This is a genomic window from Hymenobacter daeguensis, from assembly GCF_054780555.1.
The window spans coordinates 740394-855736 of record NZ_BAAGWC010000001.1; the positions used below are offsets into that span (position 1 = coordinate 740394).

Consider the following 115343-nt stretch of genomic DNA (forward strand, 5'->3'; position numbering starts at 1 on the left):
TCACCTGGCCCGGCTGCAGCTCCATAATGCCCTCGCTGCCGTTGAGCGGGCGCATAAAATCGTGCATAAAGCCCAGCATCGAGCCGTTGCCGAGCCGGTAGGCCAGCGGGCCGTTCTGGGGAAATATGTCGCCGTGCACCGGGTACACGGTCCAGGTCACGAGGTCCAGGTCCTGGCGCGACAGGGCGGGGTTCACGTCGCGGTGGGTGGCCATGTGGTTGGTGGTCACCCACTGGTTTTTGGCGTACCGGCGCAGCGTGGTGGCCTGGTCGCGGATGTAGTCGGCCGCCTCAGCGGCAAAAAACCGCTCGAAATCCAGCAGGGCGTGCGGGTTGGGGTCGGCCACCAGCTCGGCCTGGTTGGGAATGCGGACCTGCTCAAAATTCTGGTAGAGCTGCGACCAGAACGTGTTGCCCCAGTCGCGGTTCAGGTTGTCGATGGTGCCGTACTTCTGCTTTAGCCAGGCCTGAAACCGGGCTTTGCTGAAGTCGTCGTAGGAAAACTGGCGGCCGTAGTGGCTCAACTCATTGTCAATCTGCCAGCCCACCACGGCCGGGTTCTGGCCGAAGCGCCGGGCCAGCTGGGCGTTGATGTTGGCCACGTACTGCCGGAACACCGGCGAGCTCCAGTTGCCCTGCTGGCGGGTGCCGTGCTGCTGGCGGCGGCCCTGCGCGTCCACCATCAGAATTTCGGGGTGGTTTTCGGCCAGCCACACGGGCGGGGTGGCGCTGGGCGTGCACAGCACCACTTTCAGGCCGGCTTTGCTGGCCAGCGTCACGGCCCGCTCCAGCCAGTCGAGGGTGTATTTGCCTTCCTCCGGCTCGTAGAGCCCCCAGGCAAACTCGCCCATGTGCACGAACTCCAGGCCCAGCCGGCGCATGTTGGCAAAGTCGCGCGCCCACTGGCTTTCCGGCCACGCCTCGGGGTAGTAATAAACCCCGATGGTCATCATGTCGGCCGCCGGGAAGTAGTCGGGAGCGGCTTTCGGGGCAACAGTCGCTTTCGGAGCCCTGGGTGGTTTCTGGGCCGATACAGCAGGGGAATTCAGCAGGACAAGACCGGCCAGCAGGCCGCCGAGCAGGCGGGTTGGGTGGGGCATAGCAGTGTGTTCTTACAGATTAAAACAACAGACCGTCATGCCGGGCGCAGCCGAGGCATGACGGTCTGGGTATTCGATTAACTCATTCTTCTATTCCGCCGGCACGCCCTTGTAGTGCACCTCCGACTGCTCGCGCAGCCGCCCGGCGCTGAACTCGGGCGTGATGTCGCGCTGCGGGTCGCCCAGCATCTCGTAGCCCACCATGAACTTGCGCACCGTGGCCGAGCGCAGCAGCGGCGGGTAGAAATGCATGTGCAGGTGCCACTCCGGGTGCTCCTCGCCATCGGTCGGGCGCTGGTGCAGGCCGGCCGAGTACGGGAAGCTGATGTTGAACAGGTTGTCGTAACGAATGGTGAGGCGGCGGATGATGTCGGCCAGGGCGTCGCGCTCCTCTATGGTGAGCTGGGTCACGTCCTGCACGGCGCGGCGCGAGATGACGATGGTTTCGAACGGCCACACGGCCCAGAACGGCACCAGCACCACGAAATGGTCGTTTTCGATGACCACCCGCTCCTTCTTCTCCAGCTCAATTTTGAGATAGTCGGTCAGCAGCGTGCGGCCGTGCTGCTGGTAGTAGGCCAGCTGCTCCACGCTTTCCTTGGCGGGCTCGCCGGGCACGGTGCGCTGGGCCCAAATCTGGCCGTGCGGGTGCGGGTTCGAGCAGCCCATCATCGGGCCTTTGTTCTCGAAAATCTGCACGTAGTTGATGTCCGGCCGGGCCCCGAGGGTCTGGAATTCCTCTACCCACAAATCCACCACCTTCCGAATGGCGGGCGTGGTCATCTGGGGCAAGGTCAGGTCGTGGCGCGGCGAGAAGCAGATGACGCGGCACACGCCCGACTCGGCCTCGGCCCGCAGCAGCCCGCCTTCGTTGATGCCGCCGGTGGGCACATCGGCGGTCAGCGCCCCGAAGTCATTATTAAAAACAAAAGTGTCGGTGTACTTCGGGTTTACCTCGCCGCCCACGCGGGTGTTGCCGGGGCAGAGGTAGCAGGTGGGGTCGTAGGCGGGACGGTTGTCCTGCTCGGTTTCTTCCTGCTGGCCCTGCCAGGGGCGCTTGGAGCGGTGCGGCGACACAAGGACCCATTCGCCGGCCAGGGCGTTGAAACGACGGTGCGGGTGTTCGGTGGAATCGAAAGAAGCCATGATATTGAGCGTTTTTTTGTCTTAATAACAACGGTCATGCTGAGCTTGTCGAAGCATCTCTACCGCTTCGTTGCATCAGCATTAATTACTTGCACGATAGAGATGCTTCGACTGCGCTCAGCATGACGTGCTTTAATTCTATTGAGCAGCTATTCAGCGACGACCTCCCCCACCCCGTCCACAATCGTGGTCTGGTAGGTTTCCAGCTTCAGGCTGAATTTCTCCTCGTACGCCTTGCTCACGCTGGCAATGAAGTCGTCCACCTTGTCGGGCGCCACCAGGTTGATGGTGCAGCCGCCGAAGCCGCCGCCCATCATGCGCGAGCCAAACACGCCGGGCGCGGCCTTGGCGGCCTCCACCAGCACGTCGAGCTCGGCGCAGCTCACTTCGTAGTCGTCGCGCAGGCCGGCGTGCGAGCCGTACATCTCCTTGCCGAACCCGGCCAGGTCGCCCGCGTTCAGGCAGTCGCAGGCCCGAATCACGCGGGCATTTTCCTGCACCACGTAGGCGCAGCGGCGGTACACGGTGCCGCCCAGCTCGCTCTTCACGGCTTCGAGCTGCTCCATGGTGGCATCGCGCAGGCTGCCAATGCCCTGGTAGTGCTGCTGGAGCACCGATACGCCGCGCTCGCACTCCTGGCGGCGGGTGTTGTACTCGGAGCTGGCCAGGCTGTGCTTCACGCCCGAGTTGCAGAGCACGATGCGGGCGGCGTTGGTGTCGAAGGGGAAATACTCGTAGGCCAGCGAGCGGCAGTCGAGGCGCACCACCTGGCCGCCGCGCCCGAAGAGGCTGGCAAACTGGTCCATGATGCCGCACTGCACGCCGGCGTAGGTGTGCTCGGCAAACTGGGCGATGCGCGCCAGCTCCATTTTGGGCAGGTTGGTTTTCAGGAAATGGTCGAGGGCGAAGGCCAGGCCGCACTCCACGGCCGCCGACGACGACATGCCCGCGCCCATGGGCACGGTGCCGGCAAACACGCAGTCGAAGCCCGGCACGGCGTGGCCGCGCAGCTGAAACTGGTTGGCCACGCCCAGCAGGTAGTTGGCCCAGTGCGTGGCGCTGGGGCTGATTTCGGCCGCGTTGGCCAGCTCAAAATCCTCGCCCAAATCATAGGCTACCAGCCGGATTTTCTCGGTGCCGTTCAGGCCCACGGCAAAGGTCATGGCCTTGTCGACGGCGGCCGGCAGCACGAAGCCGCCGTTGTAGTCGGTGTGCTCGCCAATGAGGTTGACGCGGCCGGGAGCGCGCACCAGCAGCGGCTCGTAGCCGAAGCGTTGTTGAAAATCGGCCTGAACGGCATGGGTCAGGGAAGTGGGCATAGGAAACAATGGGATGGGAGGGACAGAAAAGCAGCATATACTACGCTGCCAGCTTGCGCAAGGCCGAAATAAACAGCCCGGCCAGCGGATTTGCGGCCGGAAAATTAGCACAAATTTTTCACTTTATGCAAACGTTTGCGTTAATCTTTGCATAACTCCCCGCCCCGGCCCTGCTGCGCGCAGGCGGCCCCGGCAGGGCGCGGCAGAATGCCCTGAGGGCCGGCACAGGGCACAAAAAAGCGGCAATTCCAATTGGAATGGCCGCTTTCGGCAGGAAGCGAAGGCGGGCTGCTAAGCCAGCGCCTGAATCTCGAAGCCGGCTTCCTCTACCGCCTTCACGACCTGGCTGGCAGTGGCCTGAGGGGCCGTAACGGTCAGGATTTTATCCGGAGTGGCGGTATCGACCTGCCAGTTATTGGCCCCCACTTCCTGGTTGAGCGTGGGCGTGACGGCGCGGATGCAGCTGCCGCAGTTGATGGTGGTTTTGAAGCGAAGGGTGGACATGGCGGGGAAAGTATAAGCGGTAAATCAATGGCCGGCGCGGGGGCACCGCAAGAGCCAAACCCCAGCCGGCAGCCATGTAAAATTACGCGCCCAGTGGCCGGCCGTCCCTACAGAATTGCCGCGTAATGCTGCATAATTCTGCTCCCGAAGGGCGAAGCGCGGGCTTTGGCTACGACTTTTTTTCCAGCTCCATCTCGCAGGTGGGGCACTTGCCGGGCTTGTTGCTCTGGCTGCCGGCGCAGCCCATGGGGCACTCGTAGCGGGCTTCGGCGGCGGGCGCAGCGGCCGGCACGGCGGCGGCGGGCTTCTGGCTGTTGCCGCAGCTGCTCAGGCACAGGATGGCGGCCCCGAAGGCCGAAAACAAAAACGGGCGAACTACTGAAAGCATGGCAAAAACAACGTTGGGAAAGCCGGCAGCACCGGCGGAGCGCCTGCCGAACCACAAATTTAGGCGATATGGTTCCGGCCGCGCGGCGGGTAATTAATCGAAGCCTTTGCCGCCGCCGTCATCGGCCGGCTCGTCTTTGCGCCTGGGGCGCGGGCCGGCGCTCTCGTTGCCGAAGCGGTAGGCGAAGCCCAGAAATACCACCCGCGACTCGCGCTTGTTGCGGGCCAGCGACTCGAAGCCCGGGCCGTAGGCGTTGAAGTTGAACTGCAGGGTATTGAAGATATCCGACACCCGCAGCGTGATGCTGCCCTTGTCCTTGAGCACGCTTTGCTTGGCGGCAAAGTCGGCGCTGAGCTGGGTGAGGCGCTGGCCCTGCGCCGACACCACCGGCGAGCGGTAGTTGGCCGAGAGCTGCAAATCGAGCTTTTTGGTGGGCGACACCGTCGTATTCAGCCGGCCCGTGTACACGATGTTGCTGTTGTTGAAATCCACGTTCGTCGGCACCGAGCCGGTGATGATGCGCCGGAAGGCCGAGACGTTGGCGTTCAGCTTCCAGATGCTGGTGACGGGCGCGGCGGCCACCAGCTCTAGGCCGTAGTTGGTTTCCTGGCCCACGTTCAGGCGGGTGGTGTTCGTGACCACGGTGTTGGTGACGGGGTCCAGGAAAAACGGGTTGCGGATGTTGGTAATCGTGTTTTCCTCGAACCGATAAAACGCCGTGGCGCTCACCGAGCCGGCCCCGCTCTTGCCAAAAAACCGCTGCTCGCCCAGCTCCAGCGCGTGCACGAACTCGGGGAACAGCGCAGGGTTGCCGGAGCGCAGGTTCAGCGGGTCGGAGCGGTCGGTGAAGGGGTTCAGCTCGTCGGCGTTGGGGCGCTGCACGCGGCGCGAGTAGCTGAACTGCACGCGGTTTTCGGTGTTCACGTCGTAGGCCAGCACGGCGCTCGGAAACAGGCTGAGGTAGCTGCGCGTGAAGTGCGCGTCGGGCACTTCCATCGACTGGTCGCCGCGGGTGTTGGTCTGCTCCAGGCGCAGGCCCAGCTGGTAGCTCCAGGCCCCGGCCGCGTTGGCGTAGGTGCCGTAGGCGGCCTGAATGTTCTCGTGGTACACGAAGCGGTTCGAGGGGTCGAAGCTCAGCGCGTACTGGCCGGCGCTGCTGAAGCCGTAGTCGTTGTCGTAGCGGCGCGAGATGCTTTTGGCCCCCAGCTCGTAGCGGCCCTTCTCCCCCACCGGCATCACGTAGTCGACCTGCGCTGAAAACAGGTCGGCCTGGTTGTCGAACTGCTGGTGCTGGCGGCCGGTGGTCCAGCCCGCTTCGCTGCGGTAATCGGTGATGGAATTCACCCCGATTTTATACTGCGCCGGCGTATATACCACGTTGGCCGTCAGCTCGCGGCGCTTCTGCGCGGCCCAGGTGCGGCGGTAGTCCAGGCTGAAGTCGGCCTGCGGGGCGGTGCCCGTGTTGGTGTTGTAGCGGTTGGTGTTGCCCAGGGCAATGGGGGTGCTGGTGCTGATGTTGTTCTGGTCGGAAATAATGTCTTCGAGGCTGCGCTGCGAGTTGTAGCGCGGCTGCACGGCCAGCGTCAGGGTTTGCTCCGGGGTGAGGGCGTAGTCCAGGCCCACGCGCACGGCATGCGAGGTGCCGTACGACACGCCGGTGCGGTCCTGGTTCAGCACCACGGTGCCCGCGCCGGTGGTGGTGCGCTGGCGCACCGAGCCGTAGCTGGTGCGCCGGTCCTGCCGGAAGTCGTAGGAGCCGAACACATTGATTTTACCCTGGTGGTAGTTCAGGCTGAGCGAGGCGTTGTACTTGTCGCCGGTGCCGGCCGTGGCGCTGGCCTGGCCGTTCCAGCCGTCCTGCCGCTCCTTTTTCAGCACGATGTTGATGATGCCGGCCGAGCCCTCCGCGTCGTAGCGCGACGAGGGGTTGGTCACCACCTCAATGTTCTGAATGCTGCTGGCCGGCAGCTGGTCCAGGGTCACGCCGGTGGGCTTGCCGTCCACAAACACCTTCACGTTGGTGGAGCCGCGCAGGCTCACGGCCCCGCTCTGGTCCACGGTCACGGAGGGCACGTTCTGGAGCACGTCCACGGCCGTGCCGCCGGTGGCGGTCAGGTCTTTGGTCACGTCGATGACTTTTTTGTCGAGGGTAGCACTCACGATGGCGCGCTCGCCCTTCACCACCACTTCGGCCAGCTTGGTGGCGGCGGTGCGCAGCCGCAGCGGCCCCAGCGCCAGCGCGGGCGCGGCTGGCGTGAGCGTGAGGGCCCGCAGGCCGGTGCGGTAGCCCACCACGCTGGCCTTCAGCACATAATTACCCAAGGGCACTTTCTCAAGGGCAAAAGCGCCGGTTTCCAGGGTTTGGGCGCCGGCCACGAAGCTGGAATCGGTGGCGCGCAGCAGCACCACGCCGGCAAAGGGCAGCGGCTCGCCATTGGCGGCATCGAGCAGCCGGCCGCTCACGCTGCCGGCGCTTTGGGCCAGCGCGGCCAGCGGCCCCAGCAGCAGCAGGGCCAGCAGCAGGCCCGCACGTTTGCGCAAGGCAAGCACCGCTGCGCAGGCATTAAAAAACCGCTCAGTGGCGGCCGGTAGAAACAGCATAACCCGAAGTAGTCGACACTCAATGGCAAGGCGCGTCACGTAGCGGCGGCCTTCAATTCGGCACAAAGCTGCGGCACAAACCTGTGGCAAATCTGGCGCAGCCCCCGCGAGGATTATCCACGGCCTGGCATTGTCGCAAAAAAAGCCCGCCGGGTTGCACCAATGGCACCCGGCGGGCCTTCCCGACACGGCGGCCGGTGGCCTAAGGCCTGGCGAAGCGCTTGTCGTGGGTGAAGGTAGTATCCGTCAGGGTTTGCAGGAAGGCGATGATTTTCGTCTTCTCATCGGCCGTGAGCTCCAGCCGGGGGTGGCCAGCCGTGTTGGTGCCGTTCAGAATCAGCGGGTCGAGGTTGGGGCTGGTCAGCACAACGTGCTCGTTGTAGTGGTCCAGCACCTGGGCCAGGGTGGCGAAGCGGCCGTCGTGCATGTAAGGGGCCGTGAGGGCGATGTTGCGCAGGCTCGGAATGCGGAACTTGCCGTTGTCGGTGGCCAGGCCGGTTTGCAGGCCCCGGCCCAGGTCGGCGAAGGTCAGGTCGAGGCCATTGTTGGCGAAGCCCCGGGTGGTTTGCATGGGGCCGGCGTGGCAGTCGCCGCAGTTGCCGCCCCGAATGCCCAGTACCGGGTCGGGATGCGCCACAAAAAGCTGCAGCCCCTGCTGCTCATCGCTGCTGAGGATGGTGCGGTTGCCCCGCTGAAACTGGTCGAAGCGCGAGTTGCTCGACACCAGGGTGCGCTCGAACTGCGCCAGCGCCTTGAGCACGTTGGCCTCGGTGATGGTGCTGCTGCCGAACGCCTTGTTGAAGAGCTTGGGGTAAGTGCTGGTGGCCTGCAGGCGGGCCACGCCCGCGCCCAGGGTCTGGTGCATCTCCACCGGGCTTTCGATGGGAATGCGGGCCTGGTTTTCGAGGGTGGCGGCGGCCCCGTCCCAGATCAGGTTAAATTCCCAGGCCAGGTTGGCCAGCGACATGGCGCTGCGCGTCCCGAGGCTGCCATTCACGCCCGGCGACAGCGCCAGGCCGTCGGTAAAGGCTTTCTCCTGCTTGTGGCACGAGGCGCAGGAGATGGTGTTGTTCGCCGAAAGCGCCGTTTCATAAAACAGCCGGTGGCCCAGCTCCACGCCCTCCACCGTGAGGGGATTATCGGGCGAGATGGACCGGGGCGGCGGGAAGTTGCTGGGCGTGGTAAACACGTAGGCCGTGGCCGGCCCCACCGGGCCGTCGGGGTCCGTCGGCTGGGCGGTTTCGCCTTCGCTCTTGCAGCTGGCCAGGGCCAGCAGCGCGGCCCCCATCAGTAAAAGTCTTGCTTTCATACCCGCAAAGCTGGGTGAATGGGTTCGATGGTAAATAGACAAGAGTAAATATAACAGCAGAACCGTTATTCGCTGCGCCCGGGGCGCCGCAGCGGCTGCCGGCCGGGTGCCCGCGCCGCACCCAGGCGCGCAAAAAAGCCGGCGCGGCTACGAGATTCGTAGCCGCGCCGGCTTGGGAAGGCAGGCACCCGGAAAGGGCAGTTTTTAGGGCAGGGGCCGCGAAAAGCGCTTGTCGTGGGTGAAGGTGGTATCCGTCAGGGTTTGCAGAAAGGCGATGATTTTCGTCTTCTCATCGGCCGTGAGCTCCAGGGTGAAATGGTTGAGGGTGTTGCTGGTGTTGAGCAGCAGCGGGTCGATGTTGGGGCTGGTCAGGATGACGTGCTCGTTGTAGTGGTCCAGCACCTGGGCCAGGGTGGCGAAGCGGCCGTCGTGCATGTAAGGGGCCGTGAGGGCAATGTTACGCAGGCTCGGCACCCGGAACTTGCCGTTGTCGGTAGGCAGGCCGGTCTGCAGGCCCAGGCCCAGGTCGCTGAAGGTCGCGTCGAGGCCGTTGTTGCTGAAGGTGTGGTTCGTGAACAGCTCGCCGCTGTGGCAGTCGCCGCAGTTGCCGCCGCGCAGCGTCAGGGCGGGGTTGATGTTCGGCGAAGGGTGGGTGTTGAACAGCTGCAGGCCGGCAATCTCGGTGCTGGTCATGGCCGTGCGGTTGCCGGCCCGGAACTGGTCGTAGCGCGAGTTGCTCGACACCAGGGTGCGCTCGAACTGCGCCAGGGCCCGCAGCACGTTGGCCTCGGTGATGGTGCTGCTGCCAAACGCGCTGCGGAACAGCGACGGATACGCCGGCGTGGCTTGCAGGCGGGCCACGCCCGCGCTCAGGCTCTGGTGCATCTCCACCGGGTTTTCGATGGGGATGCGGGCCTGGGTTTCGAGGCTGCTGGCGGCCCCGTCCCAGGTGAGCTTGGGCTCCCAGGCCAGGTTGGCCAGCGACATGGCGCTGCGCGGCGAGAGCGTGCCGCCCACGCCCTGGGCGCGGGCCAGGCCGTCGGTAAAGGCCTTGTCCTGCTGGTGGCAGGTCCCGCACGACACGGTATTGTCCACCGACAGGGCAGTTTCATAAAACAGCCGACGGCCCAGCGCCACGCCTTCCACGGTGAGGGGATTGGTGGCCGGGGCGGGCTCGGGAGCCGGAAAAGTAGTCGGAAACGTGAGGGCGTAGGTAGTGGGCGGCACCACCGGGCCGTCGGGGTCGGCGGGGGCTATGGGGTCGGAGTCGTGCTGGCAGGCCGCCAGGGTGAGCAGCGCGGCCAGCAGCACGGTGGGCCGGCAATGAAGTAAGCGAAAGCGCATAAACGGCAAGCAGGGTGATAAGGGGAAAAGCACAAACAGGCGGCGCAAGTTCACGGCCACGGCCGAAAATTACGCACCGCGCCGGGGCCGCAAGCGCGCAAGAATCAGGCCGAACCGGGCCTACACGTCCAGCTCGAAGCTCACGATGGTGCCCTGGCCCAGGCGCGAATTCACCGAGAGCTGCCCGCCCAGCAGGGCCACGCGGTTGCGCACCCCCACCAGCCCGATGCCGGCAAGGGGCTGCTCGACGAGGCTGACAGGCTCGAAGCCGTGGCCGTTGTCTTCCACGCTCACGAAGAGGCGGCCGTTTTCCAGAGCTACGTGTACCTCGACTTCGGTGGCCTCGGCGTGCTTCATCACGTTGTTGAGCAGCTCCTGCACGGTGCGGTACACCATTATTTCCACCGATGGCTCCAGGCGCTCGGCGTTGAGGCCGGCCAGGTGCAGGCGCACGGGCAGCGCGGCCGGGGCCAGGCGCTCGACCAGGGTTTCGAGGGCGGTGCGCAGGCCAAAGTCTTCCAGCACCCCGGGCGTGAGCTCGAAGGAGATGGTGCGGGTGGTGCGAATGGCTTCGGCCAGAAGCCTGAGCGGGCCCTGGGGCTGGGCGGGCTGGTCGCTGCGCTCCAGGCTGAGCTTGGTGGCGTAGAGGAGCTGGCCCAGGCCGTTGTGCAGGGCTTCGGCAATGCGCTTGCGCTCCGACTCCTGGGTGGCCAGCACGGCGGCCAGCACTTCCTGCTGCCGGCGCAGGCGCTGCTGGGTGGCTTCTTCGGCCAGGCGGTTGCGCTCCGTCACGTCGCGCACAATGGTGAGCACGCCGCTGGCCTGGGCAGCGCCCGCGTGGTAGAGCGGCACAATGTGGGCATCGTAGTGGCCGGGGCGCTTCTGAAACGGCCGGCCGAAGAAGTCCATGCGCTCGCCGGCCAGGGCGCGGTGCATCAGCTGCTGGGCTTCGGAGGTGAGGTAGGGCAGCACCTCCAGCAGCGGCTGGCCCAGCACAGCGGCGGCTTCGTGGCCGAAAAGGCGGGTGGTGGCCGCGTTCCAGGCGGTGATGCGCCAGGCGCGGTCGATGGCAATGATGCCGTCCACGGTATTGTCGAGCAGGCTTTCGGTGAACTCCTTGCCTTGCAGCAGCTCCTGCCGGGCGGCGCGCTCGGCCGTGATGTCGCGCCACAGAATGTGCACCACCGACGTGGGCCCGCCCAGCTCGATGGGCGTGAGCGAGGCCTCCACCCAGATTTCCTCGCCCGACACCCGGTGCATCAGGGCCTGGCAGCGCCGGGCGCCCAGGCGCTGGGCCTCCGCCACGCACTCCCGAAACAGGTCGATGGTGCGGCGGCCGTCGGGCTGCAGCGCGGGCGCGTGCACCCAGGCCACCTGGCCCACCAGCTGCTCGCGGCGCTGGGCCCCCAGCAGGCGCAGGGCGGCGGCATTGCAGTCCACGTAATGAAAGCCCTGCAGCAGGGTCACGGCATCGCTGCTGTCCGAGAACAGCTTGCGGAAGCGGTTTTCGCTCTCAGCCAGCGCCTCCTGGGCCTCGCGGCGGGCCGAGGTATCGAGCACGGCCAGGCGGCACTGCGGGCCGGCGGGGGTGTTCACGCACACCCCTTCCAAGTGGGCGTAGAATGTCGAGCCATCGTCGCGCTGCATGAGCATTTCGCAGCTTTTGGTGGTATCGGCGCTGAGCACCCGGGCCAGAAACTGCCCGAAATCCAGCCGCTGAACGGGGGCCACAAACAGGGCAAAGCGCCGCCCCATCAGCCGCTGCCGCACGGTGCCCAGCAGCTTGCTGGCGCAGAAGTTGAGCTGCTCTATCTGGCCCAGGGCCGAAAGGGAGAAGTAGCCCACGGGAGCAAAATCGTAGAGGTCGACGTATTCGGCGCGGGCGGCCTCGGCCTCGGCCTGGGCCAGCAGCAGCTCCTCGTACTGCACTTCGAGCTCTATCTGGTGCACCTGCAGCTCCTGCACCAGGCGCTGCACTTCCTCGGGGGTGTGGGGCTCGGTGGCCTGCGTCAGGAGGTGGCGGCGCTTTTCGGCGCGGGCGCGCAGCTCCAGCAGGGCGGCGTGGGCGTCGCTGGCGGGCGGCGGGCCGGCGGGGGCGCCGAAAGCGGATGGCGTGGAAGCGGACATGGCAGAGCGGGAGGGATGGGCGCCTCGGGGGCCCAACGCGGACCGCCCCCGAATATAGCCGGCCAACCGTGGAAAGCCGCCGCCTCCACCCCGGGGGCAGCACCCGGCCACGGCGCGTACAGCCGGGCAGCTTTCAAGGACTTAGCCACTTATTGGCGCCGGGATTTCCCTGAAAATACTTCGCTGGGGCCCGGCACGCCCCGGGAGACGCCAGAAGGCGCCGCGCCAAATTCCGTATTTGCCGGCACTGCGAAATCCGTATTTGTTCGCAGCGGCGGCTGGCCGCCGCGATGGAAATTTGTAAGCCAATCCCTTCCCAGACATCTACAATTTCCTGTCATGGCTTACGACCCGCGCTTTGGCCCCGCCGCCCAGACGCCGCAGCAGCGTGCCTTCGTGCTGCGCCAGCTACAGCAAACTTTTCCGCAGCTGGCCGCCCGCGTGTCGGGCCTCACCCAGCAGCTCTTCGATGGCTACGTGGCCGGCGAGCTCACCTGGACCGATGTGCGCCGGGCCCTCGACTCGGCCCACCCCGGCCCTTCCGGGCCCGGCGCGCGCCGGGGCGCCTAGCCCGGTTCTGCCTGGCTTCAGGCAGATGACCGATTGCGGAGCGGGGCCCTGCCTCCTACCCCGCCGTCACGTCCTCCACGCTCAGCAGCAGGTGGCCGGTGCGGGTGCCGTGGCTGGTGATGGTGCGGCCGTAGAGCAGCAGCTCGCGCGGGCCGGCGGTGGGGAAATGGGCCACGAAGCGCAGGTCGTCGAACGGCTGGCCGGGGTGGGCCAGGGCTTCGTCGAGGCGCTGGCGCAGGGCGGGCTGCCGCCAGGCCCCGCCGTCCAGCTCGCTTAGCGGCACCCCTTTGATGCGGCCGGCATCGAGCCCAAACAGCCGGGCGAAGGCCGCGCTGCCGGCCAGCACCCGCTGCTGGCCATCGAGCACGAGCAGGGGCTCGCGCAGGGTTTCCACAATGCTTTCGGCAAAGCGTGTGCTTTCCTGGAGCTGGGCTTCGAGGGTTTTGAGGTCGGTGATGTCGGTGAAGGTGATGACGGCCCCGCTGATGTAGTTGTCGAGGGTGCGGTAGGGCAGTATCCGCATGGCGTACCACTCGCCCTGCGTGGTCTGGATGTTGGCCGCCACGGTCACCAGCCGGTCGAGCACCTGCTGCACGTCCTGGGCCAGGCTTTCGTGGCGCAGGGTGTGGGCAAAGTGCGTGATGGGGCGGCCCACGTCGCCGGGCAGCAGCGAAACGATGCGGTGCACCGGCGGCGTGAAGCGCTTTATCACCATGTCGTTGTCGAGAAAGATGGTGGCTATTTCCGTGGCATCGAGCAGGTTCTTCATGTCGTTGGCGGCCTGGCTCAGCTCCTCGGTTTTGCTCAGGTACTGCATGTTGAGGGTCATGAGCTCCTCGTTGAGGCTCTGCATTTCCTCCTTGTTGGTCATGGTTTCCTCGTTGGTGCTTTGCAGCTCCTCGTTGGCGCTCTGCAGCTCCTCGTTGGTGCTCTTCAGCTCCTCCACGCTGCTCTCCATCTCCTCAATGGTGGTCTGGAGGCGGTGCTTGGTGTACTGCAGCTCTTTTTCCAGGGCCTGCACGGTGGCGTCGGGGGCTGGCGCGCTGGCCCTGCCCAGGCGCAGCCTGCGCGAGGTGGGCTGCTCCTCAAACACTACCAGCAGCAGGCCGGCCAGCTGCTCGCTCTCTTCCAGCACTTTCACAGTGAGGCGCAGCAGCTGCACGCCGGTGTCGAGGCGCAGCTTCACGTTGTCGGTCACCACGTCGTGCCGGCCCACAATGGCCTTGTGCACGGTTTCGCTCAGCTCGTAGTTCAGCTCCTCGCGGGCCATGTCGAAGATGTTCATGGCGCCCAGGCCGGGGGCCGGCTCCAGGAAGCGGCCGGTGCGGCCGTTCACGTACAGGATTTCGCCCTTGGGGTTAATCACCACGGCCGGCGGGGTGTATTGGCGCAGCAGCACGCGCTGCACCAGGGTGGCAAAGGTGCCTTCTTTGCGGGAGGAATTGGGGGCCATGGGACCAGAAGCGGAAGCGGGCGACGGCTGCGCATGCGGCCGCGTCAGGGAAAAAGGGAAATTGGCGAGCCGGCTCAGCGACGACGGCGTATCGGTGCGGCGCGAGAGCTTCCACTTCACGTCCAGGGGCTGAAACAGGTCCTGAAAGCCGGTGAGGTTTTCGCTCGGCCCCAGAAACAGCAGCCCGCCGGGATTGAGGGCGTAGTGAAACACCGGAATCAGGTTTTTCTGGAGTTCGGCGCTCAGGTAAATCAGCAGGTTGCGGCACACCAGCAGGTCGAGCTTGGTGAAGGGCGCGTCCTTGTTCAGGTCGTGCACGGCAAACACCACCACGTCGCGCACCTCTTTCCGGATGCGGTAGCCCTCCCCGGTTTTGGTGAAGAAGCGCCGCAGGCGCTCGGGCTCCACGTCGGGCACCACGTTGTCGGCATACAGCCCGACCCGGGCAAACTCGATGCCGTCGGGGTTGATGTCGGTGGCAAAAAGCTGGAGCTTGAGGTACTTCGTGCGCTCCACGCCGTCCAGGCATTCGAGCAGGGTCATGGCCAGCGAGTAAGCCTCCTCGCCCGTGGAGCAGCCCGGGGCCCACACCCGCACGGTGCTGTCGGCGGGCTTGAGGCGCATGAGCGGCAGCAGCCGGTGCCGGAGGTGCTCGAAGGCCTCGCGGTCGCGGAAAAACTTGGTCACCCCAATCAGCAGCTCCTTAAACAGGGCCTCCACCTCGGCCGGGTTTTCCTGCAAATACCGCACGTAGTGCGTGAACTCCCGAATCTGGTGCGAGTTCATGCGCCGCTCAATGCGCCGAAACACCGTGTTGCGCTTATAGAACGAGAAGTCGTGCCCGGTCTGGGCCCGGATGAGGTGGAAGATTTTCTGGAGGGCGTGGGCCGGGCGGGCGGCGCTCTCGGCCTCCTCGCGGCGGGGCCGGCTGGCGGGGTGGCGCACGTATTCGCGCAGCCTGGCCGGCAGCTGCTCGGCGGGCAGCACGTAGTCCACAAACTCGGTGGCCAGCGCCGAGCGCGGCATGGCGTCGAACTCGGCCGTTTCGGGGGTTTGCACCATCACCATCCCAAAGTTCTCCATCACCATTTTCAGGCCCAGCGTACCATCGGTGCCCAGCCCCGAGCACACCACGCACACGGCGCGCTCGCGGGCATCCTTGGCCAGGCTCTGAAAAAAGAAATCGATGGGCAGGCGGCGGCCCGGCGCCTGCGTGGGCGCAAACAGCAGCAGCATGCCGTGCAGAATGCTCATGTCGCGGTTTGGCGGCCCCACATACACGTGGTCGGGGCGCACGCGCAGGCCGTCGGTGGCCTCGCGCACCGGCATGGCCGTGAAGTGCTGCAGCACCTGCGCCAGCTCCGAAGGCTGGTCGGGCGCGAGGTGACTGATGACCACGAACGCCATGCCGCTGTCGGGCGGCATGTTCAGAAAAAACTGCTCAAACGCCGCCAGCGCGCCCGCCGAGCCCCCCAGCGCCACCACCGGAAACCTGTCGGCCGGCGGGCCGGTGCGGGCTGCCTCGCGCAGCATGGTAGCGGTGGCGGGCTCGTCGCCATCGCGCGGCATCGCGTCGGGCGGGGTGATGGCAAGGCCCGGCTCGTCGGTAGCGGGCGGCAGGTCGTTCGGGGTCATTGGGTGGGGGATGAAATCGGGCGGATGCTCCAGCTAACGCTTGGAGCGGCAACAAAAAGCCTGCGCACAGGCCCTGGCCCAAAACCAGCCGGATGCCCAAAACAAATTTACCGGAAAACCCGCGCCCGCTTATCCTTTTGCGTCAGCCCGCCGTAGAAAAGTTCTTCCTTTTTCGCATTCCGATGGCTACGCCTTCCCACCTCATTGTTGTAGGCACCTCGGCCGGTGGCATGCCGGCGCTGGTCAAATTTGTGGCCCGCCTCCCCACCACGCTGCGTGCGGCGGTGCTGGTAGTGCAGCACTTCGCGCCCGAATCCAACGGCCAGCACCTTGTGGAGCGGCTGGCCAGCCACACCGCCCTGCCCTGCCGCCTGCCCGCCCATGGCGAAACCCTGGAAACGGGCACCATTTACCTGGCCCCGCCCGACTGCCACCTGCTGGCCAAAGACGGCTCGGTGCCCCACCTGCTGGTAACCAAGGGCCCCCGCGAAAACCACTACCGCCCCTCGGCCGACGCGCTGTTTCGCTCGGCCGCCGTGGCCTATGGCCCGCGCGTGGTGGGCGTGGTGCTCACCGGCATGCTGCACGACGGCACCGCCGGCCTGGAATTCATCAAGCGCTGCGGCGGCCTGGCCGTGGTGCAGGACCCGCGGGAAGCCGAATACCCCAGCATGCCCGAAACCGCCCTGCACAACGTGGACGTGGACTACGTGGTGCCCCTCAGCATGATGGCTTCCCTGCTGGACGAGATAACGCAGGCCACCCTCCTCGAAAGACCCAAAGCCATACCCGAGGACCTCAAGCAGGAGGCCGCCATTGCGGAGCGGGTTGTGGGAAGCACCGACGAAGTAGCCAGGCTGGGCCACCTGGTGCCCTTCACCTGCCCCGACTGCGGCGGCAACCTTTGGGAAGTGAACGAAGGCCGGGTGCTGCGCTTCCGCTGCCACACCGGCCACGCCTTCACCGCCGACTCGCTGCTGCACAGCTCGCAGCAAAGCCTGGAAGAAACCCTCTGGGTGGCCCTGCGCATGATGGAAGAGCGCAAGAACCTGCTCAGCAGCATGGCCATGCACGGCGAGGGCGCTTATTCTGTGCAGCAGGAAGAGCGGCTGGAGGAAATTAAAAAGCACATCAACCGCCTGCGCGAGTTCCTGCTCAATGGCAGCACCGGCGCCGGCGCCACGCCCGAAGACTAAGCCTCAGGCCACTTCGCGCCAGCCCGTTTGCCGGGCGGCGTCGAGCAGCGTGGGCACGATGCACGGAGCGGGGCCCAGCTCCTGCTCCAGCAGCTCTTTGCGCATGTGCTCCTGCACGTGCACCAGCACCAGCTGGGCGTGCTTTTCCTGTAGCTGGTAGTGGGTGTGCCACAGCAGCTGAATGGCTTCGCTGGACAACGTTTTCAGCATGCCGCAATCGACCCACACGGCCGGCTTGCCGCTCTGCTGCGCGCAGCCCAGCCAATACGCCAGGCCGGTTTCGGGGCGGCTTTCGCGGCCGGGTGCCAGAATGAGCAGGTAGCTTTCCGGTAGCAATTCGTGGTACACTACGGTCATACTTATTTGCTTTGGGTAGCGGCGCAACTACAGGCGTGGCGGCAGCACAAGCCGGCCAGGAAGCACCTATAAATCACGACCCTACAAAATTCGGATGTCGCCTCAACCTATAACAGGTGATAAGTACGGGTTCTTTCAGTGAAAAATACTTAAAAAATTAATAATATAAATCCAATTAAATAAAAATCATGCGACATTCCAGCTTCGCGGACTATTGCAGCGGGTTTTCGGGGGCAATTATTTTTTGATGAGCACTGACCGTCAGCCATCGGCAAGCTATTTTCCAAATATATACTATAACATATATAAAATCAATTATCAGCTTCCGCCAGCTCACCCGGCGGAGGCGCCTTCCGGGACGCATTCAGTGCCCGCGTCCGCTTGTGCCGGGCGGTGGCGCTAAGCTGGCCTCCGCCGCCCCGGGCCGGGGCGTGGTGGAGGCCAGCAAAACGCGGGGCGTAGCTCTCCACCAAGATAGCCGGCCCCGGCGGCGGCCGGAATGGCGTTGGCTGTTCGGCTCGCTGCTCCTGCAAAAGACCGGCCCGGCCGGCAGCCAGACAATCCGGGCTGGCCCCGATTTTCAGCTCCGGGCCAGCCCGGATGCCGGGCCTGAAAAATAATGCTACTTTGCGGCCACGCTTTTCAGTTTTCATTTATGAGCCCTTCTGTACGCAACATCATTGCCTGGATTTTGCAGGCGCTGCTGGCGGCCCTGTTTATCTTCTCGGGAGGGCACAAGCTGATGGACCTGCCCGGCACCATGAAAATGTTTGAAAGCATGGGCCTGCCGGGCTGGTTCGCCGGCCTCATTGGCGGGGCCGAAGTGCTGGGCGGCATTGGGCTGCTGGTGCCGCGCACCGTGCGCCCGGCGGCGCTGGGCCTCATCGTCGTCATGATTGGGGCCGTGTATATGCACGCCACCAAAATTCCCGGCGGGCTGGCCAAGGGCGTGCCGGCCATTGTGGCGCTGCTGCTGCTGGTGGTGGTGTACCTGCTGCGCCGCCCGGCGGCGCGGCTGGCCTAAACCCGTAAACCCGGGCGGCCGGGCGGGCCATTTTCTCTGTTGCGGCCTCGGGCCCGGTACCGTGGCGGTGCCGGGCCCGAACCATTAGCGCCCAGGCGGGTTGCTAGCATTCCGGCCTTTGGCCTTGCCCTCTTTTTTGCTTTATGAAAATCCTTTATAGCTACCTGCGCAACTACTGGCCGCTGCTGGTGCTGGCCCTGGTGCTGGCCGCCGTCAACCAAGTCTTCTCGCTGCTCGACCCCTACCTTTTCCGCCGATTGGTGGACCACTTTGTGCCCCGCAACAGCAACATCACCGGCCTGCGGCTGGTACCGTTCTGGCCGTTTTTTCGAGAGGCTATTCCTTATATCGGCATGATGCTGGGCGTGGCCATGGTGTCGCGCATTGCCAAAAACTTTCAGGACTACTACGTCAACGTCATCACCCAGCGGCTGGGGGCCAGGATGTATTCCGACGGCCTGCGCCACTCGCTGGAGCTGCCCTACCAGGTGTTTGAGGACCAGCGCTCGGGCGAGACGCTGGGCAAGCTCCAGAAGGTTCGGATTGACGTGGAGAAGCTGATTCAGGCTTTTGTGAACGTGCTGTTTACGGCGCTGGTGGGCATCATTTTCGTGATGTGGTACGCCATCACGGTGTACTGGCCCATTGCGGTGGGCTATTTCCTCACCATTCCGCTGCTGGGCATTCTGAGCTTTGCGCTCAGTAAGCGCATCAAGGTCATTCAGAAGACCATTGTGGCCGAAACCACGGCCCTGGCCGGCTCCACCACCGAAAGCCTGCGCAACATCGAGCTGATAAAAAGCCTGGGCCTGGCCCAGCAGGAAACCGAGCGCCTGAACGGCATCACCGGCAAGATTCTGAAGCTGGAGCTGCGCAAGGTGCGCTACCTGCGCTCGCTGAGCTTTGTGCAAGGCACGTTTGTGAATTTACTGCGCAACGTCATCATCCTGCTGCTGCTCTATCTGCGGGTGCAGAACCACATCAGCCTGGGCGAGTTCTTCTCGTTCTTCATCTACTCGTTCTCCATCTTCGGGCCGCTGCAGGAGCTGGGCGCCATCATTGGCATCTACCGCGAAACCGAAATTTCGCTGGGCAACTTCCAGTCGATTCTCGACACGCCGAAGGACGTGAAGCCGGCCCAGCCCAAGTCGGTGGCGCACATCGAAAACCTGGCCTTCGACCACGTTACCTTCAAGCACCTCACGGCCAACAACAACGCCCTGACCAACATCAACTTCACCACCCGGCTGGGCGAAACCATTGCCTTCGTGGGGCCCTCGGGCTCGGGCAAAACCACGCTGGTGAAGCTGCTGGTGGGCCTCTACCCGCCCCTTTCGGGCGAGATTCGCTACAACGGCATCCCCGGCTCGGAAATCGACCTCGACGAGTTGCGCGAGCAAATCGGCTTCGTGACGCAGGACACCCAGCTGTTCGCCGGCACCATCCGCGAAAACCTGCAGTTTGTGGCCCCCCACGCCACAGACGAGGAGTGCCTCACCGCCCTGCGCCAGGCGGCGGCCGATACGCTGCTGGCCCGCGCCCCGCTGGGCCTCGACACGGTGATTGGCGAGGGCGGCGTGAAGGTTTCGGGCGGCGAAAAGCAGCGCCTGAGCATTGCCCGCGCCCTGCTGCGCAAGCCCACGCTCATGGTGTTCGACGAAGCCACCTCGGCGCTGGATTCGCTCACCGAAGAGGAAATCGGCAAGACGGTGCGGCAGCTGTCGGGCTCGCGCCAGCACATGACCATCCTCATTGCCCACCGCCTCAGCACCATTCTGCACGCCGACCGCATCTTCGTGCTCGAGCGCGGCCACATTGCCGAGCAGGGCGGCCACGCCGAGCTGCTGGCCCAGAAAGGCCTGTACTATGCCATGTGGCGCCAGCAGATTGGCGAGCGCAAAGAGGAAGGCACCACGGCCGTGCTGGCGTAGCCCGGCAGCCGGCTAGCGCTTCTCCAGCTGCGCCCGGCGCACGGTGGTGCCATCGGTCCACTCGGCGTGGTAGAGGCCGGCGGGCAGGTAGCTCACGTCCACGTCAGCGGTTCCGGCTGCGAGGCTGAACCGGGCTACTTCGCGCCCCACGGCATCGTAGAGCCGCAGGCGGCCGGCGCCAGCCAGGCCCTGCACCTGCAGGCGGGTTTCGGCGGGGTTGGGGAACAGCGCCAGGCCGGTACGCGGGCCCGCAACGGCCACCACGGGCGAATAGGCCACGGCACCGTTCTGGTCCACCTGGCGCAGGCGGTAGTAGCGGGTGCCGGCCAGTGGGCGCGGGTCGGTGGCAGCATAGCTGAGGGCATGGGTGCTGCTGCCCGCGGCAGGCTGCCGCAGCAGCTCCGGCCAGCCGGCCGCATCGGCCTCCTGGGCTTCAACGGCGAAATAGGCGCTGTTTTTTTCCGAAGCGGTAGCCCAGGTCAGCACCGTGCCCCGCCCGGCTTCGTAGCGGCCCGCAAACGAGAGCAGCTCGACGGGTAGCGCACCGGCACAGCCGGCCGGCACGGCAGCAGCCACCGGCACGGCACTGCCGCAGGGGTTGCTGAGGCTATAGGTGAATACATCCTGCGCCCCGGCCGCATCGGAGGCGGTGCGGAGGGTGCGCTTGGCCTGGCCGTTGGCAATGGAATAGTGCATCACGGCCGTGACGTCGATGATGTGCGTGAGCTGGGTGCCGTGGCCCTGCTCGTGCACGGCCACGCTCTCGAAATCGTACTGCGTGCCAGTGGGCGCGGCCGGCCCAAACTGCCAGGTGGTGCCGGCGCTGGGCGTGGGCGTGAACGTGTAGTCGGTTTCGTCGAGCTCAAATTGCGCCGCTCCGTTGATAATGCAGCCCGAATAATACGAGTTGGTGACTCCCAGCACGCCCGCGCTCAGCGTACCGAAGCGCACGGCGTTGGTGCCATCGTTGGCGGTGGCTTCGGGCGCGGCGGTGGCCGTGTTCACCACCCGGCGCAGCCGCGTGGCACAGGCCCAGGTGGCCAGGGCGCGCTCAAACGCGGCCGATGCGCCGGACACGGCCGTGAAGCTGGGGCTGTATTGCAGGGTATAGCCGCCCGCCCCATCGGTGTTGACGAGCCGGGGCCGGCTGATAACGGCGCCGTCGAACACATTGCTCAGGGCATACACCACGGTGAGGGCGCTGGCGCTGGCGCTGGTGCCGGTTTCGCTGGCCGCGTTCACCACCCGGAAATTGCCGGTGCCGGCCACGCCGCCGGTCGCGCTGATGAACGAGGGCACCCGCACCTGAATCTGGGTGTCGCTCCAGGCCAGGTAGTCGGAGGGGTTGGCGCTCACGAAGCTGCTGCCCCCGTTGTTGGCATTGGGGAAATCGACGTGGCCCCCACCCTGCGTCGCGCCAAAGTTGGAGCCGTTGATGGTGAGCACATCGCCCTTGCCTGCCGCAAGCTGACTGGGCGAAAAGCTGCTGATAACCGGCGTGGCCTGTGGCCGGGCCGCCGCCACCGGGGCCAGCAGCGCGGCATTGGCCTGCACCGTGCGCCACGGCTGCCCGGCCGCCGCGGCCACCGCCGGATAGAGCTGGCCGGCAATGGAGGCGTAGCGCCCAAACGGCTCGGCGGCCGAGCGGTCCGTCAGGTCATACTGCACGAAGCCCTGCGGGCCGGCCACCAGGCGGTAGGCGCCGGGCAGCGCAGGGTCGGGCTCCAGCAAAAAGATGCCCTGCTGGCCAGGTTCAGGTAGCACGCCCGGGCTCACCACCTCGCGGCGCAGGCCCAGCGTGCCACCGGCCGCCGCCAGCCGCAGCCGGCCGGGCACGCCCCCCCGGAACACTTTGTACACGGTCAGCTCGCTGAGGGTGTAGAGGTGGCCGCCGGCGGCCAGCACCTCCTGCGCGCCCACGCCGGCCTCCACAATGAGCGGGGCCGCCGCCACCCGCGCAGTCAGCGGCACGGGCACCAGCAGGCAGCCTTCCTGCGCCCGCAGCAGCTGCGGCACCGCCAGCAGCACCCCCGCCATTGCCCACCGAACCCTTGCCTTCCAACCGGCCGCGTACGAGTCTCCCATATTTATTTGCCGAAATAATATTTCCGGCAAAAATAGCGTGCAGAACGCTGAGGGTACACCCGCTCACCAGCCCGGGCACCTATTCAATCACCTGCTTTTTGGGGTCGAAATCCGGCTTGGGCGGCTGGGGGTCCATGTCTTCCAGCGCGGCCACCACTATTTCGCTGATTGCCAGGTCGCGGGCCCACTTCTCATTGGCCGGAATCACAAACCACGGCGCATCGCCCGAGGAGCAGTGGCGCAGCGCCGCCTCGTAGGCCGCCTGGTAGTCGTCCCAATACGCTCGTTCCTTGAGGTCGTTGGGGTCAAATTTCCAGTTCTTGGCCGGGTCGTCGAGGCGGGCCTGCAGGCGCTTGGCCTGCTCCTCCTTCGAGATGTGCAGGAAGAATTTGAGGATGCGCGTGCCGCTGTTGAGCAGCAGCTGCTCGAAGTTGTTGATGTCCTCGTAGTGCTGCTGGCAGGTCTTTTCATCAATCAGCCCGTGCACGCGGGTAATGAGCACGTCTTCGTAGTGCGAGCGGTTGAACACTGTGATGTGGCCGTGCTTAGGAGCCTGAGCATGAATGCGCCAGAGAAAATCATGGTCCAGCTCCTCCTTCGACGGCGCTTTGAACGACGCCACCTGCACCCCGGCCGGGTTCACCCCCGTGAGCAGGTTCTCGATGGCCCCATCCTTGCCGCCCGTGTCCATGGCCTGCAGCACAATGAGCAGGCTGCGCCGGTGCTCGGCGTAGAGGCGCTCTTGCAATTCGCTCAGGCGCTGGCGCAGGGCCAGCAGGCGCGGCGCGGCCTCGTCCCGGTCGTCGGGGTGGTGGGCAAAGGGCTTGGTATCATCGGGGTCCACGTCGGCCAGGCGAAACGACTTGCCTTTCACATACACGGCGGGGGTTTTGGGCAGCTTGAATTTCATGTGGGTAAACGCGAAAAAAGGAAACGACTGAGCGCAAGTGTACGGGAAGCCCGCGGCAATGGCTCAGGCCCCGCCCACCAGCCGCGCAATGCCAAAGGCCGCCGCTGCCGCCAGCGCCCCCACCACCGCCATCTTGATGGCTCCGGCCACCGGCGGCTGCCCCGTCAGCCGGCTCTTGAAATACCCAAACACCAGCAGGCAGACCAGCGTGATGGCCGCCGACCACGCCAGCCCGTTTGCCGGCGTATCGGTCACGAAATAGGCACTGAGCGGAATAAGGCCCCCCACGGCATAAGCCAGGCTGATGGTAGCGGCACTTTTGGGCGCCTGCTTCGGGTCGGGCTCTTCCAGGCCCAGCTCGTACTTCATCATAAATTTCACCCACTGCTCGGGGTCGGCGGTGAGTTCGGCCACGGCCAAGCGGCGGGTTTCGGCCGAGAGGCCCATGTCGGCCAGCAGCTCGTCCACCTCGGCGCGCTCTACCTCGGGCACCTCGCGCACTTCGCGCCGCTCGCGGGCCTGCTCCGACTCGTAGTGCTCCACCTCGGTGCGGCCGGCCAGGTAGCCGCCCAGGCCCATGGCAATGCTGCCGGCCACGATTTCGGCCAGTCCCGCCGTTATCACCAGGCCAGACGACGTGACGGCCCCGCTCAGGCCCGCCGCCAGGGCAAATGGCACGGTCAGGCCATCGGAAAGGCCGATTACAATGTCCTGTAGCATGGCCGAGCTGGTCATGTGGTGCTCGGGGTGCAGGTCGCGGGGCAGCTCGGTCGGATTGGTGGGCTCGGTCATCGTTTTTTTTCAGGAGGGGCTTAACCCCGTGGGGGCCTTTACGTACGCAATAACCAGATTTTTCGCTGCCGAACCGCTTCGGCTGTTTCTCCTCACCTCACTCGTTTTCATCGTTATGGCATCTTCCGCCAAAGCCGCCGCGCCCAAAAGCGCAGCCCCCAAAAAAGCCGCTGCTCCTGCCGCCAAGCAAGCCGCCGCACCGGCCGCTAAAAAAGCCAGCGCCGCCAACACCGGCAAAGGCGCTGGCACCAACGCCGCCGTCGATATCCAGCCCATTCTCGACCAGCAAAACCATGCCCCCGCGCCCACCCAGCGCTACGGCACCGTGAGCCAGCGCCTGCCCATCGGCCTCGATGAAGCCACCCGCCAGAGCAGCGTCACCATGCTCAACCAGCTCCTGGCCGACACCATTACGCTGCGCGACATGTACAAAAAACACCACTGGCAGGTAGTGGGCCCCACATTCTACCAGCTGCACCTGCTCTACGACAAGCACTACGAGGAGCAGGCCGGCCTGGTCGACCTGATTGCTGAGCGCATCCAGATTCTGGGCGGCGTGGCCGTGGCCATGGCCCACGACGTGGCCGAGCTTACCAGCCTGCCCCGCATCCCGCGCGACCGCGAGGAGGCTCCCATTCAGGTATCGCGCCTGCTGAGCGCCCACCAGAGCATTCTCAAAAACTGCCACGACTACGCCAAAAAAGCCGATGATGCCGGCGACGACGGCACCAACGACCTCGTAGTGAGCAACCTTATGCGTACCAACGAACTGCAGGTGTGGTTCGTATCGGAGCACGTTGTGGAATCGCCGCTGACCAAGGCCGAGTAGCTCACTCAGCACCCATTAAAAAAGGCTGCCGCATGTGTTGCGGCAGCCTTTTTTGCTTTTTTCGGCTGTCAGCCCGGCACTACCTATTCGACGTGGGCAGCCAGCTTTTCATTGTGGTTGTCCTCTGCCTCCTCCACCGAGTGTGTTTTGCCCAGGTCGTTGTCTTTCTTGGCCAGTTCAGCCAGCAGGCAGTAGAAATCGTGCAGCGTTTTGATTTCTGCTTCCGAAAAATCCTGGGCGTTGATGAGGCGGTTGCTGGCCCCCTGGGTGGCGGCAATCAGCTCGTTCAGCTTCAGGTGCAGCACCAGCGAATCTTTGTTCTGAGCCCGCTGAATAAGAAAAACCATCAAGAACGTGATGATGGTGGTGCCGGTATTGATGACCAACTGCCAGGTTTCGGAATACTTGAACAGTGGCCCCGTCACGCCCCAGACAACCACAATCCCCGACGCCACCAAAAAAGCCGCCGTCGAGCCCGAAAACTTGGTGATGCCTTCGGCCATGCGCCCGAAAAAGGAAGCGGAATCAGTTTTTTTGAGGGAATCCATAGCAAAACAACGAATAAAATGTGGGGAGAAATCGATTTTCTCTTACGAAAGCGCAAGGTAAACGATTGAATGATGGACCGTTGATGAAAAAGCGCCCACAAAGGTTGGATTAGCCAATTTCGCCTTCTATCTTTGCACCCGCTTCGCCGCCTCAGCGACGCCGGCCTCGGCCGAACACCCGGTTTAAGTTGCCTTTTGCGCACGTGGTGAAACTGGTAGACACGCCATCTTGAGGGGGTGGTGCCTTCGGGTGTGGGAGTTCGAATCTCCCCGCGCGCACGCAAAACGAAAGCCCGCTGCAAGCCATTGCAGCGGGCTTTTTCGTGTATTACGACGTAGCGCAGCCTTTGTAGTTCGCGCGTGCGTGTCGCCAGCAGCAGCCCCTGCTGCTATTCCCGCTCAAATGGGTTGCCGGGCTTCACCAGCACCACCCGCTCGCGCTCCACTACCACCTGCCCCGGCCGGGCCCCGCGGGGCTTGCGCACAAACTTTTTGGGCGTCACCGTCACCGGGCACAGCGTATCGTGCTGGCGCCTAGAGTACCAGCCGGCCAGCATGGCGGCGTGCTCCACCACGGGCTCGGGCACGGTCTGGCCGGCGCGGTGCCGAATGACGACGTGCGAGCCGGCCACGTCCTTGGCGTGCAGCCAGAGGTCGTCCTTATGGGCGTATTTCTGCGTCAGCAGGTCGTTGTTTTCGGCGCTTCGTCCCACCAGAATGGTGAAGCCCCGGTCCTCGAACACTTTGAAGGGCAGCTCGCCGGGCACTTTGGTGGCGGCGTTGGCCGTGGGGTCCAGGCCGTGCAGCTTGCGCCAGGCGCGCAGGCCGCGCAGCTCGGCCAGGGCGGCCTGCGTGTCCATTTCTTCCAGCCGCTCCAGCGCCGTCATGGCTTCGGCTTCGCGGCGGGCAATGCGCTCGCTGAGCTCCCGCTCTTCAATTTGCTGATTTTTGCCCTTGCGGTAAAGGTTTTCGGCCGTGCGCTGCGGCTTTTCGTTGGCTTTGAGCTTAATCCGCTTTGGCTCATTGGTGTAGAAATCCAGCACTTCAATCTCCGTGGCACCGGCCGGTATTTCGTGCAGATGCGCCATAATCAGGTCGGCCGTGTGCCGGTAGCCGGCTTCGTGGGCCAGCGCGTGCAGGCGCTTGCGGGCGTGAGTGGCGGCGGTGCCGGCTTCGTCGGCGCGGCGCTCCAGCAGCTGGCGCAGCTGCCGGGTTTCCATTTCCAGGGCACGGCGGCCCAGGGCCATGGGCACGAACCGCCGCAGCGCACCAATGGGGTCGCCGCCGGGCAGTGTTTCCAGGATTTCGCCCAGCGGCAGCAAACTCAGGCGTGTGCGCCCGTCGAGCTGGATGATGTAGTAATGCGCCGGCTTTTCCAGCTGGGCCAGCACCTGGTTCACCAGTCGGGTTCTGGCTTCGGGCGGAGCGAGGTCGTAGCCTTGCGTGCGCAGGTAGCGCAGCGGCAGGTCGGCCAGCGGCGGCGGCAGCTTGCCTGCCACTGGAAGAGTGGATGCAGCCTGGGGACGCAGTTCTCCATCGGCTAATAGCTTTTGCTGGAAAAGCTGGGCCGACGCCTCGGGCGCGGTGCGGAAAATGGCATTGGGGCGCGGGCCATAGAGCTTGAAGACCAGCCGCGCCCCGCTGCGAAAGTTCACCTGCAGCACCCGGTCCTGCGGCCACGCCGCCACGGACTCGACCTGCTCGCCCAGCATCTCCGGAAATAAATCGACCGAGTTGGAACGGGCCCGCTGGAAGGTTTCGGGCAGCGCCAGCGCGGGAAAACTGGCTCCCAGCTGCGCCTTCAGCCAGAATTCCCTGCCGCCATCGGTGAGGCCGATAACCAACTCATCCTTTTCCTGCGTGAAGCACATGGCCATGCGGTAGCCCCGCAGCCGCTCGGTGAGCGCGGGGGCCAGCTGGCGCAGGAAATAGTAGTTGGTGTGCATTGGAAGGTGCTTGCCTAGATAGTATAAGGTGCCTTTTGAAGCTGAAGTAACTTCAGGAAAAAACGACGGGATTTTGCCATTTCGGCTCTGTACACACCGCTAAAAAAAATCAAGCACAACAAGCCAAAAACCGGCACTATGATTACTGTACTAAGTCTCCCTGTCGATTTAAAATTCAGCACCACCAGCAACAGGAAAATCAGAAAAAACAGCAGCATGAATATTCCAACTACCTGATTGACTCGCCCTGGCCGGTATTCCAGCTTCACCAGGCAGCCTCGCTGACCATGTGCCTTTACAGGTAGCACCCAACCCGTAACTTCTAAGACGGGATTTCCCTTCTCACCTCCTGCCGCCAAGGACAACTCAAATCCATCTTCGGCGGCTTTTCCATAGTAAAGTCCATCGGGTTTTTGCGAAAATACTTCCCAGCGGCGAGGACGTGAAGTCGATGAAATGTGATGTTGGATGGCGGCTTGAATCTCGTGTGGCTTTAGTGGCGAATACTGTTCTTCCTTCATGCCATTTGGCTGCTTTACCTACCGGACACGTATCGTCCATTCAGCTACACCTCCACCGTCAGCCCGTCATACGCCAGCCGAATCCAGGGCGGCAGCTCGGCTTCTACTTCGGCGTGGCGGCCCAGCTGGTGGCTGATGTGGGTGAGGTAGGCGCGCTTTGGCGCGGCCTCTTCCAGCACTTCGATGGCCTGGGCCAGCGTGAAGTGCGAGATGTGCTCTTCGCGCCGCAGGGCATTGAGCACAATCACGTCGGCATCGCGCAGTTGGGCGCGGGTTTCGGGGCCGAGGTGGTTGGCATCGGTCAGGTAGCAGAAGCCGCCGATGCGAAAGCCCAGCACGGGCAGCTTGTGGTGCAGCGCCCGCAGCGGCAGCACGGGCACGCCCAGCACCTCAAACGGGGCATCGTCGCGCTCGATGGGGTGCAGCACCACGCGGGGCACGCCGGGGTACTTGTGCTCCGCAAAAATGTAGGCGAATTCTTTTTTGAGCTGGTCGAGCACGCGGGGCTCGGCAAAAACCGGCATGTCCGTCTGCTGCCGGAAATTGTAGGCCCGGATATCATCGAGGCCCGCCGTGTGGTCCTTGTGCTCGTGGGTGAAGAGCAACGCGTCGAGGTGCGCGACGTTGGCACGCAGCATCTGCTGCCGGAAATCGGGGCCGGAGTCCACCACAAAGCTGCGGCCATCCACGGCAAGGTGCACCGACACGCGCAGGCGCTTGTCGCGGTGGTCGAGGGAACGGCACACCACGCAGGTGCAGCCAATCATCGGCACGCCGGAGGAAGTGCCGGTGCCAAGAAAAGTTACGGTCACTGCGGTTGAATCATGAATGATGAGTTTTGAATTATGAGTTGTTTAACGAGCAAAGCGGAAGCGCCATTCCCAACTCAAGGTTCATCATTCAAAACTCACAATTAATTAGCCCACGTACTGCTTCACTACGCGCACCAGGGCATCAAAATCGAGCGGCTTGGGCAGGTAGTCGGTCACGCCGGCTTCGCGGAACTGGTCCATCGAGTAGTTGTTGGCGTTGCCGGTGATGGCGATGATGGGCAGCTTGCTGATTTTGGGGTCGGCGTGGGCGCGAATTTCGCGGGTGCACTGCATGCCGTCCTTCACCGGAATGTTGATGTCCATCAGCACGCAATCGACGGGGTTGCTTTCCAGCTGCTTCAGCACTTCGCCGCCGTTTTTGGCCAGCACAATCTTGTACTTCTGCAGTTCCAGAATCTTGCGCGTGAGGTTAAGAATTACCGAGCTGTCTTCGGCAATCAGAATGGTTTTAGAGGCGGTGTCGGCGGACATGTGGGATGGGGTTGAGGTTGGGTTCATAGGGTAGAGCGGCAGAATAATGGCATCAATCAGGCAGCAGAAGCGTTGGTTGCTCGCTCAACGGCACTGGGGTATTCGGCCACGAACTGTGCAAAGTAATGTTCTAAAAGTTGAAATCCAGCAGCACCCTCTTCGGTTCGTCCTTCTTTAAACTGGCGCTCGAGGTAGCGGGCCTGGGCCGCGAGGGCCACGCCGCCCAGCGTAGCCGCCGTGCCCTTGAGCTGGTGCAGCATGGGCAGCAGCTCGCGAAAGCTGCCCGCCGCGGCCACGGGCGCAGCATCGCGCAGCAGGTCGCCGGCCTCCTGCTCAAACTCCTGGTAGAGGTCTGAGGTGAACTCGGGGCCGCCCAGCTCAACCAGCTGGCGCATAATACTTTCTTCGATGGTTGGCTCGTTGGCTACCGAGGCATCGGGCTCGGGCAGCACCGGCCCTGCTACGGCAGCGGCCACCGCTGTGGCCGTTTCCGCCGGGCTCTCGTCGCTGAAGCCATCGTAAGGCGCAGCGGGGCGCGCCGTGCGGGGGCGCAGCCAGCGGTGCAGCACCTCGTAGAGGTGGCGGCTTTTCACCGGCTTGCCCACGTAGTCGTCGAGGCCCTCGCGCATGAAGCGGCCGGCGTCTTCCTGCATGGAATAGGCCGTCATGGCCACCACGGGCGGGCAGTAGGGCCCCAGCCGGCGGCGGATTTCGGCCGTGGCCGCCACGCCGTCCATCTCCGGCATCTGAATGTCCATGAAGATGATGTTGTAGGCCGCCGCCGGGGCCGTTGCCATGGCAATGGCTTCGGGGCCGCCGCCGGCCACGTCCACCTCGCAGCCCAGGCGGGTGAGCAGGCGCTGGCCCACCTTCTGGTTGATGGCGTTGTCATCGACCAGCAGCACACGCGGTGCGGCATCAAACGGCTGAAACACCGGCTCGCGCACCTGCGTCACGGTGGGCAGGTCTTCTACGCTGGCCACGCGGGCGCTGATGGTGAACCAGAACACCGAGCCTTCGCCCTCGTCCGAAAGCACCCCGATTTCGCCGCCCAGCAGCTCGGCCAGCTGCCGGCTGATGCTCAGGCCCAGGCCCGTGCCGCCGTAGGCTTTGCTGGGCGTGGTGTCGAGCTGGGTGAAGTTGGTGAAGAGCAGGTTGGCGTTGTCGCTCGAAATGCCGATGCCGGAGTCCTGCACGGCGAAGCGCAGGGTGTGCAGCTCGCCGTCGGTGCTCACGCTGCTCACCACAATGCCCACCGTGCCCTCGTTGGTGAACTTGATGGCGTTGGCCACCAGGTTGGACAGGATTTGCAGCAGGCGCACCTCGTCCGTCACTACGTAGCGCGGGGTGTGGGGCGTGATGTGGTAGGTGAAGCGGATGTGCTTCTGCTCGGCCCGGTAGATGAACAGGGCGCGGATGCGCTCCATCACGGCCTGCAACTCGATGGGCTGCTCGCGAATCTGGAGCTTGCCGGCCTGGATTTTCGACAAATCCAGAATGTCGTTCAGAATGGTGAGCAGGGCATCGGAGCTCTTGCGCAAGGTGTCCACGTAATCGAGCTGCTCGTCGGTTTCCACCGTCTGGTCGAGCAGGTCAATCATGCCGATGATGCCGTTCATGGGCGTGCGCAGCTCGTGGCTCATATTGGCCAGGAACTGCGTTTTGGCTTCCAGCGCGGCTTCGGCCTCGTCTTTGGCCTTGCGCAGGTCGTCCTGCATCTGCTGAATTTCGGTCACGTCGCGGGCAATGCCCTCCGTGCCGATTTCGCCCGCATTCACCACCCGCGCATTCACCAGCACGCTCACCGGGTAGCCCTCCTTGTGCCACATCTGGGTTTCGAAGTTGCGCAGGCCGCCGCTGCGCTCCACCTCGGCATTGATGCGGAACCGGTCCTCAGACTCCACGTAGTAGTCGCGCACCGGTTTGCCGATAACCTCCTCGGGCTCATAGCCCAGCACGTCGCGCACCGACGGGCTGACGATGGTGAGAATCCCGTTGGCATCGGTGCGGTAGTAAATGTCCTGAAACGACTCGAAGATGGAGCGGAATTTCTCCTCCTGGGCTTCGAGGGCCAGCTGGGCCCGCTTCTGCTCGGTGATGTCGTGGGCAATGGCCGAGATTTCCTCAAACGAGCCATCGCCCAGGTAAATCGGATTCAGGTAAATATCCGTCCACACGTCCTGGCCGCGCGCATCGCGCAGGCGCATCTCGAAGCGCTGGGCCTGGCCCTTGGCCGCCGCGTTGTAGTGCTGAATGAATACGTCGCGCTCGGCCCGGGGCATCCGGTCCAAATCAGCCTTCCACAGGTTGATGCCGCGCACCGGATAGGTGCCGTTGCGCCGCAGGAACAGGGCCGCGTAGTTGCGGTTGAAGTTCATGAGGTGGGCCTTGGTGTCCACCGTCCACATCACGTGCGAGCCGCTCTCGAAGATGGCGTTGAGGCGGGCCGTTTGCTTGCCAATCTGCTCCTCGTTGCGCTTGCGCTCAATGGCCAGGGCCACCTGGTTCGAAATGAAGTGCAGCACGTCGAGGTCGCCGGGCGTGTAGGCATCGGCGCGGGTGTAGTCCTGCACGGCCAGCACCCCAATGATGCGGTCGCCGATGCTGAGCGGCGAGGCCAGCATCACCTCCGGCACCTGCCCGTAGGCGATGACGGTGCCGCTGCGCACCAGCTGCTGAAAATCGGTGTGGGTGAGGTAGCGGGGCTGGCCGCCGGCAATGATGTACTCCGACACGCCCGACGAGAACGGCCGCGCGCCCTGCGGCCGCGTCTGCGGGTGCTGGTCCACGTGGTACACGAACTGCAATTGCGTGCGGGCATCGTCGCAGAGCGCAATGAACAGGTTGCTCGTCTCAATAATCTTGCTCAGCTCGCGGTGAATGGCCCCGTAGAGGCTGGGCAGGTCCTTGGCCGAAATAGCCAGGTTGGCAATGCTGTAATAGACTTTTTGCAGGCGCTCGGCCTTGATGCGGTCCGTGATGTCGTGCAGAATGGCGCGGCTGCTCACCGGCTGGCCTTCCTCGCGCACCACGCTCATGCTCCCGATGAGGTGCACGGGCTTGCCCATGCTGGTCAGAAACACGGTTTCGACCTTGTTCACCGGCTCGCCGTCGTACAGGTTGCGGAGCTGATAGAGCAGCTTGGCCTTATAATAAGGATGCACCACGTCGGCGAGGGTGCGGGTGGCCAGCTCGGCATCGGTATAGCCGAGCTTTTCCTTCCAGGCCTTGTTCACAAACAGGAAGCCGTTGTCGGTGCCGAGGTGCTGCACCAGGTCCTGGGCGTTGTCCAGAAAGTCCTGCAGGTGGGTGCTGTCGCCGGCCAGCGTGGGCGGGGCCAGGGTGGCGCTATCGGGCTCCTGCCCCACTTTCCAGGCCCCGGTGATGACCCCGGCCGGGTTGCGGGTGAAGCCCATGCGCCAGCGCAGCAGGCGCGGCTGCCCGGTTTTGGCCAGCAGCATCCGCTCGTAGGGCGGCAGGGGCACTTCGTGGGCAATGCTGTCGAGGTATTCGCGGCGCTGCTGGGCCCGCTCGCCCGGCGGCGTAAACATTTCGTAGTGGCGCTGCCCGATAACCTGGCTGCGGGCGTAGCCCATCAGGGCCAGAAAGGCCTCGTTCACATCAATAATAACCCCCTGAACATCAAGCAGCACGTACACCTGGCCGAGCTGGTCGAGCAGCGCCGTGAGCGGCGGCGGCGCAGGGCGGCTGGCAGGAACGCTTGAAAAGGAAGCCATAGGATGAGGCATACTGCCGGTTGATATTTGCTGCTAAGATAGGGGTTTGGCTGGCCCGGCCTCCCGTAAATTTGGCCAAAATAAATATAACGCGGGTCTGTTCCAATGCGGCCCGCTCCGCTATTGACACCAACCTCCACCCCGAAGCTGCTTTTCACCGTCACCACCGACCTGTGCTTCGACCAGCGGATGCAGCGGATTTGCGGCAGCTTGGCCGCAGCCGGCTACCGGGTGCAGCTGGTGGGCTGGCAGCGGCCGGCTTCGCCTCCGCTCACGCCCCAGCCTTACCAACAGCACCGCCTGCGCGGATGGTTTCAACGCGGCAAGCTGTTTTACCTGGAGTATAACCTGCGGCTGTTTTGCTACCTGCTGGGGCAGCGCGCCGCCGCCTGGTGCGCCGCCGACCTCGACACCGCGCTGCCCGTGTGGCTGCGGGCCCGGCTAGGCGGCCAGCCCTTCGTGTACGATGCCCACGAGCTGTTTACCGAAGTGCCCGAAGTGGTGGCCCGGCCGGCGGTGCAGCGCATCTGGCGCTGGGTGGAGGGCTTTGTGGTGCCCCGCGCGCGGCTGGCCTACACGGTGGGCCCGGCGCTGGCGCGCGTGTTTGAGCAGCGCTACGGCCGGCCCTTTGCCGTGGTGCGCAACGTGAGCCGGCTCGATGAGAACCTGCCGCTGCCGCCGGCCCCACCCGCCGCGCCGCCCGGCGGCTACATCCTCTACCAGGGCGCGCTGAACGTGGGCCGGGGCCTCGAAAACCTGCTCGAAGCCATGCCCCGGGTGGCGGGCCGGCTGGTGATTTGCGGCGAAGGCGACCTTTCGGCGGCGCTGCGGGCGCAGGCGGCCCGGCTGGGTTTGCTGGCCTCGGGCCAGGTAGAGTTTCGGGGCTTTGTGCTGCCCGATGCGCTGCGCGAAGTGACGCGTCATGCGGCCGTGGGCGTGATGCTGCTGGAGAACATCGGCATGAGCTACTATTACTCGCTGGCCAATAAGTTCTTCGACTACGTGCACGCCGGCATCCCGCAGGTACTCATCGACTTTCCCGAATACCGCGCCCTCAACGACCAGTTCGACGTGGCCGAGCTGGTGGCCGACCTCAACCCCGATACGCTGGCCGCCGCCCTCAACCGCCTGCTGCGCGACGAGCCCGCCCGCTACCACTACCTGGCCCAGAACTGCCGCCGCGCCCGCCCCCGGCTCAGCTGGCAGCACGAGGAGCGGGAGCTGCTGCGGCTGTACGCGGGGCTGGGCCTAAAGATTGGTGGGAGTCCGCTGTCATCCTGAGCGCAGCCAAGGACCTTGTCACGATTGGGCATTGATTATTACTGCAAATCGTTCAGCCGTGGCAAGGTCCTTCGCTGCGCTCGGGATGACAGCCGAATGCCCCAAAGCTGCGCCGCCCATTTGCCTTGCCTGGCAGACTTGCCCGGCAATGTGCGCGAACCGAACGCGCCGTGTGGTACTTTGCGTTTAATTGCCTGACAAAATTCCCACGCCGCCACGGCTTATGAAGGTTTTACTAACGCTGGTACTTCTGTTCTGGCAGGTGGCGCTGTATGCGCAGCCGGCCGCAGCGCCGCCGGCCGTGTACACCGATGCCCACGGCCGCTACCAGCTCAGCTACCCGCGTACCTGGCAGATGCGGCAGCGCTCGGCCGATGGCACGGAAGTGACCTTTTCGCCCGCCGATGCCCAGGCCCCGGTGCAGGTCACGCTCACCATTCAGCCCCTGTCCGAAACGCTGACCAACCAGCGCCTGCTCACGGCCACGCGGCCCGATTCGGTGCTGCGCCGCATCCGGCAGCTGCCGCTGGCGCAGGTGCTGAATTTTGAGCGGCAGGATGCCGGCCGCTACGAGGAGCTGCGCTACGACTACCTCTACCGGCCGGTGGCCAACGGCCCGTCGCGGCTGCACGTGGCCGGCCGGCAAATCTGGCGCGGCGGCTACGAGCTGCGCGTCGAATACCGGGCCGAGTCCAGCCTCGATGGGCGCTACCTGGCCGATGCCCGGCAGCAGGTGGCCTCCTTCGGGTTCACCGATGCGCCCTGGCCCAGCCGCCGCTACCTCGACCAGGTGTGCGACAACAAGATGTACGGCATTGCCGCCCTGCGCTTCACCAACGGCCAGTGGGAAGACGACTGCCGCACGATTCACGAATTCTCGGTGGGCGACCCCACCAGCCGGCCCATCCAGCACCGGCGGGTGCTGCCCTTCCAGTCCTACGCGCTGGCCAAGGGCTTCGATAATTGCCTCTATGCCGTGACGAAGGCGCCCACCGATGCCCCGGAGCGCGTGTACCGCTACAACCCGGCCACCCGGCAGGGCCAGTACACCGGCTGGCAGCTGCCGGCGCAAGGCCCGGAAAACGTCTGGATTTCGGGCGCGACCGACGACCACGGCGACCTCTATTTCATGACCTCCGATGCCAACCTGCTGGTAAAAGTCAGCCCGTTCGATGGCAAGGTCACCACCGTGTGGGCCACCGACCCGTTGCGCAAAGCGCCGTATTATCCGTTCATCGGCTTCGCCAGCGCCGGCACCCACGGCAATTTCTGCCTCGACGATGCCGACACCATGTACATGGTGTACAGCACCGACGGCTCCCTGCTGAAAGTCAACATCAAAACCCGCCAGCCGGCGCCCGCCACCATGCCGCTCGGCGGCCTGCCCGTGCGCGGCGGCTACAGCGACCTGCTGATGCAGAACGACGCCGCCGGCCGGCGCCGGATGTACATGGCCGGCCCGCACGCGCTGTACCAGGTCGATTTGGCCAAGCGTCAGGCCAGCCGCGTGCGCGGCGGCACCTACACCGACCTGGCGGGCTGCAACCTCTTTAAGGTTACGCCCAAACCTGAGGCCGTGCCCACGCCGCCCGCCACCGCTACCTGGCAGGGCCGGGTGCTCGATGCCAGCACGGCCCGGCCCCTGCCCGAGGCCCAGCTTCGGCTTGAAGTACCCAACAGCGAAGGCGGCACGGCCGTGCTGCTCAGCACCCAGGGCGCATTCACGTATTCGTCGGTGCCCGGGCGCACGTTTGAGTACCACGTGCAGCACCGCGGCTACTTCCCGGCCGACAGCACCTGGCTGGTGACGCCCGGCCCGCTGGTGCGCGACATTCTGCTGCGGCCCCTGACCGTGGGCGCCACCCTGCAGCTGGCCAACGTGCAGTTTGAGCAAAGCCGCACCACCCTGCTGCCCGGCTCGGCCAACGCCCTCAACCGGCTGGTGGCCCTCATGATTGACAACCCGCGCCTGACCATCGAGCTGCGCGGCCATACCGACAACGTGGGCCCGCCCGAGAAAAACGTGGTGCTCAGCCAGCAGCGCGTGGCCGCCGTGAAAGCCTACCTCACCGAGCGCGGCGTGGCTTCTACGCGGGTGGTGGGCCTGGGCCTGGGCGGGGCCGAGCCCATTGCCAGCAACGAGCAGGAAGCCACGCGCCGCCTCAACCGCCGCGTCGAGTTTCGGATAGTTAGCCTATAGAAAAACCCGGAACGTCATGCTGAGCTTGTCGAAGCATCTCTATTGCTTCGTTGCAACGGTATGGATTTAGTCACGCGGTAGAGATGCTTCGACAAGCTCAGCATGACGTTCTGAACCACTTCCAAATTACTCCCGTCCTTGTCCTCGCTTCCCCCATCCATCCTTGCCCAGCTAGCGCCCACCGCCGCCGACCCGCGCCCGGTGCTGCTCACCATTGCCGGCCCCACGGCCGTGGGCAAAACGGCGCTGTGCGTGCAGCTGGCCCAGCAGCTCGGCACCGAAATCGTATCGGCCGATTCCCGCCAGTTTTTCCGCGAGCTTAGCATCGGCACGGCCAAGCCCACACCCGCCGAAATGCAGGGCGTGCCCCATCATTTCATCGACAGCCACAGCATCGGCGAAGACTACAGCGCCGGCCGCTTCGCCACCGACTGCCTGAATTTGCTCGCCGAGTTATTCCAGAAATTCCCGGTAGTCATCCTCACCGGCGGCTCGGGCCTCTACGTGCAGGCCGTGACCGACGGGCTGGACGAGTTGCCCAGCGTGCCGCCCGAAGTGCGCGCCCGGCTTCACGCCGAGCTGGCCGCGCACGGCCTCCCCCACCTCGTGGCCGAGCTGGCCATCACCGACCCCGTGGCCCACGCCCGCATCGACCAGCAAAATCATCAGCGCGTGGTGCGCGCCCTCGAAATTACCCGCGCCACCGGCCGTCCCTTTTCCAGCTTCCACACCGATGGCCCGCCCCCCGAAAACCCGCTTTTCCGCAACGTGAAAGTGGCCCTCACCCGCGAGCGGGAAGAGCTCTACCAGCGCATCAACCTGCGCGTGGAGCACATGCTCGACGCCGGCCTGCTGGAGGAGGTAACCTCCGTGCTGCCCTACCGCCACCACCACGCCCTGCAAACGGTGGGCTACCAGGAGATTTTCGGCTTTCTGGACGGCGAGTACGACTGGGCCGAAGCCGTGCGCCTGCTCCAGCGCAACACCCGCCGCTACGCCAAGCGCCAGCTGACGTGGCTGCGCCGCGACGCGGCCTATCAATGGGTGAAGGAGCGAATGGGTGAATGGGTGAATGCCGCGGAATAATCTGCCGGTTTATTCACCCGTTCACCCATTCGCTCCTTCCCATTGCATTCTACACGCTCAGAATCTCCACCATCCGCATGAAGCTCTGGTTGATGAGCTTCTTCTTGTTGATGGTGTCCGTAAAGGGCGTGTACACCAGCTTTTTATCAATAATACCGGCCATAACGTTGCGCATGCCGTTCATGAGGCCCTCCACGGCGGCGATGCCGAGCTGCGACGCCAGCAGGCGGTCAGCGGCGGTGGGCGAGCCGCCGCGCTGGATGTGCCCCACAATGGTCACGCGGGTATCGAGCTGCGGAATGGCGGCCTTTACCCGTTCGGCCACCTGGGTGGCGTTGCCGGGCTCGTCGCCCTCGGCCACGATGACGATGAACGAGGTTTTGGAGCGCTGCCAGCCCGACTGCAGCGTGTCAATCACCACGTCGGTGCTCATCTGGGTTTCGGGAATCATCACGATTTCGGCCCCGCCCCCGATGGCGCACGGAATGGCGATGTAGCCCGAGTCGCGGCCCATCACCTCCACAAAAAAGCAGCGGTCGTGCGAGTCGGCCGTGTCCCGGATTTTGTCGATGCACTCCAGCGCCGTGTTCACGGCCGTGTCGTAGCCAATGGTGTAATCGGTGCCATATAAGTCGTTGTCAATCGTGCCCGGCGCACCCACCGTCGGAATGCCGAACTCCTCCTCGAAAATCATGGCCCCGGTGAACGTGCCGTTGCCGCCAATGGCCACCAGGCCCTCAATCCCGTTGTTAACCAGCTGGTCGAAGGCCTGTTGGCGGCCCTCCTTGGTCATGAATTTCAGGCTGCGGGCCGATTTCAGGATGGTGCCGCCCTTCTGCACCGTGTTCGACACCGAGGCCGAATCCAGGCGCACAAACTCGCCCTTAATCATGCCGCTGTAGCCGCGCATAATCCCGTAAACCTCAATACCATGATAGGTAGCGGTGCGCACCACCGCCCGAATGGCGGCATTCATGCCCGGCGCGTCGCCCCCACTGGTAAAAACTGCTATTCTCTTCATCTGAACGTTCTTAAATCAAGTGAGCGCATGCAAACGGCGCCCAAACCCCGCAAAGTTGGCGAAATGAATGCAAACCCACCGCAATCAGGGCCAAATGCTGAGCCTATGACAATTATCCTTTTTTTATGTTTTGCGTAGATAGCGAGTGGTAATTGGGAAGTTTTCCCTGTATATTACCCCAAGAATCGGGCTAACCACCCTAAAATCATTCCTCACCTCCTAATTCCCACGTTTATGTTCGGTTTCTTCGAAAATGAGCAGGCTAAAAAAATTAAGAGCCACTTGCTGAATCTCGCGGCGCTGGCCAAAGCCGACGGCCATATCGACGCCCGAGAGATGAGCTTCATTACGGCCGTGGGTAAGAAGAATGGCATCAGCGCGGCCGAGGTTCAGGCCTTGGTTTCGGGCGCGAAAGGTGCCAGCAACGACCTTCCCACCACCGATTCTGAGCGTTTTGACCAGATTTTTGACCTCGTGGACATGATGCTGGCCGACGGCATTGTGGACGAGACGGAGATGGATTTCTGCATCATGATGGCTGAGAAGCTGGGCTTCCGCAAGGCCATTGTGGGCGTGCTGGTCCGCAAGATTTCGCAGGGCGTGAAAGATGGTCTTTCCAAGGACCGAATCAAGGAAGAAAGCAATTCTTTTTTGAACTATAACGAGTTGCCGCGCCCGAATGTGACGGTGTAAGAGCCTTCATCAAGCACAACCGTAGCCGCCCGCTGGCGCAGTCTTTCCCGGATTGCGCCAGCGGGCGGCTTGCGTCAGGCCATTGCGTTGGCAGTCAGCCCGGTTACGTGGCTGATGGCGCGCAGCAGCGCTCCGCACGCCTCGTCAATCTCGCTCCCGCTGATGGTCAGCGGCGGGGCCAGCCGCAGGGAGTTGTCGCAGAACAGGAACCAGTCGGTGAGGATGCCCTCGTGCGCCAACGCGTAGTCGATGATGGGCTTGAGGACTTCGAACGAGTCGAATTCTACCGCCATCAGCAGGCCGCAGCCGCGCACCGCCCGAATGGCCGGGTGCTGCAGCTGCGCGCGAAACCGGGCGGCTTTGGCCGCTACGCCGGCGGGCAGGCTTTCGTCCTGCATCACCTGCAGCGTGGCCAGGGCCGCCGCGCAGCTCACCGGGTGCCCGCCAAAGGTGGTGCAATGGCCCAGAATCGGGTTGGTTTTGAAGCCCGACATGATTTCGGTGCCTGAGATGAAGGCCCCGATGGGCATGCCGCCGCCCATGCCCTTGGCGCACACCAGAATATCGGGCTCGATGCCGAACTGCTCGAACGCCCACATGGTGCCGGTGCGCCCGTAGCCGCACTGAATTTCGTCGAGGATGAGCAGGGCGCCGACTTCGGTGCAGCGGGCGCGCAGGGCGGGCAGGTATTCGGGCGCGGGCACGCGCACGCCGGCTTCGCCCTGCACGGTTTCGATGATGACGGCGGCCGTGCGCTCGGTGATGAGCTCCAAGTCGGCCGGCTCGTTGTGGCGGATGTGGCGCACGTCGGGCAGCAGCGGGCGGAAGCTGTTTTTGAAGCTCTCGGAACCGGTGATGGACAGCGCACCGTGCGTGGAGCCGTGGTAGGCGTTGAAGCAGGAAATGAGCTCGGTGCGGCCGGTGTGGCGCTTGGCCAGCTTCAGCGCGCCCTCAATGGCTTCGGCCCCGGAATTGGTGAAATACACCGAGTCGAGGTGCACAGGAAGGGTTTGGTGGATGGCCTGGGCCAGCTGCGCGGGCACGGCCTGCACCAACTCGCCGTACACCATCAGGTGCAGGTACTTGTCGAGCTGGGCCTGGATGCCGGCCAGCACGCGCGGGTGGCGGTGCCCCACGTTGCTCACGCCGATGCCCGAAATCAGGTCGAGGTAGCGGCGGCCGTCGGGCGCGTACATGTACACGCCTTCGGCCCGCTCAATCTCGAGCAGCAGCGGGAAATCGGAGGTTTGGGCCTGGTGGCGCAGGAATAGTTGGCGGGGGGTGAGCATCGGGGAAGCAGTCAGGTTTTGGCGCGCGCTCACCTGTCATGCTGAGCGCAGCGAAGGGCCTTATCACGTTGAACACAGTGGTGCGGGCGCGATAAGGTCCTTCGCTGCGCTCAGCATGACAGGTGGTAAAACGGTCTTTGCTAAAACCAGCAAAGGCCCATTTCGATTACGCCACAAAAGTAAAGAGGCCGCTGCGGGGGCAGCGGCCTCGGGGCATAGCTCAGAAAGAATGGGCTCAGTCGGTGCCCGTGGCGGGGGCAGTCCCCCCCACGCCGGCCACGCGCTTGATAACTTCCTTGGTAAAGTCGCGCTCGGCCTGGAACAACTGGGCCACCTGACGCAGGGAAATGACCTTCTGGAATTTGTCGAAGTACTCTTTTTCCAGGTTCAGCTCTCCCTGGCGCATGGCGAAGGCCTGGGTAAAATTGTCGCGAATCTGCTGGTCGGTCATGCCCTCGGTCACGTCGCGGCGCAGCAGGCGGCCGCTGCGGTTGAGTTCGCGGCGCTTGGCCGAAAACTCGTTGTAGAGCGGCCAGAACTTCTGGGCCTGGTCCTGGGTAAGCGACACGCGGTTGGTGATGAAGGCAATTTTGGCGTTTTCGAGCTGGCCGAGGCGCTGGCCCTTGCGGCCCCCGCCCGGCCCAACCTGCGCCTGAGCGGCTGGGGCCAGCGTGAGCAGCAGCGCCGCCAACGCTAGCAAACGAAAAATGGATGAAAAAGCGGACATGATAGCAGAACAGTGATTATAGATACGTAGCGTCGTCGGAAGGCTGCGCGTCGATGGCATCGTTCAGCTCATCTTCCGAAACCCGCAAAAAACCTTTGGCAATGCCGGGGTGAGCCGCCGTGAGCACCGCCAAATCGGTGTTTTCGACGCGGGCACCGCTCGTGAGCAGGTAGCCCACCAGTTCGGTGCGCGGCACGGCATCGAGGGCGGCCACGGGAGCCGTGGCGGGCACCAGCGGCGCGCTGCCGCTCATGTAGAACGAGGCCGCGAACCCTCCCAGCACGGCCACCGAGGCCAGACTGGTGCGCAAAGCCGGCGACAGAAAGCTGAGCCAACCCCGGCTAAATGCGCTTTCGTGGGCGTCGGCCTGGGGCAGCCGGGCCATGACGCGCGTCGGTAGCTTATCGAAATAGTCGGCGGGCGGCTCGCTCAGCAGCGGGCGGGGCCGCCGAGAGTGCGCGTCGAGTTTAAAAGCAGGTTTCATGAGCGTTTGATGATAATAGCTTGTCGACGTTTAATTCAGCCGATAAAAATTTGTATGGGCCCGGTTTACTCTTCGGTATTTCGGGTCACGTATTCTTCCACTTTTTTCACGGCGTGGTGGTAGCTGGCCTTCAGCGCGCCTACGCTGGTACCGGTTACCTCGGCCATCTGCTCGTAGGGCATCTCGTCGTAGTAGCGCAGGTTGAAGACGAGGCGCTGCTTGTCGGGCAGGCGCAGAATGGCTTGCTGCAGCTTCAGCTCAATGGCATCGCCGGCAATGGCGGGGTCGGCCTCAATCTTGGCGGCCAGTTCGGCCCCCACGTCCGTGAGCGGCAGCAGGAACTTGCGCCGCTTGCTGCTCAGGAAATTCAGGCATTCGTTGGTGGCAATGCGGTAAATCCAGGTGAAGAGCTGCGAATCCTGGCGGAAATTCTCCAGGTGCTTCCACACCTTCACAAACACGTCCTGGGTGAGGTCGTCGGCGTCGTCGTGGTCCACCACCATCTTGCGCACGTGCCAATACACCTTGCTCTGGTACTTGCGCACGAGCTGGTTGAACGCCAGGTTGCGACTGGCGGGGTCCTGGAACTTGGTGAGGATTTCGTGGTCTTCCAAACGCGCGATACTGGCAAAAATGACTCCTTTGAGGGCTCAGAGCTGGCAATGTTTAACCGGGGTCGGAAATAATCTACCGATTGCAGCTGCGCCAGGGCGAATGCTCATGTCCATTGCAGGTTAGCCACAGCCGCGCCAGCTCAATTCCAACTGGAATTTGACCAGCCAAATTTCACCGTTTTCTGTGCCAATGATGCCCTACCGAAAAAGCAGCCCGATTATATAGTAAATTGCTCATATCAAACGGCTGTAATGGCGTGTCTTCCTTCACTTAACCTCCTTTCCGTTTCATCATGAGAAATATTGCTGTGTTCCGGCTGCTAATCCTTGCTTTAGGCCTGACGATACGCACTGCGGCGGCGCAACAGCTCGCTAAGCCGAGCGAGGAAGCCGCGCTCCGGCTGGTAGTCGCCAATTATGAAGACGCCTGGAACCGCCACGATGCAAAAGGGCTGGCTGCCCAATACCACACCGATGCTACCTGGGTTAATTGGTTTGGTGCCTACTCGAAGGGGCAGCAGGCTATTCTGGAGCACTACCAAACCGTACACAGCACGTATTTCAAACCCTCGCACTACTACACTCGCTCCATAGAGGACATTGCTTTTGTGAAACCGGATGTTGCCATTATGCACGTACGCACCGGGCTTACCGGTGACGAACGATACCCCGGACAAACCTTTGAGTTCCGGCGCACTCTGGTGCTAACCAAACGCGACGGTGCCTGGCGCATCTTGGCAGGCCAGAATGCCAAGCTGAATGAAGGCATTAAGTAGCATTATGGCCGTTAACCTACAGGTTGATTGGCAACAAAGAAGCCCCCGCAACTTCTCAAGCTGCGGGGGCTTTTGCTACTTCAGCGGGATTATTTCTTCCGCTTCATCACCGCTTCCACGGCTTCCACAATGGCTTTGTCGGTGAGGCCGTATTTCTCCATCAGCTGGTCGGGGGTACCGCTTTCGCCGAAGCTGTCGTGCACGGCCACCATTTCCAGGGGCAGCGGCTCTTCGCGGGCCAGCAGCTGGGCGATGCTGTCGCCGAGGCCGCCGTTCATCTGGTGCTCTTCGGCCGTCACCACGCAGCGGGTTTTGCGCGCCGATTTCAGGATGGCTTCGGCATCAAGCGGTTTGATGGTGTGGATGTTGATGATTTCGGCGTTGATACCTTTCTCAGCCAGGAGCTTGCCGGCCAGCACAGCTTTCCAGACGAGGTGGCCGGTGGCGAAGATGCTCACGTCGGTGCCTTCGTTCATCAGCCAGGCTTTGCCGATTTCAAACTTCTGGTCGGCGGGCGTGAAGTTGGGCACCACGGGGCGGCCGAAGCGCAGGTACACGGGGCCTTCGTGGTCGGCGATGGCGATGGTGGCGGCTTTGGTCTGGTTGTAGTCGCAGGGGTTGATGACGGTCATGCCGGGCAGCATTTTCATCATGCCCAGGTCTTCCAGAATCTGGTGCGTGGCGCCGTCTTCGCCCAGCGTGAGGCCGGCGTGGGAGGCGCAGATTTTCACGTTCTTGCCCGAGTAGGCAATGCTCTGGCGAATCTGGTCGTACACCCGGCCGGTGCTGAAGTTGGCGAAGGTGCCCGTGAAGGGAATTTTGCCGCCAATGGTCATGCCGGCAGCTACGCCCATCATGTTGGCCTCGGCAATGCCCACCTGGAAGAACCGGTCAGGGTACGCCTTTTTGAAGGCATCCATCTTTAGCGAGCCGGTGAGGTCGGCGCAGAGGGCCACCACGTTGGGGTTGGATGCGCCCAGCTCGGCCAGGCCAGCGCCGAAGCCGCTGCGGGTGTCTTTCGATTCGGTGTAGGGAAAGTCTTTCATGGAATGTTAAGGAGGTTAAAGCGGTCAAAACTCCCCTCCTTACCAAGGAGGGGATGTTCGCGCTTCAGCGCGAACGGGGGTGGTTGTGGGCGTTGAACGACAACCGTCAGCGCCCGCTAAAACTACTTTCAATCGAATGCAGTACGCTATCCAGCGCCGACCAAATCAGCTTATTCTCGAACCTGACTACCCGAATGCCAACGGCATTTAAATAGTCCGTACGAGCCGCATCATGCAGATTACCCGATGCCGTGAAATGGTCCGCGCCGTCCAGCTCAACCGCAAGCTTTTCCTGCGGGCAGTAGAAATCGAGAATAAATTCGCCGACGCTGTGCTGGCGCCGGAATTTACGGCCGGCGAGCTGGGCGTTTTTTAAACGGTTCCACAACACTGCTTCGGCTGAAGTTAGATTGTTTCGGAGGGTTTGGCGTTCGTCTTTTTTGTGGGGGAGGTTGTTGAGAGTGGTCATGGCTTTGTTATTTCGATTCAACGACTTTCATACGCCAACAACCACCCCAATTTTCGCTTCGCGAAAATGTCCCCTCCTTGGTAAGGAGGGGAGTTTTTTGTTCTAATTCATTTTCCAAAAATGGCTACCGAAGTTGTTTGGCCGCTGCGGATGCTGAAGTTGCGCACGTCGGTGTACTTGCTGCCGTTACTTGTTTTCGTTCGGAACACCAGGCGGTAGGCACCGGGCTGCATGGGCAGGTTGATTTTGCTGCTGCCGCCTTCCGGCAGGTTGTAAATCCAGGTCTGCGACTCGTCGTCGTTGAGCTGGTAGATGCTGCCGTAGCCCTTCAGGTCGGAAGTGACGTTGAGGGTGCCGGGCGAGTCGTAGGTGAAGGTGTATTCCTGGCCCTGCTTGATGGTGATGCGGCGCACGGTGCGGGGCAGGGTCAGGGCCTCCACTTCGTAGTTGCCGGCCAGCAGCTTCTGGCGGGTGCCGAAGGTACCGGCCGTGACGGTGGCCCCCGCCTGGCTGCGCACCACCGCCCGGATGGTGCCATACGGGTTGGGCGTGAGCGGCGGGTTTTGCAGCCAGAGCGTGCCCTGGGGCGTTTTGTAGGTGAGCACGTTGGCCTTGCCGGGCGTGATGGGGATGTTGGTCTGGCGCACGGGCGGCACCGTGTTTATCACGAGGTCGTAGCTCTGCAGGGCGTCGATGTCGAGCACGTCGGCCTTGCCCTGGGCGTCGCGGTAGTGCACGTAGTTGTACTCGGGCTGCTCGGTCACGTTGTTCACGAAGGTCATGTTCACGTTCGTTTCCACGGGCTTGCCGTTGGCATCGGTGAGGTTCACCGAGACGGTGGTTTTGCTCAGCGTCTTGGCAATGACGTCGTTCATCACCGTGCGGAAAGTCGCTACTTCGGCGGCGTTGTAGTACTGGCCGAGGCATTCGAGCTGCTTGCCAAAATCCCGCTCGGCCCCGATGCCGATGACGAAGGGCTTGAGGAAAACGTGCTTGCGCTGCAGGGCGATGGAGGCCGCGCAGGGGTCGCGGTTGCACGACTCCAGGCCGTCCGTTATCAGCAGCAGCACGTTGCGCGACTGCTTATCGGTGGGGAAGTCGTTGGCCGACTGCAGCAGCGAGTAGGTGATGGGCGTGTTGCCCTGGGCCTTCAGCTCGGTCAGCTTTTTCTTGATGGCGGCGGCATTGCGCGGGGCAAACGGCACTTCCAGCTTCGAGTCTTCGCAGTTTTTCTCGGAGTTGGGGTACTGGTGGCCGTACACGCGCAGGGCCACCTCCAGGTTGGGGTAGGTGTTGAGCGAGTCCACCATCTTGCTGAGCATGCGCTTGGCCACGTTCCAGCGGGGCTGGCCTTCCCAGGGCGCCATCATCGAGCCCGAGGCATCGAGCAGGAACAGGATGCGGGTGACTTTGGGCTTCTCGGGCGCGGCGTTCTGGGCGCGGGCGTTTGGGCTGACGCTTAGCAGCAACAGCAACAACAGCACCGGCCAGACGGCAAACCTCACCCCCCAGCCCCCTCTCCTGCGGAGAGGGGGAGCCAGACGGTTCTGCCTGAACGCGAACATCAGGCTCCCCCCTCTCCTGCGGAGAGGGGGGCCGGGGGGGTGAGGTTGACGGGCGCGCATCATGCCTAGTAGTCGCCGTCGGTGCCGGTTTTCAGCTGGTCGAGGGCATCGGCGAGCTGCTTGTCGTTGGGGGCCACGCCGTGCCACTTGTGGCCGTCCATCATGAAATCGACGCCGAAGCCCATTTTCGTGTCCATGATGAACATGACGGGCTTGGCTTTGCCGGCGGCGGCCACGCAGTTTTCGAGGGTGGGGATGAGCGAATCGAAGTGGTTGCCGTCGCCTTCGATGACGTGCCAGCCGAAGGCTTTAAACTTGGCCGCCACGTCGCCGAGGCCGCCGATTTCGTCGGTCGAGCCGTCAATCTGCTGGCCGTTGCGGTCCACGATGGCAATCAGGTTGTCGATTTTGTGGTGGCTGGCGTAGAGGGCGGCCTCCCAGTTCTGGCCTTCCTCCAGCTCGCCGTCGCCCATCAGCACGAACACGCGCTGCTTGTCGCCGTTCATTTTCTTGGCCTGGGCGGCGCCGCAGGCCACGCTCAGGCCCTGGCCCAGCGAGCCCGAGGCCACGCGCACGCCGGGCAAGCCCTCGTGGGTGGTGGGGTGGCCCTGCAGGCGCGAGTTGAGCTTGCGGAACGTGGCCAGCTCGCTCACCGGGAAGTAGCCCGAGCGCGCCAGGCACGAGTACATGGTGGCCGAGGTGTGGCCGTTGGACAGGAAAAACAGGTCCTGGTCCTTGCCATTCATGTCGAAGGGCTCGGGGTGGTGCTTCATTACCTTGAAGTAGAGGGCGACGAGCAAGTCGGTGATGCCGAGCGAGCCGCCGGGGTGGCCCGAGTTCACGGCGTGCACCATGCGCAGGATGTCGCGGCGCACCTGGGTGGCAATTTCCTTGAGCTCCTCGTTGGATTTCTCGGGTTGTTCAACAGTTTTGGCGGTGGTGGTATCGGCCATAAGGTTCGGGTGAAATGGGTTCAGTAAGTAAAGGTAGCAAACGACGGCATGGGCGGCCGGGCGTTTTTTCGGCCCAGCCTATTGCAAACGGTTACGATAGGCTCGGCCCGAAAAATAAGTCTCTTGTACGGGCCGGCGGCGGCATCGGCCGGGCGGTGGAGGGTGCTCCGGAGCTCCGGAGCACCCTCCACCGCCCGGAAATGCTCGCTCCGGAGCTCCGGAGTGACCTCCACCGGACGGGAACGAGTGTTCCGGAACTCCGGAGCACCCTCCACCGGGCAGAAACATGTATTCCGGAGCTCCGGAATGGCCTCTACGGTATGGAAATACCTGTTCCGGAACTCCGGAGTGGGCTTCGCCGCCCGGAAGTGCCCGTTCCGGAGCTCCGGAGTGCCTAGAGCAGCTGGGCGGCGTGCTCCTTGGTGTCCACTTTCTTGATAACCTTCTCCAGCACGCCGTTTTCGTCAATCAGAAACGTGGTGCGGACGGTGCCCATGTAGGTTTTGCCGTAGTTTTTCTTCTCCTGCCACACGCCGTAGGCCTGCACAATGGTCTTGTCGGCATCGACGAGCAGCGGGAAGGGCAGGTCGTATTTGAGGGCGAATTTCTTGTGGGCCGCCTCGCCGTCGATGCTCACGCCGATGACCTGAATGTTGCTGGCCTTGAGCTCTTCCTGGTGGTCGCGCAGGTTGCAGGCCTGGGCGGTGCAGCCGGGCGTGTCGTCCTTGGGGTAAAAGTAGAGGGCAACTTTCTGGCCCCGGAAATCGTGCAGGCTAATGGTGTTGCCGTCCTGGTCCTGGGCGGTGAAATCGGGGGCGGGCTGGCCGGGTTCGAGGGGCATGGTGGGTTGGGAGGGGTTTGGGAGGTTTAGAAAACGTCGGTCATCCTGAGCGCAGCGAAGGACCTTCTCACGTCCTCGCCACCGCAAGATGTACTGCTAACAGCTCAGCAGCAAGAAGGTCCTTCGCCGTGTTCAGGATGACCGACGGGCGCAAGCGAAAGCATGCGCTACAGGCTCAGCGGAATCACCCGCTCGTTGCCGGCCTGGTCGGTCAGGCGCAGCTCGGCGGGGCCTTTCAGGCGGGCCCCCAGCGTGTCGGAAGCCACCGAAAACAGGGTCGAATTCTTGTGCTCGAAGCGCAGCAGGCGGAACTTCCCTCCTACCAGCAGGCGGTAGGTGGCCAGCCCCGACAGGTCGTCGCCCACGCGGAACAGCACCTGTCCGCCGGGCCGGCCGATGAGGCTGCCTTTGGGCGCCACGGTATCGGTGAGGATGCGGTAGGAGGCAAACTGGCGGATGTTGGCCGTGATGTTGCCCTGCTCGTCCCACTTGCCGCCGAGGTAGGCGCGGCCGCCCTTGAGCGTGGCCGCGTAGATGGCGGTGCGCTGCGGGTCGGCGGGCGGGGCGGCGGGCTTGAGGGTGAGCGTGGCCGTGTGGTAGAGCGGCAGCAGCGGCGAGCCCACCGTCCAGAAGCCGCTGCCGGTGGGCTCGGGCTTGTAGCTGGTGTTCAGGTAGAGGTTGTTGAACAGCGTTTCCTTGCCGAAAACCAGGTTGAGGTGGGCCGTGGCGTAGCTGAATTCCCTGCCCGCCGGAATCATCACCTGCCGGTCGAATTTCTTCGTCATGTCACCGAAGCGGATGGAATCGGGCAGGCCGGCGCGCAGGTCGTAGAGGTACACGTTTTCGCTGTTCTGCGTGTAGCTGGGCCGGATTTCGAGGCGGCGGTTGCCGCGCAGCAGCACCAGATTAGCGGCCACCGAGTCGGCGCTGGGGTCGGCCGCCACGGCCTTGAGCAGGTTGCGGGTCACCTCGAAGCGCAGGGCCGGCTTCTTCACCAGCGCCGAGCGGGTTTTGAAGTATTCCGGCTGCTCGCCGCGCAGCACCAGGTGCAGCTGGGTCTGGTTGTTGTAGGAGTCGGCCAGGGTGATGTCGATGGCGTAGGTTTTGCCGGCTTCCACGGTCAGGCGGCCTTTGCTGGGGCCGGTGCCGCCGTACATGGCCAGGTCGTTGCCCTCGTCCACCCACAGCTTTTGCAGGGTGCGGCCCTGGGTGCTCTGGTACAGAAAATCGACGAAGTTACCCACCTGCCGCGTGCCGGTCGGGAAGGGCACCGCGTCGATGTTGTGCTGGTAAAACGGCTGCCCGTTCACCGTCATCGCCACCCGCTGAATGCCGTTCTTGTTCCAGGCATTATCGAACCTGTCGAAGCCCTGCACCAGCAGCCCCACCGTGCCGAAGGCGCTGATGGTATCGGCCCAGGTGGTGGCCACGCCCGGCCCCGGCAGCACTTTGGGCACAAACACGGCCTTGGCAAACACCTTCTTCACCCGCGCCTCAATGCCCAGCGGCTCCACCGCGAAGGCCTGCAGCGAGGGCGCCACATGGTCCTGAATCTCGGGAAAGCCGCCCCACTGCAGGGGGTTGTACTGCCGGTCCTGGGCGTCGCGCACTTCCCAGTGCAGGTGCGGGCCGGCCGAGCCGCCGGTGTTGCCGCTCAGGGCCACCAGCTCGCCGCGCTTCACCGGAAACCGGCCGGGTTCGAAGAAGGCCTCCAGCTCGTAGCTCTGCTTTTCGTACTGGCGGCGCAGCAGCTCGGCCGCCACGGGGCCCCGAAACTCGTTGAGGTGGCCGTACACGGTGGTCAGCCCGTTCGGATGCGTGATGTAGAGCACGTTGCCGTAGCCGAACGACGACTGCTTGAGGCGCGAGATGTAGCCATCGGCGGCGGCGTACACGGGCTGGTTCACCCCGCCGCCGGTCTTGATGTCGAGGCCGCCGTGGAAGTGGTTGGGCCGCAGCTCGCCCATGCTGCCGGCCAGGAAATTGGGCTTGCCCGGCGCAATCGGAAACATGAAATAGCCGGGCGCCACGCTGGGCCGCCCGCCGCTCAGCAGCTCGCTCAGGCTGTGCTCGTGGTCGCTCGAATCGGCCTCCTGGCCACCTGCCGCACCCGGCCGCCCCGCCAGCAAGGTCAGGGCCAGGCCGAAAATCAACTTCGCTTTATTCTTCAACTTGACAATAATAATGTAGGGTGCGGGGCTTGCCCCCGCCCGTCGTTGAACGGCGCTGAGTGCTTGGCAGTGTGCCTTCTCGTCCAAAGTCCTTCAACGGTGGGCGGGGGCCAGCCCCGCACCCTACGCTTAACGTACATTCAATTCCAGTAGCTTCTCCCCTTCCAGGTAGCCGGTCAGCTGGTCGCCGATTTTCACCGCGCCCACGCCGGCCGGCGTGCCGGTGAAAATCAGGTCGCCCATTTTCAGGGTGATGTACTTCGACACGAAGCTGATGATGTTGGCGAAGGGGTGCAGCATCAGGCTGGAATTGCCGGTCTGGCGGGTTTCGCCGTTCACGTCGAGGTGGAAGCTGATGTTGGCCAGGTCGGCAAAATCAGCCACGGGCCTGAACGTCTGGGAAATCGGGGCCGAGCCGTCGAAGGCTTTGGCCAGTTCCCAGGGCAGGCCTTTCTTCTTCAATTCGCTCTGCAGGTCGCGGGCGGTGAAGTCGATGCCCAGGCCGATGGCGTCGAAGTAGGTGTGGGCAAACTGCTCCTCAATGTGGCGGCCGTTCTTGCTCACGCGCAGCACCAGCTCCAGCTCGTGGTGAATGTCCTGCGAGAATTCGGGGACGAAAAACGGCTGGCCGCGCTGGAGCAGCGCCGTTTCGGGCTTCATAAAAATGACCGGCGCGCTGGGCACTTCGTTCTGTAGCTCGGCAATGTGGTCGGCGTAGTTGCGGCCGATGCAAATGATTTTCATAGGGCGGGGAAGGCTGGGCGGAAGGAAGTCAAAACTACGCCCCACCGGCCGCTTGCGGCAACCGGAAGGCCGTTTTTCGGGCCTTCGCACGGTTGGCGCTAAACATTTACCCGGCCTGCCGCCGTATAGGCGGCAACTGGCAGCCCACGCCGGGCTGCGTGCAGCCGGCGGTTGCTTCCACCTTTTTCTTCCCCGTCCCATGCTCAAACACCTCACCCTCGCCGCCGGGCTGGCCTTTATGGCAGCCTGCTCCACGGTGCCCATCACGGGCCGCAGCCAGCTCAACCTCGTCAGCGACAGCGAAGTCAACTCGCTGGCCGCTACGCAATACCGCGACGTCATTGCCAAAGGCCCGCTCTCGACCAATTCGGAGCAAGTGGCCCAGACGCGCCGCGTGGGCCAGCGCATTCAGGCCGCCGTGGAGCAGTATTTCCGCCAGCAGAATGCCTCCGACCAGCTGGCCGGCTACCAGTGGGAATTCAACGTCATCAAGGACGACGCCCAGCAGAATGCCTGGTGCATGCCCGGCGGCAAAGTGGCCGTGTACACCGGCATCCTGCCCATCACGCAGGACGACAATGGCCTGGCCGTGGTGCTGGGCCACGAAATTGCCCACGCCGTGGCCAAGCACGGCAACGAGCGCATGAGCCAGGCCCTGCTGCAGCAGGCCGGCGGCCAGGCCCTTTCCGCAGCCCTGTCCACCAACAGCGCGGCCACGCAGCAGCTGGCCCTGCAGGCGTTCGGCGTGGGTTCCTCGGTGGGCCTGCTGAAATACGGCCGCAACCAGGAAAGCGAGGCCGACCACCTGGGCCTGATTTTTATGGCCATGGCCGGCTACAATCCTGACGGCGCAGTGGCGTTCTGGCAGCGCATGGATGCCCGCGAAAACCAGGCCTCGCCGCCCGAATTCCTCTCCACCCACCCCTCCAACGGCACGCGCATTGCCGACATCCAGCGCGAGCTGCCCGAAGCCCGCAAGTATTACACCGCCCGCTAAGCAGCGGTTAGATAGTTAAGGACTGGTGGCTAATGCCCTGCAGGCATTCCTCATCATCAATCGTTGATTATTAACCGTTAAGCATTCACTCCTTAGTTATGAAGTTCCTTCCTCGTCTGCTCGGTTTGGGTTTGTTGAGCCTGCTGGTGATGCTGCTGGCCATGTCGTGCGAAAGCACGAAGCCCGGCAAAAGCGAATTCGGCAGCCCGCACCGCATCAAAGGCGAGGTAATTGCCAAGCCCGAAAGCCGGCAGATTGTGCACTTCACCGACAGCAGCACCGAATTTGTGACGCCGCGCAACGAGCTGGCCCGGGCCTTCATCCGCAAGTTCAACGACGGCACGGTCATCGATAAAATCCTGGTGCGGAAGGCCCCGGCCGGCCCCAACGACCCGGTGAATTATTTCCTCATCGGCATGGGCCTGCGCAACGGCATGTTTCGGGCCATGGCGCTGCCCCTCACCGGCAGCGGCGACAACACCTACTACCTGCGCACCAACGCCGAGTGCTACACCCTCACCGGCACCGGCTGCCCGGCCTGCTTTTTCAATTTCGAAAACGGCCGCATCGTGGGCACCAGCTGCGACGACAACTCCAACGGCAGCACCTGCGACCTGAAAGTGGCCAACAACGTTTCCCTCTTCGCCGCCGCCCAATGACCACGCGCAACAAATGGCTGCTCCGGGCCGCCCTCACCGCCCTGGCCCTGCTCATCACCACCGACAAGAAGCGCCCCCCCGCCCCGCAAACGCCCAAAAAGCCCGCCGAATAGCGGGCTTTTTTACTGCCTGGTTTTCAGGAAGTGGATGCTGTAAAATCCCGAATGCGGCTGGCCAGGTCTTCAATATCGACCCGCTCGATGGGGTGGGGCGTGTTGGGCAGCACGGCGTAGCGCCCCCGGGGCAGCTGCGCGGATAAGAGTTGGCTGGCGTTTCCCCTTTCGGGGGTCAGGTCGCCATCGCCCATCAGCACCTGCACGGGCACTTGCAGCGCCGCAAAGTCGGCGGCGGCCAGCGGGGGGGCGGCACCGGCGGCCGTCATCAGGCCGGCCACGGCGCGCACCACGGCAGCCCAGTCGGCCGGCGCGTGGCGCTGGCGCAGCACTTCGGCAAAGGCCGGCACTTTGGCCAGCATCTTCTCCGGGTCGAGGAAACGGGTTTCGGCAGCGGCCGACTCCGGCGACCAGTCCAGCTTGGTGCCCAGCGTGGTGATGGAGGCAAAGCGGGCCGGCTCCCGGCTGGCGGCCAGCAGCGCCGCGTAGCCGCCCATGCTGTAGCCGAATACATGGGCTGGCCCGGTTTCGTGCTTCACCAAAAAGGCGCGCACTTCCTCCGCCATGTGCGGCAGGGTCACCGTTTCGGCGTTGACCTCACGCCCGCCGTGCCCGGCAAAGGCGAACGACTTAATCGTAAAGTCAGCCGCCAACCGCCCGGCCAGCGGCTGCAGGGTTTCGGGGCTGCCCAGTGCCCCGTGCAGCAGCAGCAGCGTCGGCTTTTCCATTAGCCCGTGATTTCGGTGGCCAGCGCGTTCAGGTCCAGGCCGTCGAACGTGCCCGACGACATGAGCAGCAGGTTGGCGTTGGCCCAGGTCTGGCTGCGCAGGAAAGCGGCCAGCTCGGCGCTGTCGGTAATGACTTTGATGTCCAGCCGCTGGAAGGCTTCGGCCACCGTAGCGGCGGCCAGCGGCGGCAGGCGTTTGTGCTCCAGCACGTGCGGGTTGAAGTACACCACCGCCACGTCGGGCGCATCGAAGCAGTGGGCGTACTGCGGCAGGAAGGCCGGGTTGAGGCTGCTGAAGGTGTGCAGCTCCAGGCAAGCCACGAGGCGGCGCTGCGGAAACTGCTTTTTCAGGGCCGTGGCCGTGGCCTTGAGCTTGCTGGGCGCATGGGCAAAGTCCTTATACACCACCGAGGTAGCGCCCTGCCGCACCAGCTCCAGCCGCCGCGCCGCGCCGGGGAAGGTGGCCACGGCCTTAAAGAAGTCCTTGCCCTTGATGCCCAGCTGCTTGCACACCTCCCTGGCGGCCGAGATGTTGCGCAGGTTGTGCTCGCCGAACACCTGCACGGGCACTTCCTCGTCCTTCTTGTTCAGCAAAAACGTGCGCCCGTCCCGGATGACGTGCTCGTGCGGCCCGTAGCCGATGTAGGTCACGTCGGGGTTGGTGGGCACGGCAATGAGCTGGGTTTGCTCGTCGTCGCGGTCGTAGATGAGCACGCCGGCCTTGGGCGTCATGTCGGCGAAGATGCGGAACTGCTCGCGGTAGATTTCCTCGGTCGGAAACACGTTGATGTGGTCCCAGCTGATGCCCGAAATCACGCCGATGTGGTGCTGGTAGAGGTGAAACTTCGGCCGCCGGTCCACCGGCGACGACAGGTATTCGTCGCCCTCGATGATGATGATGGGCGCGTCATCCGTCAGCTGCACCATCAGGTCGAAGCCCGCCAGCTGCGCGCCCACCGCGTAGTCGAACTGGCGGCCGTGGTAGCGCAGCACGTGCAGAATGCAGGCCGTGATGCTGGTTTTGCCGTGCGAGCCGCCAATGACGATGCGCTGCTTGTCGCGGCTGGCCTCGTAGATGTACTCGGGGAAGGAGTAGAGTTGAAGGCCCAGCTTCTGGGCGCGCAGCAGCTCGGGGTTGTCGGGGCGGGCGTGCATGCCCACGATGACGGCCGAGAGGTCGGGGGTGATGCGGGCGGCGTCCCAGCCTTCCTCATCGGGCAGCAGGCCGGCGGCGGCCAGGCGGCTCTTGGCGGGCTCAAAAATTTCGTCGTCGGAGCCGGTCACGCGGGCGCCGCGGCGGTGCAGGGCCAGCGCCAGGTTGTGCATGATGCTGCCGCCCACGGCGATGAGGTGAATGGCTTCGGGCTGAGCGGGACTGGTGGCGGATTCCAAATCGGAGAGCTGTTAGTTTTCGTTGTTGGTTGTCAGTCAGGGATTCCGGTGGCGCAATGCGCAGCCGCTGCCTACGCAGGAGCCCGAACGGGCAACCCGCAACGAGTAGCTGACAACTAAAATATAAGGGCGCGAAAGTACAAAGGCCCGGCCGCCGCCGCCATTCTATAGCCAAAAGAATCGGTTTTTCCGCCCAATCTTTTCCTGCCTGCCGGGGTTAACTTTGTGTATATCGTGGCCGGCCCGGCGTTTATTTCCCCGGCCGGCTTCGCTGTCTCCGCTATTTCGTTATCTTTCGTTACCCTCCTTCCCGCCATGCCCGACCAAATGGACGACCGCCTGAAACAATCCGCTGCCCGAGCCAAAGCGGCCTGGAGCAACCGGGGTGGCATGGTGGTGCCCGCCAATGCCAGCGCGGCCGGCAAGCTGCCGCCCCAGGCCCCCGAGCTCGAAATGGCCGTGCTCGGCGCCCTGATGCTGGAAAAAGATGCCCTTACCTCGGTGATTGACCTGCTCAAGCCCGAGAGCTTTTATAAAGACGCCCACCAGCGCATTTACCGCGCCGTCATTCGGCTGTTCGATAAGTCGGAGCCCATCGACCAGCTCACCGTGGTGCACGAGCTGCGCGAAATGGGCGAGCTCGAAGCCTGCGGCGGCCCCTTCTACGTGGCCAACCTCACGCTGAAAGTGAACTCGGCGGCCAACGTGGAGTACCACGCCCGCATCATCACCGAAACCGCCATCAAGCGCGAGCTGATTCGGATTTCGAGCGAAATCCAGCGCGACGCGTTCGAGGACACCACCGACGTGTTCAAGCTGCTCGACGACACCGAGTCGGCGCTCTTTGAAGTGTCGGAATCGAACATCCGCAAGAACTTTGATGACATGCGCAGCCTCATGGGCAAGGCCATCAAGGAGCTCGAAGAAAAGAAAAACCAGAGCGACGGCCTGACCGGCGTGCCCACCGGCTTCTCGGCCCTGGACCGCGTCACGAGCGGCTGGCAACCGTCTGACCTGGTGATTATTGCAGCTCGGCCAGGGATGGGCAAGTGCCTCGGCAAAGGCACCAAAGTGCTGATGTTCGACGGCGACCTGCGCAACGTGGAAGACGTGCTGCCCGGCGACCTGCTGATGGGCGACGACTCGACCCCGCGCCGGGTGCTGAGCATTGCCCGCGGCCGCGAAAACATGTACTGGGTGCGCCAGAACAAGGGCGACGACTACCGCGTGAACGAGAGCCACATCCTCTCGCTCAAACGCTCGCGCAACGAAGGCCCGCACCGCCACGGCGACGTGCTCAACATCACCGTGCGCGACTACCTGGCCAAAGGCCCGAAATTCCGCTCGAACTACAAGGGCTACAAAGTGCCAGTGGAATTTGCGGCGCAGGAGCTGCCGGTTGACCCGTATTTCCTGGGCGTGTGGCTGGGCGACGGCGCCAGCGATAACTGCCGCATCACGGGCCAGGACCCCGAAATCATTGACTACCTGCACGAATACGCCGCCGCGCTAAACATGCAGGTGACGGTGGGCGTGGTCGAAAACCGCTGTAACAGCTACGGCATCACCCGGGGCCGGCAGGGCGGCAGCATCGCCGAATATTCCTTGCAGGACGAGCTGCGCCAGCTGGGCGTGCTGGGCAACAAGCACATTCCGAGGGAGTACGCCATCAACTCCACCGAGAACCGCCTGCGTTTGCTGGCGGGCCTCATCGACAGCGACGGCCACCTCGACCCGGTTTCCAACGGCTACGAAATCACCCAGAAAAACCACCGCCTGGCCCGGCAAATCAAGTTCCTGGGCGATTCGCTGGGCTTCCGCACCTCCCTCACGAAGAAGCGCGCCACCATTTCCATCATCGGCTACGAAAGCGAGGTGTGGCGCGTGCGCCTCTACGGCGACCTCGACCGCGTGCCGGTGCGCGTGGCCCGCAAAAAAGCCCAGCCCTGGGCCTCGCCCGTCGACTGGCGGCAGACCGGCATCAGCGTCGAGTTCGATAAAGTAGACGACTACTACGGCTTTGAGATTGACGGCAACCGCCTGTTCCTGCTCCAGGACATGACCGTGACGCACAACACCGCTTTCGTAGTCTCGGCCATGCGCAACGCGGCCGTTGACTTCAAGAAAGCGGTGGCCATTTTCTCGCTGGAAATGTCCTCGCTCCAGCTCGTCAACCGCCTGATTTCGGCCGAGGCGGAGCTGGATTCGGAAAAAATCAAGAAGGGCAGCCTCGCCGACCACGAGTGGCAGCAGCTCAACCACAAAATCACGGCCCTCTCGGCCGCGCCGATTTACATTGACGATACGCCCGGCCTGAGCATCCGCGAGCTACGCACCAAGTGCCGCCGCCTGCGCTCGCAGAAGGACGTGCAGATGATTATCGTCGACTACCTGCAGCTGATGAGCGGCAACACCGACGGCCGGGGCGGCAACCGCGAACAGGAAATCGCCAGCATCTCGCGGGCCCTCAAGGGCATCGCCAAGGAGCTGAACGTGCCCGTGCTGGCGCTCTCGCAGCTCTCGCGCTCGGTGGAAACGCGGGGCGGCGATAAGAAGCCGCAGCTGAGTGACCTGCGCGAATCGGGCTCCATCGAGCAGGATGCCGACATGGTTATCTTCCTCTACCGCCCCGAGTACTACGGCCTCGACCAGGATGCCGAGGGCAACTCGACCCAGGGCGTGGGCGAAGTCATCATCGCCAAGCACCGAAACGGCTCTCTCGAAACCGTGCAGCTCAAGTTCATCGGCAAGTACACCAAGTTTGCCGACCTCGACGGCATGGGCGGTATGGGCGGCTTCGACAGCAGCGGCTATCAGCCCATGGGCCTGCCCGCCAGCAACTTCGATAGCGAGCCCAGCCCGTTTGCGCCGAACACCATCCGCCTGGGCTCGAAGATTAACGAGTCGCCGGTGCCATTCCCGAAGAGCAATAGCTTCGGCGAGGAGCCGCCGTTTTAAAGCATTAGCTGCGTTACCCTCTAGAGCTAGTGCGGCCAGCATGCGATATCCGTGCCTTCAGTTTTGACTTGTTGTGGAAACATCCGGACTTTCTTCTCCACCCATTTCGCGGGCAGCCATTTATTCCCCACAGGTAGTAATTGGCTTTTCGATGGCGTTCAGCGCATTGGCGGGGGCTGTTCTTACGTTTCTGTCGTTGCGAGCGGTGGGCCGAAGTGGTCCAGCCTGGCAGGCGCTGGGCATGGGGGTGCTTTATTCGGTAATCACCGGCTTGCTACTCTACTATGTGCCCATTAATTCCAGCGTCTTTTCAGTGGGGTTAGGATTTGGCGGTGGCACCCTGCTCAACGAGCTTTTTTTGAAAAAACAATTACCTAACCAGGAAGAATATCCCCGCCGCAGCATCGTAGCACCCCTCATTATTTGCCTGGCGGTGGCAGGCGGGCTTTTCTACTTGCTATTGACCAGCATGCAGCAGACACTGGAAGCTACTCACGCAGCCTAATTTCTAGTGGAATTAAGTATCCCCGCCCTTTCGCTGCTATTGCTCTGTTTTTTCGCCTTTCTGGCTGGCCTGATTGACGGCATGGTGGGCGGCGGCGGGCTTATTCAGCTGCCCGCGCTGTTGCTGCTGCTGCCCAACGTGCCCGTGCCCACGGTGCTGGGCACGGGCAAAGTAGCCAGCCTGGCGGGCACGTCGGCCTCGGCGTTTCGGTACTTGCGCGGCCTCGCGGGGGTGCCCATTCGCTGGCGCACGGTGGCGGTGGCGGCCGTGGTGGCGGGCTGCTTTGCGCTGCTGGGGGCGCGGGCCGTGAGCGGCCTCAACAAGGAGCTGGTGAAGCCCCTGGTGCTGGCCCTGCTGGTGCTGATGGCCGCCTACACCTTCTGGCGCAAGGATTTTGGCAGCCTGCACGCGCCGCGCCTGCAGGGCCGGCGCGAGTTATGGACGGGCGTGGCCCTGGGGGCCGGCCTCGGGTTCTACGACGGGTTTTTCGGGCCGGGCACGGGCAGCCTGCTCCTGTTTGCCTTCGTGGGGCTGTTCGGCTACGATTTTCTGGCCGCCTCGGCTTCGGCCAAGGTGGTGAACGTGGCCACCAACATTGCCGGGCTGGCCTACTTCATCTCCACCGGGCAGGTGCTCTACCAGGTGGCGCTGCCCATGGCGGTGTGCAACGTGCTGGGCTCGCTGGTGGGGGCGCGGCTGGCGCTGCGGCAGGGCACGGGCTTCGTGCGGGTGCTGTTTCTGGTGGTAGTCAGCGCCTTTATCCTGAAGCTGGGCTGGGAGACGTTTGCCTGATAGCACCGTCTTCCGTCGTACTATAATCGGCCGCTTACCTCTTACCAAACGGCTTGCTACGCGGCTTGCAGCTGCGGCTTTTTCCGGCTTTTGCGCGTGCGGTTCCACCACATGATGGTGCCGGTGATGGGGAACGTGGCCCCCAGCAGGCTGATGACGAAGGCCAGCAGCTTGGTGGGCAGCCCCCCGATTTCGCCGGTGTGCACCGGCTTGAACAAGCCCCGGATGCGCTGGCCGGCGGGCCGCTGCTCGTAGGTCTGGGTCTTGATGATTTTGCCGGAATACTGGTCGAGGTACACGTCATCGGTGGCGCGCTCGGTGATGGCGCCGGGGCGCAAAATCCCCACCTGAATGCTGCCCGTGGGTTCCTTCGGCAGCTGCAGGGTGTACGCCTCGGCCCCGGGGGCCTGCTGGCGGGCCAGGGCCAGCGCGGCATCGGCGGCAAAGGGCGCCGTGCCGGCCACGGCCGGCGCGGCCGAGGTGGGCGGCTCGGGGCGCTTCAGGGGCGAGTGGGTGAGCTTGTTGATGCCCTGCCCCACCCAGTCGAACGACATGCCCACGCCGGTGAGGGCGATGACGAACAGGAAGACCGACGCATAGAAGCCCAGCGAGATGTGAAAGTCGTGGTTGAGGCGCTTCCAGCCGCTGCCCCACTTCACCGTCAGGCGCGGCCGCAGGGCCTTGCGGGCCGTGGGCCACCACAGCACCAGCCCCGTAGCCAGAATAAACAGGAACATCGACGCGCTGATGCCCATCACCAGCTTGCCCACCTTGCCGGCCACCAGGCCGCGGTGCAGCTGCTCCACGGTCTTGAAGAAGTTGTCGCGCGGGTTCAGCTCGCCCGTGATGGCAGCCGTGTAGGGGTTTACGAAGATGCGCGGGCCGCCGCCTTCGCCTTTGCCCTTGCCGCCTTCGCCCCGGCCGCCTTCCCTTTTGCCCCGGCCTTCGGCGCGGTCGGCCGCCTGGTATTGGCCGTTGCCGACCCGCTTGCCCGGCTCCGCGCTCATGCGGCCTCCGCCGCCCCGTGCGCCGCCAGGGCCGGGGCCGCCGGCCAGGCTCACCTCCACGGTGCGGGTGGGGTCGGCGTAGAGCCTGAAGCCGCTGATTTGGGCTTTGGGCTTGTGGGCCTTTACGGCATCGGCGAGCTGGGCCAGCGACAGGCGCGGCGTGCTGGCGGGCGTCACGAAGTAGCGGGCCGGGTGCCAGGCCTGCTCAATCTCCTTCTCGAAAGCCAGCACGCTGCCGGTCAGGCACACGAAAACGATGACCAGCCCCGAGGCCAGGCCCAGCCAGAGGTGCACAGTGCGAAAAGCAGATTTAACCGGAGTCATAGCGGGGGGTGATGAGGCGCGGGCGGCGGCGGTATTGGCTAGAGCTTGTAGGTGAGCGTGGCCGCGAAGTTGCGGGGCGCGATGGGGTTGATGCTGTTGTCGTCGTGCACGTTATAGCTCAGCTTATTGAGCAGGTTGGCCAGCTTCACGCGCACCGAAAACCGCTCGTAGGAGTAGCCCAGCGAGGCATCAAACAACATATAGTTGGGCAGGGCAATGAGCTTGAAGGCATCGGCCGTGGCCCAGGGCTTGCCCGTGGTGGGGTCCACCAGGCGGTTGTTGCGGCCGGCCAGGCGGTCGCCCACGTAGTAGGCCGTGACGCCGGCATTCAGGCCGCGCAGCACGCTGTTGGCGAAGATGTTGCCGAAGCTGTAGTACAGGCTGGCGTTGGCCGTGTGGGCGGGGTTGTAGCGCAGGCGGCTGCCGTCTTCGTAGATGTTGCTGCGGGTGTAGGCCGTCTGGTTGTAGCTATAGCCCACGATGAGCGAGATGCCGTTCATGGGGCGGCTCTGCACGTCCACTTCCACGCCTTTGCTGGTGACCTGGCCGGCCAGCTCCATGGGGCTGGCGGTGGCGGCAGTGGTGTAGCGCGGGTCGTTGGGCAATACGGCCTGGGCTTGGTTGCTGTTCACGATGCGGTAGGCCGTCACGTTGGCCGAGAGCGCGCCTTTGAACAGCTCGTTTTTGATGCCCACTTCGTACTGGTCGATGAGCGAGGGAGCCAGCGAGTTGCCCTGCAAATCGAGCCCGGTGTTGGGCGCGAAGGAATTGGCATAAGAGGCAAACAGCGAGGTCATTTTCAGGGGCTGGTACACCAGGCCCAGGCGCGGCGAAAAGGCGTTGTCGTAGCGCCGGGTTTCCACGTAGGTGTTGGCCGTTTTGGCGGCTACGCTGGCAATGGTGTTGTAGGTGTACACGTCGCTGGGCGTTTCCTGGTAGCTCCAGCGCAGGCCGGCCAGCACCTTCACTTTGTCCGACAGGCTGAGCAAATCCTGGGCGTAGAAGCCGGCGCGGCGGGTGTTGCCCTTCGTCAGCGAGTTGCGCACCAGGTCGTCGAAGCCCGTGAGGCGCTCGGCCGGCTGGGCAATGACTTTGCTGAAGTCCAGAATGTTGATGACGTCATAGGCCGAGACGGCCGTGGTGGGCCGCGTGGGCGAAGCCGGGTTGGTGTAGGCCAGCGTACTGGTGTTGTACTGGTCGGCATCGGCCCCCACCAGCAGCGTGTGGCCGATGAAGCCGGTGCGGAAATTTCCGGTCAGGTCGAGCTGGGCCAGGAAGTAGTTTTCGGCGGTTTCGGTGCGCTGCAGGCCGCGCGTCCAGTTGCCGTAGGTGGCGCCGGGCGTGGCCACGATGGCAGTGGGCCGGGCGGCGCTTTTCAGGGCGTTGTCGTAGCGCTGAAACGAGCCCACGGCCCGCACCTGCCACGCATCGCTGAGGCGCGAGGTGAGCGTGGCGGTGGCGCTGGTCTGGTTGGTGGCATTGTTGGCCCCGGCCACGTTCAGGAAGCGGCTGCGCGAGTCCTGAATCTCGTAGTTGATGGCCCCGATGCCGTAGTCCGGCGTGCGGTTGTCGCGCAGGTAGTCGCCTTCGATGATGAGGTCGGTTTTGGGCGTGAGGCGGAACAGCAGCGAGGGGTTCACATACACGCGGTTGCTGCGCACGCCGTCGCGGTAGCTGTCGGCGCGCTCCCAGGTGCCGTTCAGGCGGAAGGCCACCTTATTGCGCTTGTCCACCGCCCCATACACGTCGAACTGCGGCTTCACAAACCCGAAGCTGCCCACCCGCAGCCCCACCGAGCCGCCGCGCTCAAACTGCGGCTTCTTGGTCACGAGGTTCAGCACGCCGCCGGCCGCCACGTTGCCGTAGAGAATGGCCGCGCTGCCCTTCAGCACCTCCATGCGCTCGAGCGAGCTTACTTCGGGCACGATGCCGTTGTTGTAGCGCACGCCGTTTTTGAAGGTGTTGTTGCTGGTGTAGGCGAAGCCGCGGCTGGCAATTTCTTCCTGCGTGCCGCCGGTGGTGCCCATCACGTACACGCCGGCCACGTTGGCCAGCACGTCGCTCAGGCGCAGGGCCTGCTGCTGCTCCAGCACCGGCCGCTCGATGGTGAGCGTGGCCTGGGGGTTGTCGAGCGGCGCGATGGGCATCTTGCCCACGCTGGGGGTGCGCTGGTTCAGGCCCTTGGCGCCGGTCACGGTCACTTCGTTCAACTGTTGCTCGCCGGCGGCCAGGCGCACGGCGGCGGCTTCCACGCGCTGGCCTTCTTTCACTTCCACGGGCACTTCCTGCGGCGTGCAGCCCAGGCAGCTCACCGTGAGCACCTGCCAGCCGGCCGGCGCGTTCAGCTCGAAGCTGCCATCGGCCGCGGTGGTGGTGCCCAGCGGCGTGCCCTTCACCCGCACCGAAACCTGCTCGGCCGCCTTGCCATCGGCCTGCAGCACGCGGCCCGTCACGGTGCCGGTGGGGCCATGATGCCGGACGTGCGCGTGCGCCGGACGCTGGGCCCAAACGGTGGCTGGCAGGGAGGAAGCAACTAGCAACAGGGCGAAGAAGTGGCGCATACTCTTATTTAGAAAGATTCAAAATACAGTGCAAAGGTGCAGTCTATTTAGAATCGTTACAAATAATCAGCAGCAAAAAACAGAATCCCCTCAGAAAGAAAACAGTCAGTATTCTTATAAACACCTCATCATCAACAAAAAAAGCCCGGCTGTCAGCCGGGCTTTTTTTGTTGCCGCACGGCGAAGGCACCGCCGCCTTCTCCATGCCGGAGCCAAGTGCCTACGCGAATGCGGCGGCGGCCGCGCTCACCGGTACGGCTTCCAGCTCAAATGCCTCGGCCAGCAGCTCGTAGGAGCGCAGGCGGTCCTGGAAGTCGGCGGTGATGGTGACGGCCGTGATTTCGTCCACGCCGTAATCGGCGGCCATTTGGGTGAACTGGGCGTGCACCTGACCGGGCGTACCGCTCACCACACGGTTGCGGTTGAACGCCAGGTGGGCCTCGTCTTCGGCGGAGAATTGGTGACTGCGCACTTCTTCGGCGGAAGGGAAAGTGCGGAAATCGCCCCGGTTGAAGCGAATCAGCTGCATGTCCATGGCTTTGCGCAGTTCGTTGGCTTTCTCCTCGGTATCGGCGCAGAAGGTGAATACGGCCACGTTGGCCAGCGGCGCGGCCAGCTCCGGGCTGGGCCGGAACCGCTCGCGGTACTGCTGCACGGCCGCCGGGCCGCCGTTGCCGTTGATGAACTGCGCAAAGGAAAACGCCATGCCCAGGTGCCCGGCAAACAGGCCGCTCTGGCCGCTGGAGCTCAGCAGCCACAGCTCCGGCGCGGCGGGGGCCTGCGGAATGGCCATCACCCGCTCGTGAATGGTGTCGGGCACTTTCTCATCGCGCAGGTAGGCCTGCAGGTCCATGAGCTGCTCCACAAAATCCTTCTCGTTGAACTGATTGTTGGGGTTCAGCGCGTAGGCCGTGAGGCGGTCGGCGCCCGGGGCGCGGCCCATGCCCAGGTCCACGCGGCCGGGAAACAAGGTTTCGAGCATGCGGAAGTTCTCAGCCACTTTCAGGGCCGAGTAGTGCGGCAGCATGATGCCGCCCGAGCCAATGCGGAGGCGGCTGGTCTGGCTGCCGAGGTAGGCCAGCAGCACTTCGGGCGTGGAGCCGGCCAGCGTGTTGGTGTTGTGGTGCTCGCTCACCCAGAAGCGGGTGTAGCCGAGGCGGTCGGCCAGCCGGGCCAGCTCAACGGTTTCGAGAATGGCTTCGCGCGGGGTGCTGCCGGGCCGGATGGGCGACTGGTCGAGCACGTTGAGGCGAATTTTGGAAGCGGACATAAGTTTGAGGAATTGACAGGGGAAAGGGAATTGTCTTGCAGAACCGCTGGCACGGCCATCCGGTTTACGGCAGCGTTTAATCGGAGGCCGGGCATGGCGCGGGGCTGAACAATTACCCGCTCAGCTGTTAAGCACCCGGACTTTATTTATTCTTCTCTTTAATGAGCGACCAGAATTTCGTTACCCTCTCCGTAGCCGACGGCACCGAGATGCGCGCCTACACGGCTTTCCCCACCGCTACCGGCCCGGTGCCCGGCATCATCCTGCTGCAGGAGGCATTCGGCGTAAACCACCACATTCGCAGCGTGGCCGACCGGCTGGCGGCGGCTGGCTATGCCGTGGTAGCGCCCGAGCTGTTCCACCGCACGGCCGCGCCGGGGCTGGAAATTGCCTATTCCGACTTTGCGACCGTGGCCGCCCCGCACTTCCAGGGCATCACGGCAGAGGGCCTCACCGCCGACCTGCGCGCCTCGTTCGACTGGCTCACGGCGCAGCCGTTGGTGAAGGCCGATAAAATCGGCAGCATCGGCTTCTGCCTGGGCGGGCGCGTGTCGTTTCTGGCCAATGCCGTGCTGCCGCTGGCGGCGGGGGTTTCGTACTACGGCGGCGGCACCCACACCATCAAGGACCGCGCAAAAGACCTGCACGGCACGCACCTCTTCTTCTGGGGCGGGCTCGATGCCCACATCAGCAAAGCGCACATTGCCGAGGTGACCGAGGCCGTGGAAGCCGCCGGCAAGCCCTACATCAACACGGTCATCTCCTACGCCGACCACGGCTTTCACTGCGACGAGCGGCCCAGCTACCACCCCGAAGCCGCCAAGGAAGCCTGGGCGCTGACGCTGGCCTTCTTTGCAGAGAAGCTGGGCGCGTAGCCTACTGCGGCATCACGCATCAGGAACGTCATGCTGGGCGCCGCCGAAGCATGACGTTCTTTTTGGCCGGCCCCCTACCCTACCGCCGGCTCCGCCACCTGCTGCCGGCCCAAGTATTGCGCCATGCTGCTGGCCAGAATGATTTGCAGCGCATGATACAGCATCAGGGGCAGCAGAATCAGCCCGGTGGCGGCACTGGCGGGAAACAGCAGGCTGGCCATTACGCTGCCGTGCACCAGCGACTTCTTCGAGCCGCAGAACACGGCCACAATCTGGTCGGCCCGCGGGAAGCCCAGCCGGCGCGTCAGGCCCCAGATGGCGCCGAATACTACCAGGTACAGCGCCACCATGCCCGCGCCCAGCTTCACGATGTCGGCCGGCTGGTAGCGGGTGAAAATGCCTTCGGCGAAGGACTCGCAAAAGGCGGTGAAAACGATAAGCAGGATGGTAACCTGGTCGAAGATGCGCAGGCCGGCCTTGTGGCGGTCCACTGCGGCATGGAAGCGGGAATTGAGCGCAATGCCCGCCCCTACCGGCAGCACCACCTGCCACAGCAGCTGCACCGCCAGGCCCCACAGCTGGCTGCCGCCCGTGCCGGTGTGCAGCACCAGGCTGGTAAGCAGCGGCGTGAGCACGATGCCAATCAGGCTGGAAACGCTGGCGTTGAAAATAGCCGCCGGCAGGTTGCCGCCCGCAATGCTCACCATCACCACCGACGTGGAAACCGTGCTGGGCAGCGCGCACAGAAAGAAAATACTCTGCCACAGCAGCTCGCCGCCCTCGCCGCCGAAAAACGGCCGCACGGCCAGCGCCAGCAGCGGAAACAGCCCGAACGTGGCCAGCTGCACCACCGTGTGCAGCCGCCAGTTGCGCATGCCTTCGCGCAGCTTGGCAAAGCTCAGCTTGAGGCCGTAGAAGAAGAAAACCAGCCCCACGCCCACCGTGGTGATGAGGTGCCAGGGCACCGGACTGGCCTTGCTGCCCAGGCCGGGCTGCCAGTAAGCCAGCCCCACCACGCCAATCAGCGCCAGCAAAAACCAGTCGAGTCCGGCGCGGGACAAAAGAGCCATGAAACGGTTGGGAGCGGGCGGGGCCTGGGGTTGCGTCATGCGCAAGAATACGCAGCAGACGGCTTTTGGGTGGGCCTTTTCGTCGTCCTTCGCTGCGCTCAGGATGACAAACGTTTTACTTTAGAACAAGCGCCGCTACTCGCCGCCTCCCCCGCCGCCGCTGCCCAGGCCGGGCGCGGCATTGCCCTGCACGCCCTGCACGTTGGGCACGCCCATCTTCTCTTCGCGCTTGCGCTGGTACTTGGCAAACTGGACGGGGTTGAGCACGTCTTTCAGGGCTTCGAGGCGCGAGCGGCCGGCGCTTTCGATGATGCCGGCCAGCTTGCGCGGGTCGGCCTTGTAGCGCAGGCGGCCGTTTTCGACCTGCTCCACGCCCCGGCGGTTGATGACGCGCACTTTCTCGGTTTGCTGAGGGGTGAGGCCCAGGTTCTGCTGCATGTTGGTGGTGAGGGCGTTGGCCTTGGCATCAATCACGGCATCGGGGGCAAATTCCGTCTGGGGCGCTTGCTCCGGCGCGGGGGCGCTTTTGGCTACCGGGCCTTTGGTCTTGACGGTGGCCTGGCCGGGGGTTTTCGACTTGGTTTTGACGGTGGCCGGGGCCTGCGCCAAGGCCTGCGGAGCGGCCCCGGCCAGCAGCAGCGACGCGAGCAGGACAGGTTTCAGTTTCAGGGAGTGGAGGCGGGTTGATACAAGCATTACAGAAAAAGAGGGGTGAGGAAGAGGTAAATATCGGCCTAAATCCCCACCTGTTGCGCCCCTAACGTGCCGCCAGCTACCTTTCGTGCCAGAAACCGCCGAAAAACCGACGCCCCGCCCGGCGGCGTGCAACCTTTCGGCCCCATTTGGCATACAGCTACTCATGAAAAACGCCAAACGCTCCAAAACCAACTGGCTGCTGGCCGCCGGCCTCGGCACCGTAGCCCTGGCCGCCACCCTCTGGGGCAACCGCCGCGGCTCTTACGACCTGAGCGGCCGCGTGGTGCTCATCACCGGTGGCTCGCGCGGGCTGGGCCTGGTGCTGGCCCGCCAGGCCGTGGCCGAAGGGGCCCGCGTGGCCATCTGCGCCCGCGACGAGGCCGAACTGGCCCGCGCCCGCCAGGACTTGCTGATGGCCGGCGCGGCCGAAGCCGACGTGCTCACCCTCTCGCGCGACATCACCAACGAGGTGGAAGTACGCACCATGGTAGCCGAGGTGGAAAACCGCCTCGGGCCGATTGACGTGCTCATCAACAACGCCGGCATCATCACCGCCGGGCCGCTGGACAACATGGACACCCGCGATTTTGAGGATTCGATGGCCGTGCACTTCTGGGCGCCGCTGCACGCCATGCAGGCCGTGCTGCCCAGCATGCGCCGCCGCAACGCGGGCCGCATTGTCAATATTTCCTCGCTGGGCGGCAAGGTGGCGCTGCCCCACATGGCGCCCTACAGCGCCAGCAAGTTTGCGCTGGTGGGCCTGTCCGAAGGCTTCCGGGCCGAGTTGAAGCAGCATGGCATTTCGGTGACGACGGTATGCCCCGGCCTGCTGCGCACCGGCAGCCCCGACCACGCCGAAGTAAAGGGCCAGCACGAAAAAGAGTTTGCCTGGTTCAGCATTGCCGATGCCATGCCTGGCTTCACGCTGAATGCCGAGCAGGCCGGCCGCCAAATCTGGAACGCCTGCCGCCGCGGCGACGGCGAGGTCATTCTCTCGCTGCCGGCCAAGTTCCTGGCCGCTTTCCACGGCCTGCTGCCCGGCACCACCACCGACATTCTGAGTTGGATGAACCGCGCCCTGCCCGCCACCGGCGAAAGCCCCGCCGCCAACGTGCGCCGCACCGGCTTCGAGAGCGAATCGGAAATCACCCGCTCGCCGCTCACCACGCTTACCCGCAAAGCGGCAGCGAAGAACAACGAACTGTAGGGCAATTGGTCATGCTGAGCGCAGCTGAAGCATGACCGTTCTGTTTTATTGCTTAATTCGTTCGCTATTCTCACTACAGAGTCCCGCGCCGCCGTTTGGCCACGGCGGCACCTGAGGCACTGGTTTGCCGGCGGTTGTGAATGCCCAGGAAACCGTTGTGCAGGATGCCGTGGTGCCCGTAGCGCCGGTGAATCGGCTTGTGATGGCCGGGCATAATCTTGCGGTTGGGGTCGCGGAACGAATCGAAAATACCGGAGGCCGAAGCCTTCGCTCCGGTCAACAAACCCAACAAGCCAACGAGTACCAAAACATTGCGAACCATAGCGTTGCGATTAGGATAAAGAAATCTGACAACCCACCGCTGAGCGGCTTATGGTTTCTTAACCCAGGGAAGGGCAGAATTATTACATCGCAGAGGTCATCATTCGACGGTTGGGCGTATCGAGTCGACCAGACTGATGTAGAGACACGACACTTCGCGTCTCTACATTTTTGCGTTGGCGAAGGCGTGGCAGCCGCGGCTTTTCAGCGCGTTCAATGAGCCATCGAGGCAGCCGCCGAGGGCACTGCCGCTTTTTTTCTGGCAGAAAGGACAGGCGTGCAGGTCGCCGTCGGTGTCCACGTACAGGAACCGGTCGGCCGCGCCGGTGCAGCCCATGCGGCGCTGGTGGTAGCCGTAGTAGTGCACGATGGGCCAGCCGAAATAATCGGAGGCAAAATTCATTTTCAGGTAAAATTCTTCCAGCAGCGCAAGCTGGGCCGGGCTCAGGTCGACGGCTTTGCCCGCGTAGTGCCCCACGGCGCGCGGCTCCAGAATCTGGATGAAGGTGACGCCCAGCTGCCGGGCCAGCTCGGCGTAGGCCCAGAGGTTGGCGCCGGTGGTAAATTCCTGGGTGACGCAGAGCGAGAGGTTCACCACGAGGCCGGCTTCGTGGGCGAAAGCTGCCGCCTGCACGGCATGCTGGTAGGCCTGCGGCGAGCCGCGAAAGGCGTTGTGCCGGGCCGGCTCGTGGTGGTCGAGGCTGATGGTGACGCCGGTGAACCCCGCCCGCCTGAGCCGGCCGGCGTTTTCGCGGGTGAAATTGAAGCCCGAGGTTATCACCCAGAAATCGGTGCCGGGCCGGGCGGCGGCCACCACGGCCACCAGGTCGTTGACGCGCAGCATGGGCTCGCCGCCGCTGAAAAAAATCTGGCTGACGTGCCGGGCCTGAAACGCGGCCACCAGCTCGCGGATGTGGTCCCGCGTCAGGGTTTCGCGCTGGTTCAGGGCGTCCCACTCGAAGCAGTGCTCGCAGGCCAGCGGGCATTTTTTGGTGATGGCCAGAAACACCAGGTTCAGCGTTTCGGCATCGCCCCGGAACGGCACCAGCCGGTTGATGGTGGTGGCAATGTAATTGTCGTAGGCCTTGCCGGGCCAGCCGGGCGCGTAGTATTCGCGGTAGTAGCGGCCGGCTACGCGGGCCGTTTTGCGGATTTCGAGGTCGCCGTAATACTCCCGCTTCAGCTCTTCAACGCGCCTGATGGCCAGGCCCACACGGGCCGGCGTGCGCAGAAAGCGCCACAGCAGGCGCGCATCGGCCAGCTGAAACAGCCCCGCCACGAGGCGGCGCTTCAGGCCCGAGGCCAGCACCGTGGGCGGCAGGCTGGGCGGGGCCACCGGCGCGGCCGGCGCTTCTACATAGGTAATGTCGGTGATGAGTGTGGCTTCCATAGGGGTTAGCGTTGGGCGAGAACGGGTGTGAACTGCTGGGTAGCGGCGCGGTACTGCTCCTTCGAGAATTCGATGAAGCGGCCGGGCTTTTTGAAGGCGTATAGCTCGGGCAGGTTGGGCAGCCCCTGGAAGTCGCGGATGTGCTCGTAGTAGCCCTTGGTGCGCAGAAAGGCGGTGCAGCGCGTGCCGGCGGCCGGCGCGGGCAGGTGGCTTTGGTAGCTGAGGCTGGCCACGGAGCCGGGCCGGGGCTGGCTCAGGTACAGCGTGTCATCGGCGGCCAGCTGGGCGCGGGCGTCGGTGCCGCGCTCGGTGCGGGCGCTGCTCAGGCGGCAGTTGTCGAGCTGCACGGGCACGTTGGGGCTGCAATCGAGCGCGGCATAATCGACCTCCCAGAACATGAAGCCGCATTCCAGCTTCACGCGCACCTGCCCGGTGGCATTGGCGGCGAAACCGAGCGGCACCACCAGGTCGCGCGCGGCTAGCGGGCCGATGGTCGGGATGGTTTCGGCCAGCTGCCAGCCGTGGCCGGCCTCCACGTACACCTTCAGCGGAATGCTCTGGTCGAGGCTCCACTGGCGGTTTATCTCGGCGGGCTGGGTCTTCTGCTGCGCCGCCCAGCTGTTGTAGGCCGTGCCGAATTTCTCAATAAACGCGCCGTAGAGGTAGTCGAGCCACAGCGAATTCTGGGCGTGCAGCACCAGCTTGCCATGCCGGGCAGCGGCGGGTTTGGCAAAGCTCAGGGTGAGGCTGTTGGGGGCGCTGCCGGGCTGGTCTTCGTTGAAGAGAAAGGCGCTATGGTCGGTGGCCTGCAGCTGGGCAGTGCAGTCGTGGCCAGCCTGCGAGCGGGCCTGGGTGGGCGGCAGCGGCGTTGTCAGCGTCTGGACGTGGCCGCGCTGGTCGAGCAGCACCTGCGTGCCGGCCGGGTGCTGCACCAGCCACAGCTCGGCCAGGTTGGTGTACTGCCGCTCCTTCAGCTCGTTGCTGATTTTGAGGCGGTATTCACCGTTTTCGGGCTGCATTCCGGGCAGCGGCAGGTAGTCGTTGCGCTCGGCCGGCGCGAAGATGGCCCCGCCGTAGGCCTCGCCCACGAAGCGGTATTCGTGCCCATCGTAGGCGTACACAAACGGGCAGGAGCTTTTGGTGAGGGCAACGATAACAGCCAGAATGGCCACCACCCCGGCCGTAATGCCCAGCCCGCCCAGCACATAGGAAGCCGTGGTTTTGCCCGAGTCTTTCTCCACCAAATCAATCTGCCTGATGGACGCGAACGGAATGCTCACCCGGTCCTCGGGGCCGGGCTGCACGTCGCTGATGTACACGTGCACGATGTTCAGCACCTGCTCCGCATCCCAGCGGCGGTAGCGGGGCGATACGCCTTTCCCGGGCGGCGTCTGGTAGAACTCCACCACGCCCTTCACCGGCTCCCGATTGCCTTCCAGCACTTCGCCGTTGAGCTTCGGATTGCGCAGCACCCACGCCGCATCGCCCTGGTGAATGACAAACAGCTTCGACTCGGCCAGCAGGTTCACGTTGTCGCGGCTCACCGGCTGGTCCTTGGTGCGGTAGTAGTTGCAGCCCGAAAGCAGCGGCACGAAAACGGCCAGCAGAAACCACGAAATGGCGGCCGCTACCGGCCGGCAGCGCAACAGCTTCAGCAAACTGAAATAGGGAAACAAGCGGGTAATTGTTGGCTTCATCGCAAGGCACTTAAAGTGGAAAACCATGTCGCCAAGGTAGCCGCCACTTCTGCGCAGTCAAGTTCAATAATTGCGATAATCAGACCTTAGCAAACCGCGGTTTATCAGTATAAGCATTTCATAATATGGATTATAGACCCAGCCCGGCAAGACCTCTTGGCAGCGTGCGGCTGTTGCATTACGGCTTGCGCTTTGGCAGCCCCGCGCTAGTTTTAGCCCATGCATTTCCCCGTCGAGCTTGCCCTGGGCCCCGCCCGCCTGCCCGTGCACCTGCTGTGCGAGGTGCTGGCCTACACGCTGGGGTTCCGCCTCTACACCTACCTGCGCGCCCGCCACCCCGACCACATTAGCGCCGAGCACCGCCAATGGATTTTTGTGGGCGCGGCGGCCGGGGCGCTGCTGGGCTCGCGCCTGCTGGGCCTGCTGGAGCACCCCGAGCTGCTGCTGCACCCGCCCGGCGGCTGGCTGTATTATTTCACCAACAAAACCATTGTGGGCGGCTTTCTGGGCGGCCTCATCGGAGTGGAAGTCACCAAGAAACACCTGGGCGTGACGGCCAGCAGCGGCGACCTCATGGTGTTTCCCCTTATTCTGGGCCTCGCCATCGGGCGGCTGGGCTGCTTTTTCAGCGGGCTGGAAGATGGCACCTACGGCAACGGCACGGCCCTGCCCTGGGGCATCAATTTCGGCGATGGCGTGCGCCGCCACCCCACCAACCTCTACGAAATTCTGTTGCTGGCGGCGCTGGGGCTGGGGCTGTGGCTGCTGGAGCGCCGCCAGGCGTTGGCCAATGGCCGGCGGTTTCAGCTGTTTCTGAGCGGCTACCTGCTGTTTCGGCTGCTGGTGGAGTTTATCAAGCCCACCCCTCCCCTGCCGGGACTGGGGCTCACGGCCATTCAGTGGGCGTGCGTGGCGGGGCTGGGGTATTACGGCTGGCTGTGGCTGAGGGAATTGCGGAGCCGCAACAAAGGCTCGGCCGTTGCAAAAGCATAATTCAGGACAGCAGGCAATTAAACTGTGCGGCGGCTTCACCGTCCATTCAGAAAAAACGCTTGCTCCATGACCCGTTTCTATACCTTCCTGCTGCTGGTGCTGCTATGGGCACCGGCCCGCGCCCAGTACGCCGACCCCAACTACCCCAAGCCCACCACCGGCTACGGCGCCGATGGCCCGCATCCGGTGGCCTCGGTTTCGTTTCCCAACCTCAACTTCCTGGGCCACAGCATCGAAGTGTATTACCCGGCCGATGCCACCGGGCGCGTCCCCACTATTTTCTATAGCCACGCCTTCGGCGGCAACGTGTCGGCCAACATCATCGGGGTGCTGGAATTTGCGGCGCGCAAGGGCTACGCCATCGTGTTTGTGCCCTACCAGACCACCGGCGTGACGGTGGCCGACCGCTACACCAACCTGCTGCAGGGCTTCCGGCGGGCCGCCCGCCGCTACCCTGCCATCATCGATACCACGCGGGTGGGCTTTCTGGGCCATTCTTTCGGGGGCGGGGCGTCGTTTGGCAATGGCCTGCGCTGCTTTCTCGACAATGGCTGGGGCCAGAACGGCCGCTTCATCTACTCGCTGGCGCCGTGGTACGTGTACAACCTCACGCCCGCCGAGCTGGCCAGCTTCCCAAGCAATACGCGCCTGCTGGTCGAAATCTTCAACGACGACGACACCAACGACCACCGCATGGCCATCGATGCGTTTCGCAACGTCAACATCCCGGCGGCCGAAAAAGACTTCCTGCTGCTGCGCTCCGACACGCTGGCCAACCACACCTACGCCGCCGACCACGTGGTGCCCAACACGGCCGCAGCCTTCGATGCCCTGGACTACTACGCCTACTACCGCCTGCTCGACGCCCTCTGCGACTACACCTTCACCGGCAGCCTGGCCGGCAAAAACGTGGCCCTCGGCCACGGCAGCGCTGCCCAGGTCACCATGCCCACCGGCCTCAAGCCCCTCATTTCGAGCGCCAACCCGCTGGTGCGCTGGCCCCAAAGCAAGTACCTGTATCCGTGCAGCGATGCTCAGAATCCGCGCATTCAGTTCTGCGCCAGCGTTGCCACGGCCACGCTGGCAGGCGCGGGTGCGGCGGGCCTGGAAATTTACCCCAACCCGGCGGCTACCGCTCTCACCATCAGCGGGGCTCCCGCCAACCAGCCGGTGCGCGTGTTCAACGCCCTGGGCAGCCTCGTCCTCACCGCTTCCGATGCCCGCCGCCCACTGGCGGTGGCCGGCCTGCCGCCCGGCCTGTACTATCTGGAAGTGGGCCGCCAGCGCCTCCGCTTTCAGCGCGAATAGAACCCCTGCCGTCCGCGCGTCAATGTCCGATTTTCTTGCCACCTTGCTACTCCGGTAGCCGTAGCCGCTGAAGGGGTTCTTCAGCGGCTATTTGTTGGCCGTAGGTTATTCCGGCACCGCATATATCGTCAGTTTCAGCTACGGTAGTAATTCCAAGTTGTGCACGCCATAAATACCTGCCATGAAAATCGCCTTGCTATTCTTTTTTATTTCCTTTATTTCAACCCAATCAGCGCACGCTCAGGACGCAAAATGCAATAGCTTTAAAAACGGCACTTTCAAATTAATTGACAACGGCCATTCGACTATTATAAAACGCTCGGGCGCAGAGCAAAGCGAGTTTTTTGATGGTGCAAAAAAACCAACAACCTATAAAGTCAGCTGGATTAATGACTGCACCTATGTGCTAACGCCTAATCAGGATGTATTTGACAAATACCCTGCTATGCCCAAAAACGCGCAATTAACAGTCAGAATAATCAGTACGACCGATAGTTCCTACACGCAGGTATCTGCGTCAAATTTTTTCGACCGCACTTTCACTGCTACTGTAATTAAAACGAATTAAATACTTCTTCCAAACCAGTAGAATAATTCCTTTCCACACCATGCCCGAACGGCCCTACACCTACTACGACTTCACCCTCAGCCTCTGCCCGGAATGCCTGCGCCGCATCGAGGCCAAAATCGTCTTCGAAGACAATAACGTGTTCATGCTCAAGCGCTGCCCCGAGCACGGGCGGCAGAAGGTGCGCATTGCCACCGATATTGAGTACTACAAGAGCATCCGCAACTACGTGAAGCCCAGCGAAACGCCACGCCGCTTCAACATGGCCACGCATTTTGGCTGCCCCTACGACTGCGGCCTCTGCACCGACCACGAGCAGCACAGCTGCCTCACCGTCATCGAGATAACCGACCGCTGCAACCTCACCTGCCCCACCTGCTACGCCGAGAGCAGCCCAACCCACGGCCGGCACCGCACCCTGGAAGAAGTGGAAGCCATGGTGGACCTGGTGGTAGCCAACGAGGGCGAGCCCGACGTGGTGCAGATTTCGGGCGGTGAGCCCACGCTGCACCCGCAGTTCTGGGAGATTCTGGACATGTGCAAACGCAAGCCCATCAAGCACTTGATGGTGAATACCAACGGCGTGCGCCTGGCCAAAGACGAAGCGTTTGTAGCGCGGCTGGCCACGTATTCGGGCGCGTTCGAGGTGTACCTGCAGTTCGACTCCTTCCGCGAAAACGTGCTGCTGACCATGCGCGGCCGCGACCTGCGCGAGGTGCGGCGGCAGGCCATCGAAAACCTGAACAAATACAACCTCAGCACCACGCTGGTGGTGACGCTGCAAAAGGGCCTGAACGATGACGAGATGGGCGACATCATCGACTACGCCCTGAAGCAGCGCTGCATTCGCGGCGTCACGTTTCAGCCCACGCAGGCGGCCGGGCGGCTCGATAACTTCAACCCCGAAACCGACTCGTTTTCGCTCACCGAAGTGCGGCAGGGCATCATCGACCAAAGCCCGGTGTTCTCGGCCGCCGACCTGCTGCCCGTGCCCTGCAACCCCGACGCGCTAGCCATGGCCTACGCCCTGAAGCTCGACGGCGAGGTATTCCCCCTCACCCGCTACGTGGACCCCGCCGACCTGCTCACCAACGCCGGCAACACCATTGTGTATGAGCGCGACCCGCGCCTGCGCCAGCACATGCTCAAGCTCTTCAGCACGGCCAACACCGTGGACACGGTGGTGCCCGAAATCAACCAGCTGCTGTGCTGCCTACCGCAGGTTTCAGCGCCCAATCTGGGCTACGAAAACCTGTTCCGCATCATCATCCTGCAGTTCATGGACCCGTGGAATTTCGACGTGCGGGCCGTGAAAAAGTCCTGCGTCCACATCGTGAGCAAGGATTTGAAAATCATTCCGTTTGAAACCATGAACATCTTCTACCGCGACCAGGAGAAACTGGCCCGGCTGGAGGAATTGCGGGGCGAACGCCAGGGAGTGATATGAGCGAGCCCACTCCCCCTAAACCCCGTGGCCACTTTGGCCGAATTGTGCTTGCCAACCTGATTGTGATGGTCGTTATTCACACCGGACGGCAGCTCGTCGATTCCGATAGCAGCATTCTCGGGCTGCTGATAGCGCTGTGGCTGCTGAATGCCGTGATGGGGCTGCTGCTCCTCGTCACCGGTGAGCGGGAAAACGGGCTTGCCTGCTGGACATCGGCCCTGCTGATTGCCATTGCAGGCTTCAGCGAATGCAGTACCCATCTGCACCTGGGCGGCATGCACTAACCACCGTTCCATCAGACTTTCACCATGGAAAAGCCTACTTTCGGTCGCATTGTCCGCAACAATCTGCTCATCCTGCTGGCCGCCGCTGCCCTGCTGGGCCTGGCCGTGAAGTGGATGGATGGTTCAGCGGCCATCCTCTTTGGCCTTTTTTATCTGGGGCAGGCATTGGTCAACCTCATTCTGGCCCTGACGCACCTGGGGCGAGGACCGCAGGAAATAGGTGCCGCTCCTTATTTCCTTAGCATGCTGCTGGTGCTGCTCATCGGCTTTGGTGCCTGCACCGGCTTATTCGTGCTGGCCGACGGCGGTAGCAGCATGCACTGAAGCCGGCGCGGGCTGGCATTTGGGGCAGAGGTACGTGGCCCGACCGCCCACGTAGTATTTCTCAATCCTGACCTTTGGGTGGCGCGGGCAGAAGGTGTGCGCGTCGGAGCCGGGCGTGGCCGGGTCGTCCCACTCGCGGGCGTGGATGAGGAAGGACTTGGGGAAATGCCGGTAGTTGGCCTCGTGGTCGATGGCCGTGTGCAGCACCAGCTGAATAGCGGCGTGCAGGGCCTTGAATTCCTTTTCCGACAAGGACGAGCCCAGCCGCTCGGGATGAATTTTAGCCTGAAACAGCACCTCGTCCACAATCCAGTTGCCGAGGCCGGCCGTGATGCTTTGGTCGAGCAGCAGCGGCTTGAGCAGCGTCTTGCGGCGGCTGAGTTTCTGCTGCAGCTCGGCGGCGGTAATGGCCAGCGCATCGGGGCCGATTTTCTTGGCTTGCTGGTGGGCGGCGGCGCTGTCGGCCAGCCGGATGCGGCCGAACTTGCGCGGGTCGATGAAGGCCAGGCGCAGGCCGGAATCTTCGAGGTGCAGGGCTACGCGGGTGAAGCGCGGGGCGTCGGGCTCGTCGCGGTAGGCGCCCACGTCGCCGGTCATGCCGAAGTGCAGCACCAGCACCCGGCCGTTGTCGAGTTCCAGAAAGCAGTTTTTGCCCAGCCGGCTGGTGCCCGCGATGGTGCGGCCCACGAGGCCGGCGCGGAGCTGGTCTTCGGGCGTGGCCAGTACGTGGGCATCGTTCACCTGCAGGGCGGCAATGGTCTGGCCCACGGCCAGCTCGTCAATAAATCGGCGGTAGGTTTCGACTTCGGGTAATTCGGGCACGGAGAATTTGTGAAGGTTTTGGGCTGATTTTTATGCTTCGCTAACAGCATATTTCCGGTCGGGGTTGCACTCACGGCCCGGTCATCGTCAATAAAACGCTACGCGGCAGAAGCCTTTGGCAACCGGTCTGCGTCTTACCCAATTGAGCCCGCTCCCGGCACCGGGGCGCGCCCGCATTCATGCCCACGCCCGCCGCTTTCGACGACCTGCTTGCCCGCTGCCTCCGCCGTGAACCGGCGGCCCAGCGTGCCTTGTACCTGCGCTACGCGGGGCGGATGCTGGGCATTGCCCGCCGCTACGCCTACACCGTGCCCGAGGCCGAGGACATTCTGCAGGACGCCTTCGTGAAAGTGTTTGCGCACTTGCCCGAATTCCGGGCCGGCGGCACGCTCGAAGGCTGGATTCGGCGCATCGTTGTCACCACGGCCATCAGCCACTGGCGCAGCGGCCGGTTACGGCACGAGAGCGAATCCCAGCCCGTGGAAGACACAACCCCGCCGTCGATGGCCGTGGATGCCACGGCTTTCGAAGGCCTGAAAGTGGATGAGGTCCTGAAGCTCATCGAGCTGCTGCCGCACGGCTGCCGCGTGGTACTGCTGCTGTATGCCGTGGACGGCTACTCGCACAGCGAAATAGCCGAGCTGCTCCGCATTCAGGAAAGCACTTCCAAGGCCCAGCTCAGCAAAGCCCGCAAGCAGCTGGCGGAGCTCTACAAACGACAAAACGATTACATCCGATTATGAGCACTCAATCCGAAGATAACCTGCTGGACCAGTCGCTGCGCGACGTATTCCGTGACTACGACCTGCCGCCCGATGACCACCCCCGCGTGTGGGAGGGCGTGGCCGAGCGCATTGCGACCCTGCCCGCCACCAGCACAGGCCTGTCTTACCGCTTCCTGCTGCCCCTCACGGCCGTGGTGGGCGTGGGCCTTGGCTGGCTGCTGCCCCATCCGGCGGCGGTGCCGGCAGCCAAACCGGCCGCGCCGGCCGTGCACTTTGTGCCAGCGGCGGTGGCTACAGCGGCATCACCGGCCGTGGCCACAGCCGCGCTGCTTCCAGCCGCAGAGGCGGGGGAGCTGCGGCCGGACCACCAGCTGGTGGCGCGGCCCCAGGCAGCCAGCCACAAGCGCCGGGCAGCGGCAACGCAGCGGCCAAATCAGGCCCAGGCGGCCCCCCGGGCGGTGCTCGACTCCGCCAGCACGGCCGCTGTGCAGGCAGCCATCACCCCCGAGGTAGTGGCGCCGGCCGACAGCGCGCCGGCCGTGCCCTCCTCCCCCGCGCCAGTGGCTTCGGTGCATCCGGGCACGCCACTGGCCAGCGTGCCCGCGCAGCAGGCAGCCGCCGGGCCGGCAGCCAAAACCCCGAAACCGGCCGGCACCAACGAGAAGATTGTGTACAAGAAGCTCTCGCAGCGGCAGCCCGAAGGCCGGCGGGGCATCGGGCGGTGGTTTACGCGCTTTTTCCAGGGCGTGCGGCACTGGCTGAGCTAGCCTGAGCGCATTTCACCCACTTTCTACAGCGCTGATTTACTGCTACTACCGCTACTCATTACGCTTTATGGATATTTCCAATAACCCGTTACTCCGGCGCTATGCCTCGTCGGAAGCCAGCGCCAAGAATGATTGGCTGCAGCTGAGCCTGATGCTGCTGCTACTGGTGCTGGCCCGCCTGGCGCATCCGCTGCCGGCGCACACCACGCTGGTTCCCAGGCCCACGCTTTCGCGCTACCTGCTGCCGGCCACGGCCGATTCCAGCCGGTTTACCATCTACGATACCCGGTATAACACCCGCCTGATGCTGGGCCGCCAAACGAGCAACTAGCCACTTACCGCACAAAAAAGCCCCGTTTCCAGGCTGGAAGCGGGACTTTTTTGTGCGGTAAGTGTTTTCAGGACGGGTCGTGCAGCTTGGCCACGCGCTGGCCGGCTTTGTCGTACACATCGCCGCGGGCGGTGATGAACAGGCGGCGCTGCTGCGTGTCGGTCAGCACGTAGGGGAAGGTGGTGCTGGTGGTGCGCGTGATGCGGCCCACTTCCTCGGCGTTGTCGTCCTCGTCCACGCGCACTACTTTCAGGCCGGTGGTGAGGTAATAGCGCTGGCTGGGATTGTTGCGGAAGGTGAGCTGGCCCACGAGGCGCACCGCGTCGCCGGTATTCTGGCTCACGGCAATCAGCTCGCCGGCACTGGCCTCTTCGGAGGTGGTGACGGCGCGGCGAGTGGCGGGCGCGTTGGCGGCAATCACAGCCGGAGCGGCCGACGGGGCCGTCGCCTTTATGCTGGCCACAATCTGGCTGTTGGCCCGCTGCCAGCCTTCGCCAATGGCCGTGAGGCGCGGCGAGCGGCCAGGGTGCGTGCTGGAGCCCTGGTCGTCGGACACGGTGGCCATGGCAGCCTGCGCCTGCGCCAGGCTGGCCCCCAGCTTGCGCAGCACAAAGCCCGAGAACTCATCGGCCTCCAGCTCATCGGCGGGCTGCGAGCCGCCGCCGCGCAGGGTGTGGCCGTTGAGGTGGTGGCCCATCTCATGCGCCAGGATGCTGATGCCGGCCCAGTCGGTGTGCCCGGCGCGGTTCACGGCGTTCAGGAAATCGGGGTTGTAGAGCAGGTAGCGCTTGCCGTCGTACACCACGGCGGCGGCGTTGTCCACGTCGCGGGTGGCGCGCAACTCGAAGCGTGCTTTGAGGCCCACGGCATCGGTAATCTCACGGATGACGTCGGTAGGGGCCGGGGCGGTCTGGGCCTGAGCGGGCACGGCCATGACCAGCGGCAAAGCCAGCAGCAGCGGCGCGGCCAGGCGGCGGAAAACAGCAGGGATAAAAGTCATAGCGGAACGTCGGAATAGAAGAACTACTAAACGGAAGGCAAGCGCAATGCCAAAAGCAAGCGCCCGAAAATGCCAGGGCTGCCGGCCTGCCAGAGCAACGGCGGCCGTATCTTTTCATTGTGGCATCCGGCGGGCAGCGTCCCTCCTCGGAGGGGTGCCAGGCTGTCGAAATAACGTTTGCGGGCCTGTTGCAGTTCATTTCGAAAGAGGCGTTCCGGCGGCGAAATGGTTGCGCCGAAAGCCCCACCGCCCACAAAGCCCGCAGTAGCTTTGTGCCCTGGCAAAACGCGCCCGCTTTCCCTTGCCAAGCTTTCATGAATCAGGCTCATCTTCACCTTCTTGTCAACCACGTCCCCATTCTGGGCAGCTTATTTGCCGCCGTGCTGCTGGGCGCGGGGCTGCTTCGGCAAAACAGCTCCCTGGTAAAAGCCGGCCTCGTGGTGGTGCTGGCGGCGGGCGGGCTGTGCCTGCCCGCGCAGCTCACGGGCGAGGGCGCGGCGGCCATTGCCCTGAACCTGCCCCGCGTGAGCCGCGCCCTCATTCATACCCATGAAGAGGCGGCCGAGCTGGGCTTTTGGGCCCTGGAAGGAGCGGCTACGTTGGCGCTGCTCAGCTTGCTGATGCTGAAAAACCAGTCGCCCAGGGCCCGCCTGCTCACGTTGCTGACGCTGGCGGCGGCCGTGGTCAGCTTCGGGCTGCTGGCGCGGGCCGGCAACCTTGGCGGCCAGATTCGGCATCCCGAAATCCGCGAAGGTTTCGGCACGGCCGATGAGCTATGATTTTAAGTATTCTGTCGTCCTGAACGCAGCGAAGGACCTGCTCATGGCTGAGTTGCTACCAGTCGTTCAGCAGTGAGAAAGTCCTTCGCTATGCTCAGGACGACAATCGAATTACATATAGTTAACCCCTAAAACCCATGCCTTTTCCTTTTTTTGGCGACGATAAATCGACCGTGGCACGGCTGCTGGCCACGCTGCCCCAAACCGGCCGCCTCGAGTGGATTGGCCAGCGGCCGGTGCGCCGCGAGCCGCTGGTGTCGGTGCCCGAGGCGGAGCTGAAAACCGACTCGCATATGCTCGGCGACCATGCCCGGCCCAAAACGGGCGGCAAGCGTCAGGTCACACTGATTCAGCACGAGCATTTGGCGGCGGTGGCCAGCTTTCTGGGGCTGGATGCGCCGGTGGAGCCCGGCCGCCTGCGCCGCAACCTGGTGGTGAGCGGCCTGAACCTGCTGGCCCTGAAAAACCGTCAGATTCGCATCGGCGACGAGGTGATTCTGGACATCACGGGCGAGTGCCACCCCTGCTCGCGCATGGAAGAAGAGCTGGGCCCCGGCGGCTATAACGCCATGCGCGGCCACGGCGGGCTCACGGCGCACATTGCGCAGGGCGGCACCATTCGGGTGGGCGACGTGGTGCGGGTGGTGGAGCCTGCCGACGAGGCGGCGAAGTAACTTTCGCTGGGGCGGGGCCGTTTGGGAAGGGCAAATCAACCCTTTTCACATGAGCAGAACCATACGTTCGCCCCATTTTTCTACCCGCCGCTGGCTATTGGGCTCCCTGCTGGGAGCGCTGCTAACGGCCCCGGCCGCGCAGGCCCAGACCGTGTATGGGCTGGGCACGGTCACGGCCAACTACCTGACGTACACGGCGGGTTCGCAGGGCCTGGTTACGATTAATCCGGCCAATGGCGTGGCAGTGGGGGCTCCCATTCAGCTCAGCGGCCTGCCAGCCAGCCAGAAGGTGGTGGGCATGGATTTCCGGCCTGGCAACGGCCTGCTCTACGGCCTGGGCTACGACACAGCCGCCGTGGCACCCACGGCCAACGCCCAGCTTTACACCCTGAACGTGGGGACCGGCGCAGCCACGGCCGTGGGCCCGGCGGTGCGCCTGGAGCTGGGCCGCCGCACGGCTCGCATCGGCTTCGACTTCAACCCCGTGGCCGACCTGATTCGGGTGGTGAGCACGACCCGTGCCAACTACCGCCTGAACCCCGCCACCGGGGCCATTGCCGGCACCGATACCAACCTGAGCTACGCCAGCGGCACGCCGGCCGTGCCGGGCATTGGCGCGGTGGCGTACACCAACGCCTACCCCGGCGCAACCAGCACCACGCTGTATGCCTTCGATGAGTTGAACAATGGCTTGTTTTCGGTGGTGAACCCGCCCAACGGCGGGGTGCTCACGGCCCCGGTCACGGTGATGTTCCAGGTAGCATCGGGCACGTACGGCATCGGCTCGCCGCAGGCCATCGACTTCGATATTTACGCCAACGGCAGCACCAACCGCAACGAAGGCTTCCTGATGGAAGTGACGGCCGGCGGCAGCAGCAACTTCTACCGCCTGAACCTGACCACCGGCCTGGCCACGCTGGTCGGCAATACGGTGCCCTCGGCAATTCCGTTTGTGATTCGCGACCTGGCCCTCAGCATTGGTACGCCGCTGGGCACGGCTCCGGCGGCGCTGGCCCAGCTGGCGGAGCTTTACCCCAATCCGGCGCACGGCACGGCCACGCTCCGGCTGCCGGCGGCCCTGCGCGGCACCGCCGCCGTGCCCGTTGCCGTAACCGATAACCTGGGCCGTACCGTGCTGCGCTGCTCTCTGCCCACGGGCCCGGCCGATGAGTTGGCCCTGCCGCTGGCCGGCCTCGCGCCGGGTGTGTACTCAGTGCTGGCTCACTCGGCGGCGGGCTTGGTGGCCAGGCGCCTCACCATTCAATAGCTGCCACCAACGGCACCGATGCGAAAGCCATCGATTTTAAAAGACTGAGGGGTTTTTGCCGTGAATATTTTTCAATATTCCGAAATACAGGGATTTAGTCGTTAAAAACTCATTAAAACTCCATCCGAATATTCCCCGGTGAACGTAGTTGAGTTGCGCCGCCGGTCTGCGACTGGTTTGGCTGGTCCTTTTCACTCTCCACCAACCTTTTCCCACTTTATGTACACACGCTTACCTTCGCTGCTGGCTCCGGGCCGGCGCTTCCGCTGCTTACTGGGTGCCGCGTTGGGTGCGGGCCTGCTGCTCGCCGCGCCGCAGGTGCAGGCGCAAACGGTTTATGGGCTAGGAACTTCTACCGCAGGCGCCACAGCCGGCGGCCAGGGGCTCATCACCATCAACCTGACCACGGGCCTGACCAACACCTTCACGCCCACCCCCATTACGTATGTGACCAGCACGGGCCTGCCCACCACGGGCCTGCCGCTGGTCGGGATGGACTTTCGTCCCGCCACCGGGGTGTTGTACGGGTTCGGCTACGACGGGGCGGGGTTGGCCCAGCTTTACACCATCGACCCGGCTACCGGCTCCACCACTGCCGTAGCCCCCGCGTTTGCACTGTCCTTGGGTGGCCCTACGGCCCGCATTGGCTTCGACTTTAATCCGCAGGCCGACCGCATTCGGGTGGTGAGCACAACGGGAGCTAATTTTCGCCTCAATCCCATCACCGGCGGCCTCGCCGCCACCGATGGCACCCTGGCTTATGCAGCCGGCGATGTAAACAGTGGCTCTACGCCGCGCGTGGGCACGGGTGCATACACCAACTCGGTGACCGGGGCCGCCCCCCTCAATACCCTGCTCTACGACCTCGACGAGCTAAATAACGACCAGCAGAACAACGGATTCCTGACCACCCAGAACCCGCCGAACAGCGGCACCCTGAACACCGTGGGCCCGCTGCGCCTCAACAACCCGAACATCGGCGTGGGGTCGGCACGGGGCTTCGACCTCGACATTTACTTCAACCCCACCACCGGCCAGAACGTGGGCTACCTGGAAGAAGTAAACGTGAACGGCGGCAGCAACTTCTACACCCTGAACCTGGAAACGGGCCTGGCCACGCTGGTGGGCAACACGGTGCCGCAACAAGCCAACTTTGAAATCCGCGACATTGCCGCTGTGCCAGCGACTACGCTAGCCACCAGCGGCCAGCTGATTTACGCGGTGAGCGGCGGGCAGCTGGTGTCTTTCCTGTCCGATTCGCCAAGCCTGCTGCGCTCCAGCGTGGCGCTGGGGGCCTTCAACGGCAACGAGACGCTGGCCGGCCTGGACTTCCGGCCCGCCACTGGCGAGCTGTACGCGCTGGGTTATGACCCGGCCACTACCAATACCCGCCTCTACACCGTGAACCTGAGCACGGGTGCCCTTACGCCCATTGGCACCGGGCCGGTGCAGCTGCCGTTGGGCGGGGCCAGCGACCGGATTGGCTTCGACTTCAACCCGACCGTGGACCGCATCCGGGTGGTGAGCACCAACCGGGCCGACTACCGCCTGGTGCCCACCACCGGCGCCATTGCTGCTACCGACGGGACGCTCACGGCCGGTCCGGTCATCAGCGGGGCGGCTTACACCAACAACCAGGCTCCCACCAACGCGACGACGCTCTACGATTACGACGCGACCAACGCCAACCTCTATATTCAGAACCCGCCCAATAACGGGACGCTGGTGCTGGTAGGACCTTCGGGCCTGACGGTGCCGACCACGCCCCGCGGCGCTGATTTTGACATTTTCAACACGCCCGGCACCACCACTAACGCGGCGTATCTGGCAGTGAATACCGGCGCTTCGCTGAATGACCAGCTCTTTACCCTGGACCTGGCCTCTGGCGCAGCTACCGCGAAAGGCGTTATCGGCAACGGCGGCGACGTGAGCGGGCTGGCCGCCTTCATCCCGACGGGCTCGCTGCTGACCTGGAACGGCAGCGTGAGCACCGACTGGGGCACGGCCGCCAACTGGACGCCCGCTCAAATTCCCACGGCCAGCAACGACGTGGTGATTGCCGCTGCCGCCAACCAGCCCATTGTGGGCAACGCGCAGCAGGCCCGCACCGTGACCCTGAACGCCGGCACCAGCCTTACCACCGCCAACGGCGGCACCCTCACCGTAGCCGGCAACTTCACCAACAACGGCGGTACGGTGGGCGGCACCGGCACCGGCGTAGTGGTGCTGAACGGCGCGGCTGTGCAGACCCTGGCCGGCACCGGCACGGCGGCTTCAGCCTTCAACAACCTGACCGTGGGCACGGCGGGCGCTACCAACACCGGCCCCGTTGCCATTCAGAACGGCCTTGTGCTCAACGGCAACTTCACGATTGGTACTGGCGTCGCTTTCACGCTGCTTTCCAATGCTAACGGTACGGCCTATGTGGTGAACAACGGCAGCAGCGTAGTAACCGGCACTGCCACGGTGCAACGCTATATCACCCCCACCAATAATGGACTGGGCTACCGCCACTACAGCTCGCCGGTGACGCGCAATACCGCTGTCGCCACCAGCAACACGGTGGCGGACCTGGCGACGGCCTCCTACACCCCGGTGGTGAATGGCGCCTACAACTCATCCAACGCCCCGCGCCTGGTGCAGCCCTACCCTAACGTGTTCTACTACGACCAGTCGCGCCTGGCTACCAGCAACGCGTCGTACGCGGTGGGCGACTTCGACAACGGTTTCCTCTCGCCTAGCGCCAACGACCTCAGCGACGTGCTGGTTACCACGCGGGGCTACACCGTCAACATTAACAGTACGGAGCTGGTTGATTTTCAGGGCACGCTCAACACCGGCACCTATTCGACGAGCGCGCTGAGCCGGGGCGCTCAGCCCACTGCCGGCTGGCAGTTCCTGGGCAACCCCTACCCGGGGGCCATCAATTTCGACGTGGTGCGGACGAATTCTACGGGCATCGAGAACGCGCTGTACGTATTCAAAAGCAACAGTCAGTATACGGGCGCATACGCTGGCTACGTGAACGGGCAGTCCGTCAATGGCGGTACCAATATCATACCGGTAGCCCAGGGCTTTTTCGTGCGGACCGCAGCAGGCCAGACAGGTTCGGTAAGCTTCACCAATGCTGTGCGCACCAATGCGCCCGACAACACGCCTTTCCAGCGCACCACCGCCGATACCCGCCCGCAGTTGGCCCTGACCCTGCGCAATGCCACCGCCGCCCTCCAAACGGCAACGTATTTTGAGCAGGGTGCTACGGCGGGCTTCGATGCGGGCTTTGACGCCCATTACCTGCCCGCTACCAACGGACTGGAGCTGGCCACCGAAGCCGGCGCCGAGCAACTGTCCATCAACGGCCAACCGGCGCTGACCGGTGCCGACGTGCTGCTGCCCCTGCGCCTGGCCGCCGCCACCCCCGGCTCCTACACCCTGGCCGTGGATAACCTGGCCAACCTGCCCGCCGCCTACCACGCCTACCTGCGCGACGCCCTCACCGGCACCTACGCCGACCTGGCCACCAATGCCTCGCTCCCGCTGAGCCTGGCCGCCAACGCCCCGGCCAGCGGCCGCTACGCCCTGCTCTTCACCACCCAGCAGCGCGTGCTGGCCAACGCCCCTGCCGCCCTGGCCCGCCTGGCCAGCGTGTACCCCAACCCGGCCCACGGCGCGGCCACCCTGCTGCTGCCCGCCGCCCTGCGCGGCCCCCAGCCCACAACCGTGGCCGTGGTCGACAACTTGGGCCGCACCGTGCTCACCCGCACGCTGGCGGCGGGTGCTGTGGAAACCCTCGAGCTGCCCCTCGGCGGCCTGGCCCCCGGCATCTACTCCGTGCAGGCCCAAACCGCCGCCGGGCTCGTCGCCAAGCGACTCGTCGTGCAATAGCCTGCTGGCGCTGAAGCACTTTTTGCTTCTTCTGTAAAGAACCCGCCGTCTGACAACTGTCAGGCGGCGGGTTCTTTTTTGCAGGCGCTTAAGCTGGAATAATCAAATTCAGGTGCTTGTTAAATGCGCTTGCTCATGGGGTGGCCAGCTATGGCCGCCCGCTATTTTACCCGGTGTAATCTTTTCTTTTCGGGCACCGTACACGGACGCAAATCGGCGAAAGGCATTTTTTCAGTACCTTGGAAGCCCTTGATTTTCAGTCATAAATACATTGCTTTTCATCTTACTAAAATTATAAATAATATGCATCGCACCACATACCCAATCAGTAAAGTCCGCGCCCTGGCCCGCCACGGAGCGGCTGCGCTCATGCTACTGGGCTTGGTAACGCATTCATCGCTGACCCGGGCACAAACGATTCTGGGCCTGGGCACCATCACCGGCTCCAACTTCCGGGGCGAGCCGGTGGGGGCGCAGGGGCTGGTCCTCATCGACCCCACCACGGGCGCGGCGCTGAACCTGGCTCCGCTGCGCATTACGGGCGTGGCGGCGGGCCAGACGCTGGTAGGCATCGACTACCGCCCGGCCGACAACCTGCTGTATGCGCTGGGCTACGATGCCGGCACGGCCGGGGCCAACGCCCAGCTGTACCTGCTGAATGCGGGCACCAACGTGGCCTCGCCCATGGGCAGCGCCATCCGGCTGGAGCTGGGCGGGCCGGCCGAGAAAATCGGCTTCGACTTCAACCCGACGGTGGACCGCATTCGGGTGGTGAGCACCAACAACGCCAACTACCGCCTCAACCCCGCAACGGGCGGCCTCGCGGCCACCGATGGCCCCCTGGCCTACGCTGGCGGCAGCCCCGCCGACCCCGGCGTGGGCGCGGTGGCTTACACCAATTCCTTCGTAGGCACGGCGGCCACCACCACGCTCTACGACTTCGACTACCTCAACAACGGCCTGCTCTCCATTCAGGCCCCGCCCAACAACGGCACGCTGAACCCGCAAAGCACGGTGCAGTTCATGATTACGGGCGGGTCGTCGCCGGGCACCTACCCCATTGGCAATCCGACGGATATCGGGCTGGATATCTTCTATAACCCGACTACCAACACCAACGTGGGCTACGTGACGGAAGTGACCGCGCCCCGCGCCAACGGCTCGCGGGCCAGCAACACTTACCGCCTCGACCTGGCCACCGGCCTGGCCACGCAGTTGGGCAACACGGTGCCGGCCAGCACGCTGCTCAACTTTGAAATCCGCGACCTGGCGGTGGCGCTGCTGCCCCCGCCCACCATCACCTGGAACGGCTCGGTGAGCACCGACTGGCTCACGGCCGCCAACTGGACCCCCGCCGCCGTGCCCACCGCCGCCACGGATGTGGTGATTCCGGGCGGCACGCCCAACCAGCCCACCCTGGCCACCAACCAGCAAACCCACGCCCTCACGCTCACGAGTGGGGCGGTGTTTACCACCCTGAGCGGCAGCAATCTGGTAGTGGGCGGCAACTGGACCAACAACGGCGGCACGCTGGTGGGCAACGGCAGCAGCACCGTTATTCTGGACCTGAACACTTCGCAGACCATCGGCGGCACCTCGCCCACCATCTTCCAGAACCTGACCATTGGGCTGGGCACGGCCTCGCTGGCCCCGGCGGCGGCGCTGGCGGCCCCGGCTTCGGTGCGCCGCCTGCTCACGCTGTATGGCGACCTGACGGTGACGGGGCAGACCTTTACGCTGCTCTCGGATGCGGCTAACACAGCGCAGGTCGTCAACATCAGCGGCAGCGTGGTGGGCGCAGCCACGGTGCAGCGCTACATCGACCCCAGCCGCAACGCCGGCCTGGGCTACCGCCACTACAGCCCGCCCGTGAGCGGCAGCACCGTGGCCTACCTGACCACTACCGGCTTCGCGCCCGTGGTGAATGGGGCTTACAACAGCATTGGCAACACGGTAACGCCTTTCCCCACGGTGTTTGGCTACAACGAGCAGCGCGTGACCACCAGCGGCAACCCCGCGCCGCAGGATTTCGACAAGGGCTTTTTCTCGCCCAACAACCTGGGCGATGCCCTCAACCCCACCGAGGGCTACACGGTGAACATCACGGCTTCGGCCAATGTCGATTTCGTGGGCACGCTCAACAACGGCCCGCTCACGGCCGGCGGCCTCACCCGGGGCGGCCAGGCCGAGAGCGGCTGGCACCTGCGCGGCAACCCCTACCCCGCTCCGCTCGACTGGAACCTGGTCATCAGCAACGGCCGCCTGACCAATGTTGACAACGCCCTGTACGTGTTCAAGAGCAGCGGCCAGTACACCGGCTCGTATGCCAGCTACATCGGCGGCGTGGGCGTGAACGGCGGCACCAACGTGCTGCCGTCGTCGCAGGGCTTCTTCGTGCGCACCAGCGCCCCGGGCCAGACCGGCAGCATCGCCTTCACCAATGCCGAGCGCCTTACTACGTACAACAATACGCCCTTCCAGCGCGGCACTTCCGACACCCGCCCGCAGCTGCTGCTGAGTTTGAGCAGCACTGCCGCCACTACGCAGGCCGCCGTTTATTTCGACCAGGGCGCTACTCCCAATTTTGATGCGGCCTTCGATGCCGTGGCCCTGCCCGGCTCCAACGGCCTGCAGCTGGCCACCGAAGCTGGCGCCGAGCCACTGGCCATCAACGGCCAACCCGCCCTGACCGGCGCCGACGTGCTGCTGCCCCTGCGCCTGGCCGCCGCCACCCCCGGCTCCTACACCCTGGCCGTGGATAACCTGGCCAACCTGCCCGCCGCCTACCACGCCTACCTGCGCGACGCCCTCACCGGCACCTACTCCGACCTGGCCACCAATGCCTCGCTCCCGCTGAACGTGGCCGCCAACGCGCCGGCCAGCGGCCGCTACGCCCTGCTCTTCACCACCCAGGCCCGCGTGCTGGCCAACGCCCCCGCCGCCCTGGCCCGCCTGGCCAGCGTGTACCCCAACCCGGCCCACGGCGCGGCCACGCTGCTGCTGCCCGCCGCCCTGCGCGGCCCCCAGCCCACAACCGTGGCCGTGGTTGACAACCTGGGCCGCACCGTGCTCACCCGCACGCTGGCGGCGGGTGCTGTGGAAACCCTCGAGCTGCCCCTCGGCGGCCTGGCCCCCGGCATCTACTCCGTGCAGGCCCAAACCGCCGCCGGGCGCGTCGCCAAGCGACTCGTCGTGCAGTAATTGCCTCTGTTCCGATTTCAAACAAAAAGCCCTCACTGATGCAGTGAGGGCTTTTTCTGTTTAACTCAACGGGTTCACTTTTTATTAAAAAAACCTCCCGCCAGGGGCGAGAGGCTTTCCGAGCTATGAAAACAACTGTCCCCTGTAGAGACACGCCATTATCTACGCTGAATGGCGGGCGGTTGGATTTTCAGCGGCGAGGTTTTTACGCGCCGTCCATCCGCACGATTTTGGGGGTGAAGGAGCCGAGCACGTCCACCAGCTCGTGCTGGCTGGCCATCACGGTGTGGATGTCCTTGTAGGCCATCGGCGCTTCGTCCAGGCCGCCGCCGATTAGCTCCACGCCGTAGTCGGCCAGGTGCTTGCGCACCTGCGCTTCGCCCAGCTCGGCCTTGGCGCGGGTGCGCGACATGAGCCGGCCCGCCCCGTGCGAGGCCGACGCCAGCGAAGCCGCCAGCCCCCGGCCGCGCACAATGAAGCCGGGGGCCGTCATTGAGCCGGGAATGATGCCGAGCACGCCCGCGCCGGCCGGCGTAGCGCCCTTGCGGTGGGTGATGACCTCGCGGCCATCGGCCAGGCGTTCTTTCCAGGCGAAATTGTGGTGGTTTTCCACTTTCGCCAGGGGCTTTTCGCCGAGGGCTTTGGCCAGGCGGCGATGAATCTGCTCGTGGCAGGCCGAGGCGTAGCGGCCGGCCAGGTTCATGGCGGCCCAGTATTCCTGGCCGGCTTCGGTGTCGAGGCCGAGCCAGGCGAGGTGCTGGGCTTCGCCGGGCAGGTGGCACACGTCCTTGGCCAGCTTGGTGTAGCGCTCGGCAATGCCGGCGCCCAGGCCCCGCGAGCCGGAGTGCGAAAGCACGCCCAGGTACTGGCCCACGGGCACGCCCAGCTCGTTTTCCGCTTCGGTGATTTCGACAATGCCGAACTCCACGAAGTGGTTGCCGGAGCCGGAGGTTCCCACCTGCTCGGCGGCTTTGTCCAGCTTGTTTTTCAGGAAAGGAATCGTGCGGAATTCCTCGCTATCGAGCACCGCGTGGTCCATTCGCTGGCCGCGCTCGAAGCCCCGGCCGGAGCCGAAACGAGTGTTGTCGAGCAGCAGGCTGCGCAATTGCTGGGTGCGCTGGGTGAGGAATTTGGCGGGCAAATCGAACACCGACAGGGCCATGCGGCAGCCAATGTCCACGCCCACGGCGTAGGGAATCACGGCATTATCCGTCGCCAGCACGCCGCCGATGGGCAGGCCGTAGCCGTGATGGGCATCGGGCATGAGGGCGCCGGCCACGGTCACGGGCAGCTTCATGGCCGTTTCCATCTGATGAATGGCGCCCTGCTCGATGTGCTCGGGGCCGAACACGGCGTAGTCCTTACGCTCCACGAGGCTGATGTGGCGATTGGGCGGCGGCAGCAGCGCGGCGGCCGTGTGGCTCCAGTCGAGGTGGGTGAGGTAGTCGGTGGGGTTGGCAACGAGTTGCCCCAGCAAAGCCAGCTGGTCGGTTTGGGAGAGTTTCTTGAGGTGCTTGCGCTGCAATTGAGCCAGCGCGAGCCCGATGGCACGGCCTTCGGGGAAACCGAGGTTTCGGAGGTCGTTGCCGCGTAATTGAGAGGCCATGAGAATGGTTGTTTACACTGTAGAGACGCGACACTTCGCGTCTCAGTCGTTGATGATGAAAAGAAATAAAACGGGCCGGGCAACAGGCGCAACGCCCGCACATGTGCTCTAACCGACTGAGCTACCGCAGGCCGAAACCCACGGGCCGGGCTCGAACCGGCGACCCCATCGTCCCTAACGAAGTAGGGCGGTGCTACGGCACCAGCGCGTTTTATTCAATAAATTTTTCGGAGCGACAGCCGGCCGGCGTTTTGCCAAAAGGCGACGTGACAGGTCGAAGGAACGCCGGCCTACGGCATCCGAAAAGCAACAAGTTGACAAGGGTAGAAAAAGCGGAGCAGTCGGTTCAGGGGGATGCGTCGACGTAAGCCTGCTCGACGACACCTTCTCAACTCCTTCCTCCGCCGGGGCAACCAGCGCCCGGCCTTCATATCCTGCTCTACCACTGAGCTACGACAACGGCCCTGCGGCCATTGCCGGCGGGATTCGAACCCGCGTCCCGGGCATTAAAAGTGCGAAGTATGGCCGGGCTACGACACCCGACGGAGGTTGAACGAGAATATATTGGGGCAACAAGCGGCAAAGGCACATGATGAAACGGTGCTTTTGACCACTCAGCCACTCCGGCGGTTGCCGGCCGAAGGCGGGATTCGAACCCACGGTATCCGCCTGGATACAACGAAGTAGCCTTTGCCTACGGCACCCAACACAGCGCCTGGTTTCCAAACGGGGCAACAAGCGCCCGGCCAGTCGGCATGGCCCTACCGTTACGCATTACGCCCTGCCTCGCGGCAGCACTTCGGGAGTCGAACCCACGACCATACCTGGGGGGAGCGAAGAACGGCCCGGCTACGGCACCCAATTGGAAACGTATTTTTTGAGTTAATTCCGAAAAATTCAGGGCAACAGGCGGCGGGCGCGTCAACCGCAGCCGAAGCGGCGGAGGGGGAATCGAACCCGAGAAATGTCCCGAAGGGCAAGTCTTTCACCAAGCGAAGTAGCGCCCATCTACGGCACCTGAACCATGCGGATGCGGCCGGAGTGGGACGCGCCACCGCAGTGGCCGCGTCCCGGTCGGCGACTGCCCCAGGTGGGCAGCCGTCTTCCTCATTTCGGCAGTTTATCTAACGTAAATCATGTCGTTTTTAGTTTGATTAATTGGCGTAAAGCAAGGGGAATGAGCGGCGGGCACTATGATGAGGGGACTCGAACCCCTGCCGCCGAAACGGCCAACCCTGCACCTCGCGAAGTAAGCCACGCCTACGCCACCTTGCGCCGCAGCGGCCGGGGGTTCCGCTTTGAGAGGTGAGATTATGAGACGTGAGACGTGAGACGTGAGAATGCTTAGCAAAAGCTGTCCGGGCTTCTCATTTCTCATAATCTCACTTCTCACAGTTCAATCTTCCCGATTTCGGTAAGGGCCGAGCCGCCGTTATCCAGCGCGCTCAGCACGTCGAACACCTTGTCGGACCAGCCGGCGATGAGGGCCACGCCCGTTTCGGGGCGCACCTCCAGCGGGGCGGTGCCGTGCCCGGCCAGGTCGAAGAGGTAGAGGCGGGCGTTGGGGGCTACGGTGCGGCGGTAGTCGGCCCAGATTTGGCTGAATACGCCCCCGCCGTTGGTGCTGTTCCAGAGCTGGCAGTCGGTGAAAATCATCACCTTGTCCACCACTTCGCGGCGCAACAGCAGCTCCTGCACTACCAGGTGGCCGTTGGTGGAGTAGCCCACTTCGCCTTCGCGCTGGTACAGCTCGTCCACGTTGCGCAGCACCGGCCCACGGGGCAGGCTGATGCGCTTCCAGATGTTGCCGAACAGGCCGGTAATCACGTTCTGGCAGCGGCTCTGGAGCAACATGCTCAGCGCCAGGCCCACGTCGTAGAGCAGCACTTTGCTGCGCGCCGAAATGGGCTGCTGCATCGAGCCCGACACGTCGCAGGCCAGCACCACGCGGGTGTCGGGCCCGAAACCGCGCAGGTTCACGGCGCTGTGCGCCATGGCCGTTTCCAGGGCCGCCAGCACGCCGGCCACATGGCCGCTGGGCAAGGCTTTCACCTCGCGGTAAGCGGCCAGGAAGCGGAACGGCAGCTGCTTGCTGCGCGCCACCGCAAACCGGTCGGCCAGGGTGTCGCACACTTTCTCCATCGTTGCCGCCGAAACATTGGCTTCGAGGATGTTGCGCAGGTTGCGGAGCAGGGCCATGTAGCCCAGCTTGCCGCTGCCAACGAGCGTTTCCCAGGTCTGGCGGACGGCCGTTTGCCGGTCCGCCCCGGTGGCGTAGGTCCCCTGCCCTACCGCCGACAGCTCGGTTTCCCAGGTATAGGGTGTGGGCAGCTCGCCGCGCACCAGCTGGTCGAACAGGGCTTGCTGGGCCGCGTCCTTGGCGTTGGGGTGCACCAGGAAGAGGGCATCGCGCAGGCGCACTGCGCCGGCCCGGTCGTACTTGGCCAGCTGGTAGCCGTCGAACCGGTTGAAGCTGAGGGCCAGCCCTTTCTGCAGCTGCTTCGAGAGGCGGTTGAGGACCTTGGTGCCGCGCCGGCCGTTGGCCTGGGCATAGAAGGCCAGCAATTCCGTGATTTCGTCGGGGCGCTGCACCACGCGGGCCACCAGGCGGCTCACGAGGCTGTCGCCCCGGTGCAGGCGGGCCAGCTCCACGGCCAGCACCAGCGGCACCGAGCGCAAATTCAGGCTTTCGCGGGCATACACGGCCAGCTGCGCCACGAAAACGGGGTCGTTTTTGGCCACCAAATCGCGCAGGCGGGCCAGGCGGGTATCGGCCGTTTCGTAGAACTGGTCGCTGAGCGCAGCCGTGGCCACAGCCGCGTACAGCTCCACCTGCGGCGTGAGCGTGAAGGCGGGTGCGCCTTCGTGGTTTACCGTCGGAGCGGTATTTCGGGAGAAGAAGTTGAAGCGCATGATGGCAGCGTTAGGAGTTAAATATTGGCATGACGGCCGTTCGGCGGCGTTTTGCAGCTTGCTTAAGCGTATTTCGACATCACCAGGCGGGCCTGGTCGAGCCATTGTTTGATGCAGATTTCTTCGGCATCGGTCATCCAGCGGTTGTGCTTGCCGCGCACCTGCACCACGGTGCGGTTGGCCTCCACTTCCAGCGTCAGGCTGCGGTGGCCATCCACGGTGAGCGAGAAAATGCCACACCGGCCCCGGCGGCAGGAGGTCAGGTAAGTGGCCACGCAGTGGTGCAGGGCCTGGCCTTCGTCCAGCAGCTGGCCGTAGGTGGTGAGCTGCGTAATCCGCACGTTGCCAGCTGCGTAGTCTGGTACCGGCAGGCCGGGCCAGCAGATGCTGGCATCGGGCAGCACGCCGCCCGCCTGGCGACGCAGCCGGTTCAGGCCCTGGTGCCAGGCCTCGGTTTGGGCGAGTACCGACGCCATGCTGCGGCCTTTGAGCGAGAAGCCCGGCTGGGCCGGCTCGGTGCCGATGCCGACGCTGCGCTTCTGCTGAATCCAGTCGCAGACCGGCCCGAAGTGGCTGGGGTCGACCATGGGCGTGGCCAGAAAAAAGTCCACCACGCCCAGCCAGAAGTCGTCGTCCACGAGCGGGGCGCGGCCCAGGCGCGATTCCATCACCACGCCCCACCAGGCCAGCGCATCGCGGGCCGCCAGCTGAGCGTAGCGCAAGGCTTCGCGGAAAGTGCAGCCGGCCGGTGCCTGCCGCATCCCATGCTCCAGCCGTTTGCTGAGGGCCACGGGCAGGCCGGGGAAGCTGCGCAGGGACTTGCCCTGCCCCAGGTGCAGGGTCAAATCGGGCAGGCTCACGCCGTCTTCCACCAACGTCGGGCGCGTCCAGGATTCAATCAGCCAGGCGGGCGTGTTGCCGTAGCCGTCGAACAGGTGCCGCACCAGGCCGGTCAGCTGCCGGTACACGTTGCTGCTTTTGGGCTGCCAGTCGGCCACCTCGCGCACCCGCTGGGCGTAGCGCTCGGTGAGGGCGGCCACCGCCAGGCCCAGCTCGGGCCGGTGCAGCACGCCGATGCGCTTGGTAGCCAGGGCTTGCAGCGCCGTGCGAATGGCGGGCCGAACCTCGGCCGGCAGCACCGCCACGCACATGGCGTAGAGCTGCGACAGTACCGAATCGACGCCCACGGCCTCGTACAGCTGGTGGGGCGACGCAAAGGAAAAAATAAAGTCAATTTGCCGCGACAGGGGCCATTTGCGCCAGTCGATGTGCCGCGCGAGGGCGGCACCGGCTTGTTGCCAGCGGCGGGTTTCCGCCGAAATAGGTTTGTTACGGTTTGCCATAAAGCGGGGGCCTGCCCGCAGACAGTGCCTAGCCAGGTTTTCGAATAAGAGAGGTGGGCGCACGCAGCCGGCAGCCCGGTTTCAGTCGATTTTGCCGTTGCTCAGCGGCCGACCAACTGGCCGCCCACTGGCGCAGCCGGCCCGCAGCAAGGAGCCGATAAACGGGTGGAGGAGCTAAGAAGCGCATGGCGAAAAAGGGGGAATGAGAAATGTGGAAAAAGAAGAATCGAGGAGAAAAACCGACGGCAATAATTACCAAATAATAATTCGGCGACAGTTCAAATTGAATTAAACGCACCCCTCCCGTTCAAATAAAAACGGATTTTTATCTGGCAATTAATTACACGAAAAAGCCCGGCTTTTCGGGGCCGGGCTTTTCTATTTCGCGGGAGTTTACGCCGAGGCTATCGACGTTTCCAACCAGGAAGAAAAGCACGGCCGCACCAATCCAGCAGGCCGCCATCGGGCCGGAGCTGGAACTGTTTGGGCAGGTAACCGGGGCGGATATTGTGCATGGATTGAATGAGACAAGCGGTTGACGGACCGACTAGCAACAAAAAACCCGAGCATTGTGGGCTCGGGCGGTGTCAGGCTTCAGCGTAAAGCTGAAATCAGGCAAACGTACCGAGCGGAAGCAGCCGTTCTGGCTGCATCTTATCCGAATTGCTTGTGAGTATCAGGTGGCGGTACATGGGTATTTGCTTTTGTTGCGACAAAGGTTGAGGATTAATTTTAATTGCGCAAATTATTTTTAAAAATAATTGATAAATATTTTTTTGACGGAATTTATAAATTGCAGAGCAGTGGCAAATTCGCCTGATTAGCGCGCCTGCTATCCGGCACTGAAAAACCCCACCTCCTCATTCGCAGTACCTGCGGCGTATGCCCTGCCTCGCCACTTCCGACCACTACACCCTCGACCTGCCCGCCGGCCACCGCTTCCCCATTGCCAAATACGCCCTCATTCGGGAGCAATTGCTGTGGCAGGGCATTGCCGCGCCGGCAGACTTTTATGAGCCGGGCCTGTGCGCCGAGGCAGATGTCCTGCGGGTGCACACCGCCGAGTATTGGCACAAGGTGCGCGACCTGCAGCTCTCGCCCCGCGAGGTGCGCAACCTGGGCCTGCCGCAGAGCCCGCAGCTGGTGCGGCGCTCGCTGAGCAGCAGCGCGGGCACCGTGCAATCGGCCCGGCGGGCCCTGCGCGATGGCATCGGGCTGAACCTGGCCGGGGGCACCCACCACGCTTTTGCCGACCGCGGCGAAGGCTTTTGCGTGCTCAACGACCAGGCCATTGCGGCGGCGCACCTGCTGGCGCACGGGCTGGCCCGACAGGTTTTGATAGTGGACCTGGACGTGCACCAGGGCGATGGCACGGCCCGCATTTTCCGCAACGAGCCACGCGTCTTCACGTTTTCGATGCACGCCGGGGCCAACTACCCATTGCGCAAAGAGGAGTCGGACCTGGATATTCCGCTGGCGCTGGGCACCGGCGATGCCGACTATCTGGCGCAGCTCACGGCTACGCTGGAGCCGCTGGTGGAGCGCGTGCGGCCCGATTTCATGTTTTACCAGGCCGGGGTGGACGTGCTGGCCACCGATAAGCTGGGCAAGCTGGCGCTCTCGCCGGCCGGCTGCCGGCAGCGCGACGAGCTGGTGCTGGGCCTGTGCCGGGTGCGCGGCCTGCCGGTGGCCGTGAGCATGGGCGGGGGCTATTCCGAGCGGCTGGCCGACATCGTGGACGCGCACTGCAACACGTTTCGGGTGGCCTTTGAGCTGTGGCCGTAGGAACGCGCCACGGCGCGTTCCTACGGCCACGACCGCGCCATGCCGCGTTCCTACCTTTGCCATCAAATGAAAAACCCCGATTCCATGCCTCTCGAACGCATTACCGTTCCGGTTCGCACCGATGAGCAGCCTTCGGGCACGCCCGCCCAGCAGGCCTTCCGGCAGGCCATTCTCGACGTGGAGAACCTGCGCGAGCGGCTGCGCGACCTGCGGGCCGAGCAGGCCAACGCCCGACGGCGCTACTGGCAGCAGGTGGGGCCGGCGGCCGGGGCCGTGGTGACGGCCCGGCGCGAGCTGTATGCGCCATTGGAGGAAGCGCTGCTGCTGAGCTACTTCAGCCGCCTGGAAGAGGAGCAGATTCTGGGCGTGATTCTGGGCAATGCGCGGGCGCTGGAAGCGCGGTTTGGCGAGGATGAGAGCGACATCATTCGCCGGTACGCGCCAGCGAATCATCGGGATAAACCGGCTTTCGGCGCCGATTCGGAAGCCGGAACCGCCTCGAAATCCCAGCCGGATTTCATCCCCGACCCGGCCCTGCCCCCGCACGAGCAGGCTGCTGCAGCCGCAAAGGCCCGGCGCAAAACCAAAGCCCGGCGCCAGCAGGAAGCCGCCGAAGCCGCCGCCCGCGCCGACCAGAAGCAGCTCGCATCCAACACCAAAACCATCTACCGCCAGCTGGCCCGCGCGCACCACCCCGACCTGGAGCGCGACCCCGAAAAGCAAGCCGACAAAACCGCCCGGATGCAGCGCATCACCGAAGCCTACGAGGCCGACGACCTCTACGCGCTGCTGCAGCTGCTGGCCGAAACCGGCCCCGCCGATGCGGAGGCCGACGATGTGCTGGCCCGCTACACCCGCGCCCTGCTTCAGCAGCAGGCCCAGCTGAAGCAGGAAATGAACGAGCTGAAGTACGGCCCCCACGGTTTCGTGACGGGCTCCGGCAAGAAGCAGGAGCTGGAACTACGCCAGCTCAAGCGCGACCTGCGGGCCGAAGCCGAGTACGTGCAGCACGTCGGGCGGCGCATCAGCGCGCCGGAGGGGCTGCGCGAGGTGCTGCGGCAGCTGGCCGCTGAGGGCGCAGAGCATCTTTGAACGACTGCGGGCAAGCAGCCCCATCTGACTACCCCATAAAATCAACGGCGGCCTGCACCACGGCGGCCTCGCGCAGAATGCGGTTGTGGCCCAGGCCGCGCGTGGCGTGCAACCTGGCCCCGGGCCAGGCGGCGGCAATTTGCCGGCCTTCGGCGAACGGGATGATTTCGTCGTTTTCGTCGTGCATAATGAGCACTTTTTCGGCGCCGGTGCCGGGGCCGGCGGCCGCCACGGCGAAAGAGTCGGCCGGGCGGCCGGTGAGGCGCTCGATGTGAGCGGCAAAGCGCGCCACCAGCGCGGCGGGCAATCCGAGGAAGTCGACAAAGCGGCCGGCCACTACCCGGGGGTTCAGCGGCGCGCTGAGCAGCACCAAGCGCGGCAATGGAACCCCGCCCGGCAGCCGCACCGGCAGCCCGGCTACCGACGCCGCCCCAAACGAGTGCGCCACAATAGCGCGCACCTGGCCCACGGTGCAAACTACGGCCTGCACGGCCGCGCCAAAATCGGTGAGCGTGGTGTAGCGGCCGCCGGAATTGCCGTGCGCCGGCCCATCGAGCGCCACCACGCGGTAGACGGCCGCCAGCAAGGGCTGCACCCAGGCCCGCCAGAAGCTGGCGCGGTGTTCCCAGCCGTGCACCAGCACCACGGCCGCCGCCGCCGCCGGGCCCCATTCGTACACGGCCACCCCGTCGTGGCCGACGGTCACCGTGCGGCGGCGGGCCTCGGCCAGTGCCGGGGCCTCCCAGTCCTTCACGGGCAGGCGGCGCGGCGTGCAAAACAGCCGCCACGCCTGCCGAAACGCCGTAGCCGGGGCCACGGCCCATAGCACTTTCAGCTGCCAGCGGAGCCACCGCAGCCCGGCGGGCGGCGAGGGGTAGCGAATGGTGGGGGCAACAGCCGCCGGCTCGGGATTGGCCATAAAAAACTCGTGTGCCGGAGAATAGATATTGGTCATGTGCAGCCGGTGGTTAGGTGAAACAGCAGAAAGCAGTAGGGTTAAAATAGCCCGGCTATCGCCGGAACTCAGGCGAAAAGCTCCAGCCGCAGCTGGCCAATTATCACCTGAAAAGGCGTTTCATCGTGCACCCGCGCCACTTGCAAAGCCCCCGCCAGCGTGGTGAGCACCTGGGCCGCCTTGGCGGCCGGGCTGCCCACAAACCGGAGCGCGCCCGTGGCGCGGCCCACGGCCAGCACCTGGGCCAGCCACTCGGTCAGCTCGCGGTTGAAGGTGCGCAGCTCGGCCTGCATGGGCGCGGGCAAGGTGCGAAAATCGGCGGCCAACGAGCCGAACAAACACACCCGCCGGTCGTGGCCGAGGTGGTTTTCATACACGGCCAGCAGGGCTTCGAGCTGCTGCGCGGGGGGCAGGTCGGCCACGCGGGGCAGGTCGCGCCACTTGCGCAGGCGGCGCAGCTGCCGGGCCACCAGGGCCGTGCCCAGGTCGTCTTTGCCGGGGTAGTGGTAATGAATGGCGGCCGGCTTCACGCCCAGCTCTTTGGCCAGGTGCTGGTAGCTGAAGGCGTTGAAGCCCCGCTCCAGCAGCAGTGCCTCGGCCAGGTCGAGGATGCGCGTTTTGGTATCGGGAACAAGCGGAGTAGCGACAGCTGGGATTTGCATAGCAGCACAAACATACTACTTACTTACTAATTAGTAAGTATTCATCGGCTCAAATTGTATGAGCACGAAAAAGCCATTCCCCGAAAGGCGAAGGGCTTCTAACCTGAATTCCTTCTGTATTCAGCGGCCGGCCTACCGCTCCTCCGGCCCCAGGCCCAGGGCATCTACGGCGGCCTGCACTGCCTCGGCGCGGTAGGCGGGGGCGGTGGCGGGGGCTTTGAGCAGGCGCAGCAGGCGCTGGTATTTCTGGCGTCCTTCGGCCAGCATCTGCTCGCTTACTTCGATAGTGAACACGCCGAAGGGCTCGATTTTTTGCACGCCCACTAACAGGAACCGGTCGGCGTGCAGGGCATCGGTGTAGAAGGCGGCCTGGCGGTCGTAGTCGTAGGCCGAGCATTGCCAGAGGAAATGGTCGGCATCGCGGGCGCTGGTGGTTTTGAAATCGATGATGGTGAACGGCTGGTCGGGCTGGCTCACCACCAGGTCGGCGCGGAGCTTGCAGAGCGTGTCGGTTTCGGGCTCCGTGAACAGCACGCTGACTTCGGGCGTGCCCTGCTCCAAAAGCTCGGCCAGCTGGGTGTTCAGCTTCACGCCCTCCACCAGCCACCACACCAGCGTATCGTTCAGGCCGGGCTGGCCGGCCACGTAGTCGGCCGGTTCCAGCAGGGCCGTGTGGAAGGCGGTGCCGAAGCTCAGGGCCCCTTCGCTGGCGCTGGTTTGGGGGCGCGGCGGGCGGCCGTCGAGGGCATCGCGCAGGCGCGAGAGGTCGGAATTGGCAATGGCGGGTAGGGCGCGGTAGGTATCGTAGTCGAGGCGCAGCAGGTCGGGGCGGCGGGTGGGCGAAGTAGGCATAATGCCTTAAACAGCAAAAGCCTGCATTTGGTGGCGCGGGCCCGCCCAAAGCCGGGGCCAATGGCCGCAATGCGGCTATCGGCCCCAGCCTAGTACTTCGTTATCAACCGCTTATTTATTCATAAAATAGAGCCCCAGCTTCAGGCGGTTTTCTGCCCGCCTGGGGCCGCCCAGCACCACGCGCTCCGGGCTGGTGGGCGTGGCCGCTACCAGCAGCAAGCCATTGTTGTCGAGCGTCCGGTTGACGGCCGCCTGGCAGTATTCCGTCACCGAAAAGCTGTAGAAACCCGTTTCCAGGCCCGTGTAGGCCGAGGTGCCGTACGCATAAGGAATGCTCAGCGCCGTGCCCGTGGTGCTGCTGCCCAGGGCCAGGCCCTGCTGGTTGCCCCGGCCGCTGAGGTAGGCGCTGAGGCTGCCGGGCGGGGCCAGGTAGCGGGTGCTGGTGCCCGGCAGCGCCTCCAGCATCAGGTTGGCCTGCACAATGGTCAGCGTCGAGCCGAAAGTGCGCAGGTCGGTCAGGTACGGGATTTCCACCTTGGTTTGCAAGCCCAGTGCCCCGTCGATGTATGCCTCCTGAGCCGTCCGGGCCACATCGAGGGCTTGCAGCGAGGCCGTGAGCGGCGCCAGGAGCGTACCGGTACGGTCGGCCGTGACCTGGTAGAAGTGCTTGGTGCCGGCGGCCAGCGTGAAGTCCTGCACCAGGGCCGTGAGCGGGTCGGCGGGGTCGTGGGTGTAGAGGTGCAGGGCGCCGCCTTCGGTGCTGGCCTGGGTGCGGAGCAGGGCGGCATCATCGGCAGCCCCGGGCGCGAGCACCAGGCCGGCCAGCAGGTAGTTCAGCTCGGCTTCGGTGGTGAGGCGGTCGGCCTGGCCGGCCGTGAGCAGCTCCCGGCCCAGGGCATCGGCCAGGCGCAGGCGCAGGGCGCTCAGGCTGGGCCGGGCGTAGAAGGCACGGGCCCCGGTGCCCTGGTTGAGGGCCGCCGCATCGTAGCTCAGCTGGCTGAAGGCGTAGTACGTTTTGGCATCTTCGAGCGGGGCGCGCAGGCGGTGCACTTCCACCGTCTGCTGGCGGGTGGTGTCGCCGTAGCGGTACGTATCGGGCCTGAGCTCCAGCACCAGCGAGTCGAACACCTCGGCGCTGCCGGGCGAGTAGGCCGAAGCCAGGCCCACCCGGAAGTAGCTGCGGGCCGTGACGGTACCCAGGCGCGGGTCCTGGTAGCGGCCCACCAGCAGGTTGTCGCTGGTCGAGGTCACCACCGAGTCGTGCCACACCGTGGCCAGCCGCACCGTGAGCGTATCCACGTAGTAGCCACTGCCGCTGGCAGTGGTCTGGGGTACATCCACGGTGATGTTGCCCACCGGGTCGCAGGCGGTGCCGGCCGCGGCCAGCAGCAGGCCCCCCACCAATTGCCGCCAGGGCCTCAGGCCGGATGGCAAATCAACCTTAGTCCACATCGGCATCGGGCTCCAGTATCCAGAGGTCGTCGTAGCGGGTGCTGCCGTTGGCCCCCAGGGCAATGTAGCCGTAGTCGCCCAGCCCGAAGGCTACCGCCGAGATGCGCGAAGAACCGCCAAAATCCGTCTTCTGGTACCAGTTGTCGTCCGTGGGGCTGTAGGCCCAGCAGTTGGTTAGCTGGGCATCCTTGCTGCCCAGGGCCACGTAGCCGGTGTTGTTGATGGAAAAGGCCACGCCGTAGGCACGCGGCACGGCGCTGAAGTTGTAGTTGTCGCCGGCCACGTCGTCGTTGTTGAGGATGAGGGGGCGGTGCTCGGTCCAGGCTTCGGTGCCGGGGTTGTAGCTCCAGTTGTCGGTTTGAAAGGTCCCGTTATCAATCCCGGTGCAGATGTAGCCCTCGTTGTTTACCACAAAAGCCGTGGCTCCCAGGCGCTTGTTGCCGCCGAAGCTGGGCTTCTGCGTCCAGGCATCGGCCAGCGGGTCGTACTGCCAGAAGTCTTTCTTGTAGTTGCCGTCGTAGCCGGTGCCCACGTAGCCTTTGTCGTTGAGGGCAAAGGCCACGGCCCCGTAGCGGGCGCTGCCCGCGAAGTCGGCTTTCTGGGCCCAGGTATTGGTGGCGGGGTTGTATTCCCAGAAGTCCTTCAGGCGGTTGAGGCCGTCGTAGCCGGTGCCCACGTAGCCCTTGCCATTGGCCGCGAAGGCCACGGCCTGGTAGCGGCCCACGCCCGGAAAGTCGGCAATCTGCCGCCAGGTATTGGTGGCCGGCGTGTATTCCCAAAAGTCCTTGTACTTGTCGGTGCCATCGGTGCCGAGGCCCACGTAGCCCTTGCCATTGATGACGAAGCTCACCGCCGCGCTCCGGGCCAGGCCCTCAAACTGCGAGCGGTTTTCCCAGGCCCCCACAATGTAATCGACATCGGTAGAATCTTTGGTGCAGCTGTTCAGGGCCGACAGCAGCAGCAGCAGCACTGCCAGTAAGCGTGTTTTCTTCATTTCAGAAAATGGATGGTGAAACATGCCTGAGAGAGGCCCGGGGGCCGGATTCCGGTTGCAACGCCGGCCCGGCGGCGGGCCCTGTTTCGTCCCAAACCACGCTTTCCGCCGCCCAAACCGGCCACTGGCATCGACCAATCTGATGCATTTGCAGTCGGTTTCCAGCTCCGGCCCGCCCGGTTTTCAGGCGGCAGGCAGGCCAGGGGCTGTTATCTGCCGCCTTTGGGTCGGGCGGCTATGGGCAGGTGCCCGGCGTTGCGTGTGCCCGTCGGTCAGCCCCGGCCAAAAGCAGGCTTAGCAAACTGGTTTTGTTCGCCTTGCACGAAAAAGTGCGCTGCTAAATCTATTCCCTCAGGCTGCATCATTATTCGATTACATTGCAGAATCCGGTTATTATAAAAAATGCGTATATTCAATTACTACGCTTTCAGCCCATGACATCAGCACGCTCACCCTAAATCCCACCAGTATGAAACCCATCTTACCAGCCCTGCTTGTGCTGCTGCTCTGCAGCACGTTTTCGGCCTCTCCGGCCCTGGCCCAATGCACGTATCGCGTTGTGCGGGACGGCAATTTCAACGACCCCACCATCTATGCGCCCCAGGCGGCCGGGGCTTCGTGCAGCGCCGCCCCAACCTCAAACAGCCGGGCCACCATCATCCTGGATGGCTACAACGTGACCCTGACCAGCACCTTCATACTGGCCAGCGGCGGCTCGCTCACCATCGACAACGGGACGCTGACGATGGCCTCCGGCAGCTCCATCGTGGTGAACAGCGGAGCAATTACCGTATCGAGCCGAGGGGCCATTACGCTGGCCCGCGATGCCTCCATCAGCGGCGACTACCCCTTTGTGCTGGGCGACGGCACCAACTCCCAGGTGGCCACCAACCTGCTGCTAAACAGCGGCAGCCGCGTACAGATGAGCCAGCTCACGGTTGACAAAGCAACCGTGAGTATTGCGCGCGATGCGACGCTCATGACCAGCTGCAATCTGGTGCTGCTCAACTCCAACATTATCACCAATGGTGTGCTGGCAGTCGGCGGCAACCTCGACCTCTCGCTTGGGGGCTCCAACAACACTTTGTGCAGCGGCAATGGCCAAACATCGGGGGCGCTCAGCGTGGCCGGCTGCGTGTATGGCGGCAATGGGGCCACCACTCACCTGCTAAACAATTGCGCGGCCGATGCCATATCGGTGTGCGTATCGCGGGCGAAAAAGGATGGCTGCCCCGATGCGCTGGCCGCCGCCAATACCAACGAAGCCAGCTGCGACGCCGAAGCCCCCAGCATCCGTTGCCGCCCACTCCCGGTAGAACTGGTGCTGTTTACGGCCACGCCCACCAGCCGCCAAGCCGTAGCGCTGCGCTGGGCCACGGCTTCGGAGAAGAGCTGCCGGAGCTTTACCATCGAGCGCTCGGCCGACGGCCGGGCCTTTCGCGACCTGCGCACGGTGGCTGGGGCCGGCACGGTGCCGCATTACACCGGCTATGAGCTTACCGATGAGCAGCCGATGCCTGGCATCAGCTACTACCGCCTGCGCCAAACCGATTTTAGTGGCACCACCGCCTACTCGCCAGTGCAATCGGTAAAGCTGGGCCGGGCCGCCAACGAAACCCTGGCCGTGTATCCGGGCGGCTCAGCCCACGAATGGATGGCCAGTTTCGCCCTGCCCATTGGCACCGAAGCCCCCCAGCTGCACATTCTTGATGCCGTGGGCCGCCTGCAGCCCGTGGTGGCCACCGCCGACCCCACCCAGCCCGGCCGCTGGACCCTTGACACGCATCAGCTGCCCACGGGCATTTACATCGTACGGCTCCTGACCAACGACAATTTCTACAGCCAGCGCGTGGCAAAATAGCCCATCCCAAAGCTCCGGATAACAGTACGCCACTTTTGCAAGAAGCAAAAGTGGCGTTGCGCCAAGCTACGAGCCGGCATATTGCTTCCGGAGGTCGGCAGCTTTATTTCCCAAACAGCTCACTGCGCTCTTTCCAGCGCGCCACTTTGCCGGCAATCTCCGCCAGCCCCGGATTGTGAATGCTGCCCAGGTGGGTGGTCTGAAACGCGCGGTGCGGCACGTAGCTGCCGTCCTCCACGGCGCGGCCCACCTGCTGGTAGGCATCGCGGAAGGGCACGCCGGCAATGATGAGCTGGTTGATATTCTCCACCGAGAAAATCGGGTCGTACTTCGCCTGCTCAATCACGCCGGGCTTAATCTTGATTTCGGGCAGTGCAAACAGCAGCATGTCCAGCAAGTCGGCAAACTGCATCATCGGCCCAAACAGCAGCTCCTTCAGCAGCTGAAAGTCGCGGTGGTAGCCGCTGGGCAGGTTGCTGGTGGCCAGTATAATGTCGTTGGGCAGCGCCTGGAGGCGGTTGGCGTGGCCGCGCACCAGCTCAAACACGTCGGGGTTTTTCTTGTGCGGCATGATGCTGGAGCCCGTCGTGAATTCCTTCGGCAAGGTCACGAAGCCCAAATCCTGGCTGTTGTACAGCACCAGGTCATACGCCAGCTTGCCCAGCGTGCCCGCCGCGCCGGCAATGGCAAAGGCCAGCGTCTTCTCGGTTTTGCCGCGTAGCATCTGCGCCCCCACGCTACTCACCGCCACGCTGCCGAAGCCCATTTCGCGGGTCGTCATTTCGCGGTCAATCGGGAAGCTGCTGCCGAAGCCCGCGCCCGAGCCCAGCGGGTTCTGGTCGGCCACGGTATGCGCCGCTTCGAACAGTGCCAAATCCAGCAGCAGGTGCTCGGCGTAGGCCGAAAACCACAGCCCGAAGCTGCTCGGCATCGCGGCCTGAAAGTGCGTGTAGCCCGGCAGCAGGTCGTTTTTGTGGGCCTCGGCCTTGTGCAGCAGCACTTCCGCCAGGGCCAGCATCTGGGCCGAAATCCGCTCCGTGTAGTCCTTCAAAAACAGCTGAATCGCCGTCAGAACCTGGTCGTTGCGCGAGCGGGCCGTGTGAATTTTCTTGCCCGCGTCGCCGAACTTCTCGGTCAGGTAATACTCAATTTTGGAGTGCACGTCCTCAAACTCCTCGCCGATGGTGAAGGTGCCGGCCTCAATCTCGGCCGCCAGCTCGTTCAGCCCCTGCTGCAGCTGCAGGTTCTCGGCGGCGGAAATCAGCCCAACCTTGGCCAGCATACTGGCCTGTGCCTTCGAAGCCTGCACGTCGAACTTGGCCAGATAAAGGTCCAGCTCCCGGTCCTGTCCCACGGTGAACTGCTCAATTTTCTTATCAACGGCAATGCCTTTTTCCCAGATTTTCATACCGGCAAAGGTAGCGCTACCACGAATAGTTGCCCGCCGGCTATGCACCCGGCGCTCGCCTCAACCAGAAAAAATATGGCGCAAATGCCCCCGCAAATTGCCGTAATTATCCAGCCAGCTGCCCCTGGCAAAACCGTATTTTTGAGCAGCCTTACCACGCCCCAGAAACCATGCAGAAAATCACCACCTTCCTCACCTTCAACGACCAGGCCGAAGCGGCTGTCAAGCTCTACGTCAGCTTGTTCAAGGATTCCGCCATCCTCAACACCACGTATTATGTAGCAGGCACCCACATGCCCGTCGGCAGCGTGATGACGGTCGAATTTCAATTGGCCGGCCAGAAATACGTGGCACTAAATGGCGGCCCCTATTTCACTTTCACGACGGGCATTTCGCTGTCCGTCAGCTGCGAAAGTCAGGCCGAAATCGACGAGCTATGGGAAAAGCTCACGGCCAACGGCGGTGAGCCCGGCGACTGCGGCTGGCTGAAAGACCCTTTCGGCGTGTCGTGGCAAATCACCCCTGCCAACATCAATCAATTGCTGAGCACCAACGACCCCGAGCGCATGAAACGCAAAGTAGCCGCCATGATGCAGATGCATAAATTCGACATTGCCACGCTGGAAAATGCCTGATTGAGCGAAATAGCCTGCCCGTTCTGCATTGCCCATTAAAAGCACCTACAATTCCAGCCCGCTCAACAGCTCGATATAATCCCTGATGCCCGCCCGTATTTCGCTCACCAGAATAAACTCATTTGGCGTGTGCGAGCGGGCACTTTCGCCCGGCCCCATTTTCAGGGTTTCAAACGGCATCATCGACTGGTCCGACAGCGTGGGCGAGCCGTAAGTTGTCTTTCCCATGGCTACGCCCTTTCTAATCAGCGGGTGGTTTTCGCTGATTCGGGATGAATTCAGATGCGTGGAGCGGGGCACTATTTCTGACTGCAGTTTTGAGCGCAGAAATTCGACAATTTCCTGGTTCTGGTACAGCTCATTGGTGCGCACGTCAATTACGAATTGGCATCGGTCCGGCACCACATTGTGCTGCGTGCCCGCGCTTATCTGCGTCACCGTTGTTTTCACCGGCCCCAGCAGCGCCGACACCTCCGGAAACCGGAAGCCGCGCAGCCATTGAATATCGTCCAGGGCTTTGTAAAGGGCATTTTCGCCTTCCTCACGGGCGGCATGGCCGGTTTTGCCGTGTGCAGTGCAATCCAGCACAATCAGGCCTTTTTCGGCAATGGCCAGGTTCATGCCGGTGGGCTCGCCCACAATTCCGAAGGCTATTTCCCCCAGCTCCGGCAGTACGCTCCGAATTCCGTTTGCGCCCGAAATTTCCTCTTCGGCCGTGATGGCGCAAATCAAATTAAAGGCATTGGGCTTGTCCTGAAAATACAGGAACGTTGCCAGCAGGCTCACCGCCGAAGCCCCCGCGTCATTACTACCCAATCCAATTAATTTTTCGCCTTCCAGGGTGGGTTGAAACGGGTCATATTGCCAGCCTGCACCAGGCTTCACGGTGTCGTGGTGCGAGTTGAGCAGAATGGTGGGCTTACCGGAGTCGAAACCGCCCGAAACTGCCCACACGTTGTTCTGCCGGCGCTGCGGCGCTACACCGTGCGCAATCAAAAATTCCTCAATCAGGGTGGCCGTACCGGCTTCTTCCCGCGAAAAAGAAGGCGTTCTGATGAGCTTCAGCAGGAGCTTTACGGCATCATCACTCAGCTGCTTTATCAATTCAGACATAGCGTCGTTTTCAAGTCTTCGTTGATAAACAAAGCGTGCTCAATAATTACTTTTTCGACCCCGAATTGCAGCGCATCAAAAGCATTTTCTAATTTGGGCAACATGCCGTCGGCAATTATCCCGCTCTCCCGCAATTCGGCGTAATCGGTCAGGTTAATTTTCGCAATTACCGAGTTATCGTCATTTACATCGGTAAGCACGCCGCGCTTTTCAAAGCAGAAATGCAACGCCACGGCATATTGCCCGCTTAAAGCCTTTGCCACGGAAGCCGCAATAGTATCGGCGTTGGTATTTAATAGCTGGCCGTGTCCGTCATGATTAATCGGGCAGAATACCGGCGTCAATCCCAACGTCAGAAACTGACGAATCAGGGCGGCATTCACGCTGGCCTCGCTCAAATCACCCACAAATCCGTAATCAATTTCGCGCACCGGGCGCTTCACGGCCTGAATTACATTCCCGTCGGCCCCGCTGAGGCCCAGCGCGTTGACGCCCCGGCTCTGCAGCGCCACCACAATCTGCTTATTGGTTTTGCCGGCGTAGAACATCGTCACCAAATCCAGCGTGGCAGCGTCGGTAATGCGGCGGCCATTTACCATGCGCGGGGCGATGCCTAAATTCTTCATCAGCTCGCTGGCGCCTTTGCCGCCGCCGTGCACCAGCATTTTGGGGCCGCTTATTTCGGAAAACAACCGTATGAATTCCAGCAAATCGACCTCGTTGTCAATTATACCGCCGCCTATTTTAAATACGTGTAATTCGGGCTTCATCACTGCTTCACCTGATGGCGCAAACCCGGAGGTGGCTGGCGCTTCATTCAAAAATAATCCTGGAAATGTTGCGGGCAAAAGTAGGGCCTTTTACCTTTGCGGCAGAATTGAACCACTTGACTCGCTGCTTCGTTAGAGCGCCGAATCGACTTAGTTTCCGCCATGCTCCGCTCCGTTTCCACGTCTTTTAAGCTCGCTCCGGCCACTAGGTCGGTGGTGGCCGGCGTGTGCCAAACGACTTGCGCATTAGTGCGACGACCCTAGCGGCTTCAGCAGCCGCATGTTGGCCCCTTGGCCAGCCCTTTGAGCCGGGCCAGTATCCGCTCAACTTACAGACAGGTTTGGGCTTTAGCAGGAATTCCCCCGTATAAACTACGGTCGGGGTTTCCGGACAGCCACGCATCTATCCCTAAGTTTTTAATAATCAATGACAATTCGGGTTGCAACGGAGGCGGACGCACAGTACGCTGAACAATTATGCCAATGGTACGTCGAGTCGGCCAAAACGCGGGGCACGGGCATCGCCAAGCGCGAGCCGGACTACGTGGCCAAAAAGATGGCCAGCGGCGACGGCATCATCGCCTTTGTCGATGACGAGCTGGCGGGTTTCTGCTACATCGAAACGTTTGACGACAAGACCTTTGTCGTTAATTCGGGCCTGATTGTGAACGCCGAGATTCGCAAGGGCGGCGTGGGCCGGGCCATCAAGCAGGCGGTGTTCGAACTGTCGCGCACCAAGTACCCGCAGGCCAAGATTTTCGGCATCACGACCAGCCTGGCCGTGATGAAAATCAACACGGATTTGGGCTACGAGCCCGTCACCTTCTCGGAGCTCACCACCAGCGAAGACTTCTGGAAAGGCTGCAAAAGCTGCAAAAACTACGGCATCCTGATGGAGAACGAGCGCAAGATGTGCCTCTGCACCGGCATGCTCTACGACACGCCCGAAAAGCAGTTGGTGCAACTGCAGATGCCCGATTTTGCTACCCTCACCCCCACCCTGCCGCTCACCCACGACTCTGCTTCTGACCCTGAAACTGATTCTGCACTGTAATAATAATAATGAAGAAAAAAGCCATTCTCGCCTATAGCGGCGGCCTCGACACCTCGTTTTGCGCCGTGTACCTGTCGCGCGAGCTCGACCTGGAAGTGCACACCGTCATCGTCAATTCTGGCGGCTTCACGGCCGAAGAATTGGCCGCCATCGAGAAGCGCGCCTACGAACTGGGTTCGGTGAAGCACGAGGTGATTGACGTGACCACGCGCTTTTACCACGACTGCCTGCGCTATCTGCTGTTCGGCAACGTGCTGAAAAACGACACTTATCCGCTGAGCGTGAGCGCTGAGCGCATGTTCCAGAGCCTGGCCATTGCCGAGTACGCCCGCGCCAACGAGGCCGACTACATCGTACACGGCAGCACCGGCGCCGGCAACGACCAGGTGCGTTTCGACGTGGCTTTCGCGGTGATTGCGCCCAAAACGGAAATCCTCACCCCTATCCGCGACCTGAAACTGTCGCGCCAGGCCGAGATTGAGTACCTGCAGAAACAGGGCTTCGAAATGAGCTGGGAGAAGGCCAAGTACTCTATCAACAAAGGCATCTGGGGTACCAGCGTGGGCGGCGTCGAAACGCTGACTTCGCACGAGGCCCTGCCCGAAAGCGCCTACCCGTCGCAGCTGCAACGGCACGATTCGGAGCGCGTAGAAATCACCTTCGAAAAAGGCGAGCCGGTGGCCCTGAATGGCGAAACGCTGGACCCGGTATCCCTCATTCAGAAGCTAAACGAGCTGGGCGCGGCCTTCGCCATCGGCCGCGACACGCACGTGGGCGACACCATCCTGGGCATCAAGGGCCGCGTGGGCTTCGAGGCGCCCGCGCCGCTCATGCTCATCAAGGCCCACCACCTGCTGGAAAAGCACACCAGCACCCGCTGGCAGCTATTGCACAAGGACTACATCGCCAACTGGTACGGCACGCTGCTGCACGAAGCCCAGTACCTCGACCCGGTGATGCGCGACATGGAAGCCTTCCTGGAATCGTCGCAGAACCACGTTTCGGGCAAGGTATTCGTGCAGCTCAAACCTTACCAGTTCGACCTGCTCGGCATTGAGTCGAAGTACGACATGATGCAGTCGAAAGTGGCGACCTACGGCGAGGAAAACAACGCCTGGGATGCCCGCGATGCTCGTGGCTTCATCAAGATTTTCGGCAACCAGCTGAAGATTAGCGCTAGTCTCCACGAGTAGCGCGGACTTTTAGTCCGCGAGTCTGACCACTAGCGCACTAACCCTCTCTAAGCGCAACCGGGTTTGCCGTTTTTACATACTCGCGGACTAAAAGTCCGCGCTACATCATGCAAGACACCAAAATCAAAGCCGGCATCGTAGGCGGCGCGGGCTACACGGCCGGCGAGCTCATCCGCATTCTGCTGCACCACGAGTTCGTGGAGCTGGGCGGCATCGTCAGCTCCTCGAACGCGGGCAACCCCGTGCACCAAGTGCACGACGACCTGGTGGGCGAAACCGATTTGGCGTTCACCTCCGAGCTGGCCGGCGATGAGGACGTGGTGTTTCTGTGCCTGGGCCACGGCAATTCCAAAGCCTGGCTGCAGAAAAACGCCCTGCCCGAAACCACGCACATCATCGACCTGAGCAACGATTTCCGCCTGCACGCGGATGCGGATTTTGCCGGCCGTGAGTTCGTGTACGGCCTGCCGGAGCTGAACAGAAGTCGCATCCAGCAGGCCCAGAGCATTGCCAACCCGGGGTGCTTCGCCACGGCCATTCAGCTGGCGCTGCTGCCGCTGGCGAAGGCCGGCAAGCTTACCGACGACATCCACGTCTCGGCCATTACCGGCTCGACCGGCGCGGGCCAGAGCCTGGCGGAAACGGTGCATTTCTCGTGGCGCTCGAACAACGTGTCCATCTACAAGCCCTTCACGCACCAGCACCTCGGCGAAATCGGCGAGAGCCTGGCGCAGCTGCAGCCGCAGTCAGAATCTGATATTCACTTCATCCCCTACCGTGGCAATTTCGCGCGGGGCATTTTCGCCAGCGTCTACACGCCCTCGGATTTGACGCAGGACGAGGCGCGGGCATTGTACCAGCAGTTTTACGCCGACGCGCCGTTCACCACGGTTTCGGACAAGGAAATTCACCTCAAGCAGGTGGTGAACACCAACAAATGCCTGCTACACGTGCAGAAGCAGGGCAAGCAGCTATTGATTACCTCGGTGATTGATAACCTAGTGAAAGGTGCCTCGGGTCAGGCGGTGCAGAACATGAATTTGCTATTCGGGCTTCCGGAAACGACGGGGCTGATGAGTAAGGCTTCGTTTTTTTAAACCAGCACGTCATTAAATCAGGCCGTCATGCTGAGCTTGTCGAAGCATCTCTACTGCTTCGTTGAGCTTAACTTCTAATAGACTTATGACCGCAGATGAATACAAGCAGGTTAAGAACAAGGAAAAATTCTTGATTTTAATACGCTGAACCTCACACGCCAATATCTTGAACAGATTGGAAGCAATGAGGTAGCTGAGAAAATCAGCCAAATACTGAGTCATAATAAGGTTGATAAACCAGCATTACATAATAAACAGGAGGAAATACATACCGATTTTTACTATGTAAATCTCACTTTAAGCAGTGTGGAAATTATTACCTCAATGCTCATTGATTTCGAGGCTGCATCAGTAACGGAAGCTGGCGAATCCACAATGCTTACCGCTCATTACGGCGGCATGCTGGATAGGTGGAGTAATCTTCAATAAAGCGGTAGAGATGTTTCGACTCCGCTACGCTTCGCTCAACATGACGTTCTTATTTTAACTACGCTCTGACACCACAAAAACCATGGAGCTTTTCAACGTTTATCCCCTCGTCAACATCACGCCCGTGCGGGCGCTCGGCGCCAAGCTGTGGGACGACCAGGGCCAGGAATACCTGGATTTCTACGGCGGCCACGCCGTTATTTCCATCGGCCACAGCCACCCGCACTACGTGCAGCGCCTCACCGAGCAGCTGCAAAACATCGGCTTCTACTCCAACTCGGTGCAGATTCCGATTCAGACGCAGTTGGCGCACAAGCTGGGCCAAGTGTCGGGCTACGAGGATTACGCGCTGTTTCTGTGCAACTCGGGGGCCGAGGCCAACGAGAATGCGCTGAAGCTGGCGTCCTTCCACACCGGCAAAACCCGCGTGGTGGCCTTTAAAGGCGCGTTTCACGGCCGCACCTCGGGCGCGGTGGCCGCCACCGACAACCCGAAAATCGTGGCCCCCTTCAACGCCGGCCACGCCATCAGCTTCGTCGAGTACGACCTGAAGGAGGTGGCCGAAATCCTGCGCGGTGGCGACGTCTGCGCCGTCATCATCGAGCCGATTCAGGGCGTGGGCGGCATCATCATGCCTTCCGATGAATTCCTGCAGGGTTTGGCGTTGCTGTGCAAGCAGTACGGCGTCATCCTGATTGCAGATGAGGTGCAGAGCGGCTACGGCCGCAGCGGCAAGTTTTTCGCGCACCAGCACGCCGGCATCCGGCCCGATATCATTTCCGTGGCCAAGGGCATGGGCAATGGCTTCCCCATCGGCGGCATCCTGATTGCGCCCCAGTATAAGGCCTCCTACGGCCTGCTGGGCACTACTTTCGGCGGCAACCACCTCGCCTGCGCCGCCGCCCTGGCCGTGCTCGAAGTCATTGAAGACGAATACCTGCTGGCCCACGCCGCCGAAATGGGCGACTACCTCCGCCGCGAACTGCTGGCCCACGCCGGTGCCGAAGAAATCCGCGGCCGCGGCCTGATGGTGGGCATCAAATACGACTTCCCCATCAAGGAAATCCGCGACCAACTGCTCGCCGAACACCACATTTTCGTGGGCAACGCCTCCGACCCCACGGTGCTCCGCCTGCTGCCGCCGCTCAACATCACGAAGGCCGAAATCGACCGGTTTTTGCAGGCCCTGTACACACTTATTCCGGCCGAGGCAAGGAAGTAAGCGGCCGGAGAACTAACTTGCAGCCCCAATGAGTAGCACGATGAAGTTTACGAGCCTGGCTCCCCTTCTGATTAGCTGCACGCTGCCATTGGCCTCCGTTGCGCAGCCGCCGGCTGGCTCTTTCCCCGAAGGAGCAGCCTCCCCTTTTTCTTTCCAGCAGTTGTGCCCGCCCGACTTCCCGATGCCTGACATCCGGAAACGGCAGTGCGCGGAGCAGATTGATTTACACGCTTTCGCTCCCGTTCGGCATCCCTCCTGCATCGGCTGGAACAGACCCCTGATTAATGGTCCTGTTCCAGCCGAAATTGTATCGGGCCAACTGCAGCTACGGCCACCCTTACGTTTCGCCTCACCCCCTGGCCCCCTCTCCGAAAAGGAGAGGGGGGGGACTAGTCTCTGGTTTTAGTCTTGGTTTTTATTTCTAGTTCTAGTTCTATGCTCAGCCCCATACCCGCGCCGCCTTGGCTCCCCTCTCCTTTTCGGAGAGGGGCTGGGGGTGAGGCCCAACCCCAGCATGATATGGACCCTGCCGACCACTACCTGCCGCAAGACAAAATCTTCACGGCCGATAAAAACCAGTACGCCAGGCTAGCATTAAAAGAACGTGCCCGGGGCATGCGCCACGAGCCTACTCCAGCCGAGGCCGCCCTCTGGCAGCTTCTGCGCGGCAACCAACTCAACGCAAAATTTCGCCGCCAGCACAGTATCGACCGCTACATCGTGGATTTCGTGTGCCTCTCCCACAAGCTAATTGTAGAGCTGGACGGAGCTGGCCACCTCGAACCCGACCAGACCGACTACGACAACGGCCGCACGGCCTACCTACTCGAATTGGGCTACCGGGTCCTCCGCTTCACCAACGAGCAAGCCCTCACCCTCCCCCGCCGCGTCCTAGCCACCATCAAAGCCAACTTATAAACATGCAACACCCTACCCGGAACGCACCCCCTCTCCTTTTCGGAGAGGGGGCCGGGGGGTGAGGCGCCCACCAGAACAACATGTCCCAAACCGTAAAACTCATCCTCGAAGACGGCACCGAAATCCAGGGCCAGTCGTTCGGCGCCTTCACCTCGGCCGCCGGCGAAGTGGTGTTCAGCACGGCCATGACCGGCTACCCCGAAAACCTCACCGACCCGTCCTTCGCCGGCCAGATTCTGGTGCTCACCTACCCCATGGTGGGCAACTACGGCGTGCCCGGCGAGGAGCTGTACGAGTCGATTTCGAAGATTTTCGAGTCCGACAAAATCCACATTGCCGGGCTGGTGGTGAACTACTACTCCGAGGAGCACAGCCACTGGAACGCCGCCAAAAGCCTCGGCGATTGGCTGAAGGAGTA

96 protein-coding genes and 1 tRNA gene (2 of these 97 cut by a window edge) are annotated in these 115343 nt (G+C 63.5%); 42 read left to right on the forward strand and 55 right to left on the reverse strand.

The genetic code is table 11. The features are described from left to right. From ACYVHT_RS03080 to ACYVHT_RS03120, 9 genes are all read right to left on the reverse strand, one after another. Positions 1–1099, reverse strand: partial view of a beta-galactosidase gene (locus ACYVHT_RS03080; protein ID WP_460547824.1) — the 5' portion only. Its footprint begins 1058 nt before the window's first position; the window shows 1099 of its 2157 coding nt (coding positions 1–1099); its start codon is at positions 1097–1099; its stop codon lies off the left edge, out of view. Between the two features lie 90 nt (positions 1100–1189). Further along, a complete protein-coding gene (locus tag ACYVHT_RS03085; protein ID WP_460547826.1) occupies positions 1190–2245 on the reverse strand; it encodes a galactose-1-phosphate uridylyltransferase in 1056 nt (351 codons plus the stop codon). Positions 2246–2394: 149 nt separating this feature from the next. Beyond that, positions 2395–3564: a galactokinase gene (gene galK / locus ACYVHT_RS03090; protein ID WP_460547828.1), complete on the reverse strand. Its 1170-nt coding sequence runs from the start codon at positions 3562–3564 to the stop codon at positions 2395–2397. A gap of 291 nt (positions 3565–3855) precedes the next feature. Beyond that, positions 3856–4068: a heavy-metal-associated domain-containing protein gene (locus ACYVHT_RS03095; protein WP_460547830.1), complete on the reverse strand. Its 213-nt coding sequence runs from the start codon at positions 4066–4068 to the stop codon at positions 3856–3858. Between the two features lie 169 nt (positions 4069–4237). Then, entirely contained in the window at positions 4238–4456 is a 219-nt protein-coding gene (locus tag ACYVHT_RS03100) for a heavy metal-binding domain-containing protein (protein ID WP_460547832.1), read from the reverse strand. 93 nt (positions 4457–4549) lie between these two features. After that, complete coding sequence (locus tag ACYVHT_RS03105; RefSeq protein WP_460547834.1) at positions 4550–6997, reverse strand: TonB-dependent receptor; 2448 nt, start codon at positions 6995–6997, stop codon at positions 4550–4552. Positions 6998–7259: 262 nt separating this feature from the next. After that, positions 7260–8366 (reverse strand): cytochrome-c peroxidase, encoded by a 1107-nt coding sequence (locus ACYVHT_RS03110; RefSeq protein ID WP_460547836.1) that lies wholly within the window; start codon positions 8364–8366, stop codon positions 7260–7262. 204 nt (positions 8367–8570) lie between these two features. Then, positions 8571–9710, reverse strand: coding sequence for a cytochrome-c peroxidase (locus ACYVHT_RS03115; protein WP_460547838.1), 1140 nt, complete (start codon positions 9708–9710; stop codon positions 8571–8573). 120 nt (positions 9711–9830) lie between these two features. Next, positions 9831–11837, reverse strand: a complete 2007-nt coding sequence (locus ACYVHT_RS03120) for a PAS domain-containing sensor histidine kinase (RefSeq protein ID WP_460547840.1) — start codon at positions 11835–11837, stop codon at positions 9831–9833. Between the two features lie 339 nt (positions 11838–12176). Here ACYVHT_RS03120 and ACYVHT_RS03125 point away from each other — a divergent pair, with 339 nt between their 5' ends. Beyond that, entirely contained in the window at positions 12177–12407 is a 231-nt protein-coding gene (locus tag ACYVHT_RS03125; protein WP_460547842.1) for a hypothetical protein, read from the forward strand. Positions 12408–12462: 55 nt separating this feature from the next. On the opposite strand, the gene ACYVHT_RS03130 is transcribed toward ACYVHT_RS03125, so the two are convergent. Further along, positions 12463–15495: a CheR family methyltransferase gene (locus tag ACYVHT_RS03130; protein WP_460547845.1), complete on the reverse strand. Its 3033-nt coding sequence runs from the start codon at positions 15493–15495 to the stop codon at positions 12463–12465. A gap of 182 nt (positions 15496–15677) precedes the next feature. Between ACYVHT_RS03130 and ACYVHT_RS03135 the strand changes: the two genes are divergently transcribed. After that, on the forward strand, positions 15678–16691 hold the full coding sequence (locus tag ACYVHT_RS03135; RefSeq protein ID WP_460547847.1) for a chemotaxis protein CheB: 1014 nt from the start codon (positions 15678–15680) through the stop codon (positions 16689–16691). A 3-nt stretch (positions 16692–16694) separates the two neighbouring features. On the opposite strand, the gene ACYVHT_RS03140 is transcribed toward ACYVHT_RS03135, so the two are convergent. Further along, positions 16695–17048 (reverse strand): STAS domain-containing protein, encoded by a 354-nt coding sequence (locus ACYVHT_RS03140; RefSeq protein WP_460547849.1) that lies wholly within the window; start codon positions 17046–17048, stop codon positions 16695–16697. A gap of 655 nt (positions 17049–17703) precedes the next feature. On the opposite strand from ACYVHT_RS03140, the gene ACYVHT_RS03145 reads away from it, so the two are divergent. After that, positions 17704–18072 (forward strand): DoxX family protein, encoded by a 369-nt coding sequence (locus tag ACYVHT_RS03145; RefSeq protein WP_460547851.1) that lies wholly within the window; start codon positions 17704–17706, stop codon positions 18070–18072. Positions 18073–18215: 143 nt separating this feature from the next. After that, positions 18216–20003 carry an ABC transporter ATP-binding protein gene (locus ACYVHT_RS03150; protein WP_460547853.1) on the forward strand — a complete coding sequence of 596 codons (1788 nt, stop codon included), beginning with the start codon at positions 18216–18218 and terminating at the stop codon, positions 20001–20003. A gap of 12 nt (positions 20004–20015) precedes the next feature. Here the strand turns inward: ACYVHT_RS03150 and ACYVHT_RS03155 are convergent, their stop codons facing one another. From ACYVHT_RS03155 to ACYVHT_RS03165, 3 genes are all read right to left on the reverse strand, one after another. Further along, a complete protein-coding gene (locus tag ACYVHT_RS03155; protein WP_460547854.1) occupies positions 20016–22088 on the reverse strand; it encodes an IPT/TIG domain-containing protein in 2073 nt (690 codons plus the stop codon). 79 nt (positions 22089–22167) lie between these two features. Further along, the gene (locus tag ACYVHT_RS03160) at positions 22168–22998 is read right to left on the reverse strand and encodes a polyphosphate kinase 2 family protein (RefSeq protein ID WP_460547856.1); all 831 of its coding nucleotides are present in this window, start codon (positions 22996–22998) and stop codon (positions 22168–22170) included. Positions 22999–23061: 63 nt separating this feature from the next. Continuing rightward, a complete protein-coding gene (locus ACYVHT_RS03165) occupies positions 23062–23790 on the reverse strand; it encodes a VIT1/CCC1 transporter family protein (RefSeq protein ID WP_460547858.1) in 729 nt (242 codons plus the stop codon). A gap of 115 nt (positions 23791–23905) precedes the next feature. On the opposite strand from ACYVHT_RS03165, the gene ACYVHT_RS03170 reads away from it, so the two are divergent. Continuing rightward, positions 23906–24619, forward strand: a complete 714-nt coding sequence (locus ACYVHT_RS03170; protein WP_460547860.1) for a Dps family protein — start codon at positions 23906–23908, stop codon at positions 24617–24619. Positions 24620–24702: 83 nt separating this feature from the next. Here the strand turns inward: ACYVHT_RS03170 and ACYVHT_RS03175 are convergent, their stop codons facing one another. Next, on the reverse strand, positions 24703–25167 hold the full coding sequence (locus ACYVHT_RS03175; protein WP_460547862.1) for a low affinity iron permease family protein: 465 nt from the start codon (positions 25165–25167) through the stop codon (positions 24703–24705). Positions 25168–25364: 197 nt separating this feature from the next. Between ACYVHT_RS03175 and ACYVHT_RS03180 the strand changes: the two genes are divergently transcribed. Beyond that, positions 25365–25446: transfer RNA gene (locus tag ACYVHT_RS03180), tRNA-Leu, on the forward strand. Positions 25447–25556: 110 nt separating this feature from the next. On the opposite strand, the gene ACYVHT_RS03185 is transcribed toward ACYVHT_RS03180, so the two are convergent. From ACYVHT_RS03185 to ACYVHT_RS03205, 5 genes are all read right to left on the reverse strand, one after another. Continuing rightward, positions 25557–27113: an NFACT RNA binding domain-containing protein gene (locus ACYVHT_RS03185; protein WP_460547864.1), complete on the reverse strand. Its 1557-nt coding sequence runs from the start codon at positions 27111–27113 to the stop codon at positions 25557–25559. 14 nt (positions 27114–27127) lie between these two features. Beyond that, positions 27128–27634: a hypothetical protein gene (locus tag ACYVHT_RS03190; RefSeq protein WP_460547866.1), complete on the reverse strand. Its 507-nt coding sequence runs from the start codon at positions 27632–27634 to the stop codon at positions 27128–27130. A 44-nt stretch (positions 27635–27678) separates the two neighbouring features. Beyond that, the gene (locus ACYVHT_RS03195) at positions 27679–28446 is read right to left on the reverse strand and encodes an MBL fold metallo-hydrolase (protein WP_460547868.1); all 768 of its coding nucleotides are present in this window, start codon (positions 28444–28446) and stop codon (positions 27679–27681) included. A 105-nt stretch (positions 28447–28551) separates the two neighbouring features. Next, on the reverse strand, positions 28552–28938 hold the full coding sequence (locus tag ACYVHT_RS03200) for a response regulator (protein ID WP_460547870.1): 387 nt from the start codon (positions 28936–28938) through the stop codon (positions 28552–28554). 56 nt (positions 28939–28994) lie between these two features. Further along, complete coding sequence (locus ACYVHT_RS03205) at positions 28995–32675, reverse strand: PAS domain S-box protein (protein ID WP_460547872.1); 3681 nt, start codon at positions 32673–32675, stop codon at positions 28995–28997. Positions 32676–32798: 123 nt separating this feature from the next. Between ACYVHT_RS03205 and ACYVHT_RS03210 the strand changes: the two genes are divergently transcribed. The 3 genes from ACYVHT_RS03210 (at position 32799) to miaA (ending at position 37242) form a co-directional block, all read left to right on the forward strand. Then, positions 32799–33956: a glycosyltransferase gene (locus ACYVHT_RS03210; protein ID WP_460547874.1), complete on the forward strand. Its 1158-nt coding sequence runs from the start codon at positions 32799–32801 to the stop codon at positions 33954–33956. 223 nt (positions 33957–34179) lie between these two features. Next, positions 34180–36156 carry an OmpA family protein gene (locus tag ACYVHT_RS03215; RefSeq protein ID WP_460547876.1) on the forward strand — a complete coding sequence of 659 codons (1977 nt, stop codon included), beginning with the start codon at positions 34180–34182 and terminating at the stop codon, positions 36154–36156. Positions 36157–36294: 138 nt separating this feature from the next. Beyond that, positions 36295–37242, forward strand: a complete 948-nt coding sequence (gene miaA / locus ACYVHT_RS03220; protein ID WP_460547878.1) for a tRNA (adenosine(37)-N6)-dimethylallyltransferase — start codon at positions 36295–36297, stop codon at positions 37240–37242. A gap of 49 nt (positions 37243–37291) precedes the next feature. On the opposite strand, the gene pfkA is transcribed toward miaA, so the two are convergent. Continuing rightward, a complete protein-coding gene (gene pfkA / locus ACYVHT_RS03225; protein WP_460547880.1) occupies positions 37292–38263 on the reverse strand; it encodes an ATP-dependent 6-phosphofructokinase in 972 nt (323 codons plus the stop codon). A 234-nt stretch (positions 38264–38497) separates the two neighbouring features. Between pfkA and ACYVHT_RS03230 the strand changes: the two genes are divergently transcribed. Then, positions 38498–38956 (forward strand): tellurite resistance TerB family protein, encoded by a 459-nt coding sequence (locus tag ACYVHT_RS03230; RefSeq protein ID WP_460547881.1) that lies wholly within the window; start codon positions 38498–38500, stop codon positions 38954–38956. Positions 38957–39030: 74 nt separating this feature from the next. Here the strand turns inward: ACYVHT_RS03230 and ACYVHT_RS03235 are convergent, their stop codons facing one another. The 4 genes from ACYVHT_RS03235 to ACYVHT_RS03250 form a co-directional block, all read right to left on the reverse strand. Next, on the reverse strand, positions 39031–40245 hold the full coding sequence (locus tag ACYVHT_RS03235) for an aspartate aminotransferase family protein (RefSeq protein ID WP_460547883.1): 1215 nt from the start codon (positions 40243–40245) through the stop codon (positions 39031–39033). A 235-nt stretch (positions 40246–40480) separates the two neighbouring features. Next, complete coding sequence (locus ACYVHT_RS03240) at positions 40481–40972, reverse strand: hypothetical protein (RefSeq protein WP_460547885.1); 492 nt, start codon at positions 40970–40972, stop codon at positions 40481–40483. 16 nt (positions 40973–40988) lie between these two features. Further along, entirely contained in the window at positions 40989–41456 is a 468-nt protein-coding gene (locus ACYVHT_RS03245) for a hypothetical protein (RefSeq protein ID WP_460547887.1), read from the reverse strand. Positions 41457–41521: 65 nt separating this feature from the next. After that, a complete protein-coding gene (locus ACYVHT_RS03250; protein WP_460547889.1) occupies positions 41522–42070 on the reverse strand; it encodes an RNA polymerase sigma factor in 549 nt (182 codons plus the stop codon). 293 nt (positions 42071–42363) lie between these two features. On the opposite strand from ACYVHT_RS03250, the gene ACYVHT_RS03255 reads away from it, so the two are divergent. Beyond that, positions 42364–42846 carry a nuclear transport factor 2 family protein gene (locus ACYVHT_RS03255; protein ID WP_460547891.1) on the forward strand — a complete coding sequence of 161 codons (483 nt, stop codon included), beginning with the start codon at positions 42364–42366 and terminating at the stop codon, positions 42844–42846. Between the two features lie 89 nt (positions 42847–42935). Here the strand turns inward: ACYVHT_RS03255 and ACYVHT_RS03260 are convergent, their stop codons facing one another. The 7 genes from ACYVHT_RS03260 to ACYVHT_RS03290 all read right to left on the reverse strand — a co-directional run bounded on the left by ACYVHT_RS03260 (position 42936) and on the right by ACYVHT_RS03290 (position 50635). After that, positions 42936–43892, reverse strand: a complete 957-nt coding sequence (locus ACYVHT_RS03260; RefSeq protein WP_460547893.1) for a transketolase family protein — start codon at positions 43890–43892, stop codon at positions 42936–42938. Between the two features lie 106 nt (positions 43893–43998). Beyond that, positions 43999–44361, reverse strand: a complete 363-nt coding sequence (locus ACYVHT_RS03265; RefSeq protein WP_460547895.1) for an endonuclease domain-containing protein — start codon at positions 44359–44361, stop codon at positions 43999–44001. 107 nt (positions 44362–44468) lie between these two features. After that, positions 44469–45845 carry a vWA domain-containing protein gene (locus ACYVHT_RS03270; RefSeq protein WP_460547897.1) on the reverse strand — a complete coding sequence of 459 codons (1377 nt, stop codon included), beginning with the start codon at positions 45843–45845 and terminating at the stop codon, positions 44469–44471. Between the two features lie 146 nt (positions 45846–45991). Next, positions 45992–46879: a transketolase gene (locus ACYVHT_RS03275; RefSeq protein ID WP_460547899.1), complete on the reverse strand. Its 888-nt coding sequence runs from the start codon at positions 46877–46879 to the stop codon at positions 45992–45994. A 394-nt stretch (positions 46880–47273) separates the two neighbouring features. After that, positions 47274–47720, reverse strand: a complete 447-nt coding sequence (gene bcp / locus ACYVHT_RS03280; protein WP_460547900.1) for a peroxiredoxin — start codon at positions 47718–47720, stop codon at positions 47274–47276. 167 nt (positions 47721–47887) lie between these two features. Continuing rightward, positions 47888–49891 (reverse strand): M23 family metallopeptidase, encoded by a 2004-nt coding sequence (locus ACYVHT_RS03285; RefSeq protein WP_460547902.1) that lies wholly within the window; start codon positions 49889–49891, stop codon positions 47888–47890. Positions 49892–50020: 129 nt separating this feature from the next. Continuing rightward, positions 50021–50635 (reverse strand): fumarylacetoacetate hydrolase family protein, encoded by a 615-nt coding sequence (locus ACYVHT_RS03290; protein WP_460547904.1) that lies wholly within the window; start codon positions 50633–50635, stop codon positions 50021–50023. A 199-nt stretch (positions 50636–50834) separates the two neighbouring features. Here ACYVHT_RS03290 and ACYVHT_RS03295 point away from each other — a divergent pair, with 199 nt between their 5' ends. Together ACYVHT_RS03295 and ACYVHT_RS03300 are read left to right on the forward strand one after the other, a co-directional pair. Continuing rightward, a complete protein-coding gene (locus ACYVHT_RS03295) occupies positions 50835–51632 on the forward strand; it encodes a M48 family metallopeptidase (protein ID WP_460547906.1) in 798 nt (265 codons plus the stop codon). Between the two features lie 98 nt (positions 51633–51730). Beyond that, positions 51731–52291 carry a hypothetical protein gene (locus tag ACYVHT_RS03300; protein WP_460547908.1) on the forward strand — a complete coding sequence of 187 codons (561 nt, stop codon included), beginning with the start codon at positions 51731–51733 and terminating at the stop codon, positions 52289–52291. A 136-nt stretch (positions 52292–52427) separates the two neighbouring features. On the opposite strand, the gene ACYVHT_RS03305 is transcribed toward ACYVHT_RS03300, so the two are convergent. Both ACYVHT_RS03305 and ACYVHT_RS03310 read right to left on the reverse strand, forming a co-directional pair. Beyond that, a complete protein-coding gene (locus tag ACYVHT_RS03305; RefSeq protein ID WP_460547910.1) occupies positions 52428–53132 on the reverse strand; it encodes an alpha/beta fold hydrolase in 705 nt (234 codons plus the stop codon). Continuing rightward, the gene (locus ACYVHT_RS03310) at positions 53132–54523 is read right to left on the reverse strand and encodes a UDP-N-acetylmuramate--L-alanine ligase (RefSeq protein ID WP_460547912.1); all 1392 of its coding nucleotides are present in this window, start codon (positions 54521–54523) and stop codon (positions 53132–53134) included. Before ACYVHT_RS03310 ends, ACYVHT_RS03305 begins: the two co-directional genes overlap by 1 nt. A 390-nt stretch (positions 54524–54913) precedes the next feature. Between ACYVHT_RS03310 and dnaB the strand changes: the two genes are divergently transcribed. From dnaB to ACYVHT_RS03325, 3 genes are all read left to right on the forward strand, one after another. After that, a complete protein-coding gene (dnaB, locus tag ACYVHT_RS03315; protein WP_460548066.1) occupies positions 54914–57481 on the forward strand; it encodes a replicative DNA helicase in 2568 nt (855 codons plus the stop codon). Between the two features lie 73 nt (positions 57482–57554). Further along, positions 57555–57986 (forward strand): hypothetical protein, encoded by a 432-nt coding sequence (locus ACYVHT_RS03320; protein ID WP_460547913.1) that lies wholly within the window; start codon positions 57555–57557, stop codon positions 57984–57986. Positions 57987–58025: 39 nt separating this feature from the next. Beyond that, entirely contained in the window at positions 58026–58778 is a 753-nt protein-coding gene (locus ACYVHT_RS03325) for a sulfite exporter TauE/SafE family protein (RefSeq protein ID WP_460547915.1), read from the forward strand. 56 nt (positions 58779–58834) lie between these two features. Here ACYVHT_RS03325 and ACYVHT_RS03330 read toward each other — a convergent pair whose 3' ends face one another. From ACYVHT_RS03330 to ACYVHT_RS03340, 3 genes are all read right to left on the reverse strand, one after another. After that, entirely contained in the window at positions 58835–60109 is a 1275-nt protein-coding gene (locus ACYVHT_RS03330) for a PepSY-associated TM helix domain-containing protein (RefSeq protein ID WP_460547917.1), read from the reverse strand. Positions 60110–60147: 38 nt separating this feature from the next. After that, on the reverse strand, positions 60148–62670 hold the full coding sequence (locus tag ACYVHT_RS03335) for a TonB-dependent siderophore receptor (protein WP_460547918.1): 2523 nt from the start codon (positions 62668–62670) through the stop codon (positions 60148–60150). A gap of 220 nt (positions 62671–62890) precedes the next feature. Continuing rightward, a complete protein-coding gene (locus ACYVHT_RS03340) occupies positions 62891–63940 on the reverse strand; it encodes an LLM class flavin-dependent oxidoreductase (protein WP_460547920.1) in 1050 nt (349 codons plus the stop codon). Positions 63941–64101: 161 nt separating this feature from the next. Between ACYVHT_RS03340 and ACYVHT_RS03345 the strand changes: the two genes are divergently transcribed. Beyond that, on the forward strand, positions 64102–64815 hold the full coding sequence (locus ACYVHT_RS03345) for a dienelactone hydrolase family protein (protein WP_460547923.1): 714 nt from the start codon (positions 64102–64104) through the stop codon (positions 64813–64815). A 74-nt stretch (positions 64816–64889) separates the two neighbouring features. Here the strand turns inward: ACYVHT_RS03345 and ACYVHT_RS03350 are convergent, their stop codons facing one another. Beyond that, positions 64890–65885 (reverse strand): bile acid:sodium symporter family protein, encoded by a 996-nt coding sequence (locus tag ACYVHT_RS03350; RefSeq protein WP_460547925.1) that lies wholly within the window; start codon positions 65883–65885, stop codon positions 64890–64892. Between the two features lie 135 nt (positions 65886–66020). Then, positions 66021–66581 carry a hypothetical protein gene (locus ACYVHT_RS03355; protein ID WP_460547927.1) on the reverse strand — a complete coding sequence of 187 codons (561 nt, stop codon included), beginning with the start codon at positions 66579–66581 and terminating at the stop codon, positions 66021–66023. 163 nt (positions 66582–66744) lie between these two features. On the opposite strand from ACYVHT_RS03355, the gene ACYVHT_RS03360 reads away from it, so the two are divergent. Next, complete coding sequence (locus ACYVHT_RS03360; RefSeq protein ID WP_460547929.1) at positions 66745–67788, forward strand: SDR family NAD(P)-dependent oxidoreductase; 1044 nt, start codon at positions 66745–66747, stop codon at positions 67786–67788. Between the two features lie 73 nt (positions 67789–67861). Here the strand turns inward: ACYVHT_RS03360 and ACYVHT_RS03365 are convergent, their stop codons facing one another. The 3 genes from ACYVHT_RS03365 to ACYVHT_RS03375 form a co-directional block, all read right to left on the reverse strand. After that, positions 67862–68110: a hypothetical protein gene (locus ACYVHT_RS03365; RefSeq protein ID WP_460547931.1), complete on the reverse strand. Its 249-nt coding sequence runs from the start codon at positions 68108–68110 to the stop codon at positions 67862–67864. Positions 68111–68272: 162 nt separating this feature from the next. Further along, the gene (locus ACYVHT_RS03370; protein WP_460547933.1) at positions 68273–69499 is read right to left on the reverse strand and encodes a radical SAM protein; all 1227 of its coding nucleotides are present in this window, start codon (positions 69497–69499) and stop codon (positions 68273–68275) included. A gap of 5 nt (positions 69500–69504) precedes the next feature. Then, entirely contained in the window at positions 69505–71196 is a 1692-nt protein-coding gene (locus ACYVHT_RS03375) for a hypothetical protein (protein ID WP_460547935.1), read from the reverse strand. Positions 71197–71415: 219 nt separating this feature from the next. On the opposite strand from ACYVHT_RS03375, the gene ACYVHT_RS03380 reads away from it, so the two are divergent. The 6 genes from ACYVHT_RS03380 to ACYVHT_RS03405 all read left to right on the forward strand — a co-directional run bounded on the left by ACYVHT_RS03380 (position 71416) and on the right by ACYVHT_RS03405 (position 76120). Then, positions 71416–72189 (forward strand): prolipoprotein diacylglyceryl transferase, encoded by a 774-nt coding sequence (locus ACYVHT_RS03380; protein WP_460547936.1) that lies wholly within the window; start codon positions 71416–71418, stop codon positions 72187–72189. Between the two features lie 66 nt (positions 72190–72255). Further along, on the forward strand, positions 72256–73497 hold the full coding sequence (locus ACYVHT_RS03385) for a T9SS type A sorting domain-containing protein (RefSeq protein WP_460547938.1): 1242 nt from the start codon (positions 72256–72258) through the stop codon (positions 73495–73497). 181 nt (positions 73498–73678) lie between these two features. Continuing rightward, on the forward strand, positions 73679–74065 hold the full coding sequence (locus ACYVHT_RS03390; RefSeq protein ID WP_460547940.1) for a hypothetical protein: 387 nt from the start codon (positions 73679–73681) through the stop codon (positions 74063–74065). 40 nt (positions 74066–74105) lie between these two features. After that, positions 74106–75512 (forward strand): radical SAM protein, encoded by a 1407-nt coding sequence (locus ACYVHT_RS03395; RefSeq protein WP_460547942.1) that lies wholly within the window; start codon positions 74106–74108, stop codon positions 75510–75512. Positions 75513–75556: 44 nt separating this feature from the next. Then, positions 75557–75796, forward strand: coding sequence for a hypothetical protein (locus tag ACYVHT_RS03400; protein WP_460547944.1), 240 nt, complete (start codon positions 75557–75559; stop codon positions 75794–75796). Positions 75797–75820: 24 nt separating this feature from the next. Continuing rightward, positions 75821–76120, forward strand: coding sequence for a hypothetical protein (locus ACYVHT_RS03405; RefSeq protein WP_460547945.1), 300 nt, complete (start codon positions 75821–75823; stop codon positions 76118–76120). Here ACYVHT_RS03405 and mutM read toward each other — a convergent pair. Next, a complete protein-coding gene (gene mutM, locus ACYVHT_RS03410; protein ID WP_460547947.1) occupies positions 76082–76942 on the reverse strand; it encodes an Fpg/Nei family DNA glycosylase in 861 nt (286 codons plus the stop codon). The genes ACYVHT_RS03405 and mutM overlap by 39 nt on opposite strands. A gap of 179 nt (positions 76943–77121) precedes the next feature. On the opposite strand from mutM, the gene ACYVHT_RS03415 reads away from it, so the two are divergent. The 3 genes from ACYVHT_RS03415 to ACYVHT_RS03425 all read left to right on the forward strand — a co-directional run bounded on the left by ACYVHT_RS03415 (position 77122) and on the right by ACYVHT_RS03425 (position 78765). Beyond that, positions 77122–77685, forward strand: a complete 564-nt coding sequence (locus ACYVHT_RS03415; protein WP_460547949.1) for an RNA polymerase sigma factor — start codon at positions 77122–77124, stop codon at positions 77683–77685. Beyond that, on the forward strand, positions 77682–78434 hold the full coding sequence (locus ACYVHT_RS03420; protein ID WP_460547951.1) for a hypothetical protein: 753 nt from the start codon (positions 77682–77684) through the stop codon (positions 78432–78434). Before ACYVHT_RS03415 ends, ACYVHT_RS03420 begins: the two co-directional genes overlap by 4 nt. A 67-nt stretch (positions 78435–78501) precedes the next feature. Beyond that, positions 78502–78765, forward strand: coding sequence for a hypothetical protein (locus tag ACYVHT_RS03425; protein WP_460547953.1), 264 nt, complete (start codon positions 78502–78504; stop codon positions 78763–78765). Positions 78766–78832: 67 nt separating this feature from the next. On the opposite strand, the gene ACYVHT_RS03430 is transcribed toward ACYVHT_RS03425, so the two are convergent. Then, complete coding sequence (locus ACYVHT_RS03430) at positions 78833–79765, reverse strand: M48 family metalloprotease (RefSeq protein ID WP_460547955.1); 933 nt, start codon at positions 79763–79765, stop codon at positions 78833–78835. 314 nt (positions 79766–80079) lie between these two features. On the opposite strand from ACYVHT_RS03430, the gene ACYVHT_RS03435 reads away from it, so the two are divergent. From ACYVHT_RS03435 to ACYVHT_RS03455, 5 genes are all read left to right on the forward strand, one after another. Continuing rightward, the gene (locus ACYVHT_RS03435; RefSeq protein ID WP_460547957.1) at positions 80080–80544 is read left to right on the forward strand and encodes a hypothetical protein; all 465 of its coding nucleotides are present in this window, start codon (positions 80080–80082) and stop codon (positions 80542–80544) included. Positions 80545–80681: 137 nt separating this feature from the next. Further along, positions 80682–81218 (forward strand): MOSC domain-containing protein, encoded by a 537-nt coding sequence (locus ACYVHT_RS03440; RefSeq protein ID WP_460547959.1) that lies wholly within the window; start codon positions 80682–80684, stop codon positions 81216–81218. Between the two features lie 49 nt (positions 81219–81267). Further along, positions 81268–82485: a DUF4394 domain-containing protein gene (locus tag ACYVHT_RS03445; RefSeq protein WP_460547961.1), complete on the forward strand. Its 1218-nt coding sequence runs from the start codon at positions 81268–81270 to the stop codon at positions 82483–82485. Between the two features lie 219 nt (positions 82486–82704). Continuing rightward, a complete protein-coding gene (locus ACYVHT_RS03450) occupies positions 82705–86370 on the forward strand; it encodes a DUF4394 domain-containing protein (RefSeq protein WP_460547963.1) in 3666 nt (1221 codons plus the stop codon). Between the two features lie 303 nt (positions 86371–86673). After that, the gene (locus ACYVHT_RS03455) at positions 86674–89571 is read left to right on the forward strand and encodes a DUF4394 domain-containing protein (RefSeq protein ID WP_460547965.1); all 2898 of its coding nucleotides are present in this window, start codon (positions 86674–86676) and stop codon (positions 89569–89571) included. Between the two features lie 205 nt (positions 89572–89776). Here ACYVHT_RS03455 and ACYVHT_RS03460 read toward each other — a convergent pair whose 3' ends face one another. The 3 genes from ACYVHT_RS03460 to ACYVHT_RS03470 form a co-directional block, all read right to left on the reverse strand. Next, positions 89777–91177, reverse strand: a complete 1401-nt coding sequence (locus ACYVHT_RS03460; protein ID WP_460547967.1) for an RtcB family protein — start codon at positions 91175–91177, stop codon at positions 89777–89779. A gap of 1389 nt (positions 91178–92566) precedes the next feature. Beyond that, positions 92567–94090 (reverse strand): TROVE domain-containing protein, encoded by a 1524-nt coding sequence (locus tag ACYVHT_RS03465; protein ID WP_460547969.1) that lies wholly within the window; start codon positions 94088–94090, stop codon positions 92567–92569. Positions 94091–94152: 62 nt separating this feature from the next. After that, positions 94153–95433: a PcfJ domain-containing protein gene (locus ACYVHT_RS03470; protein ID WP_460547971.1), complete on the reverse strand. Its 1281-nt coding sequence runs from the start codon at positions 95431–95433 to the stop codon at positions 94153–94155. An 882-nt stretch (positions 95434–96315) separates the two neighbouring features. On the opposite strand from ACYVHT_RS03470, the gene ACYVHT_RS03475 reads away from it, so the two are divergent. Together ACYVHT_RS03475 and ACYVHT_RS03480 are read left to right on the forward strand one after the other, a co-directional pair. Next, complete coding sequence (locus ACYVHT_RS03475) at positions 96316–97218, forward strand: histone deacetylase family protein (RefSeq protein ID WP_460547973.1); 903 nt, start codon at positions 96316–96318, stop codon at positions 97216–97218. Positions 97219–97302: 84 nt separating this feature from the next. Further along, positions 97303–98310, forward strand: coding sequence for a J domain-containing protein (locus ACYVHT_RS03480; RefSeq protein WP_460547975.1), 1008 nt, complete (start codon positions 97303–97305; stop codon positions 98308–98310). Positions 98311–98338: 28 nt separating this feature from the next. On the opposite strand, the gene ACYVHT_RS03485 is transcribed toward ACYVHT_RS03480, so the two are convergent. The 5 genes from ACYVHT_RS03485 to ACYVHT_RS03505 form a co-directional block, all read right to left on the reverse strand. Continuing rightward, a complete protein-coding gene (locus ACYVHT_RS03485; protein ID WP_460547977.1) occupies positions 98339–99265 on the reverse strand; it encodes an alpha/beta fold hydrolase in 927 nt (308 codons plus the stop codon). A gap of 68 nt (positions 99266–99333) precedes the next feature. After that, the gene (locus ACYVHT_RS03490) at positions 99334–99927 is read right to left on the reverse strand and encodes a TetR/AcrR family transcriptional regulator (RefSeq protein ID WP_460547979.1); all 594 of its coding nucleotides are present in this window, start codon (positions 99925–99927) and stop codon (positions 99334–99336) included. 132 nt (positions 99928–100059) lie between these two features. Beyond that, the gene (locus tag ACYVHT_RS03495; RefSeq protein ID WP_460547981.1) at positions 100060–100779 is read right to left on the reverse strand and encodes an exonuclease family protein; all 720 of its coding nucleotides are present in this window, start codon (positions 100777–100779) and stop codon (positions 100060–100062) included. 111 nt (positions 100780–100890) lie between these two features. After that, the gene (locus tag ACYVHT_RS03500; RefSeq protein WP_460547983.1) at positions 100891–102231 is read right to left on the reverse strand and encodes a DUF4270 family protein; all 1341 of its coding nucleotides are present in this window, start codon (positions 102229–102231) and stop codon (positions 100891–100893) included. Continuing rightward, on the reverse strand, positions 102221–103225 hold the full coding sequence (locus tag ACYVHT_RS03505; protein ID WP_460547985.1) for a Kelch repeat-containing protein: 1005 nt from the start codon (positions 103223–103225) through the stop codon (positions 102221–102223). Before ACYVHT_RS03505 ends, ACYVHT_RS03500 begins: the two co-directional genes overlap by 11 nt. A gap of 469 nt (positions 103226–103694) precedes the next feature. Here ACYVHT_RS03505 and ACYVHT_RS03510 point away from each other — a divergent pair, with 469 nt between their 5' ends. Continuing rightward, on the forward strand, positions 103695–105086 hold the full coding sequence (locus ACYVHT_RS03510; protein ID WP_460547987.1) for a T9SS type A sorting domain-containing protein: 1392 nt from the start codon (positions 103695–103697) through the stop codon (positions 105084–105086). 103 nt (positions 105087–105189) lie between these two features. Here the strand turns inward: ACYVHT_RS03510 and argH are convergent, their stop codons facing one another. Then, entirely contained in the window at positions 105190–106494 is a 1305-nt protein-coding gene (gene argH / locus ACYVHT_RS03515; RefSeq protein WP_460547989.1) for an argininosuccinate lyase, read from the reverse strand. A 170-nt stretch (positions 106495–106664) separates the two neighbouring features. Between argH and ACYVHT_RS03520 the strand changes: the two genes are divergently transcribed. Continuing rightward, positions 106665–107129: a VOC family protein gene (locus ACYVHT_RS03520; protein ID WP_460547991.1), complete on the forward strand. Its 465-nt coding sequence runs from the start codon at positions 106665–106667 to the stop codon at positions 107127–107129. 45 nt (positions 107130–107174) lie between these two features. Here ACYVHT_RS03520 and ACYVHT_RS03525 read toward each other — a convergent pair whose 3' ends face one another. Both ACYVHT_RS03525 and argB read right to left on the reverse strand, forming a co-directional pair. After that, the gene (locus tag ACYVHT_RS03525) at positions 107175–108242 is read right to left on the reverse strand and encodes a M20 family metallo-hydrolase (protein ID WP_460547993.1); all 1068 of its coding nucleotides are present in this window, start codon (positions 108240–108242) and stop codon (positions 107175–107177) included. Then, the gene (argB, locus tag ACYVHT_RS03530; protein WP_460547995.1) at positions 108230–109090 is read right to left on the reverse strand and encodes an acetylglutamate kinase; all 861 of its coding nucleotides are present in this window, start codon (positions 109088–109090) and stop codon (positions 108230–108232) included. The genes ACYVHT_RS03525 and argB overlap by 13 nt, the downstream gene beginning before the upstream one ends. A 349-nt stretch (positions 109091–109439) precedes the next feature. Here argB and ACYVHT_RS03535 point away from each other — a divergent pair, with 349 nt between their 5' ends. The 6 genes from ACYVHT_RS03535 to carA form a co-directional block, all read left to right on the forward strand. After that, the gene (locus ACYVHT_RS03535) at positions 109440–110066 is read left to right on the forward strand and encodes a GNAT family N-acetyltransferase (RefSeq protein WP_460547997.1); all 627 of its coding nucleotides are present in this window, start codon (positions 109440–109442) and stop codon (positions 110064–110066) included. 8 nt (positions 110067–110074) lie between these two features. Next, a complete protein-coding gene (gene argG / locus ACYVHT_RS03540) occupies positions 110075–111259 on the forward strand; it encodes an argininosuccinate synthase (RefSeq protein ID WP_460547999.1) in 1185 nt (394 codons plus the stop codon). 107 nt (positions 111260–111366) lie between these two features. Further along, entirely contained in the window at positions 111367–112356 is a 990-nt protein-coding gene (argC, locus tag ACYVHT_RS03545; RefSeq protein WP_460548001.1) for an N-acetyl-gamma-glutamyl-phosphate reductase, read from the forward strand. Between the two features lie 511 nt (positions 112357–112867). Beyond that, the gene (locus ACYVHT_RS03550; RefSeq protein WP_460548003.1) at positions 112868–114007 is read left to right on the forward strand and encodes an aspartate aminotransferase family protein; all 1140 of its coding nucleotides are present in this window, start codon (positions 112868–112870) and stop codon (positions 114005–114007) included. 519 nt (positions 114008–114526) lie between these two features. Continuing rightward, positions 114527–114925 carry an endonuclease domain-containing protein gene (locus tag ACYVHT_RS03555; protein ID WP_460548005.1) on the forward strand — a complete coding sequence of 133 codons (399 nt, stop codon included), beginning with the start codon at positions 114527–114529 and terminating at the stop codon, positions 114923–114925. A gap of 80 nt (positions 114926–115005) precedes the next feature. Beyond that, positions 115006–115343: the 5' end (the start) of a carbamoyl-phosphate synthase small subunit gene (carA, locus tag ACYVHT_RS03560; RefSeq protein WP_460548007.1), read on the forward strand. The gene runs 745 nt beyond the window's last position; the window shows 338 of its 1083 coding nt (coding positions 1–338); it begins with the start codon at positions 115006–115008; its stop codon lies beyond the right edge, outside the window.

Coding starts and splice junctions, on each gene's coding strand:
- ACYVHT_RS03085 (WP_460547826.1), bottom strand. CDS start 2,245: ATGGCTTCTTTCGATTCCACCGAACACCCGCACCGTCGTTTCAACGCC.
- galK (WP_460547828.1), bottom strand. CDS start 3,564: ATGCCCACTTCCCTGACCCATGCCGTTCAGGCCGATTTTCAACAACGC.
- ACYVHT_RS03095 (WP_460547830.1), bottom strand. CDS start 4,068: ATGTCCACCCTTCGCTTCAAAACCACCATCAACTGCGGCAGCTGCATC.
- ACYVHT_RS03100 (WP_460547832.1), bottom strand. CDS start 4,456: ATGCTTTCAGTAGTTCGCCCGTTTTTGTTTTCGGCCTTCGGGGCCGCC.
- ACYVHT_RS03110 (WP_460547836.1), bottom strand. CDS start 8,366: ATGAAAGCAAGACTTTTACTGATGGGGGCCGCGCTGCTGGCCCTGGCC.
- ACYVHT_RS03115 (WP_460547838.1), bottom strand. CDS start 9,710: ATGCGCTTTCGCTTACTTCATTGCCGGCCCACCGTGCTGCTGGCCGCG.
- ACYVHT_RS03120 (WP_460547840.1), bottom strand. CDS start 11,837: ATGTCCGCTTCCACGCCATCCGCTTTCGGCGCCCCCGCCGGCCCGCCG.
- ACYVHT_RS03125 (WP_460547842.1), top strand. CDS start 12,177: ATGGCTTACGACCCGCGCTTTGGCCCCGCCGCCCAGACGCCGCAGCAG.
- ACYVHT_RS03130 (WP_460547845.1), bottom strand. CDS start 15,495: ATGACCCCGAACGACCTGCCGCCCGCTACCGACGAGCCGGGCCTTGCC.
- ACYVHT_RS03135 (WP_460547847.1), top strand. CDS start 15,678: ATGGCTACGCCTTCCCACCTCATTGTTGTAGGCACCTCGGCCGGTGGC.
- ACYVHT_RS03140 (WP_460547849.1), bottom strand. CDS start 17,048: ATGACCGTAGTGTACCACGAATTGCTACCGGAAAGCTACCTGCTCATT.
- ACYVHT_RS03145 (WP_460547851.1), top strand. CDS start 17,704: ATGAGCCCTTCTGTACGCAACATCATTGCCTGGATTTTGCAGGCGCTG.
- ACYVHT_RS03150 (WP_460547853.1), top strand. CDS start 18,216: ATGAAAATCCTTTATAGCTACCTGCGCAACTACTGGCCGCTGCTGGTG.
- ACYVHT_RS03155 (WP_460547854.1), bottom strand. CDS start 22,088: ATGGGAGACTCGTACGCGGCCGGTTGGAAGGCAAGGGTTCGGTGGGCA.
- ACYVHT_RS03160 (WP_460547856.1), bottom strand. CDS start 22,998: ATGAAATTCAAGCTGCCCAAAACCCCCGCCGTGTATGTGAAAGGCAAG.
- ACYVHT_RS03165 (WP_460547858.1), bottom strand. CDS start 23,790: ATGACCGAGCCCACCAATCCGACCGAGCTGCCCCGCGACCTGCACCCC.
- ACYVHT_RS03170 (WP_460547860.1), top strand. CDS start 23,906: ATGGCATCTTCCGCCAAAGCCGCCGCGCCCAAAAGCGCAGCCCCCAAA.
- ACYVHT_RS03175 (WP_460547862.1), bottom strand. CDS start 25,167: ATGGATTCCCTCAAAAAAACTGATTCCGCTTCCTTTTTCGGGCGCATG.
- ACYVHT_RS03185 (WP_460547864.1), bottom strand. CDS start 27,113: ATGCACACCAACTACTATTTCCTGCGCCAGCTGGCCCCCGCGCTCACC.
- ACYVHT_RS03190 (WP_460547866.1), bottom strand. CDS start 27,634: ATGAAGGAAGAACAGTATTCGCCACTAAAGCCACACGAGATTCAAGCC.
- ACYVHT_RS03200 (WP_460547870.1), bottom strand. CDS start 28,938: ATGTCCGCCGACACCGCCTCTAAAACCATTCTGATTGCCGAAGACAGC.
- ACYVHT_RS03205 (WP_460547872.1), bottom strand. CDS start 32,675: ATGGCTTCCTTTTCAAGCGTTCCTGCCAGCCGCCCTGCGCCGCCGCCG.
- ACYVHT_RS03215 (WP_460547876.1), top strand. CDS start 34,180: ATGAAGGTTTTACTAACGCTGGTACTTCTGTTCTGGCAGGTGGCGCTG.
- pfkA (WP_460547880.1), bottom strand. CDS start 38,263: ATGAAGAGAATAGCAGTTTTTACCAGTGGGGGCGACGCGCCGGGCATG.
- ACYVHT_RS03230 (WP_460547881.1), top strand. CDS start 38,498: ATGTTCGGTTTCTTCGAAAATGAGCAGGCTAAAAAAATTAAGAGCCAC.
- ACYVHT_RS03235 (WP_460547883.1), bottom strand. CDS start 40,245: ATGCTCACCCCCCGCCAACTATTCCTGCGCCACCAGGCCCAAACCTCC.
- ACYVHT_RS03240 (WP_460547885.1), bottom strand. CDS start 40,972: ATGTCCGCTTTTTCATCCATTTTTCGTTTGCTAGCGTTGGCGGCGCTG.
- ACYVHT_RS03245 (WP_460547887.1), bottom strand. CDS start 41,456: ATGAAACCTGCTTTTAAACTCGACGCGCACTCTCGGCGGCCCCGCCCG.
- ACYVHT_RS03255 (WP_460547891.1), top strand. CDS start 42,364: ATGAGAAATATTGCTGTGTTCCGGCTGCTAATCCTTGCTTTAGGCCTG.
- ACYVHT_RS03260 (WP_460547893.1), bottom strand. CDS start 43,892: ATGAAAGACTTTCCCTACACCGAATCGAAAGACACCCGCAGCGGCTTC.
- ACYVHT_RS03265 (WP_460547895.1), bottom strand. CDS start 44,361: ATGACCACTCTCAACAACCTCCCCCACAAAAAAGACGAACGCCAAACC.
- ACYVHT_RS03275 (WP_460547899.1), bottom strand. CDS start 46,879: ATGGCCGATACCACCACCGCCAAAACTGTTGAACAACCCGAGAAATCC.
- bcp (WP_460547900.1), bottom strand. CDS start 47,720: ATGCCCCTCGAACCCGGCCAGCCCGCCCCCGATTTCACCGCCCAGGAC.
- ACYVHT_RS03290 (WP_460547904.1), bottom strand. CDS start 50,635: ATGAAAATCATTTGCATCGGCCGCAACTACGCCGACCACATTGCCGAG.
- ACYVHT_RS03295 (WP_460547906.1), top strand. CDS start 50,835: ATGCTCAAACACCTCACCCTCGCCGCCGGGCTGGCCTTTATGGCAGCC.
- ACYVHT_RS03300 (WP_460547908.1), top strand. CDS start 51,731: ATGAAGTTCCTTCCTCGTCTGCTCGGTTTGGGTTTGTTGAGCCTGCTG.
- ACYVHT_RS03305 (WP_460547910.1), bottom strand. CDS start 53,132: ATGGAAAAGCCGACGCTGCTGCTGCTGCACGGGGCACTGGGCAGCCCC.
- dnaB (WP_460548066.1), top strand. CDS start 54,914: ATGGTGGTGCCCGCCAATGCCAGCGCGGCCGGCAAGCTGCCGCCCCAG.
- ACYVHT_RS03330 (WP_460547917.1), bottom strand. CDS start 60,109: ATGACTCCGGTTAAATCTGCTTTTCGCACTGTGCACCTCTGGCTGGGC.
- ACYVHT_RS03335 (WP_460547918.1), bottom strand. CDS start 62,670: ATGCGCCACTTCTTCGCCCTGTTGCTAGTTGCTTCCTCCCTGCCAGCC.
- ACYVHT_RS03340 (WP_460547920.1), bottom strand. CDS start 63,940: ATGTCCGCTTCCAAAATTCGCCTCAACGTGCTCGACCAGTCGCCCATC.
- ACYVHT_RS03345 (WP_460547923.1), top strand. CDS start 64,102: ATGAGCGACCAGAATTTCGTTACCCTCTCCGTAGCCGACGGCACCGAG.
- ACYVHT_RS03350 (WP_460547925.1), bottom strand. CDS start 65,885: ATGGCTCTTTTGTCCCGCGCCGGACTCGACTGGTTTTTGCTGGCGCTG.
- ACYVHT_RS03355 (WP_460547927.1), bottom strand. CDS start 66,581: ATGCTTGTATCAACCCGCCTCCACTCCCTGAAACTGAAACCTGTCCTG.
- ACYVHT_RS03360 (WP_460547929.1), top strand. CDS start 66,745: ATGAAAAACGCCAAACGCTCCAAAACCAACTGGCTGCTGGCCGCCGGC.
- ACYVHT_RS03365 (WP_460547931.1), bottom strand. CDS start 68,110: ATGGTTCGCAATGTTTTGGTACTCGTTGGCTTGTTGGGTTTGTTGACC.
- ACYVHT_RS03370 (WP_460547933.1), bottom strand. CDS start 69,499: ATGGAAGCCACACTCATCACCGACATTACCTATGTAGAAGCGCCGGCC.
- ACYVHT_RS03375 (WP_460547935.1), bottom strand. CDS start 71,196: ATGAAGCCAACAATTACCCGCTTGTTTCCCTATTTCAGTTTGCTGAAG.
- ACYVHT_RS03380 (WP_460547936.1), top strand. CDS start 71,416: ATGCATTTCCCCGTCGAGCTTGCCCTGGGCCCCGCCCGCCTGCCCGTG.
- ACYVHT_RS03385 (WP_460547938.1), top strand. CDS start 72,256: ATGACCCGTTTCTATACCTTCCTGCTGCTGGTGCTGCTATGGGCACCG.
- ACYVHT_RS03390 (WP_460547940.1), top strand. CDS start 73,679: ATGAAAATCGCCTTGCTATTCTTTTTTATTTCCTTTATTTCAACCCAA.
- ACYVHT_RS03395 (WP_460547942.1), top strand. CDS start 74,106: ATGCCCGAACGGCCCTACACCTACTACGACTTCACCCTCAGCCTCTGC.
- ACYVHT_RS03405 (WP_460547945.1), top strand. CDS start 75,821: ATGGAAAAGCCTACTTTCGGTCGCATTGTCCGCAACAATCTGCTCATC.
- ACYVHT_RS03415 (WP_460547949.1), top strand. CDS start 77,122: ATGCCCACGCCCGCCGCTTTCGACGACCTGCTTGCCCGCTGCCTCCGC.
- ACYVHT_RS03420 (WP_460547951.1), top strand. CDS start 77,682: ATGAGCACTCAATCCGAAGATAACCTGCTGGACCAGTCGCTGCGCGAC.
- ACYVHT_RS03425 (WP_460547953.1), top strand. CDS start 78,502: ATGGATATTTCCAATAACCCGTTACTCCGGCGCTATGCCTCGTCGGAA.
- ACYVHT_RS03430 (WP_460547955.1), bottom strand. CDS start 79,765: ATGACTTTTATCCCTGCTGTTTTCCGCCGCCTGGCCGCGCCGCTGCTG.
- ACYVHT_RS03435 (WP_460547957.1), top strand. CDS start 80,080: ATGAATCAGGCTCATCTTCACCTTCTTGTCAACCACGTCCCCATTCTG.
- ACYVHT_RS03440 (WP_460547959.1), top strand. CDS start 80,682: ATGCCTTTTCCTTTTTTTGGCGACGATAAATCGACCGTGGCACGGCTG.
- ACYVHT_RS03445 (WP_460547961.1), top strand. CDS start 81,268: ATGAGCAGAACCATACGTTCGCCCCATTTTTCTACCCGCCGCTGGCTA.
- ACYVHT_RS03450 (WP_460547963.1), top strand. CDS start 82,705: ATGTACACACGCTTACCTTCGCTGCTGGCTCCGGGCCGGCGCTTCCGC.
- ACYVHT_RS03455 (WP_460547965.1), top strand. CDS start 86,674: ATGCATCGCACCACATACCCAATCAGTAAAGTCCGCGCCCTGGCCCGC.
- ACYVHT_RS03460 (WP_460547967.1), bottom strand. CDS start 91,177: ATGGCCTCTCAATTACGCGGCAACGACCTCCGAAACCTCGGTTTCCCC.
- ACYVHT_RS03465 (WP_460547969.1), bottom strand. CDS start 94,090: ATGCGCTTCAACTTCTTCTCCCGAAATACCGCTCCGACGGTAAACCAC.
- ACYVHT_RS03470 (WP_460547971.1), bottom strand. CDS start 95,433: ATGGCAAACCGTAACAAACCTATTTCGGCGGAAACCCGCCGCTGGCAA.
- ACYVHT_RS03475 (WP_460547973.1), top strand. CDS start 96,316: ATGCCCTGCCTCGCCACTTCCGACCACTACACCCTCGACCTGCCCGCC.
- ACYVHT_RS03480 (WP_460547975.1), top strand. CDS start 97,303: ATGCCTCTCGAACGCATTACCGTTCCGGTTCGCACCGATGAGCAGCCT.
- ACYVHT_RS03485 (WP_460547977.1), bottom strand. CDS start 99,265: ATGACCAATATCTATTCTCCGGCACACGAGTTTTTTATGGCCAATCCC.
- ACYVHT_RS03490 (WP_460547979.1), bottom strand. CDS start 99,927: ATGCAAATCCCAGCTGTCGCTACTCCGCTTGTTCCCGATACCAAAACG.
- ACYVHT_RS03495 (WP_460547981.1), bottom strand. CDS start 100,779: ATGCCTACTTCGCCCACCCGCCGCCCCGACCTGCTGCGCCTCGACTAC.
- ACYVHT_RS03500 (WP_460547983.1), bottom strand. CDS start 102,231: ATGTGGACTAAGGTTGATTTGCCATCCGGCCTGAGGCCCTGGCGGCAA.
- ACYVHT_RS03505 (WP_460547985.1), bottom strand. CDS start 103,225: ATGAAGAAAACACGCTTACTGGCAGTGCTGCTGCTGCTGCTGTCGGCC.
- ACYVHT_RS03510 (WP_460547987.1), top strand. CDS start 103,695: ATGAAACCCATCTTACCAGCCCTGCTTGTGCTGCTGCTCTGCAGCACG.
- argH (WP_460547989.1), bottom strand. CDS start 106,494: ATGAAAATCTGGGAAAAAGGCATTGCCGTTGATAAGAAAATTGAGCAG.
- ACYVHT_RS03520 (WP_460547991.1), top strand. CDS start 106,665: ATGCAGAAAATCACCACCTTCCTCACCTTCAACGACCAGGCCGAAGCG.
- ACYVHT_RS03525 (WP_460547993.1), bottom strand. CDS start 108,242: ATGTCTGAATTGATAAAGCAGCTGAGTGATGATGCCGTAAAGCTCCTG.
- ACYVHT_RS03535 (WP_460547997.1), top strand. CDS start 109,440: ATGACAATTCGGGTTGCAACGGAGGCGGACGCACAGTACGCTGAACAA.
- argG (WP_460547999.1), top strand. CDS start 110,075: ATGAAGAAAAAAGCCATTCTCGCCTATAGCGGCGGCCTCGACACCTCG.
- argC (WP_460548001.1), top strand. CDS start 111,367: ATGCAAGACACCAAAATCAAAGCCGGCATCGTAGGCGGCGCGGGCTAC.
- ACYVHT_RS03550 (WP_460548003.1), top strand. CDS start 112,868: ATGGAGCTTTTCAACGTTTATCCCCTCGTCAACATCACGCCCGTGCGG.
- ACYVHT_RS03555 (WP_460548005.1), top strand. CDS start 114,527: ATGGACCCTGCCGACCACTACCTGCCGCAAGACAAAATCTTCACGGCC.